Source organism: Mesorhizobium sp. M0571 (assembly GCF_040320985.1).
Taxonomy (GTDB): domain Bacteria; phylum Pseudomonadota; class Alphaproteobacteria; order Rhizobiales; family Rhizobiaceae; genus Mesorhizobium.
This window is the reverse complement of record NZ_JAMYQT010000009.1, coordinates 1-115,343: the sequence shown is the minus strand read 5'-3', so window position 1 is coordinate 115,343 and position 115,343 is coordinate 1. Positions and strand designations below refer to the sequence as shown.

Here is a 115,343-nt window from a genome sequence, read left to right as displayed (position 1 = left end):
TAGCGTCGCCACCCAGTCGCCACCGATGACATCGAGGTCGCCTGAGCGGAGGCCGTTGGCACGAGCGAGTTCATCGGGAACCACCTTCAATTCCATGCGGCTGAAAAGCGGCTTCTCGCCCCAGTATTTGTCGTTGCGAACGAGGCTGGTGCCGCTCGAATCGTATTTTTCGACGATCCATGGACCGGTTCCGATCGGCGCCGTCTGCTTGCCATCCTTGTCGACTGCCTTGGGCGACAGGAAACGAACTGGGCGGACGATGGTGAGTTCGAGCAGTGCGGCCGGCACCGGTCGCTTCAGCTTGACCGTCAGCTTGTTTGGTCCATCGGTGACAATGCTGTCGAACGCATCGGAAATGCCGATCCAGGAGAAGTCGCTCACCCCCATCCATCGCTTGAGGTTCCATTCGGCTGCGGTGGAATCGAACGGCGTGCCGTCGCTGAAGGTCACGCCTTCACGCAGATCGAAAGCGATCGAAAGCTGATCGTCGGCAATGGTCCATTTGGTGGCAAGTCCCGGCTCAAGCGCACCGTTCTGGCCGTAGTGGATCAGCGCATCGAAGACGATGGTGTAGGTGCTCAGCGTTGAAACATTCTGCAGCAGGTCGAGATCGCCGGTCTCCGCGGAGATGGCAATCTTCAGCGTGTCGTTGGTTTCGGAAAAGGCGGTGCGTGGCAGCGCGGCGGCGAAGGCAAGGCCGGCGGTGGAAACAAGGAAATTGCGGCGGTCGAGAGTGATCATTTCAGTTCCCCATTTTTGATTGATTGGTAGCGATTGTACACATGCATTCCCATTTGTATAGACATATTCGGCGCCAATCCAAGTTGGCGCGCAGCGCTGCGCTTGGCAAAGGAAAGCGCCATCCCGCGTAATGTCGCCGTGCCGGCGCGGGTCTCGACAAGCGCTAAGTCCAGCTCAGCGTCATCGCCGCCAGCGCGAGGTAGCGGCCGACCTTCGCGATCGTGACGATCGCAAGGAAGCTCCAGAATGGCTCCCGCAGCGCCCCCGCCACGACCGTCAGCGGATCGCCGACGAGAGGCAGCCAGCTCAACAGCAGCGACCATCGTCCATAGCGCTGATACCATCGCGTCGCGCGCGTCAACGCGGAGGGCTTTACCGGGAACCATTTGCGGTTGCGAAAGCGATCGATCCCCCGGCCGAGCCACCAGTTGACGATCGAGCCGAGCACATTGCCTGCGCCTGCGAAAGCGATGAGCAGAGCCGGAGCATGGCTTCCTGTCAGGAGCAGTCCCGCAAGGGCTGCTTCCGATTGCATCGGCAGAATGGTCGCCGCGGCAAACGCGGTCAGGAAAAGACCGCCATAGATGGCGAGCTCGCCAGACATTTCGAGCTCTCAGCTTGCCGTGGGCCATTTCGGGTGCCGATCATCGACGACGTAGCCATGCGAATGCTCATAGCCCGCTTCCGACCATACTGCGTCGCCGATGTGCCGGTCGTCCTTAGGCAGATCGACATGCGTATGCACAAGCACGTCGGGATCGTGTTTCGGCCAGAGCCAGATCGCGGCAAGCAGGGCTGCGGCGCCAATGATGCCGAGCAGAATGAAGGTGAAGGGCAATCCCATTGCTGCACCGACGCGCCCGGCAATGGGATAGGTGATCAACCAGCAGGCATGCGAAAGCGCGAATTGGGCAGCAAACAGAGCGGGCCGGTCGACGGCATCGGCGGAACGCCTGATCAATCGGCCCGAAGGCGTCTGCGCCAGCGAATAGCCGAGCCCCAGCACGAACCAGAGCGGCAGCAGCAGATAGTAGCTGCCGGCGAGCGGTCCTACCAGCACGCCCGCGACCAGGATCGCGGCGCCCGAGAGCATCGCAACCCGGTCCGGGACATTTTCCAAAAGCCGCGGGAGGGCAAGGGCTGCAATCATCGATCCGCCGCCGAAGGCTGCGAGCGCCAGCGCCGTGTCGCTTTGGGAAAGGCCGAACTGCGCCTGTACCAGGACGACCGTGTTGACGATCACCATCGCGCTTGCCGCCGCGATGGCGAGATTGAGCGCCAGCAGGCCGCGCAATCGCGGCGTCGCCAGATAGATGCGGATTCCGCGCGTCGTGCGCTCATAGATGCCGCGCGGCTCCGAGGCTTGCGGGCTGGGCAGCACCACGGAGACGACCAGCGCCGCGGACGCCAGGAAGCCGACAACCGTACCGGCGAACAGGCCGTGGAAGCTGATGACGGAAAGCAGCGCCGCCGCCAGCATGGGACTGACGACGCTTTCCAGGTCGTAGGCCAGTCGCGACAGCGACAGGGCCCGCGTGTAGTCCTTCTCCTCGGGCAGCACGTCAGGGATCGAGGCCTGGAAGGCCGGAGTGAAGCCTGCCGACGCCGACTGCAGGACGAAGATGAGAAGATATACCTGCCAGACTTCGGTAACGAAGGGCAGGAACACCGCGACCGCAGCCCGGATGAGGTCGAGCGAAACCAGCATGGTGCGGCGCGGCAGGCGCTCGGCGAACGCAGCGGCGACAGGCGCCACGCCGACATAGGCGATCATCTTGATGGCGAGCGCCGTGCCGAGCACCGCGCCGGAATCGGCGCCGGCAAGATCATAGGCCAGCAGCCCGAGCGCCACGGTGGCAAGGCCGGTGCCGATCAGGGCGATGACCTGGGCCAGGAAGAGATGACGGTAAGTGCGATTGGCCAGGACCTGAAGCATATTTGTCTTCTTGCAGCGGATGACGGTTCGTCGAGAACTGGCGCGAACGGCCTGCCTGTCTCAGTGATGGTGACCTTCCGGCTCGACCATCTTGAACGGCAGCACCTGCTCGCGACCCTTCGCGGCCAGGATCAACCTCGCCTGGAACTCATGCGGCTCGGCAGGGGCGACGGTGCTCTCAAGCCGATGATGGTTGTCAGCGGCGGGCTCGAGGCGAAGCGTCTCTGGCCCTTCGGGTCGATCGATGATCACCGTCGCCGTCAGATCGTCGGCGTGGCGATCGATGGTCAGCCGCATCCGCTCGCCAGCCGGTGTATCGACGATTTCCAATGTTCCTGCAGCCAGATCGCAGGCGACCTTGAAGGGCGCCGGCGCATGATGGTGAGCATGAAATGTTTCTGCGCCAGTGACGGCCGGCCCGGCCGGGCTCACCAGGCGGACATTGGCTTCGGCCAACGCCGGCAAGTGGGCGAACAACTCCTGCTTGAGGGCTTCGGTTACGCCCAGCACGTCCTTGGCCGTCGCCGTCTCCGGTACACTGACGGCGACGTCGGCATGCAGACGATGTCCGATCCAGCGCGCCTGCACGCTTTCAACGCGCCCGATGCCGGACACGTGTTCGGCGGCATGATGGATTTCATCGACGATGGCAGGCTCGACTCCGTCGAGCATGCGCGTGAGGACGGCTTTCGACGACTGCCAGACGATGGCGAAGATCGCCACGGTGATCAACAGTCCGATGATCGGATCGGCAAGCGGAAAGCCCAGCCAGACGCCGATAGCGCCAAGGACGACTGCCAGGCTGGTGAAGCCGTCGGTGCGGGCATGGTAGCCGTCCGCGATCAGCGCCGCGCTGTTGATCTCTCGGCCGACGCGGATGCGAAATACGGCCACCGCTTCATTGCCGATGAAGCCTATGAGGCCGGCGATGGCGACCCAGCCGAGAAACGCGATGGGACGCGGATTGATCAGCCTGTCGATCGCTTCATAGCCTGCGACGATGGCGCTGAAAAGAATGATGAGAACGATGACGATCCCGGCCAGATCCTCGACGCGGCCCAGGCCGTAGGTGAACGCCTTGCTCGGTTTGCGGCGGACCAGCATGAAGGCGATCCACAGCGGGACGGCGGTGACCGCGTCGCCGATATTGTGGATGGTGTCGGCCAGCAGCGCCACGCTGCCGGAGAGGAACACGACCACAAGCTGGAGCGCTGCCGTGACGGCCAGAACGACGAATGACCATTTGATTGCCCAGATGCCGCGCGTCGTCGTGGCGATCGTCGGATCGATGACGCCGTGGGTGTGGCCATGGCCGCCATCACCATCACCATGATCATGTCCATGGCCGCCGAAGCCCTGCGTCATCGGACCGAAGCCGAACCAGTCGCGTATCTTATCCATTATGGTGTTCTCTCACAGGTACTTGGTGATATCCTTGAACTCGTCGATCGAGCGGCGCTGCTCGCGCGCCAGCGGCCCGACGACGTCTTCAAGGCAATGGTTGAGATGATCCTGGATCAGGGTCTTCTTGGCTTGCGCGATGGCCCTCTCGACAGCATGGAGCTGCTGGGCAAGATCGAGGCAGGGCCGGCCCGCTTCGATCATTTCGATCACGCCCTTCAGATGTCCGCCAGCCCGCTTCAGGCGCTTGACGATATCGGGATGGGTTTCGTGGGTATGAGGCTGCTCGCTCATCTCTTGATACTATCCTCTTGGAGGGGATACAACAAGCCTCAAAGAGGCCTCGATTCCGGTGCAGTCAACAACCATTCGTTAGGATTTTGGAGAATAATCGCCGTTCATGCCGAATCGGATCCACAGCACAGTTTTTTGTCTGGTCATCGCTTTAGCGATGATGTTCGGCGTGCTGCGTCCTTTCGGCTATTCGACCTCACACGATCCGATCGCGATTGCCACCGCGGTTGAACGTCACGGCAGAGCCGCCGCGCAGATCGAAGATCATGACCACGCACACGATGACGGCGTTGCCGACGAGCAGAGCGCTGGCCATTTTCACGGGCACGATGCGGCAGACCATTCGCACGAGACGGCGAGCACGCCTGTCGGGTTCGCACCGACCTTTCCGCAGGTCGAACGGAGCTGGCTGAATTATCCGCCGACTTTCCTCGATCCGGGCACGACATTCCGGCTTGAGCGACCGCCGAGGCCATTCCTCGCCGCATGATCGCGGCCGCTCACGCGGCCACCCTCAACGACGAAGATTGGAAATTTTATGCAAGGACCCTTCGACCGGGGCCGACCACGCGCGCGTCGCACGTGTGGGCGATCCGTCCTTCCCCTGCTTATCGCTCTCCTGACCCTGCCGCTGCTGACCGGAGCGGCCTTTGCCCATGCTGTCGCTGCCGGCGACAAGGGCTACATCCAGGAAATCTCGGGCATCAACGTGCTGCCCTTCATCTATCTCGGCGCCAAGCACATGGTGACCGGATACGACCACATCCTGTTCCTGTTCGGGGTAATCTTCTTCCTCTACCGGATGAAGCATATCGGCATCTATGTCAGCCTGTTCGCGCTCGGCCACTCCACGACCATGCTGCTCGGCGTCTATTTCAACGTCGGCATCAACAGCTACATCATCGACGCGATCATCGGCCTGTCCGTAGTCTACAAGGCGCTCGACAATATGGGCTCTTTCCAGCGATGGCTCGGCTTCCAGCCGAACACCAAGATCGCGACGCTGGTCTTCGGCTTCTTCCATGGTTTCGGCCTGTCGACGAAGATCATCGAATACAACATCTCGCCGGACGGCCTGGTGCCCAACCTTTTGGCCTTCAATGTCGGCGTCGAGATCGGCCAGCTCTTGGCTCTTGGCGCCATCCTGATCGTGATGGGCTACTGGCGCCGGACACGAAGTTTCTGGCGCCACGCCTATACCGCAAACGTCATCATGATGACGGCTGGTTTCCTGCTGATCGGATATCAGCTCACCGGCCTGTTCGTCGCCGCATAAGGAACCGAATCATGTACAACACCGACCTTCCCAGCCGCGCCGATTTGCCGACGTCAGCGCAGCTCAAGCGCTCCACCTTCATTGCCGCGCTGACGGCTTTCGCATTGCTCATCACGGTCGTCATGCCGTCCGAGTATGCGATCGACCCGACCGGAGCAGGCAGATTGCTCGGCCTCACCAGAATGGGCGAAATCAAGACACAGCTGGCAGCCGAGGCGGCAGCCGACGAAATGGCCAGCGCGAAGGCACCAACCGAGCGGATGACGCAAATGGTCCCTCCAGCCGAGTTGATGGCGCGCATGGACCGAATTGAAAACCTCCTCGTCGCCCTGACCGCCGAACGGCCTGCTTTGCAGCCGTCGCCAACTGGGGAGGCCGTTGCCCAAGACAATGTGACAGTTGGAGAGATCGCTCCTGCCGAGGCTCCGGCCATTGCTACAACGCCTGCCACCGAAGCAACCTCGGAAGCCCCGATCCAGCCAGATGGAAGGCAAGACGAGCTATCCTTCACGTTGGCGCCAGGCCAGGGTGCCGAAGTCAAGCTCGTGATGCGGCAGGGCGCCAAGGCAAACTTTTCCTGGACAGCTGACGGTGGCGTGGTGAACTTCGAGACGCACGGCGATGGCGGCGGTCAGTCCGTCAGCTATGAAAAGGGTCGCAGCGTTCCAGCTGACGAAGGTGCCATTGAAGCCGCCTTCGATGGAAATCACGGTTGGTTCTGGCGCAACCGCGGTGGCAGCGACGTGACCTTGACGATCCAGACTGAAGGCGACTACATCGACATCAAGCGTATGATCTAGCGCATACAGGGTCGCCCGGCGCCACTTCGACCGTCGGGCGTCACCTATCCGTCTGTTCCACCGACGAGCGCAGATGCGCGTCGAAGCTTTGCGCCGCGACGAAGACACGGCTGACCTTCAGGTAAACGGGTCTTGATCCACCGCTCGATCTGGTTCACGGCATTTCAGCCCGACGTGATCTGCCAAACGGCTACGCCGGCAAGCGCCAAGCCGGCAGCGCCCTCAATGGCTCGGGAAATGGCATCGAACAGGCGTGGCCGGCTATCGAAAAAATGCACCAGACGTTCACGAAACAGGATCGACAGCATCGCAACGCAAGACAGCGTCAGCGCCACGCCGGCCATCATGGTGATTGCAAAAAGAATGCCGGCGACCGGAACGCCTCTGGATATCGCAAAGGTCATCACGAAAAGCGTCAGCGGGCATGGGATCAGGCCGGCCATGACGCCGACGGCCTCGCCCTCATGCTTGTGGTGATGGCCGTGGCTCAATGCGCGCCAGAGCATCCAAATGCCGATCAGGCCAAGCAGGCCCCGACTGACGTCTTCCAGCAGCGGGGCGCGGCCAACACTGCCCAGGGCAATCGATACCAACGGCAACGAGAGCGCCGCGATCAGCACGGCAATCGTTACATGCGTGAAGGAGAGTGTCAGCGACACCAGAAGCCCACGCCGGACGCTGGCGTCCGATCCTGCCAGATAGGTGGCCAGGACAGCCTTGCTATGGCCCGGCGTCAGCGCATGCGCCGCACCGAACAGAATGCCCATGGGCAGAAAGGCCGTGAACGCCAGCCAACCGCCGCCGGCCGCAAGCAGTTTGATCTGCTCGGCCAGCGCCAGGTAAATCGTGCGTTGGAACTCGACCAGCGTCTGGAACATTGCCATCGAACCGGCTCCGGGTCAGCCGCACGTCAATTCGAGGCGCGTCGCGAAAATCTTGCCGAGATCGGTCCCCGTCGGATCACTGAAGAACGCGTCTGTCAGGCTCTTCTGGTTCTGCGCGATGGCCGTGTCCGGATCTGGACGGACGACGGAACGTGAGCAGCCTTGCGGCAGACCGGCCACCGCAAGCTTGTCGTCGTCGGTAAAATCGATTGCCGTGTAGAAGGTCGGATCGTAGACACCGATACTGACTTTTCCAGCAAGGGCCAACGGGTCCTTCGGCTGCGTTTCGAACTGGACGACGAGTTGATCGTTTTCATAGCTGACGCTGAACTTCGGCGGTGGCGCCATCGTCACGTCCTTGCCGTTCAAGGTCACCATCTGAAAGTAGTTGTACTCGGCCAACGACGCATGGACGGTGAGAGCGACTTCATCGAGTTCCTTCGCATCAAGGACAAGGTCGGAATTCTTGTCGAATTCCATCAGCACGGTGCTGGAAAAGAGGTCGTCGAAACGCCAGAGATGCCGAAGCGACTTGAGCGTTCTGTCTGGACCGACGGTCAGGTCCAGCGTCGCTTCGGCAAACACATGTGGATGGGCGTTCGCTGCCGCGGCGGAAGCGAGCAACAGCGCCGCGCCTGATACCATGCCTGTCAGTTGCATTTTTCGCTCACATTTCGTTCGTCGATTCCGCATCAGGCAGGACACCTGCCATTGCAAGCAGGCCGAAATGGGACGGGCCAAAGCCCATACCAACCTTGATCGATCAGGGCTGTGTTGCCTCATTTAAGGAGGCAGCTACCCAAGGTCGCCCTTCAGCGAATGTTTGAGCATGATCACCGCGATACCAGCAAGGATTGCCAGCACTATCATCCAGATAATCTTTTGCCGATCGCTCAATTTCCTGCTCCTGATCGATTCAGAGCATTCTTATCGCGAGTTCCTTGCAAACGCAAAAAGCCCCGCGTCCCGTGCAGATAACACCAGCTGATCCGCCCTAGTCGTCGCGATCGAGCTTGCAATGACCGTGTTCGATGTGATCCGGACCTTGGAACGTCAAATGGACAAGTGCTTGCGATTGCCGACTGTCAATATGCAGAGTTTGGAAACTTGCATTCCGTTTCTGTCCTCGCCGATTGTTTCGGCATCCGTCCGGGCGAAGAAACGCTCCTCGAATGGCGCGCCGTCGACATCGAATAGCTTTATGGAGCAAGGTTGCACGGACTTGCCATTCAAGTGGCTTTTGTCACCGCGATCATGGTTTTGGCCGGGAGGTCGTCACCGGTCGCCTCCCAGTCCTGGAAGGCGCCTACGTCACCGACGGGGGCAAGTGCTGCGTCGCCGGACAACGGAGTCCATCCGCGTCTCCTGGCCGCAGGACGGTTCGTTCGAAGTCAGGTCCATGGGCAAGACAAATACCGTGAAAAGCTTCCAACGCCAGATCGACATTATCGGCACGCACCAGCGGCGATCTCAGGCATATAGCAGCGAGCGCCGGGATAAAGAGGGGCTTCGACATCAGCACACCGCACGGTCAAAAAATGGACCCTCTGGCACGTTAGTCAAGAGTGCCATTTAGCGGGCCCAGCGGCTGCGACGAGATCGACCTGCATCCGACTGTCGGCGGCTGCGCCGTCGCCCCGTAGTATCATTCGCCAGTTATTCTCCGACGCGGTCCGCATTGAAGACCCGCGATAGCCGTCGAACTTGTGTGTCCATCCCTCGGCCCTCGGGAGGCTTCTCCACCAGGGTGGGGATCAAAGGAGCGATGAACGCTGGCCGGCTGGTGCTGGCAGTTACTCGTTTACGCATGGAATCGTGTCTAGGTCGCAGGCATATATCCGCGCTCCACACGTCCCGACGTTGGTTAAGATCGGCAGCCAGACCGGCCAGCCACTCTGTGCGCCAGGCGGATAGAGGTGAGTGTCGATCGCGAATTGCAGAAACGTTGCCAGCGGATAATTGCAAAGTCAGCGCGTCACGCGTACGGATCCATAAGCCCCAGCGCGCTTACATCCATAAGCACCCCAAACCCGATGATCTGCTCCAGCGCAACGTTGCGAGACAATGTGCCCAAGCTTTTGGCCGGTTCGGATTTCATGCGGCTGACCAGGGCGTATCGGTTGTAGACCGCCAAACCGACCATCGCGACGAATAGGCTGATCTTGAACAGGAGAACTCGACCGTAGCTGTTGCGCGGATCGGGGAACGAGCCAAGCACGAGCCAAGTGTTCATGGCACCCGTCAAAAAAATGAGCGCAACCGCCACCATACCAAAGCGGGAGAAGCGCCACAGGACGGTTTCCACGCCTGCGACTTCGGATGGATGCCGCTGTGCTGCCGCGATAAGCAGGCCGAGGGGCAGGAGGCCACCTATCCACGCCCCGGCACTTGCAACATGGAGAGCTTGAGTCAGTGAGCCTAGAAGGCCCAACGCCGCCGCGTGGCCCTGCCAACCCTCGCAGGTCAGTAGCAAGAAAGCCGGCCCGACGATCAATTCGGGCCGCCCCGAGAAACTGATCACCAGGAGCAGGAGAACGAGCGAAAGGCGAACAAACCAAACAGTTCCGAAGTCGCTTTCCATGAGAACGCCGCGCAAGGTGTCAACCATACCCTCGCGTCCGGAGAGCCCGGCCGTAAAGCACAGCAGCCAAATTGCCGCGAAGATTGCGGCCGCAAGTGCGAGGGCAGGATTGATGTTACGGGGTAGAGGCGCAAGCGCGGGAGCCGCGGTTCTGTCTAGCGCATAGAAAGGGAAGAGTGCCGACCCGAATAGAATCATCACTGAGAGGAAGTAGACCCACCGGGCGAAGGCCAGAGTGCCATCAACGTCCATTTCTACGGTCTGACTTCAAATTTGAAATTGCCCTTCACCTTGTGCCCGTCTGCTGACAGCACGTGCCAATCAACTTGATAAACACCCGGCGCAAGGGACCTTGATACAGGTGCCACCATGTCCTTATCGCGCACCGCGATCTCCGTGGTGATCTTCGCACCATCCGGCCCCGACAGATCGATGCCCGAGAATCGAGCCTCAATGGATTCGCTAAACCGCAGTCCAATCTCGGTGGGCGGAGCGGCAATGGTGCTATTGATCTCTGGAGTAGCCTCGACCAATCGAGCATGCGCAAGCGCCTGGCCCGATAATGGCACGCTCCACAGCGCAAGTGTGGCGATCATTCCGATAGTCCGATTCAACGCGAACTCCTCCCGCGGCGACGGTCATCAAAGACTATGCACTTTCTGACGAGTATACGAATTTGTTGGTGTTGCAGGGCCGCCACCGTTCGAGCTGTCACGAAATTTTCCATTTGCCGGAAAAGTGATGGGAGATCAGGCCAACACGCTACCGACCGCCGAGACTCTCGATTGAAGGTCACGGACGCCGCAAGCGTTTGTAATTATCAGGACAAGCGCGGGCGAAACAAGCGTTTGCGCCCGCGTGACTCCATTTCAGCTACTTAACCGGGATCATGAGATGTGCGTATGGAGTGCCCGGCCACATCACATAGGGCTTGGATGTGTCAGGCTTGGGGTCCGTCGGATAGCCCTGCATGATGTCCATTGCGTTGACGATCATCACATGCGGGCCGGTCTCTATCCAATTGTTGCCTTCCTCGGGCTTCGTCGCATAGGGATCGGTGTTGCTGCCATCGGTACCGCCGGACAGCATGTACATGAAGCCGACCTTGCCCTTGGGCGGCTCCTTCTTTTCCATCCATGCCATCGCCCATTCCATCGCGTTGGCATCGCCGCACATTGGGTCCGGGCCGGGCGTGGACGGGCTGTCCGGCATGCACCAGAAGCCGTTCTTGCCCTCGCGCAAGGTGCGCATGGCGCCCTTTTCATCCGCGGCGTAGACCGCAGCGCCGCTTGCCACGGCAGGGGGTGCAGCAGATTCAGCGCTCTTGATCATCGCAGCGTCGTCGGCGGCTGCGCCTTGCATCGTAACCAAACTGCCTGCCGCCAAAAGGGCAGCGACCGTCAGAAGCCGTTTCATGGCCGTTCTCCGGTTTGAGTTGATCTTGTGCATGATGTCCGACGCACGGCTTTCCAGAGCCGTTTGTCGGTGATTAAGCAGTAGCAGATTACATGCCTCCGGACAATTTACGTTTTAGCGCTGTCTAATGTCTTTGCAGGGGGCGTGCTATTAAACGGGGGCCTTCAAATCGGTCACGAAACTCCTGAGGGTTCACTAACCAAGATGGTGCTGTTCAGCGAGTGGCCAAATTTGCGCGGTTTCCCAGCAACCTTGCTTGCGTCGTCAAATCGCCACCTGCCCTAACCCTAGATTAGTTTCCGTCCACAAACGCCAACATATTGATATTATTGCGTGAATCGGAACTTTGCGCAGGCAAGGCCCGGCGGTTTCAGGTACACTTTGGTCTCATGCCACTGATTCCAAAGCACAATCTGCCACCGCCGGAGCCGACAATGCGCCAAGAACGCACCGTCCAAGATGGGGTATTCGGCTTGCGCCCCATCTTGGCGGAGCGGCATGGAGGTGCTGCGCTTCGAGCTGATGGTAGAACGTGGTCTGTCCGAAACAGCCACAAGCATCAGGAAAGGAAGCGCAGCATGAAACATTATGCAGGATTGGACGTGTCGGTGAAAGAGACGGCAGTGTGCATCGTCGACGAAACAGGCACGGTTTGCCGCGAGATGAAAGTTCCCAGCCATCCGGAGGATCTTGCGCGGGTGCTCAAGGATCCTGCCTGGAACTTTGAGCGGATCGGTCTTGAAGCCGGGCCCTTATCGCAATGGCTGTTCGAGGGTCTTGCCAAAGCCGGCCTGCCGTTGATCTGCATCGAGACGCGTCACACCAAGGCATTCCTGAAGGCGCAGGTGAACAAGACCGACCGCAATGACGCGCGCGGCATCGCACAGATGATGCGGGTCAACCTGTTCCGCCCGGTGCATGTGAAGACCCTGACGAGCCAGAAGCGTCGGGCGTTGCTGACGGCGCGCAAGCTGCTGCAGGAAAAGGCGATTGCCATCGAGAACGACATCCGCGGGCTGCTGCGCAACTTCGGGCTCAAGGTCGGCGTCGTCGGTACGGTCAAATTCGAGCAACGCATCCACGAACTGGTTGAAGGCATGCCTGATCTGGCCGAAATCGTCGAACCGCTTCTCGACGCTCGCGGCAAGCTGCGCCAGCGCTTTGCCACCCTTCACCGCAAAATTCTGGCGATCGTCCGGGATGATGAAGTTTGCCGCCGACTGATGACGACACCAGGTGTAGGCCCGGTCGTGGCTCTGGCCTATACCACCACCATCGACATTCCGGCCCGCTTCCGCAATTCGAAAGCGGTCGGACCGGTTTTGGGTCTGACACCTGTGCTCCATGAGTCGGGCGAAAGCCGCCGGGTCGGCCGGATCTCGTTATGCGGTGACGATATGATGCGAACGCTGCTCTACGAAGCCGCGCAGGTCCTACTGACGCGCGTGACGAAGTGGTCCTGGGTGAAGGCCTGGGCGATGAACGTCGCCAAGCGGCGTGGTCGGCAGAGGGCCATCGTTGCGCTCGCCCGTAGACTAGCAGTGATCATGCATCGCATGTGGAGCGATGGCACACGGTTCCGCTGGACAAAGGAAAGCACACCGGTCGCCGTCTGAACTGGGCCGTTAAGAAGGAGACAACAAAGTTCCACTTGCCGGTGGAAAAACGTCCTTCGCGGGACGATGGATGAGGTGAGTTCGCTATGCTGGCGGTGCCGATCGTACATCAGGACGCGTCCAAGATTGTTCCACCTCGTTCTGCGGATTCCCCATACTGGGAGGGCCAAGGCGCCGATCCCGAAGAGAAGCAAGACCCGCGGAAGACGTCAGATGCCGGCGAAGCGGAAAGCTCGAAAGTGCTTGACCTCAAGCCGCCGAATAGAGAAGCCGCGCAGGTCCTACTGACGCGCGTGACGAAGTGGTCCTGGGTGAAGGCCTGGGCGATGAACGTCGCCAAGCGGCGTGGTCGGCAGAGGGCCATCGTTGCGCTCGCCCGTAGACTAGCAGTGATCATGCATCGCATGTGGAGCGATGGCACACGGTTCCGCTGGACAAAGGAAAGCACACCGGTCGCCGTCTGAACTGGGCCGTTAAGAAGGAGACAACAAAGTTCCACTTGCCGGTGGAAAAACGTCCTTCGCGGGACGATGGATGAGGTGAGTTCGCTATGCTGGCGGTGCCGATCGTACATCAGGACGCGTCCAAGATTGTTCCACCTCGTTCTGCGGATTCCCCATACTGGGAGGGCCAAGGCGCCGATCCCGAAGAGAAGCAAGACCCGCGGAAGACGTCAGATGCCGGCGAAGCGGAAAGCTCGAAAGTGCTTGACCTCAAGCCGCCGAATAGAGAAGCCAGTATATTCGATGTTTTCGCCACGCACGAGATCGGCCGCGAATTGGAGGCGATGTCGGGTTGGCTGGACGAGCATCACGATCTGCTCGGTTTGGTGGCCCGAGACTTGGTCCGGGTCGGCGTCAAAGCCACCGGGCGGCAAGGCTTGCCTGCCGAAGCGGTGCTGCGCTGCGCGCTTCTCAAACAATATCGGCAGCTGAGCTATCAGGAGTTGGCGTTCCACCTCGAGGACTCAGCCTCGTTTCGCGCCTTTGCCCGCCTGCCGTGGTCATGGAGCCCGCAGAAGTCGGTGCTGCAAAGGACGATCAGCGCAATCCGGCCTGAGACCTGGGAACAGATCAATCGGACACTGCTGTCGGGCGCTCGGCAGGCGAAGCTCGAAGACGGTGCGGTCGTGCGGCTGGACAGCACTGTGACTGCAGCCCTCATGCACGAGCCGAGCGACAGCAGCCTGCTTTGGGATGCAGTGCGGGTTATGGTGCGCCTTCTGAAGCGGGCCGATATCTTGCTCGGCGGCGCCGGCTCATCATGGCGCGATCATTGCCGCGCAGCCAAGAAGCGCGCCCGCAAGATCCAGTTCACGCGCGGCCGGCCCAATCGGGTCCAACTCTACCGCGAACTGATCGCAATCACCCGCGCGACCTTGGCCTATCTGAAGCAGGCGACCGAGCGATTGGCCGTGGCGAGCACTCCGCTCATCGCACTGTGGCAGCTCCAGGTTCGTCACCATCGGCCGCTGATCGAACGCATCATCAGACAGAGCGAACGGCGGGTGTTGGCCGGCGAGCCGGTGCCGGCCGGCGAGAAGTTGGTCAGCCTGTTCGAACCGCATGCCGATATCATCGTCAAAGGCAGCCGCAATACCGAGTACGGCCACAAACTCAACCTGACCACCGGCAGGAGCGGCATGATTCTTGATCTGGTGATCGAAGCAGGCAACCCGGCCGACAGCGACCGCTTGCTGCCGATGCTGGCGCGCCACGTCGCCTTCTGGGGCCAAGCGCCGCGGCAAGCGGCAGCCGATGGCGGCTTCGCCACGCGCGACAATTTGGCCACAGCCAAGGCGTGGGGCGTCTGCGACATGGCCTTCCACAAGAAAGCCGGCCTCAGGATCGAGGACATGGTCAGAAGCAAGTGGGTCTATCGCAAGCTACGCAACTTCCGCGCCGGCATCGAAGCCGGAATATCGTGCTTGAAACGCGCTTACGGCCTGGCACGCTGCACCTGGCGCGGCCTTGATCACTTCAAGACCTACATCTGGTCCTCGGTCGTGGCCTACAACCTCGTCCTCTTCACGCGCCTCAAAGCGACCTGACACCGACCCGGCATCGCAGTTGGGTCGCACCGGCCAATGCCGGTATCGCGGCGTGCGCCTGATCGGGGCTCATAGCACGATCTCGTCGACATCGACGCCTCCCGGCCCCGCACAGGACTCCAAAAGGCATTCTCACCCGACGATAAGCCCTTGCAAACGCTGCGAAATACGCACGTTTATGAACGGAAACTAGATTAGCCCGCGCATCGTCAGTTCAGCCTTCAGATAGGCATAATAGATCGGCGCGGCGACAAGACCCGGCATACCGAACCAGGCTTCCATGAAAACCATCGCCAGAAGAAGCTCCTAGGCACGCGCATTGATCCGCGAACCGATGATCTTGGCGTTTACGAAGTATTCGAGCTTGTGAATGATGATGAGAAAGGCAAGCGAGCCGAGTGCTGCAAGGAAGGAGATGCTGAGGCTGACAACCACGATCACCGTGTTGGAGATCAGATTGCCGATGACCGGCAGAAGGCCGGCGACGAAAGTCAGCGCTATCATTGTCCTGATGAATGGCAGATCGATGCCGAAGGACGGCAGAACAACGACGAGATAGACCGCCGTCAGAAACGTATTCAACGCCGAAATCCGGATTTGCGAGAACACGATGTTGCGAAAGGCCTTGCTCAGAATGTTGACACGATCCGCCAGCGCGACCGCCAGTGGGCCGGGCTCGCGCGATGGCGCCGCCGAGCTCACCGCGATCAAGCCGCCGATCACCATGCCGACGACAATGTGGACCACCAGGACGCCGACATCCCGCCCGACGAGTTGAAGCTGGCCGGCATGTTCGCGGAGCCACCGGGCCGCGAAGACTTCCAGTTCCTCGATGTTCGACGGAAAATAGGTCATCGCCCAGGTCGGGAGATGGACGCGCGCGGTATCGATGATCTCGGCCATCTTCTTGAGGAGCGTCACGACGTTCTCCGAACCGCCAGTCAATTGCGACATGCCGCTAAAGATAGCGGCGGCTATCAGGAGCGTGAAAATCAATGCCACCAAGGTCAGCGCAAGGCTTTTCGTCAGGCTGTTGGAAACGCCGATTCGATGGAGCATCGGTGCGGCGAAATGAACGAGATTGAACACGAGAAGGCCCGAAAGCAGTGCCGGAAGCAGCCCGAGTTCGAGAACGGCGACGAGCGCTATAAGCGCAAGCAGGCACGACGCGAGATAGAACCATGAGAAAATCAGCACTTTTCACCTGCAGAAGCAGCCAAGTCCTCTCCGGGTTTCATTAGCTTTGATACCCGGTGATGCGCAAGCGAACACGCGTTCAACACGTGTGTAAGGCTAACCGCCTCGGAGGTCCCATGCTTGCGCGCCAGGTCGCCCGCTTTTGCCCCGCCTCATGCTCACGCAGGACCGCGATGATCAGCTCTTCCGTAAACCGCTTTCTTTTCATCAGTCCGCCCTTCAATCGAGCCGGACTCTAATCTCAGATGGAGGAAATTGCCCGTGGCAGGTCAGCCGCTCGACGATGTTTATGCCGGTTGGCAAGAATGATCCTCTTCGTGGTGAACGCCGGAGTTCATTCCGCCGCGAAGACCATCAGATCCTCGAACGGGAACTCGACATGGTATTGGCCGGACGGAAGGGCGTCCCGGGAATAGGTCCGGATGGTCAGGTCATTGCTTTCGAAAATGACTTCATGCCGATCGCCAAGGAAAAGGCTCTCGACGCAGGTCATGGCGATACGTCCAGGGCCGTCCTCCCCGGACCACGTCACCCGCTCAAGCCGGACGAGTGCGGTGACTTTGGCGCCGACGGTCAGCTCCTGCTGGGCGCTGCCCACAAGATGGATGCCGTTGGCGACAATTTCCGCACGGTTGCCGTTGATGGCGGTGACCACGCCGTCAAGGCGATTGCTGGCACCCATGAACTCTGCTGCAAACAGGCTCTTCGGCTTGTTGTAGATTTGCTTGGGTGTTCCGTCCTGTTCGATCTGGCCGCCGTTGAGCAGCAGGATGCGGTCGGCGAGCGCCATCGCTTCCACCTGATCATGGGTGACGCACAGCGCCGATAGCCCGAGATTGGTGATGAGGCGGCGCAGCCAGATCCGCGCTTCTTCGCGTAACTTGGCGTCCAGATTTGACAGCGGCTCATCGAGCAGAATCACGTTCGGCTCATAGACCAGCGCGCGGGCCAGCGCCACGCGCTGCTGCTGTCCGCCGGAGAGCTGATGCGGATAGCGTTCGCCCAGTTTGCCGAGGCCGATGCTGTCCAAAGCCTTCTGGACGCGGCTCGCAACATCTGCCTGGGACACTTTGCGCAGCTTCAGGGGATAACCCACATTCTCGGACACCGTCCGATGAGGCCACAGCGCATAGGACTGGAATACCAGCCCGAGACCGCGCGTTTCCGGCGCCAGATTGATGTTCTGCCCGGCATCGAAAAGCGGCTTGTCACCGAGCAGTATCTTGCCGCTGTTGGGTGTCTCCAGACCGGCGACCGCTCGCAAGAGCGTCGTCTTGCCGGACCCGGACGCGCCGAGCAAGGCGACGATCTGACCCGGTTCGACCGAGAAGGACACACCTTTCAGGATTTCAAGGTTGCCGTAACTGAGGCGCAGGCCGTCTATGATGATGTCAGTCATTGAGGCGGACTCCAAAGCGCATCGCGAGGGCAAGACCGGTCACGATGATGACGGTGTTGATGACGGCGAGAGCCGAGACCAGATCGATCGCGCCGGTGCCCCAAAGGGAAACCATGAGCGAGCCGATCACTTCGGTTCCCGGTCCGAGCAGATAGACGCCCGTCGAATATTCACGGGCGAAGATCAGGAAGATCAACAGCCAGGCCGAGAACATGCCGCCGCGGATGAGCGGCAGCGTGATGTCCCGGGCGACCCGGCCCTCGCTGGCGCCAACTGACCGGCCGGCTTCCTCGAGCTCCTTGCCGATCTGCAGGAGCGTTCCGGAAATCAGCCGCATGCCATAGGCGAACCAGACAATGGTATAGGCGAGCCATACCGAGATCATCGTGGCACGCAGGGGTGCGATCGGCTTGAAGAAGAGAAATATCCACAGCATGGCCAGGCCAGCCACAATGCCCGGCATCGCCCGCGGTATCATGGCCACGTAATCGACGACTTTAGTCAGGGGTGCGTTCGAGCGGTGACCGGCGAGTGCCACGGCAGTATAGGCCGCGATCGAAGCCGCGCCGCCGACCACCGCGACGCCGACCGTGTTGAGAATGGCGCTGATGACATTCGGATAGTCGGCGAGATCGCGATAGTGATCCAACGTCAGCACCTGGAAGATATTCACCCCGACGCCCCAGCTTGTCACCAGTGAACGAATTGCGACGCCGCCCACCGGTATGATCACGGTGGCCGCGAACCAGGCCACCACAAGCGCGAAGGCCGGCCAGCGAAGAGCGCCCAGCCGGATGGGGTTGTGCCGACTGCCCTTGCCTTTGACAGACACATAGCGGCTGGCGTTGCGCAGCATGTAGCGCTGCAGCACGACCAGCGGCAGCGCGATCATGATGATCGCCACCACCACTACGGCCATCAACTGGTAGGAAGGAACACCGAGCTTGTTGGTGAGCTTGTAGAGATAGGTGGCGAGAACCAGCACGCCTTCCGGATCGCCAAGCACCAGCGGCAGGCCGAAAAGTTCGAAACCGAGGAAGAACACCAGAACCGCCGCATAGAGCACCACCGGCATCACCATGGGCAGCGACACACTGGCGGCGACGCGCCAAGGGCCAGCGCCGGCGGTGCGTGCCGCCTCTTCGAGGTCGGCGCCAACGTTGCGGAGCGCCGCCGATGCATAGAGATAGACATGTGGGACATGGGTGAGCCCGGCAATGATCGCGATCGATGTCACCGAATAGACATTCCAGGGCACGTAGCCGATCATCGACTTGACCGCCAGCGAGACGAAGCCGACTGGTCCCAGTGTCATCACATAGCCGAAGGCCAGCACCACCGCCGACATGAAAACCGGGATCAGGATGATCGGCTCCAGCCAGCGCTTGCCCGGCACGTCGGTGCGCACGATGATGAACGCCAGCAGGATTCCCACCGGAACTGCGATCACCGTCATGCCCACCGCGAGCTTGAGCGAAGTCGTCAGCGCTAGCCAGAAATCCGCGTCCGCGAGGATGAAGCTGTAGGCGTTCAGCGACAGATGCGCGGTTTTCTGGAAGAAAGGCGCGGACAGAAAACTCTGATAAATGATCAGGGTGACCGGCGCCAGCACCACCAGGATGGCGAGGAGGTTGGTGCTGACACGAAAGACACGGAAGGGCATGATCGCCTCGAACAAAGCCGGGGGCCGTCCGCTAGCAAGAGCGCAAGCGCGCCGTTCCGATGATTCTTAATAGCAAGAAGGGTGAGAGAGCCGACTGTGGAGGCACTCCCGATCAAGCGATTACTCGCCCTTCATGGCTTTCTGCCACTCGTTGAGGAACGCCAGCCGTGTCGTCTCGTCGAGACCTTCGAGCAGCTTGTCGTCGAGCGCGATCGGGTGAACGTTTTCACCGGCGGCGGCCTTTATGGACGCCAGCGTGGTTGCCCCTTCAACGTCATCACGAACGGCATAGAGCTTGATGTCGTCGGCGATCAGCTTCTGCGCGCGCGCCGACAGCAGATAGTCTACGAATAGCTTCGCAGCATTGGGATCCTGGGCTTCCGCCGGAATGACGGTGGCGCGGGTGGTCACCAGGACATAGTCCTTCGGGATTATCACACCGAGGTTCTCGTCCTTGGCCTGCTTGGCGAGGCCATATGAGCCGAAGATGCCATAGGCGATGGAATGTTCGCCAGACGTGACCTTCTCGATCATCGAGCCGGCGGAGCTGTAGAGCTTGATATGGGCCTTGCCAAAAGCCTTGTTAAGCGCCCAGGAATCGGTCCAGTTCTTGGCGTCCTGGTTGTAGAAATAGAAGCCGACACCGGATTTTTCCGGATCGTAGGACGCGATCTTGCCATCATATTCTGCGGTCTTCCCAGTCATCAGCTTGAGAAGATCGGCGTGGGTTGCGGGAACATCGCCTTCAGGCACGAGACGCTTGTTGTAGACGAAAGTCACCGGGTCGGCGGTGGTACCATAGACCATGTCCTTGTAGGACGCCCAGGCCGGAAGGTGGGCCGCCTCCACGGATTTGTATTCCCGCGCATAGCCGTCTGCGGCAAGTTTGATCTGCAGATCCGGAGCCGAAGACCATGCGACATCTGCCGTGCCTTGGCCCGAAGCGGTTTCGGCAATGACGCGATTGTAGAGTTCGGTGGAATTGAGGTCGGAATATTCGACGGCGATGCCGGGGAATGCTGCTTCGAAGTCCTTGAGCAAGGGCTGGACCAGCGCCGCATCGGTCGTCGAATAGATGCTGAGGTGTCCTTCCGCGGTGGCGGCGGCCACTAGATCCTTGTAGTTGTCCGGATACCCGGCGGGGATCTCGGCAGCGGCGGCAAGCGTCACAAAAGCGGCTGACAGCGAAAACGCGGCCATCATCGTCGCAAGACGATTTTTCATTAGGGTCTCCTCCAAGTTCGCCTAAATCGTACCTCCTCCAGGCACAAAAGGCGAGTATCATCCTGACCTGTCACCAACCTGTCACGGCGATGTCGAGGTTTGCTCAGCCGACTAGGCCCGATGGGTCGTGATCAGATTGTCGATGACAGCGGGATCGGCCACATCGACGTATTGCGGGATTGCTGAAATCTTGGGGCGGCATCCTACGCGTCACGGTCGCTGGCCCTGCGCATCGATCATGGACTTGCTCCAATCCTCGATGAAGCGGCGGCGCAACGCCTCGTCTTGTACGGCAAGTAACGCAGGGCCGATGCGTATGGCGCGCGCGATACCAGACTCCCCAAGTTTTTCCGGGCCGTCCGCTCCCTCAGGCAATTGCCCGTTCTCGGCAAAGAAGAAGGCGCTATCCCTGGCAACCTTCTGTCCCCGGGCCGACAGAAGGTAGTCGAGAAATCGTTTGGCAACGTCCATATTCGGCGCCGTCTTCGGAATGAGCGCGCCACGACTGAGTATCAGCGCATAGTCCCGCGGGACAACGACCCTCAAGTCGGAATTGCCCCTGGCCGCCGCGTAGGCGTATGACCCGATCATATTGTAGCCTATATATAGGCTCCCGTTTGCAACGTCCTGAAGGGTCTCCGCGGTGCAACAACGCACCACAGTTTCCGCTCGGCTCATGCTTTCCAGAAGCCGACCGTAGACCGCCGTCGTCTGCCGCGCATCACTGAACGCCAATAGGTAGCCGATGCCCGAAAGTCGGATGTCGAACGTTCCGACCCGTCCGCGATAAAAATCGATCCGCCGCCTGAGAAGATCGGCGAGTTCGATGTGGGTGCGCGGTACGTCGCCGGACGGCACGAGGCGGGCGTTATAGACGAAGACGGCCGGTTCGTAGGTAAAGCCGAATACCTCGTCGCGCCAGTTTGCCCAATTGGCGACATGCGCGGTTTCGGCCGACACGTGCGGCGCCGCGCAGCCGTCATTGGCGAGCTTCACAAGTTGGTCGACCGACGGAGACAACAAGATGTCGCCCAGCACCGCGTCCGTCCGACAGGCTTCACTGGCACTCCTTTGCAAGTCGTTGGTGACATATTCAACATAGTCGACTGCCACGTTGGGGAAAACGGACTGAAAATCCCGGATCAGTGGTTCCATTGCCGCCAGATCGGTCGCGGCGTGGATCGACAGTCGGTTCTTCTCCGGCTGAGACGAAGGAAAAAATGCGCTGCTTCCTTCAGCAGCTCTTGCCGCGTGACCGATGCATAAGACGACGGCAGCCATCAAACCGAATGTCGGCAATGTTCCCGTTATCATCCGGTCTTCTCCGTCGCGATGGGCAACGTCAAGGTGACGGTGAACCCTTGCGTGCCCTTCCCGCCATCCTTGCTTGTCTCGCGAAAGGTCAGCGCGCCACCGTGAGCCGCCGCAACCTCCGACGCGATGGCGAAACCAAGACCTGCGCTGCCGTCATGAGATTTGGACGTTTCGAAGCGCTGCGTAACCCGCTCCCACTCGCCCCGCGGAATGCCCGGTCCGTCATCTTCGACCTCGAGATGGGCACGTGTACCGTCGCTGCGTACTCTGACTTCAAGGCGCGACACCACTCCATGGCGCAAGGCATTGTCGATGATATTGACGATCGCTTCGCGAAGGCTGACGGCGTCCGCAAGCACGACCGGCTCGTCGTCAGGCGCCTCGAAGGAGACGATGATGTCCGGATCGATAGTTATCGGAACCGCCGCACGGAAAGCGCGCCGTGCGACATCTGCCAGATCGTGCGGCTGAAGCTGCACGGAATCGGCACGATGGATGACCATGGCGTGGCTGAGCAACTGGTTGGTCAGGCGCGCAAGTTCGCTGGCGCGCTGCTGTACGCGATCGAGATGCTGGCGGCTCGACTTGTCCAGCTTGGCTTGACTCAACAGATCGAGCTGCGCCGTTAGCGCCGTCAGCGGCGTTCTGATCTGGTGCGCCGCGTCGGCGATGAAGCGCTGCAGGAGTTCCACGCGCTCGTCGAGCCGACTCATGAAATAATTGATGGAAGTAACGAAGGGCCGCAATTCTCTCGGTACGACGACCGTTACCGGCGTCAGGTCTTGTGGATCGCGACGGCGGAGCGTCGCTCCGAGATGCTTGACCGGTTGCAGAGAATAGCGAATAGCAATCATCGCTCCAGCCAATGCCAATATGCTCATGATCGCCAGGAGGACGGTCGCCCTGAGAGTCAATTCACCCGCGAGCGCGCGGCGGGCTTCCGTGGTCTGCCCAACGATGACATGCGCCCAACCGGATACGGCTGGATCGGACAGTGCGCGCGCCACCACCGCAATCCGAACCGGTTCGCCGCGATAATGCGCCGATTCCAATACCGGGACATCGTGTATTGCGGCCAGATCAACTTCTGTTTGCAGATCGGCATAACCTGTCAGCGTCGCGCCGGAAGGGCCGATCACGCGATAGAAGATGCGATCGCGGCTGGCGAGGCCCAGGAGTTCAAAAGCTGATACCGGCAGGTTGATAATAAGCGAACCGGATTCAACCGTAAGGCTGTCTGCCATCTGGATGGCCGCACCAAGCAGAAGCCGGTCATAGGCGTCATCGGCGGCGGTACGTGCGTAGTACGACGCCGCACTCACCAGAAGAGCCGCACCCAGGCCCAGCACCAGCGAGATGCGGACCGCCAGGCGCGTGAAAAGGGAAGGCTCAGCCGGTATCATCGGAAGCCAGTTGATATCCCACGCCCCGCACGGTAACGATCTGCGCCTTGGCGCCTTCCAGCTTCTTGCGCAGCCGCCCGACATAAAGTTCGATCGCGTTCTGATTGGCCGGCTCGTCAAACCCGAAAAGCTGATCGATAAGTTCATCTTTGCTGAAGACGCGGCCTGGCCGCGACGCCAGTATCTCAAGCAACGTCATCTCGCGTCGTTTCAATTGCACCTCGCGCCTGCCTACTCGGACTGAGCGGCTGCCGCGGTCGAGCACGACATCGCCACACTGTACGATGTTGGTCGCCTCGCCGCTTTTCCGCCGGAGCAGAACACGGGCGCGCGCTTCCAATTCCCGGAAATCGAACGGTTTGACCAGATAGTCGTCGGCGCCGAGATCGAGCGCGCCAACGCGGTCCTCTATCTCGGAACGGGCCGTCAACATCAGAACCGGGGTGGTATTCCTTGCCTGCCGGAGCCGTCGAACGATTTCAAACCCGTCGAGGCTGGGCAGCATGACGTCGAGGATGACGAGATCGTAGCAGGTGAAATCGAGGATCTCTGCGGCAGCACGGCCGTCCGTCTCCCAATCGACTGCGTGGCCGATCGTTTCGAAGCGGCGGCTGATAGCCTCGCCAACGTCGCGCGTGTCTTCGACGAGGAGAATTCGCATGCCGGAGCATTTGCACGGAAGCAGCCGCCTATCAAGCGTCACCTCTTTGCGGAGAGGCGCTTGACATCATCTGCAGATCACGCGTTGGCTTCAGCCCTGTTACCGTCAGCAGTTCAAGCTGTCCAATCATTTGAGCTTTATCGACGGGCTGCGTGATGGCGTCTGCCTTCATGTGATCTGCGCATCCACGCCAAGAACGGGGCGCGTCGGTACATGACCCGCGCTGCAAGCCACGGCTGGACCATGCACCTTGCCGCATTCAACGTGTTCGACCGCACCGTGATCAGTCGCTAGTAGATGCACCACCATCGCCATCAGGGGATTATGCTTCTGGCGATCGTGATGCTGATAGCGATTGCGCAATGCCATCATTTGCGCTTCAGAGACGTATCCAATTGCGTCATTAAGAGGATATCATGCCGACAGGCGATGGCAGTTTGAGCGACATTCTTGGAATCTTATCGGTTCTCCTACTCGTGGCCGCAAACGGCTTCTTTGTCGCCGCCGAGTTTTCCCTGGTCGCCGTGCGCCGAAGCCGAGTTGCCGAACTCGCTGCGGCTGGGCGGCTGAACGCGGCAGCGCTCCAGCGGGCCGTCGACAATCTCGATGCCAATCTGGCGGCGACCCAGCTCGGCATCACCATTTCATCGCTGGCGCTCGGCTGGATCGGCGAACCTGCTCTCGCGCATCTCGTCGAGCCTCTCTTGATCGGGCTGCTGGGGTCGTTGGCGACTGCGGGCTCACACACTGTCGCCGTCGCGATCGCTTTCATCATCATCACCGCGCTTCACATCGTGCTTGGCGAGCTCGCACCAAAGAGTCTGGCGCTCCAGCGCAGCGAAGACACTGCGCTCTGGGTCGTGCGTCCGCTCGGTCTGTTCCTCTTTCTGCTCAGGCCGGCGATTCTAATGCTGAATGGTCTCGGCAACCTCGTTCTGCGACTCTGCGGCCTGCGCCCGGGAACCGGTGAGGATTCATTGCACTCGCCAGACGAGCTGAAGCTTCTGATCTCGGCCAGTCAGGAAGGCGGGCTGTTGCAGCAGGCGCAGCGGGAGATGGTCGAGCGGGTCTTCAATATCGGCGAGCGCCGCATCAGTGACATCATGACGCCTCGGCCGGATATCGACTGGATCGACGTGAATGATGACCGAACCGAGATTCTTCGTACGATCCGCGATTGCCGCCATGAGCAGCTCCTTGTCGGCAAGGGCGGTATCGATGAACTGCTCGGCATGGTTCTGAAGAAGGACATGCTCGACCAGGTTCTTGACGGGCAGGTTCTCGATCCGATGGCGATCATCCGTGAGCCGCTCGTCGTTCATGAATCAACGCCGATTTTCAAAGTGCTGGAGCAGTTCAGGAAGGCGCCCGTCCGCATAGCAATGGTCCTCGACGAGTACGGAAGTCTGGAAGGAATTGTTACCCAGACCGATTTGCTCGAAGCCATCGCCGGCGACCTGCCCAACATCGAAGGCGAAGAGCCGGATATCGTCGAGCGTGAAGACGGCTCCCTTCTCGTGGATGGTATGATGTCGGCCCAGGACGCCTTCGATCGCCTTGGTTTTCGGGCACGGCCAACTGAAGGCGACTTCCATACGATCGCAGGATTTGCCCTGTTTCGACTAGGGCATCTGCCTGAGGTCGGGGAACATTTTGATTATGGCGGCTGGCACTTCGAGATCGTGGACATGGATGGCCGGCGGATCGACAAACTGCTCGCACGAAGGAACTCTCCCACGGGGCGGCAAGAAACATCGGAGTAAGAATGCCCGGATTCCTGCAAGACAGGCGTCGTCATTTTCATCTTTGCGTGGTTGCTCGGCGGCGCCCTTCCTTTATCCCGCAAACCCGGCAGTCGTGGTGGTGATTCTGCCGTTAGTCATGATGACGCGGCAGTTGGTTGCCTGCGTGGCTCCCTTCCCTGATGGCCTTTGGAACGGCTTGGGCTAGCGGACGGATGGGTTTCGCCTGTATTAAAAAAACTCGCCAACTTGTCCAAAGTGTCAACGGAGCATTGCCCTTGCCTTATCGCCGCTTGGAGTGTGATCGGCAATCGTGGTATCGCAATGCCGGGAGGCGACGATGCGTGTCATTTTCCGATGTGATCCAATGTTGGTCGAGCATTTGCCACGCCCGATCCTCGCGCGCGGCGCGTTGCCGGATTGGCTGCGCACAATGCCCGCTACTTCCTTTTCGGCGATCCACGGCCGCGACATTCGCACGCTCAAGCAGTGCCCGCCCGTTATCGATGCGATGACCTATGGCTTCATGATCCTCCTGCCGTGCGACGTCATCGCCGACAAAGGGACCTTTTCCTAGGACTGGCAGATTCCGGACCCGGTCACCGGGAACCACCCCCGAGCGCCTTTGAGCTTCCACACGCCGGGGCAACTCGCAGGCAGCCCGTTTGCCACTCCCGGTCAAGCCGCCCTCAAATTCAACAGCTTCTGGACCATACAGGTCGAGGACGGCTGGTCGCTGTTCGCGACGCATCCGGTCAATCGCGACGATCTGCCCTTCAGGCTGGTGACGGGCCTGGTGGATTCCGACCGGTTCAACGATGGAGGCATTAATTTCCCGGCGGTCTGGACTGAGCCCGAGTTTTCCGGCTTGCTCAGGAAAGGAACCCCGGTCGCGCAGTGCTTTGCGGTTCCACGGGTTGAGCCGCAGCTGGAATACCGGGTGTTCGATGAAAAGCGGCAGGCATCGTATGCGCAGACGGTCGCCGATGTCCTGTCAACGCCCGGTGTGTACCGCAAGCGGTTTCGCGCCAGGCGGGGACGCTCCACCAGCGAGTGAGCGACGCAGCGCTTCCTCATCAAGCCATAGCCGGCCGCCGGACGCCGATGTGAGTGCCATGGCGATGACGCCGAACGTGGATGGGCGCAGACTCTAGGCAATCGAATACGCAGCCATGGCCCCGTCGAGGTCGCCGACTTCCTGCAGGACGACACCCAGATTGACGGCAGCTTCCGGGGCGTCCGGGCTCATCTTCAGCACCCGCCGATAGGCTTGAGCGGCGCTGCCGAACTTGCGCATGTCCTGACGCACCAGCCCGAGGTCAAACCACGCAGCCGGATGCCCACCGCCGGCGACAGCGCGTTCGAGGAAGCCCTCCGCTTCGGCAGGCGCACCGCGTTGCCAGGCAAGGCGCCCGAGGCGCGCCGCCGCCTCCTGGGATTTCGGATCCCGCTGCAAGACAAGTGTCCAGCATTCGCGCGCGGCCGGGGCGTCGCCTGCCTGATCAAGGGTACGTGCTCGCTCGATGAGGATTTCCGCCTGCAATGATAGCTTGGCTGCGCGATCCAGCTGTTGCAACGCCGCTTCAAACCTGCCTTCGGCCCGGGCAATCCTGCATGCCAGAATCAAGGCAGGCACATTGTCCGGGCGAACGGCAAGGCTCGCTTCGATGCGCGCACGAGCCCCCGGCATGTCTGCCCTTGCGAACAGGACCGCCGCCAGAAGATGGCAAAGCGCTGGATCGCCCGGGTGCTGCCCCAGGCCCAATGCGCACAGATGCATCGCTTGGTCGTGATTACCGGAATTGAAAGCAGCCACCGCCCAGCGGATCAGATCGCCACTATCGCTTTGATTGTGCGCGTTGTTGCTCGGACACTCACTGGCAGTCATGTCCTCAAGCGCCCGATGTCGATTCCAATCATGTTTGGCGGGGCCGCTTGCCATGAATCGAGCAGAGTAGCCGATTTGGAGCCTCGCTTGTCATCACGCTTAACCGCTTCCAAAGGCAAGAAGGCTACAATCCGCCCCAACTGCTGCTCCCGTGCCCTTGGGCACACACGCTCTAGTGACGACCATTCTATGAGCGCGCTTGTAAATATTGGCTACTCGCAAGGGATGTCGATAGGCGTTCGTCAAATTCCAGCAAAAGCGGTCTCATGTTGACCAGCTTTTCCGGTGTAAATCTGGTCAGCGGTCCAGAAACAGCCAGCGCTCCGGCCAAGCCCTCGCTGCCTGAAAAAAACCGGTACGGCCATCGTCGCTGTTTCAGAATCGCCCTCCCCGAGCGATACAAACGGAATCTTCGCCATAAGAGCTATTCGCATTCTAGGCTTAGCAAGCACTTGGCCAGCTGCATGATGGTCAAGCGAAAGCACATCGCCCTCTCGGATTTGATCCCGGATCAAATGGCGACAGTCTGCACGAAACAGGCAAATGCTGCGATTTCCCTCCTTTCGAAAAAAACGATGCGCTTTCATTCGCCTGTTCAACAAGGCTCAAAAGGAGAGGCCGAACGAAGGCCTCTAAAACGACGACGGTAGAATGAGCCCAATATCATCGGCGTAGGGCCGGCAGCAAAGCGCTTGTCCGCCATGCGAACAATGTAGCCACTCCGGACAAGGGATTCCGTTAACCGAAGGATCGTGCTTTTGTAGAGGCCTGTTCTAGAAGAAATCTCGGCCAAGCTTAAACCTTCGTCGCGCTCTGTGAAGCACCCGAGGATCGAAAGCGCGCGATCGACAGCTTCAACCCCTCCCGCTCTTGTGTCTGCTTGGAGCCTGCCGGACATAATGTAGGGACCACAACACTGGCGCGTCGGTTGCGCCAGGCTGCGTTACAGCTTCGCTAGGCATCCAGGTTTGGCCGGTATCCGGATTCAGGAAGGATGATCGCAGAACGCGGATCCCCAGATGTCAAACCCCGATGGTCCCCGGCGCGGATCGTGAACAGCGGAGTTTCCGCCACATCCTCGGCTGCCGTTACTGTCAAAACAATGCTTGCGGGCGCCACTGCGCTCATGGCAACAAACGGGCTAATCTTTGTTGACATTTCTCGTCATCGATGCCTGCCATTATAGCCACGACCGTTCAGGACGGAATCGATGCGGCGCAAGATCGCCTTGGAATATCGAGGTAGGCGATAGCGAACCTCGGTCGTCTGAGTTTTTTGGCGGGCTGAAGTAGGAGGCTTGAGGTGTGTAACACGCGTTGGGCCATTGGTCGCTCGACAGCGGCCGAAATCATGGAGCTGAGGTTTGATGAATAAGATTGCCTTACTTCCTCTGGTGACGTATCCGGAAGCGAATTCCACCAAAATCGCATTAAACGCAATCGCGGTGGTCAAGCACATTGGCGCGGCGCTTCACGCATTAACGATCAATGTCGATATCCCGGGTATTTCCAACCCGGTGTCGAGATACTTGATCAACCTTCCCGAAATGATCCGGGAGACAGAAGCGACCAGCCGCAAGCACGGGCTCGATTTGCTGGAGGCATTGAAAGCTGAAGCGGCACGTGTCGGATCGTCCCTGACAACCGAGGAGATTGCTGTTCAGCCGGCATCTGTCAGCGATGTTGCGGCAGTGAAGTCACGCTATTTCGATTTTGCTTTGATTGGGTTGGAGCCAAATAACCAGACTGCGCGCATGACCGTTGACGCGGTTGTGTTTGGTTCGGGCCGACCGACCATAATTCTGCCGGAAAGCGCAAATGTTGGTGCAATCGATCATGTTATCATCGCTTGGGATGGGAGTCGCGTTGCGGCCCGGGCCGTTGCCGACGCGTATGAGTTTCTGCAATGTGCGGCAAAGATAACCGTACTGACGGTGACAATCGAAAAGCCGCTGCGCGATATTGGCGAAAGCCTTGCTTTAAGCCTGAGAATGCGTGGCCTTCCCGCTGAGGGAGTCTCAATCGATGCGGAAGATCGCCCCATTGGCGTTACGCTTCAGGAGCGCGCTGTCGGCATGGGCGCCGATCTGCTTGTCATGGGTGCGTACGGCCATTCCCGGATGAGAGATTTTGTCGTGGGTGGCGCAACCAAGGGCGTTCTGGGCGATCTGCGCCTGCCTGTCCTTTTGTCGCACTAGAAATCTGCAAATCTGGCCTCGAGTAGCGGCGGCAAGTTGGCTCCTACGGTTGCGCCAGCGGCGTCAAAGGAACCAGCTACGAGTTCAAGACGAAACCGTGCCTAATTCTCTTGAGTTGCGGATTGTTTCGCCTTCGAAATTCGAACTCGAACTGAACTGGGGAGCATACCCGTTCGCGCCGCCTACGATTGATTCCTGCCCTTGCCAGAGGCAGACAATGACGGTCCGCCTTTGGTGCCCATCAAATCCACGCCTGCAGCCATTTGAGGCCGAAGGCGCCGGGAGCCAGAATACCTGTGGCCCAGACGAAGGCTGAGGTGATGTTGGCAATCTGAAACGTCAAGGCGGGCATCTTACAGATGCCCGCCGCCAATGGCACGGATGCGCGCAAAGGACCGAAGAAGCGCCCAAAGAACACCCCGGCCACCCCCCATCGCTCGAACAACAGGTGACCGCGCGGAATGAGGTTTGGATAACGTGACAGGGGCCAATAGTGCGAAACCCCGTTTCCCAACCGCGTGCCGATCCAGAAGGACAGCCAGTCCCCCAATGCCGCCCCAATGGCGGCGGCAAGCCACAGGGGCCAGAATGCGATACCGCTTTCGCCGATGAGAAAACCGACACCGATCAGGATCACGGTTGCAGGCAACAACAGAGAGATGAACGCCAGCGATTCCCCAAAGGCCAGCACGAGCACCAGCGGAACACCCCATGCTTCATGCGTCCGGATAAACGCGATCGTCGCTTGCGTGACCTCATCGAGGCTCATTCATCACTTTCCAATTCGCACCAAGCGTGACCGACGGTTGACATCTCACCATATCGGTCCCTCTGGCAAAGACCTGCCGCGCAGGAAACGGAAATCGTGCAGACGTGTAGCGGCCGAGCAACGCACACGGCGCAAGTAACCATTCAGAAGGATCTTCCTCCCGCTCTGATTGACAGAACCCACGGGATCGACCTTAACTCATTCTTAACAAAGGTGGTTGGGCGGGTCGGATGAGTTCCTCACGAGTGCGGTTGTGCGTACGGTTGGGCGGCGGTGCGGTCGTTGCAATCATTGCGATAATATCCACGTGGTCGGCGGCGACGGCTTCACAGTCGATGCCGATCGGTGGCTTTACCTCGCAGCCGATCGGTCACTACGATTTCTGCAAATCCCATCGGGCCGAATGTGAGATCCGCTCACGCGACAATGGTCCGGAGCACATGACCGGAAAACTCTGGCGGCAGATTACGAGCGTTAACCTGACGGTCAACAACAACGTCAAGCCGATGAGCGATCTCGACCAGTACGGACAGGACGAATTCTGGGCTTATCCGGACAGTGGTTTCGGCGATTGCGAAGACTATGCGCTGGAAAAGCGTCGCCGTCTGATAAACAGCGGCATTCCTGTGTCGGATCTGCTGATGACGGTTGTTCGCAAGCCCGACGGCGAGGGTCATGCAGTGCTGACTGTTCGTACCGACACGGGCGACTTCATCCTCGACAACCTCACCGACACGGTGCGCCGCTGGGACCAGACCGGCTACCGCTTCCTGAAGAGGCAAGCCGGCACCGACACGGGGCGCTGGGTCTCCCTCGATGGCGACAACCCGCTGGTCAGCGCAATCAAGTGACGGTAGTGTAACAGTTCACCCCAAAGTTGACGCCTTGCCGAAAGAGATCTCTGTGGCTGATGCGCAGCCTGCTCTTCGTCTTAGGTCGGAGTGTTCGTCGTTGTTAAGGCTTTGTGTCCGGCTTCGCCTGATTGCTGCTCGCCCCCTTCGACGAGCACACTCAATGGCGCTGTCGCCTCCGGGCAGCCGCTCTGAATTTTTTTCCATGACGAAATGTTGAGAACCATGTCGCATTGCGCGAGTTCCGGTCCAGACGGCAATTGCAGACAGGCGAATTCACCGTGATGGAACGTCCGGCCGTTGGCGAGGCACTGACATTCTGCCCGCGCGGGCGTTGCAACAAGCGCCGCGAAAACCAGGATGCAAGAGGCATGGAACGTCCTCATGCGAAATCATAGCACGATCCGGAGCGGGCGCCAGATCGCCCAGCATGAGCTACAGCGCCGTGATGATGACGAACGCAATCGCGACCGCGGTGGCATGGGAACCGGCGTTGGCGAGCGAGCCCGGGAGGCCACTCAGCAGAGGCTCGATCAGATGCACAGATCAGCACCCGTCGCCGGCCGCTCCGGCGCCCGTGAGCAGTAGCGCCATTAGCGCGGCGAGAACTCGGACGCTCCGCCTCGCCCAATTTCGACCCTCTCACGCCCTCGGCAACGCAACCCTGGATGAGGACCGCGTCATTCCACACGCAAATAACCGGTCAGGCCGCTCTTCTGATGTTCAATGACGTGGCAATGGAATGCCCAATTACCCGGATTGTCAGCGACCAACGCCACTTCCATCACTTCTTGCGATTTAAGAAGGGCCGTATCTGTTACAAGCGACGCAATTTTGCGCTTGTCGGAGCGTAGCAGACGGAAAGACATACCGTGCAAATGGATCGGATGATCGTTCGGCGTTTCGTTGCGAAGGCGCAGAACATAGCTTTTGCCTCGTTTTAGAGCCGCGAGCGGATCAACTGGCCCCGGCGCGTCCCCTCGCCAGGCGACGCGGTTGATCGACCAGAAGGTGTAGCCGAGCGTGCCGCAAACACCCGGCGCCGGCGCATCACCATTGGGCGACCAGCCAAAGACGAAGTCCATTGTCTCGGGATCGGTAAGATCCGGCTCCGGTACGCGATTCGGCCGCAGCGGCTTGAGTTCGCCAAGCGTCCGCCCCGCGCTGGCGCCGATAGGCCGGAATCGGACGAGAACGCGAGGTCTCTTGGCTGTTCTGAGATTCAGGCTGACGATCTCGTCTTCGCCATCAGGCACGCGGAGGGCGATATCGGCGCGCTGGCCGGGCGCGATGACAATGCCCCGAGGCGCAACAGGCTGCGGCAGCGGGTTGGCATCAAGAGCGATCACTTTGGCCGTTCCGCCATCGAGGTCATAAGTGCCGATACGGGTGACATCCGTGACTGCCAAACGCAGGCGCACAAGGCTGCCCGCCGGCAGATCGTAAATCGGGGTGACTTCCCAATTTACTGTCGAGACCGTACCCAGCGTGCCGCCGCGCGCAGCGTTGCGTGCCTTGAACAATTCGATGAACTGGCCGTCTTCGCCGAGACGGAAGTCGCGTATATTGAGCGGCAAATCCTGGTCGAAACCGGCATCTTCGTCATCTTCGACAACAAGCATGCCTGTCAGACCGCGGGCCATCTGATCGAGCGTGTTGCAATGCGGATGATACCAATAGGTGCCGGTATCCGGCGGTGTCAGAGTGTAACGGAAGCTTTCGCCCGCCGCGATGGGACGCTGGGTGAGATAAGGCACGCCGTCCATGGCATTGGCGATGCGCAATCCATGCCAGTGCACACTCGTCGCTTCATCGAGATCATTGACCACGTCTATGGAAAACGGCCTACCTCGCAATAAACGCAGAGTGGGCGGCGGCCCGCCCGCACCGAAACTCATCATCCCTTTGGTGACGGTGCCGGGCAAAATCGACCGACTGATCGCTGAAACCGGCAAGGTCAGATCGGCTGCTACGGCCCTGCCGGCAATCAGCCCGCCTGCAGCGCCGACAGCTACTGCTGCCGTGCCGCCCAGCAAGAATCCCCTGCGCGACATTCCCGACATGAAGCAGCCCTTTCAGTGGAGTATAGCGGACGTGGTGTTGTTGTCTCTTCGTTCACGAATTTCGAACCCTGGCAATGATTCAAGGTCAAGGTGGCGTAGTCTCCGAAGGACTTCAACTGAAGTTGGAGTTTCACTTGCTTTTTGATGATTGCCACACAACGTCGCACTGAGCCGCGAGGCGTCTACGTGGCAGCTCTCGCCGAACGGCGTGTTGTGGGTGTAGCGTGCCCGATTGGCAGGAGTTACGACGCAAGCTATCCCCTTGCCGGAAATGGGCTCGCCTGAAATAGCACATTTGAAGCGGCCACCGTCTCTTAAACGCCCATAAACGCAAACGCCCATAGACGCTCATCACTCGTCAGCGCTCTATCTCGGCCCATTTCTGCTCGCCGCAGGATCGGTGCAAATACGGTCATCCAATTTCAATAACGGAACCCTGTAATGCTGCCGTCACATACGGTGGCTAGGCGGATGCAGGGCGCCCTGCCCGTCCAACCTTTGGAGACAACCATGCGCGCGTTGCCGACTGTCATGGCGCTTGCGGCCCTGCTGGGCACGCAGCCCGCTTTCGCCGAATTCGTCACAGCTTTCGATTTTCCGCAGCCGAAAGACACCAGCGAATTTTACACGGTTATCGAGATTCCGGCGGGAAGCTTCACCAAATATGAGATCGATGCCGAGACAGGCCATGTCGTCGTCGATCGATATCAGTCCATGCCGGTCGTCTATCCGGCCAACTATGGTTCCGTTACCAGTTCGTTGGGCGGCGACGGCGACCCGTTGGATGCGCTTGTCTTCACCCGGGAACCCGTTGTGCCCGGTGCTCTGATCAAAGTCCGCGCCATCGGCGTGCTCAACATGGTCGACGGCGGCGAAGCGGATGACAAGATCATCGCTGTGCCGGCTACGGATATCGATCCGCAATATGACGGGGTCAAGACCATCGATGATCTTCCGGCCATCGAACGACAGCGCATCGAGGCATTCTTTCGAGTTTACAAGCAGCTACCTGAAGGCCGCAAGGCCGTTGAGCTGAACGGCTTTGGTGGCGCCAACGTCGCCATCGACATGGTTGGCAAAGCCATTGAAAACTACCGGAACAAGAAGGACTGACAGGAAAGCAGAATCTCAACAGGAAGCTCATCCATAGGGCTGGTTCCTAGCGGTGTTGGAACACCGCTAGGGTATGCGTTGGGCTTGCGTCGCACTGTTGGATGCGCGCAAACTGCGCTTCGCTTTAGCTCCGGGCGTTTGCTGTTGATAAAGCCAAATCGTTGGCTTTATCTCCGCCTTCGCCTGGTTTCTGCTCGTCCCCTTTGACAGGCAAGCCAAACGGCGCCGTCGCCTCGGGGCATCCATCCTGAATTTTTTTCCATGGCGAAATATTGAGAACCATGTCGCACTGCGCGAGTTCAGGACCTGACGGCAATTGCAGACAAGCGATTTCGCCGTGATGGAAAATGTGGCCGTTGGCGAGGCACTGGCATTCGGCCCGCGCGGGCGTTGCAGCGAGCGCCGCGAAAACCAGAATGTAAGAGGCCGTGATCGTCCTCATGCGCAAGATCATAGCACGATCCGGAACTGTCGCTAGTGTGAACGCTTCACAAGTAACTCGGCGGAGAACTCGTACCGCGGGCGCTCACGATCCTCAATCGTCGTTCGCGTCGGTTTTTGCCCTGTTGTCCCTATTTTGTGGCCCGAATCAAAGGCACGGCCAAGCGACCAAAATGACCAGCAAATCCATCGGCATGCCGCGCCCAACGACACCTGCCAAACTGCCGGCATACATGACGAGCAGCGTTGTTCGAACCAACGGCCGCGATGATGCGCGACACGTTCATGTTGAGGGAATGCGCGGGTCCTGAACGAGATAGAGCCGCGCAGTCGGCGTGAAATCAGTCACCAGGAATGAGAACGAAACCGTGCTCAGCGGATCGACCTCGCCTTTCCGGAACAGAAGATGGTCATAAGGTTCGAATTCACGACTGAATTCGGCGAAACTATCGGACCGAATTGCATCCGTTTCGCGGCGCGCCTGGTCGAACGAAAGCCCGTCGCTGGAATCGCTTGGCTGGTTGAGAATCTCCTGCAACTCGAACTCGAATTCGACCCAGGCGTGACCGCTGTTGTTGAGGGCAACGATCCTTAGGGAAATGAACCCGGTGGCATAGTTGCCGGAGGCACCGAATGGCTGAACCGGCCGGATGGCGCGTATGGTGAGGGTTACCGGGCTTGCCGACTCGAGTTCCTCGGTGATCACGACGGGATCGGCCCTTGTTCCGGCTCCCGAAGCGGCAATGATCCGGAATCCGCCGAGTTCGTCGGAAAAGGAGTAGGCGCCTGCTTCAAATATTCTGGGCCCTGTGCCATCGGCTCCAGCGAGGAGTCCGCTTGCTGCGAGCACGGTTGCGAATATCCCTACCAGACGTGCGCCTGATATTCGGGTTGACGAGTGGTGCCACATGGCTCGTAGTATGAACGACATTCCCGCGGCCGCATACTGGAATGGCTCAGGCGAGAGGCTATGATGGTTGGATTTGGCGCCGTAGGTCGAGGCATTCAACCGGATCGGTCGCCGCAAACCGCGGAGAGGTTGTCGCTGCCGGCGATATGCGCGAGAGGACGTACCGATGTTCGGACTTGGCATGACCCACCTGTTGGTTATCTTCGTGGTGGCGCTGGTTGTTTTCGGCCCGGAGGAGCTTCCAAAAGTCATGCGATCGGCGGGGGCAATGATGAAGACATTCAATCGGATTGCGGGCGATTTTCGAAAGCAGTTTGACGACGCCGTACGTCAAGCCGACAAGGAACTCGACCTGCAGGAAACCCGCTCGATGCTTCAGAATGCGATGGAGGACGTGCCGCGAAGCGCTGACAAGGCCATAGTAGGGAAGGACAGCAATCTCGATCCGGCCGCTGAGCGGGGCGCAGAATCTGAACTGACGTCGGTCACGGCCAAGGATGCGAGGTTTAATGCCGAAACGTCATCAAACCAGTGATCGGGCAGAAGAGCAGTCGCCCATCGGAACCATCGCGAGGCTCCCAGCCGCTCCACCTTCACCGTTTCGGTTTCGCCGACTGCGCGCCGGGACTCAAAACCTCATCTCGGGCATTCCCCTCGCTGTAAAATCCCTTCACAGGTTACCATTGTTCCACCACTGCCGTGCTGCAGCCGTGCTCTGTTTGACAATCGCGTTGCTGACTGCGGCGGTCACCGACGTCGGCTCCGCTTCAGCGCATCGCAACGCGCTCTGGCAGGTTGTGCAGACCTGCGCTCTTGCCGCAGCGCATCTTGGCAGCGCTTTCCCCTGCGAGGAAGTGATCCTGCCCAGGCAGGGCGTGCCTGGATCAGCTCTCATTAAATCACCCCGATACCGGACCGAGTTTCTGTTGACGCCACTTACGGCTGTTGCCGGCCTTGAAAGCCCGTCTGTCCGTTGGCAGGGCAGTTCCCAACTCTGGAATCGGGCGTGGAAAGCACGAAGCAAGGTCTCGGCGAGCCTCGGACGTCACCTTCCACGAACGGCCATCGCCATGGCTGTGAATTCCAGGACTGAGCGATCCCAGGATCAGTTCCACATCCATATCGATTGCGTTGCGGTGTCGGTGGAAAAGAAACTTGTCCTGAAGGGGCCGAAGGTGGAAGGTCCGTGGCAGCTTCTCCCTTTGGCTCTGATGGGGAAACGCTATTGGATCAAGGCAGTCGACAAGCCGGATTTGGAAACGACCAACGTAGTCGGCATCATCGCTTCCGGCCTGCCGCAGGCCCGGCGCGCCATGCATCACGTAAATGTCGTCGTCGTTGGCGCCGAACTCGCCGGCGCAAGACCGGGATTTTACATCCTGACCAATTGGGAAAGCTCAGCGGCCGAGCGCCTTTTGGATCACGACTGCACCTCGCGTTGAGCGCCCACGAGGCAACGGGCGAAGCAATGGCCGCACCCGGACACTCGACGGAAGTCTCAAAGCAGTCTTCGCGGAATGGTATCCGGGCATGGCAAACGACAATCCAAGACCCGATCAGCGCAGCAAAGCTGCGTGACCGCCCCACAGTTCCTCATGCTCTCCTATCTGCAGGCCCGCACCGGCTAACGTCGGCTCTTCGACGATCCGATGAACAGACAGCCCGAGACGAGCTGCGCACCATGCGCCTCGAAACGCGCGAGATGGGTCGCGATTGTCACCGCTCGGACGCAATAATGACCGCTTGTTCGTGGTCTGTGACGTCGACACGTGGCAAATTCGTCGTTTTTGGTCGGCGCGCGTTTCCTGCCATGTCACATCCCTGACACGGACATCGCCGAACATTGTCCGTGAACCCACCCGGAGCCTGCCATGCACCGTCTTATCGCTGCACTCGCAATAACAACAAGCTTGAACACCGTTGCGGGGGCAGCGACGGTCTACCCGCTTGATCGGGCCACGATCCTGGCGCAGTCGCCTTTCGACGTGAAGGTCGAGTTCGACAAGGTCGTTAGCGCCGACCAAGTCACGGTTACGATCAACGGCCAGCCGGCGGAAACCGTGTTGGGCAAGAAATTCGAATTCATCGAGAAGGAAGAAGGTTTCGACGCTTCGGCGCTGTTGATCCGCGCAGCCAGCATTTCGCAGCCTGGTACCTACAAGCTGGAGGCGAAGGCCGGCGACGAAATGAAGTCGGTGAGCTGGCAGGTTTTCGGCACCCCGGCAACGCCCAAGGCCAAGAACGTCATCTTCTTCCTCGGCGACGGGCTTTCGGTCGCGCATCGCACCGGCGCCCGCATCATGTCGAAGGGCATGACGGAAGGCAAAGCCAACGGGCGCCTCAACATGGACGACCTCGATCACATGGCCTTCATAGGCACGTCCGCGACCAATGCGATCTCAACCGATAGCGCCAACACGATGTCGGCTTACATGACGGGCCACAAGACGGCTGTCAACGCGCTCGGCGTCTATGCGGATCGCACCAAGGCCAGCCTTGACGACCCCAGGGTCGAGACGATCGCAGAGGCGCTGCGGCGCACCGGCAACAAGTCGATCGGCGTTGTCTCAACCGCCGAGGTGGAAGACGCCACCCCTGCGGCGGTCGTCGCCCATACCCGCCTGCGCGCCGACAAGGCTGACATTGTCGGCATGTTCTTCGTCGTCAAGCCCGAAATCGTCCTTGGCGGCGGCTCCGCCTACTTCCTGCCGCAGAGCACGCCGGGCTCGAAGCGCAAGGACGACAAGGACTACATCGCAATGTTCAGGGATGCCGGTTACACATTGGCGACCGACAAGACCGAACTCGTGGCCGCCAAGGGAACCAACACCGGCAAGATCCTCGGCCTTTTCCACACCGGCAACATGGACACGACACTCGACCGTGAATTCCTCAAGAAGGGCAGCGTCGAGAAGTTCCCGAACCAGCCCGGCCTTGTCGAGATGACGCAGACCGCACTCGATCAGCTTTCCAAGGACGAGGACGGCTTCTTCCTCATGGTCGAAGCGGCGTCCGTCGACAAGATGTCGCATCCGATGGACTGGGAGCGGTCGCTGTTCGAGACCATCGAGTTCGACAAAGCCGTCGGCATCGGGATGGAGTTCGCCAAGACGCATCCGGACACGCTGATCGTCGCCACGGGCGATCACACGCACGGCGTGTCGATCATCGGTACCATCGACGACCAGAAACCGGGCGAGGAGATGCGCGACAAGGTCGGCGTCTATGCCGATGCGGGCTTCCCGAACTACACCGACGAGAACGGCGACGGTTATCCCGACAAGGTGGACGTCACGCGGCGACTGGCTATATTCGCCAGCAACTTTCCCGACTACTACGAAACCTTCCGTCCGAAGCTGGATGGTCCGTTCGAGCCGGCCGTGCAGAACGGGGCGAAGCAGTACATCGCCAACGAGAAGTACAAGGACGTTCCGGGTGCGGTCCTGCGCGTCGGCAATCTGCCGAAGACGGCCGACACGGCCGTCCACGCCGTTGACGATGTCGTGCTCCAGGCGACCGGCCCTGGCGCCGAGGAATTCAAGGGCTATATGGAAGAGAGCGACGTCTATCGCGTGCTTGCCGATGCCCTGGCTCTTGCGCCGGCAACGAACTGATGCACTTTAGCCGATCTGGCTTGATGGACCAAGTCGCGACATGGCTCCTGACGCTACGGCGCCTGGAGCAGAACGCCGGAAGCAAGTTTCGCTCATGAAACAGCGCCCGATCACCCGCCGCAAATTGGTGCTGCTTGGCTCGGCCGTCGCACTGGTCAAGATGACTGGCGCGAGTTCCGCTTCCACGGCAACGGCAACCCTTGGCTTCGATGAGCTCTATGGAAAGATCAGCGTTCTCGGGCTCAGCTTTTCGGACAAGGTGAAAGGGCTCGCGGAAGCGGAAGTCTCCATGCAAGGCTTCATGGCGCCGCCGCTCAAGGCCGAGGCGAATTTCTTCGTGCTCACGGAAATCCCGATGGCGCTTTGCCCGTTCTGTTCCTCCGACGCCGACTGGCCGGACAACATCGTGGTCATCTACCTCGACGAGGCGCAGACCTTCGAGCAGGCCAATGCCCCGATCGAGGTGAGCGGGCGGCTGGAGGTCGGTTCATGGACCGACCCGGAAACCGGCTTCGTCAGCCTCCTTCGCATCGTCGATGCGCATTTCCGCACGGCCTGACCGCAAATGCTCCGTTTGACGATCCGTGACCTTGAGATGTCGTTTCAGGGTCTTGGCAGGCCTGCGCTGGCTCTGTCCGCGCTGGAAATCGCGCCAACCGAAAAAGTTGCCGTTACCGGTCCGTCCGGGTGCGGGAAGACGACCTTCCTGAACGTCGTCACCGGGCTCGATCGCGTTCGGAACGGTTCGGTTCGATGGGGCGAGACCGATCTTTCCGGTCTTTCGGAAGCTGGTCGCGACCGTTGGCGCGCTATGCATGTCGGCCTTGTCATGCAGGAGATCCACCTGTTCCCCGGCCTCTCGGCGCTCGATAACGTGCTGTTGCCGAGCCGACTGTCGCGGCTCCGTTCGAATACCGACTTCAGAGCGGACGGCATGCAGTTGCTCGAACTGGTCGATATAGATCGTCCCGATCAGCCGGTCGAAACCATGTCTCGTGGACAGATGCAGCGGGTCGCGGTGGCTCGGGCATTGGTCGGGCGGCCGGCAATCATCGTGGCCGACGAACCGACAGCCAGTCTCGATGCCGATTCCGGGGCCTCTGTCGCGGATCTGTTACTGCGACTCTCCAACCAGGCGGGTGCGACGCTGATCGTGGCGAGCCACCAAAAACGCCTCATCGAAAGCCTCGATCGCGTGATCCATCTGGAGTCTGGCGCCGTCGTCAGCGACACCGGCAAGCCCGCGGCCACGCATGATGAGGCGTTTCTTTGACGTCCGCGCACGATCGGTCGCGAATCCCATCAGCCGAGGTAACCATACTGCCGGTTCTGCGGCCGCCCTCACGCGAAGGAAATGACCCTTGTTGCGGTTTGTCGCTGCGGACTTGAAGCGACACTGGATCGGCGTGGCTGCGGTGGCGCTGCTCATCGCGCTCGCGACCGCGCTCGGCGTCGCTGTCACGCTCGGCGAGCGGGCGCTTCGGTTGGGTAGCGCACATGCGGCGGGCGCCTTCGATCTGGTAGTCGGCGCGCCCGGCAGCGAGACCCAATTGCTGCTGTCCGCCGTGTTCCTGCAGGCAGCGCCCTTGACGCTCATGCCGGGCAATGTACTGGCGGGGCTGATCAGGGACGAACGTGTGGCCTGGGCGGCCCCCGTCGGGTTCGGTGATTTCGTCGAGGATTTCCCGATCGTCGGCACGACGCAAGCGCTGGTCGACGGACTGGGCGGCGTCTCCGAAGGACGCACGTTCGAGAAGCTCGGCGAAGCGCTTGTCGGAGCGTCCGTGGCGAAGAACATGGGAAGCCGCTTTCACCCGGCGCACGGCCAGGTCCGTCAGGCGACCGCAATGCACAATGATGTCACCTACGCGGTCGTGGGACGGCTGAGGCCGACCGGTACCGCCTGGGACCGAGCCGTCATCGTTCCGATCGAAGCGGTCTGGCACATTCATGAACGCGATCGGGCGGGAACAGGATCGCCGCTCCTGCAGGCTGCCGCCCAAGGGGCCGCAGAGACAAGCGAGTTCGACCAGCCGATCCATCCGGAGGCCGTCCTCGATCCATCCACACCCGGCCTGCCAGCCATCGTGGTCAAACCGCGTACGGTCGCTGACGCCTATAAGCTGCGACAGGCGCACCGCAACGATCGGACCGTCGCGATCTTCCCGGGCGAGGTGCTGACGAGGCTCTACGGGACGCTCGGCGATGCGCGACGCGTGCTTTCCTTGGTGGCCGGCGGAGCGCAGGCGCTTGTCGCCGCCGCGATCCTGCTTGTCGTGGTCCTTCACGTCATGCAGCGGCGCCGGCAGATTGGTGCCTTGCGCGCGTTCGGGGCGCCGCGCGCGGTGGTGTTTGAAATCGTCTGGCTGGAGACGTTCGCAATCATCGCAGCAGGGGTGCTTCTCGGCTTCGGGCTGGGCTACACGGCCGCCAGGACGGGTGCGCACCTCTTGAGCGGAGCCAGCGGCTTTACATTGCCCGTCGAGTTCCGCAGCGAGGACTGGCAGTCCGCCCTTGTGTTATTGGCTATCACGGGTCTGATCGCTCTGGTGCCGTCGATGCTTGCATACCGGCAATCGCCGGCGCAGGCACTCAGAAACTGAACCGATTTGTGCTCATCAAAAATTCTCACCGCAGCCCGAATTAGGAAACTGCTCGTCCTTGCAAACGGTTTCGTCAAAAGCCAACAAAACCTATGCCCAATGCTCTATCGCCGTTGACACCCAAGACAGTCGTCGGTTCAGGTTGCCGGAAGATCGTGAGATCGTGACGGACGCAAAGGAAGTGCAATTGGCTGAAATCGGGTGGAGCGAGGCGGCGATCCTAGGAGTGGTTCAAGGACTGACGGAATTTCTTCCGATCTGCTCAAGCGCGCATTTGCGGATCGTTGGTGAATTCCTGCCACCGGCCGGCGATCCCGGCGCCGCATTTACCGCCATTACGCAGATCGGGACCGAGATCGCGGCCCTGATCTATTTCCGCCATGACATCATCTGCATCATCGCCACATGGCTGCGTTCCCTGGCCGGCCGCCGTGAACGGCTGGACCCGGATGCCCGCATGGGATGGCTGGTGATCATAGGGACCCTGCCGATCGGCATCCTAGGACTATTGCTGAAGAACCTGATCGAAGGTCCGGCCCGCAACCTCTATCTCACGGCAACCATGTTGATCGTCTTCGCGCTGGTTCTCGCGGCCGCCGACCGGCTGGGCGCCAAGCGCAAGGCTTTGCGCGATCTGGGCTGGTGGGACGGCTTTCTGTTCGGCGCCGCCCAGGCGATGGCCCTCATCCCGGGCGTTTCGCGATCGGGAGGCACTATAAGCGCCGGACTGCTGATGGGTTACACGCGAGAGGCCGCCGCCAGGTATTCGTTTCCTGGTGGCGATACCTGCCGTGCTCGCCTTAGGGCTTCTTCCAGCTCTATGCGAGTTGGGGGGCAGACAGTCCGGTCGGCGCCGGTCCGACCGCGCTGGCCACCCTGCTGTCCTTCGCGGTCGGCTATGTCGCGATCGTGGGTTTTCTGAAGCTAGTCTCGACGCGCAGCTACATACGCTTCGTCTATTATCGGATCGGGCTCGGCGCCTCGATATTTCTGCTTCTTGGCGCCGGTCTCCTGTCAGCGTCCTGAGATTATTTCGTGCCGCTGACGAGAATGTTCTGTTGGGATTCGATCGCTTCCCAATGGCCGGAGTTGGATCGCGACTGGCGCTTCAGGTAGGTATATCCGGTGTCCGACCACAGCAGGACCTTCGCTCCAGATTGTCGAGAATGAAGTCACCGGCGGTCGTGTTGACGCTCAGCATCGCGTGCCGCTCGCCGCTCGACTGCCTGACCACCGTTATCCAAAAGGTTTTGCGGGGGCACGCCCTGTCTCATCAGTTCGCGACGTTTTTCCAGCACGATGTCGTCGCAGTCGCCAAATCCCTTATAGGGATACTCCCATTTCTCCTCGACACCGGGTATCTATGTCCGTCATGGCCATGATCGTCGTGTTGGCCCTGTTGTTGATTTCGATCAGCGTCTCACACAAGGAGCGGGTCAGTTCGACGGGCTTTGGGTCGCGCGTGACGATCGAGCAATCATCGCGATAGTTCCGACAGTATTCGTAATGACCGATCGCTGCGTTGTCCGTCCGTTTGTTCGCATGAATGTGAGCTGCCCTGCATTCGCCGACCATGACCGATGACTTTTGCGATCGCTCGTAGGCGTCAACGTATCCGTAAACCACCGCGTCAAGCCGGTGAGCGACATGGAACACAATGGAGTTCCAGAATATTGGTCCTATCCTGACGATAATCTGGGTGATTGCGAGGATTATGCACTGGAAAATCGGCGAACGCTGATGCGAAAGGCCTTCGCGTCTCCAGTCTGCTCTTGACGGCAGTGCGCAAGTCCGATGGCGAAGGGCACGCTGTATTGGCGGTTCGAACCGACAAGGGCGATTTCATTCTCGATAATCTGACCAATAGGGTTCGTCCCTGGTACGAGACGAACCATCACTACCTGAAGCGCCAAGCGGAATACAACACGAGACGGTGGGTTTCCATCTTAAGCGCAGACAATCTTCTCGTCGGCGCGCTTAGGTAACGGGATGCCGAACATTTTTTCCAGCGTCCTTGCATCCGAACACCTTGCCGGCTCGCAAAACCTCCGCCTCTCTGTTATAGGCTCGAAAGCACACTGCCATGACCATATGACGGCACACCCTGCATCCCTTCACGGAGCCGGAGGCTGCCAACGGAGCCTCATGCCAACAGCCAAGCTGCAGCCCTTTTTGATGACGGTGACGATCGTTGCAACTTGTGTCGGAACGGCCCCAGCCGTGGCGCAGACTGTCACAGTCGTCCCGACGGGCAATCGTCTTGCCGAGCAACCGGTGATCCCAAGAGCGTCCGCGCTTCGTTCCAAGGCATTCAACACGACGTACGAGGAGAAGTATCGGGCCATAACCGCCTTGATACGGGACGACCGCAAACTCGTCGGCAAGATCAGGAAGGCGGCGCTCGCCTATGGCATCGATCCGATCCACATCGTCGCGGCTCTCGTCGGAGAGCACACCTACAATATCAGCGTGGTCGACTCGGTTCAGACCTATTACGTCAAGGCGCTCGCCTATGCCGATCTGAAGTTCTCCTTCAGCTACAGGGGCACTCCGGTCCAGTCATTCGTCCAGCGGCCCGAATTCGCATCCTGCTCTTCTCTCGAAAGCAGCGCGCTGATTTGGAGCTGCCGTGACCAGGTCTGGGAAGAGACATTCCGGGGTCGCAAGGTCGATGGCGTCGACTACGAACCCATCACGTTCCAGCGGGCCTTCTTCCAACCCTTCTATGCGGGGCAGACCTTCGGCCTGGGACAGATAAGCCCGCTTGCAGCCCTGCAGGTCACAGACATGGTCAGCCGGGTCAGCAAGCTTCCCCGATTGTTGCCCGATCGCCCGCAGGCGATCTATCGCGACGTCATGGATCCTGATCGCAGTCTTGTTTACATCGCCGCGATCATCCGGGATTCGATCGATGCCTATCGGGAACAGGGGTTCGATATATCCGGTAATCCCGGAATCACCGCCACGCTCTACAATGTTGGCCAGCCGCGCAGACGTGCACGTGAGTTGAGGCAAGCCGTGACCGACAAGACCGGCCGCACCCTGCCCGTCGAGAACTATTACGGCTGGCTCACCAACGACAGGCTCGAAGAACTCAAGGCGCTTCTCATCGATGGCACGAAATGATCGTGGTTGGTGGCCGGACACTCGCGAACCTGCGTCGGATGGCAGGACAGATTTATGCCGGAAAAGCTGGCTGTCATGAGACCAATTCCGCTTGCATTTGGCGAACATCTATCGACATCAGATGGAAGCAAACAGTGCACTCAAGCGAACTCATAAAGCGCGCCGGAATTGCCGGTCGCGTGCAAGATGGCCAAGCGAGGTATCGTGTGTCGATAACCATGCGGCTCCAAACTGAGAATGGCTTACCCAGCGCGACGCTCTGAAAACCACATATTTGAAAGACAAGGTGGCGTTTGGCATGCGCCTCTACGGCTTGACTGACTGAGGGGGTGACATCGCCATGCTTGATCCGATCGTGAATTTCTTCACCCGGATTTTCCAGTGGATCGGCCGCGGCATCGGCTTAGCCATCGGCGTCATCCTGTGGCCGTTCGTGTGGGCCGGGCGTTGGTATACGCAGCGCGGCTGGATCCTGAAGGCAGTGGTCGGCCTGGCGCTGCTGATGCTGATCGGCCTCTACGCCAATTTCTTCTACGCCACCCAGTGGTGGAACAATTTCAACCCGAACTATCCCGACACCTATATATTCGAGAAGCGCAACCTGTCGGCCGGCGAGCAGGTCGCCGCCGGTGCCGGCACCGACGCCGCCAGGACCTGTGGCAATTCGGCGATCGCCCAGTTGGCGGCCGACCTGACCGACTTCAACGTCAACCAGAATGCCTGGGTGTCGTCGATGATCCTCTACAAGCTCGGCCTGTTCGGCATCGACTGGGACCACACGCCGTGGATGGACAACAAGGCCTCGTTCCAGCGCGGCATCAACCAGGCGGTGCGGCGCACGGCGACCGAGCTTGCCGACAATCTCGGCCGCGTGCGCACCACTTCGCAGATCGACGCCGATCTTCAGGACGCGCGCGGCAATCTGCAGTTCGATGAAGAGACCTGGTATTTCGGCCTGAACCCGTTCGGCCCGAAGACGCCGACGCCGAGCTACTATCGCGATGCGGTGCGCAAGCTGCGCGCCTTCAACGCCCGGCTGGAAACCTGCCAGACGGTGTTCGATGCCCGCGCTGACAATCTCAAGCAGTATATCGACCGCATCTCGTCCGACATCGGTTCGACCTCGGCGATCCTCAAGGAGCGCGCTGAGCACTACAACAATGGCTGGTTCGATTTCCGCGCCGACGATCGCTTCTGGTTCGCCTATGGCCAGCTCTATGCCTATTACGGGCTGATGAAAGGCGCCGAGGCCGATTTCGAGGACGTGATCAACGAAAAGCACCTGCAGAGCCTGTGGGACACGATGGACTCGCAGTTCGTCTCGGCGCTGCGCATCCAGCCCTTCATCATCGCCAATGGCCGCGAGGATGGCTGGCTGTTGCCGAATCACCTAACGACAATTGGCTTCTACATGTTGCGCGTGCGCTCGAACCTGGTCGAGATCAGCAACGTTCTTGCGCAGTAACTCGGTGGATGAAGCGCTCGAGGGCATCGAGGCATTGGGACCGGTAACTTCTCTGGGGTGAGCGCGGTCACGATTTGTTAGCGCCGACTGGGCCATCACCGTTACTTTGTTTAAGGCGGCGGCGATGGCGGTGGAATGGACGATCACGATCGAGAGCAGGAACGAATTCGGCGATGTCGAAACGAGGTCCGGATCGACAAAAGCGATGAGCGTCCGCGTGGCGGAGACCTTGACCTGTCGATCGAGGATGGCAAGAAGATCATGGCCGCCCTGCAAACAGTGGTCGCGACCTAGTCTAGGAGGCGAAAACCTACACCCTGTTTCGACGGGTCTGTCCGGATTGCCACAATTTTCGGCCAGTCAAGGACTATACGACGCGTCGAATTCAAACGGTGTTCGGCAAAGTGGAGGTTCGCAATCCCCGCTGGGTGTTGTGCCGGGATTGCCATCCAGGGATGGACGCCGCATCCAATGGTCGAGGTTCCCGACCTGTTGAGGGAAGTGCATGAATGGACCGGCTTTGCGGATAGCTTCACGCATGTTCGCACCGGCGACGTCCCAAGAAATGTCTCGGCCATGCTGGCCGGCGTACTGGCGGATGCGACCAACCTTGGTCCGAAACGGATGGCCAGCGCGTCCAAAGGCATCAGCGCTCACCAGATCAGTTGGATGAGAACCTTCCATGCACGGTCGGAGACCTACCGCGCGGCGCAGGCCTGCGTGACGGACGCACACACCCGCCATCCGCATTCTCGCCTTTGGGGCAATGGCACGACGTCATCATCTGACGGCCAATTCTTCCGCGCGAGCGACCGAGCCGCAAAGCGCGGCGACATCAATCTGCATTACGGCAGCGAACCCGGCTCAAAGTTCTACAGCCACCTTTCCGATCAGTACGGCTACTTCAGCATTCTGCCCATCAGTCCGACCGAAAGTGAGGCTGCTTATGTGCTCGATGGGCTATTCGATCAGGACACGGTCCTCGACATCCAGGAACACTTTACCGATAGGGGCGGCGCGAGTGATCACATCTTCGGTCTGTTCGCCCTCATAGGCAAACGCTTCGCGCCGCGACTGTGCAACCTCAAGGACCGGAAATTCCACACGTTCGAGAAAGGCGATGCATACCCGGCGCTGTCGAACCACATCGGGGCGCCGATCAACACCACCCTGATCCTCGAGCACTGGGATGATCTCCTCCATCTGGCGGCGTCGATCACCACGCGATCCTTAGTGCCGTCCACGATCCTGAAGAAACTATCCGCATCTCCGAAGGAAAGCCAACTCGCACGAGCGCTACGGGACTCGGCCGGGTCGAGCGATCGCTGTTCATGATCGAATGGTACTCAAGTTCGGCGCTACGCCGGCGTTGCCAGGCCGGCCTCAACAAGGGTGAGGCTGCGCATAAGCTGAAGCGCGCCGTTTTCTTCCACGAGCGTGGTGAAATCCGTGACCGGTCGTTCGAAAGCCAGGCGTTCCGCGCCTCCGGCCTCAACCTCGTCGTCAGTGCGATCGTAGGAATACGGTCTATATCGAACGGGCCGTTACCTACTTACGCAAAACGCATCGCGAGATTCCGGATCATCTGCTCAAGCACGTATCGCGGCTGAGTTGGGAGCACATCAACCTGACCGGCATCTACACCTGGGATGCAGAACATCAGATGCCTGAAGGATTCCGTTCGCTCAGACTTCCGGCTCGGTTACGCCACGCCGCATGACGTTCATGCTCCGTTCGACGTTAGCGTGTCGCTGGGAACGGTTCTTGTTCCGACCCCCTACTCGCTGGGTTACACAAGCAGCCAACTGTTCCGACGGGTCCTATTTCCCCAGGTGGCCCTCACGGCAATTCCCGAGCTGACCACCTCGATGAGGTCATCATGAAGGCGCTTTCACTCGGATTCGCCATCGAGGTCGTCGATATCTTCGCGCAGTCCCAACTGACCGCCGCGCTGAACTTCTACTACCTCGAAGCCTTTGTGATTGCCGTCGTGATCTACATGGTGATCGCCTATGTCGTCATACAGATCGCCGACAGGCTGGAGCAATCCCTCCGGGTGTGGACGTGAGGCATGCATGTGGGACAGGATCGCCAAGCTTCGGGATTACTCTCGTCACGGTAGGGGCCGCCGACCGTCGCGCGCGCTGGGCGCGCTATTTCTCATCGCCGTTGGCCTCTATGTCGGATACCATGGCTGGACAGGACTATCCGCCGCGGGGGCCTGATGCGCTCATGCTTCAACCCAAGACCGCAATCCGAGATAGCGAGCCAATCATGAAATCCGAGACAGCAGCCACGGAAAGCGTTGAGCCGGCGCCTAAGACGGTTCCATCGGGTTGGCGAGTGTTGATGACGCGCGAACGCTGGACCGAAGTCGCGCGCATCCTTTTTACCGGCTTGATGGCGTTGCTGTATTGGCAGCAGCTCATTCCAATACAAGCCTTGTGGGTGGCGGTTGCCATCGGCTTGTATCCGCTCGTCAAGACCGGCGTCGTTGATCTCGTAAAAGAGCGCAAGATCGGTACCGAAATATTCGTCACCATTGCCACGGTGGTGGCGCTGATCGGAGGCGAGACCGTCGCCGGCGCGGTCCTCATGGTGATCATTTTGATCGCGGAGTTCATCGCCGATGTGAATATGGAACGAGCGCGAGCCTCGATCAAAGACCTGATCGGCTCAGTGCCGCAGGTGGCGCTTGTGCGGGACGCAGGTGGCGAACGCATGGTCCCGATCGAGAATTTGCGCGCGGGCGACGTTGTCTTGGTGCGGGCCGGCGAGAAGATCCCGGTCGATGGCACCGTCGTCGGTGGAGCGGCTTCGGTCAACGAAGCATCGATCACAGGAGAGAGCATTCCGAAGGACAAGAGCGATGGCGCCGATGTCTTTGCCGGAACCATCGTCGAATCCGGCGCCCTCGACATCGAGACCGAGAAGGTTGGTGCCGACACCACCTTTGCCCGCATCATCAGTCTGGTCGAGAATGCCGAAGCGGAACAGGCACCCGTCCAGAAACTGGCGGATAAGGTCGCGTCATGGCTGATCCCGGTCGTGCTGATCTTCCTCGTTGCGGTTTATCTTTATACCCGCGACGTTCGGATGATCGTCACTCTGCTGATTTTCACATCACCTGCCGAACTCGGATTGGCGACTCCTCTGGTGATTATCGCAGCCATTGCGCGAGCCGCACGCAGTGGAATTCTGGTCAAGGGGGGCGTCTATCTGGAGTCTTTGGCCAAGGTCGACGTCCTGGTGTTCGACAAGACAGGCACCCTGACGGCGAACAAGCCCGAGGTTGTCGGCGTGGAGATGCAGGACGGCACGCTTTCGGAAGCTGATCTGATCAGCCTTGCCGCCGCCGCCGATCGGCGCTCCGCTCACCCCTTGGCGAAAGCGGTCGTCAACTATGCCGCCCGGATGAAAATCGATGTCCCGGAACCGGAGCAGTACGAGCAGTTGCAGGCGCGCGGTGTGAAGGCGACGGTCTCCGGACGCACCGTGCTGGTCGGGAACGCATTGTTGTTGCGCGAGGCCGGCGTGCCGCTTTCCGATGCGATCGAAAAGGGCGGACAGACGCCGGTTCACGTCGCGGTCGATGGGAAATTCGCTGGCGTGATTTTTATTGCCGACACATTGCGACCAGGTGCGCGCGAAGCGCTGGCAAAGCTCCGTGCAACCGGGGTCAAGCGCATGGTGATGGTGACGGGTGACAATGAGGCCACAGCGCGGACCATCGCCAACGAGCTCGGCGTGGATGAAGTGCGTGCCAATCTGATGCCGCAGGACAAGGTCGCCGCCATCGCCGAATTGCAAAAGCAGGGCCATCGCGTGGCGATGGTCGGCGACGGGATCAACGACGCGCCGGCGCTGGCACGCGCCGATGTCGGCATTGCGATGGGGGGCGGCGGCACGCAGGCAGCGCTGGAAGCCGCCGACATCGCATTGATGAAGGATGACCTGGCAAGAATTGTCAGCGCCCGCGCGATTGCGCGACGCGCTTACCGGACAATTCAGGAGAATATCTTCGTCGGCGTTGGTGTTGTGCATGTTTTGGGCATTACCGCAGCGCTGATGGGCTGGATCGGTCCTATCCAGGCAGCGATTTTGCACTTGGGGCCAGATGTCCTGGTGTTCCTGAATTCGGCAAAACTGCTGCGCGTTCGAATCCAAGATGTTTAAGCGCATCTCTTTGAAGCCTAAGGCTTCGAACCGAACTAGCCAAAGCGGTCATTCGATTCGTCCGATCGGATGACTGCTACTGGCGCATGTGGTCGGTTGGCGCGTTCATAGATCAGATTGCCTGATGAGGCTCGGGAAGGTCCGGCCGGGGTGGAAAACCGCCGTTCAGCGCCCTATGCGAGCACGAAATTCGGCAGTCGAATTGGTGCGTGGAAACGGTTCGGAAGGCAACTGTACATCGAGAAAGGCACAAAGCGGCTCCCACCCTTCGGAGGCCTGATAAGTAAGAAGGCGTTCAGGTGGCAGCGTTGATTTCACGGAAGCGTTATGTGCTTCATAGACAGCGATTGCGTGATCACGGTTATCAAATCGACCGCCAAAGACAGTGTTTCCAACGACCGCCACACCAAAGGACTGTGGATCATTGGTAGCAGCATCCATCGTGAGCCCTATTGTTTGCGCCATGCTGTCATACCAGGCTTCCGGGTCACGAACTGTCAGGATAACCTTTGCATCAGGGTAGTGGTCACTCACTTCGCGCCAAAAATGCGCCGTTGGCCAATCGACCGCGGAAAGATAGCCGGCATATGCCGCATCCCAGGTCGGGAGTTGTCCCTGGCCGGCGGCGCGCCACAGCGCCTTCTGCTCGGGATTGGCGTGGACATCTGCCATGTGATGACACGGCCCGAACCCAAGATGCTCCAACGCGAGCTTCAGCGAATATGTGCCAGTGCGACCCATGCCTGCACCAATGACATCTAGAGCCATGAGCACCCCAAGGAGATTTCAATCGGTCAAAATATCTTTGAAGGTCAGCTCCGAATCGCGTCAAGCCGTAGCGCGCGAAGGTCAGTATTGGAGAAGCGCCGGAAATGGTGGCTCCTGGCGCCGCTGTGGCGAAGACGCGTGGATCGACACCACTATCCGCTGACGCAGCGCTTGCTCCGGTCGATGACGTGGATGCCCATCAAAGGATGGGAGACAACCGACAGCGAGTTTCCGCCGGGAACGTGATCGCGGTCCACCAAAGCCATCTTGAACGGCAAGGCCGTGCAGACCTGCTCCATCAGGCTGCTCGACGTATACCGCGCGACATTCGAGCAGCGTGGACACAAGCTGGCAAGGCAAGGGGTTAGGCGCCGCGCTGTTGCAAGACACCGTTCTGCGCACGCGTTACGCCGCGACGATCCTCGGGATTCGCGGCCTTCTTGTTCATGCCATATCGGACGAAGCGAAAGCCTTCTACGAGCACTACGGCTTTGCGGCTTCCCCGAAAAATCCGATGACCCTTGCGCTCTCGCTAAGGCGCGTTGAAAGAGCGGGCCGAAACGTCTTGTTGTGCACAAGTTGGTAATCGCCTCGTAATCAACCAGCCGGAAAAAGCTTCCAGCGCCGCGGCCTAAAAGCCACGCGACTTTTCTGCGCCGCCGGATGGTCGACGGGCAATTCGATCTCGACCCGGCGACGTTCGCCGCCGATTTCGAGTTCCACGCGCCTGGTGCCGGCAACGCGGCGGCTGGCGGCGACCGTGCCGGCGATGCAGCCGTTGCATTCGTCCACCAGTTCGACATCGTGCGGGCGAAAGAACAATGTCGCTTCGCCTTGCGGTGCGTGCGGCGCGGAGAGCCCGATCGGGCGGTCGGCGATCCAGACCTGGCCGTCCTCGACCTTGACCGGGATCGAGCTCGATTCGCCGATAAAGCCATAAACGAAGGGCGAGTTCGGGGTATCGTAGATCTCGTCGGCGGTGCCGACCTGCTCGATGCGGCCCTGGCTCATCACCACGACGCGATCGGCAAGCTCCAGCGCCTCTTCCTGGTCATGGGTGACAAAGACCGTGGTATGGCCGGTGGCGTCGTGGATGTCGCGCAGCCAGCGGCGCAGTTCGCGGCGCACCTGGGCATCGAGCGCGCCGAACGGCTCGTCGAGCAAAAGCACGGCCGGTTCGATCGCCATGGCGCGGGCCAGCGCCACGCGCTGGCGCTGGCCGCCCGAAAGCTGCGCCGGATAGCGTTTTTCCAGACCGGAAAGCTGGACGAGGTTGAGAAGTTCCAAGGCGCGGCGGCGGATTTCCTTCGCCGACGGGCGTGACGGCCCGTGCCTGACCTTGAGGCCGAAGCCGATGTTGTCGGCGACCGTCATGTGGCGAAACAGCGCGTAATGCTGAAAGACGAAGCCGACATTGCGCTCCTGGATCGACTTTTGAGAGGCATCCTCTTCGCCGAAGAAGATTTTTCCGCGGGTCGGCCGCTCCAAGCCGGCAATCAGCCTGAGCAGCGTCGTCTTGCCGGAGCCGGATGGCCCCAGCAACGCGATCAGTTCTCCCGACCTGATGTCGAGAGAAACGTCGTGGAGGGCCGGAAACCGGTCAAACTCCTTGCGCACGTTGGCAACGCGAACTTCCATGCAAATCCCTTTTGTAGTTGATGCATGCCGTTATCCCAAAACCGGTTCCCACTTTTGGGCGACATCAAATCTTTGTTTCATGCATGTCGTTGTCCAAAAACCGCTACACACTTTTGGGCGACATGCATTTGTCAGTGTCCGCGCGTCGCGGCGATCTCGGCGCCGTAGCGCATCTCGAGAAGTGTTTTCAAGACCAGCGTGACGAGCGCCAGGCCGGCAAGCAGCGAAGCGACGGCAAAGGCGGCGGCGGCATTGTACTCGTTATAAAGGATTTCAACATGCAGCGGCATGGTGTTGGTTAGCCCGCGTATGTGGCCCGACACGACCGAGATGGCGCGATGACGATCAGAAGCGGCGCGATCTCGGATTTGTAGGGGAGGTTGCCGGCGATGAAGATAACGGAACCGTACTCGCCGACGCCGCGCGCGAAAGCCAGCGCGAAACCGGTGACGATGGCCGGCGCCAGTCCGGGAAGCAGAACGCGGCTGATGATCTGGAAGCGATTGGCGCCGAGCGTTGCGGCCACTTCCTCCACCTCCTTGTCGATCTCCTCCATGATCGGCTGCACGGTACGAACGACGAAAGGCAGGCCGATAAAGATCAACGCGATGACGATGCCAAGCGGCGTGTAGGCGACCTTGATGCCGAGCGGCATCAGCAGGCTTCCGATCCAGCCGTTCGGTACGTAAAGCGTGGTCAGCGCGATGCCGGCCACCGCTGTCGGCAGCGCGAAGGGCAGGTCGACCATGGCATCGGCGATGCGGCGGCCGGGAAAGTTGTAGCGCACCAGCACCCAGGCGACGATCGTGCCGAAGACGACGTTGACAGCGGCGGCAATGAAGGCGGTGCCGAAGCTGATTTCAAGCGCGTTGATGGTGCGGCGATCGGTGACGATCGCCCAGAAGTCGGTCCAGCCGAGCGCCGCCGAGCGCCAGATCAGCCCGGACAGCGGAATGAGGAGGGTGAGGAAGGCAAGCGAGAAGCCGAGCGTCAATCCGAAACCCGGAATGACGCTCGGCTGTCTGAACCGCCACCCCGCCTTGGCGGGCGTGCTGTGGTCATGTCGTCCTGATCTAAATGCTATTGGGCCGGCTTATAGATCTGGTCAAATATACCACCGTCGCCGAAATGGTAAGGCTGCGCCTTCATCCATCCGCCGAAAATTGGATCGTCGATGCTGATCCGCTTGATTTCCGGCAGTTTGGCGAGATCCTCCGCAGGCACCAGGTCGGGCTTCGCCGGACGGTAGTAGTTCTTGGCGATGATCGTCTGGCCTTCCTTGGAATAGAGATAGCCCAGATAGGCTTCGGCAACTTTCCGTGTGCCCTTGGCATCGACATTGGCGTCGACAACGGCGACCGGCGGCTCGGCCAGGATCGAGGTCGGCGGGATGACGATTTCGAACTGATCGGCGCCGAACTCGTCCAGCGCCAGATAGGCCTCGTTTTCCCAGGCGATCAGCACGTCGCCCAGGCCCTTTTGCGCGAAGGTCACGGTCGAGCCACGCGCGCCGGTGTCAAGCACCGGAACATGGGAATAGAGGTTGCCGACGAATTCCTTGGTCTTGGCTTCATCGCCGCCATCATTGGTGTTGGCCCAGGCCCAGGCCGCGAGGTAGGCCCACCGGCCACCACCGGAGGTCTTGGGATTGGACGTGATCACCTGGACGCTGTCCTTTGTGAGATCGCCAAAATCGTGAATGCCCTTGGGGTTGCCCTTGCGGACGAGGAGGACAATGGTCGAGGTATAAGGCGCCGAATTGTTCTCGAACTTCGTCCGCCAGTCGGGATTGATCTTCTTCGTTTTCGAGACGATCGCGTCGATGTCGCCTTGCAGCCCCAGCGTCACCACGTCGGCGTCGAGGCCGTCGATTACCGCGCGAGCCTGAGCGCCCGATCCGCCATGCGACTGCTGGACGGTGACGGTCTCGCCGGTCTCGGACTTCCAGTGGGCGGTGAAAGCCTCGTCGAATTGCTTGTAGAGCTCACGCGTCGGGTCATAGGACACGTTGAGAATGGTGGTATCGGCAAACGCGAAACCGAGCGTGCCGAACTGGACAGATGTGGCGACCAGTGCGCCGAGCAGTTTCATGAAATGAGGTTTGGTCATTTCCGCCTCCGTTGAACTCGCGTCAAATCTACCGAATTGAATTTAGATGCATTCAATGTTGCCTTTTTTGGCCTAGTGAAGCAATTTTTCGCCTATCTCACCCTAAATGAGGAATGTTTTTCCTCACATAGCGTGACTCGGGATCCTGGGCTCCCGGACGCGATAACTAGAAACCGCCAGCCCTTCGGCAATACGCAAGTGGCGATCAGGCGCGTGTAGGGCGTCAGGAAGAGCAGGAGCGACGCCGCAAGCGCAAGCGGAATTGCCAGAAAGGCGATTGCTGGGACCATGCCGATCTGGCCGCTTGCCAGAGGGCGAAAGCGGGTCCGCTCAACGTGGCCGTCGAACCTGCGATCGGCAATGTCATTGATCGTGGACCCGGCGCTTCTCATCAGAAACGCGCCAAGGGTGAATAGCGCCAATTGCTGAACGGCGGGGATACCATGTGCCGCTTGGATCAATGCGGCCCAACAGGGAACAACGTCAGCCATATGCCCACTGGCCGATCCAGCCGCGCGAGCCGCGTGTAGGGCCGCCATGCACGCGGCAGCCGGCGATCCACCCAGTCACCTCTATGAATATCACTCAGGTCCGGTCGGCTCAAAGTCGCCATTAAGTAATCTTAATCCCGCGCAGAGAAAGGCATTTTCCTGTTCGGTTGAAGTGCCAAATTCGCAGCGTTGCGTATGCGCGCAATGGCAGCCTCGGGGTGGCAAGCGGAAGTCCAGCGTGAACGCGCGGAACAGTTGCTTTGCGGACCTGAGCCGGCATTAGGTTGCGCAAGCTGTAGCGGCTGATCTTGGCACGACCGAGACCAACGGCGGCGCTCACGCGCAGGACCGGCTCTTGAAGCCAGTGCCCAGCGGGCTCTACGCCAATAATGGGCGCTTTCCAGAATGACCGGAACCGCACGGCAATCGCTGAGCAAACCCTTCTAACCTTGGCCAGCGGAGCAATCACCTTTACGATTCGACCAGGATCACCAAGGACTCTGGCACCACTCCATCGAAGGCCATCGCATCCGCGGCTTCCTTGCTCTGCATAGCTTTCATCATGGCGTCCATGTCCGGAACGTCCATAAGAACGGCCACCCGGGTCGGATTTTGTGGATCTACAAATGTTCGTATGTTGGTCACGCCGAGCGGACCAAAAAGCTCTTTGCGCTTCGGCGAGTCGAGCCAGTGCTTCGCTCCTTTTGTGATGTTATGGTGGCCAATGACTGTCGGCATTGCATCCTCCCTATCGTGACGGCGAAGTCCGGCATCGCCAAGAGTGCCAAGACCCATCCCCGTCGAACCACGGAGCGCCGTTTTGGTTGGACTGTCAATTATTTCGTTAAGGACGCGGAAGAACGATTCGGAGAGGGCGTTTCTTCCGGACGGTTCGACCTCAATGAACCAGGATCGCGGTCACGCGGCTGTGGCTATTGACATGTGACATGCGCAAACAGCCGGACAACAACTGCAAGGGCCCGCGTGGCAGATATCGGGATCCAGCGCGGGGGTCGGAAAGGGCAGTTGCGGGAGTAGGGCTGCCATTCATGACCCGGCGGGCCAAGGTCGTCTTCGGGTCGACTCCGGCCGTAGAGCGAAGGTCCGCTGTTGAGAGCGGCGGTGAGGGTCCGGTAATGGCGCTACTTACTCGTTCAGGTGGCCGCTACAGTTGATTGCTAGAGTTAGTCTAGCGTGTCCAAGCGCCATGAAGCGAGCTTACAGCCAAAAGGAAAGTCGGCGGCCCATTTTTCAATGAGCGTTGCCCGAACCCGCCGACCTGCGGATTGCCATTGGCCCCGCGATTCGCAGCTTTGCCGGAACGGAGGCGTGCCGTCTAGCAATGTAAGCGTGTACCATTTCAGCTGCGGAAGTTTTCAAGATCTCTGCCTTAAATCTTTCGGCCATGGCTCGCGCAATCTGTGCTGCCTATAAAGTCGCGCAGCACGAGGTGATCTAGGTTGCAGGGTTGGCGCGGCAAGCGTTCCTCGGCCAGGAATCAGGCGCCAGCGCTGAACAACGCAGCCGGGACGAGTTTCCGGATTCGTTACCGCCATCGGCGATTTGCTCACGGGCTTCGCAAGTCCACGGTGCACTCGCGAGACTCCTAATTGCGCTCCGCCGCGCCGAATGATTACGGAGTACTAGCCTGCCCAATCCCAGCGCGCCCAGAGTTCTGGCTCGCGTGTGAACCATTAGGCCGGCGGGACGTTGCTCTGCGGATCCAACACCTGACGGCACGACCGTGGAGGAATCCAAGCATCATTCTACGCCTCAGAAACAAGACACGCCCGGTGCCTTGGCGAACTTTCCTTATGACCGAATGACCGTCGAGCGATTTCGGGGGCGTTTCCGCGAGCGAGGTGGAACGACGAGCGCAGGAGCTGGTTTGTGCCGGGAAAGACGGCGCCGCTACCTCTTTGGCGACCTCTATTCGACCCGCGGGAGCATCATCAACCCCAAGAGGTGATGTCACATAAACGGAGATGGGCTGTCGTTGTGACTTTTGGGAATGATTTCAGGCGATCACGCCGGCAGCAGCTTTCCATTGCGCCATGGCATTCAAGCGGTGAAGATGGATCTGAAAGGCGGAGCGTTTTGAACGGGGCGGGACGAAGAGATTGCGGACTGCAGAGAACGTCGAGACGAAACGCTGGAGGCTCCCCGGTGATCGAAAAGCTTGCATCATCCGCTCTCGTTTTCGCAGTGGCACATGCGAATTCTCCGCTCTGTTGTTCAAGCCCTTGTGCGACCGGTGCTCGATGTCCGTCATGACTAGACGCCGCGCTGCTCCATAGGAGCCGAGCTTGTCGGTGATCATGCGCTTCGGCACCTGGCCCTGCTTCTTCAACAGCCGTGTCAGCACGCGCTTGGCGGCCTTAGTGTTGCGCCGGGTCTAGCCGATCTCGTCGAGCACATAGCCGTCCTGGTTGACGGCCCGCCATAACCAATGCTTCTTGCCGGCGATCATGATGGCGACTTCGTCGAGGTGCCAGATATCATTTCGACTGGGCTGCTTGCGGCGCAGGCGCCGGGCGTAGTCCAGCCCGAACTTCTTTCCCCACCGACGGATCGTCTCGTAGGAAACGACAATGCCGCGCTCCAGCAGCATTTCTTCGACACGACGCAGGCTCAGCGGAAATCGATAATACAGCCACACCGCGTGGGCGATGATCTCGGGTGGGAACCGATGCCGTTTGTAGCTGATCTGCGAAGTGTTCGTCCCCAGCATCTATCGCAGCGATCCCTGACACGCGGTTACCGTGACAACGCCCCTGGGAGCGCCTGGACCAAATCGGGTCCCCAGTTCTAATATGTGGCGGGTGGTACGACGGGATCGCTCTACCGTCATCTCAGGAATGCATGGTGGGAAGACTCCCGAGGGCGACCTTGCGCATGTTCGAAGGTGGCCATCTATTTCTCTGGCAGGATAGCTCCGCGTTCGCCGAGATCGTCCGGTTTCTTGCAAACGAGGAAGCCGGCTAAAGGGCGAACACGAATTTGCGCCGTGCGAGGCTGCGTGAGGCCATGGACGTCCGCGCCTTACTGAGGCAAGACCGGTCGCGTCTATGTTTAGGCGGCGAGCCACATTGCCTATGCCTCGCTCGATAGCATATTGCGGGCGGCATAGAGTTCGGCAATGAAGTCGGTGATCAAGGTCGAATTGATGCCGTCCGGCGGGCGCAGGAGTAGCGCGCGGAAATTGACGGCCGGCTCGAATGGCCTGGCCAAAATGCCGCCGATCATGCGGTCCGCAATGACGGAGGGATTGACCAAGCCAATCCCCATGCCCTTCGCTGCAAGGATAGCGATGGTCAGGCCGTAGGGCGTTTCGATCAGGATGCGCGGCCGTACCCCATGCGCGGCCAGGATCTTGTCCATCGCGAGCCGAGCCGTATCTTCCGGCGACAATGCCAGGAAAGTCTCGTCGGCGAGATCGGCCGGCGTGATCATCTGCTTCCGCGCCAGCCGGTGGTTCTTCGGCATGACGCAAACGGCGCGCGGCGTGGTGAAGATGCTGTGCAGCACGCCGCTGGTGTCGACCTCGTCGGCCGCGAGCCCGATATCGAAACTGCCAGACGCCACCAGGTCGCGCACGATGTTGGAGGTGCGGACCTGATAGCTGATGCGCACCTGCGGATGCCGGCGCGAGAACGCTACTATGGCGCGCGGCACCAGCCCATGCCCGAGCGCCGACAGGCTAGCGACACGGATGGTACCGGTGCCGACCTCCTTGATCTGTGCCGCGCGCAGCTTGAGCCGGTCGAGCCCGACCAGGTTGGCTTTCACCTCGGCATGAAACAACTCCCCTTCGCGTGTCGGCACCAGCCTGCCACGAATGCGGTCGAAAAGCCTGAAGCCGAGTTCGGCTTCTAGCTTGGCTAGCGAACGGCTGATGGCCGGCTGCGAGGTATCCAGCAGCGCGGCCGCCGCGCCGGCGCCGCGTGTGATCATGATCGCGTTGAAGACATCGATGTCGCGCAGGTTCATAGTCCATCCATATCAAAAGCGAATTAACTTTATCGCTGCGGTCATGGATGGCAATGGGTGAGCCGGCTAAGCTGCCCCCATGAACCGACGCGACGACACTTCACATGTCCACCCTCCCAAGCGCTCCGAGGAACCGTTCCAGGCGGTGGCGATGCCGGTCGAGCGAGCCTCGACCGTTGTCTTTGACGATCTGGAGTCGTTCGAGCGTCGCGTCGAGCGTCTGTACGACGGGTTCAGCTACGGACTTTACGGCACACCGACCAGCCGGCAGCTCGAGGATCATATCGCCGTGCTGGAAAGCGGATTGCGGGCCCTCGTCGTCCCGTCGGGCATGGCGGCCATGACGCTGGCGACCATGGCTGTCTGCCGTGGCGGCGAAAGGGTTCTGATCCCGGAGACGCTCTATGGCCCGGCGCGCGACATGGCCGAGCGTTTTCTCGGCCCCCTCGGGATCGAGGCGGTTTCCTACGATCCACGGCTGGACGCGAGCATCGCGGCCGTGATCGACGGCAGAACGCGGCTGGTCTGGGTAGAATCGCCTGGCTCGGCCACCTTCGAAGTCCAGGATGTGCCCGCCATCACGGCCGCGGCCCACAAGGCCGGCGCGCTCGTCGCGGCCGACAACACCTGGGCCTCTCATCTGCTGTTTAAGCCGCTCGCTCATGGCGTCGACATGTCGATGCAGGCGCTTTCCAAACACGCCGGCGGCCATGGCGACCTCCTGATGGGCTCGGTCGCAGTGCATGACCACGCCCTGTTCCGGCGCCTGAAGGATACAGCGCGCTTTCTGGGCTATGGCGTCTCGCCGGAAGATTGCGCGCTGTGCGAGCGTGGCCTGATGACCATGCCGGTGCGCATGCGTCATGCCGACGCCACCGCGCGGAAGATCATTGCCTGGCTATCGGAACGCCCGGAAGTCGCACAGATCTTGCATCCCGCGGAGCCTGGTCATCCTGGCCACGCGATCTGGAAGCGTGACTTTGCCGGATCGGCGGGCGTGTTCTCCTTCGTGCTGCGGCCGGAACTGGCGCCACTGCAATCCGATGTCCTGCGCAGCCTGCGGCTGTTCAGGCTCGGCGCAAGCTGGGGCGGCGTGCATTCGCTGATTGCCGTCAGCGATCCGCGCAAAGGGCGCGCCAGCCTCGATTGGCTGAAGCCCGGCCCGGTCTGGCGCCTGTCGATCGGCCTTGAGGCGCTCGAAGATCTTCTGGCCGACCTTTCCCAGGCCTTCGAACTCTTTGCTAAAGCCCGGCGCAACGGAACCGCAGCAGCCGACGCCAAGGCCGCCGAATGATTAGAACCTCAACGAGAAGGGGAATGACTATGAAACATCAAGTTCTGAAATGGCTCACGGGTCTGGCGATAGGATTGGCCAGCCTGACTTCGGGCGCCGTGGACGCCAGCGCGCAGGCGGTTATCAACAAGATCAAGGAACGCGGCTATGTCAGCTGCGGCGCCAGCCAGGGCGTGCCCGGTCTCTCCCGGCCCGACGAGAAGGGGTATTATCGCGGCTTCGATTCCGATATTTGCCGCACTTTCGCGATCGCCATCCTCGGCGACAAGGAGAAGATCCGTTACGTGCCGCTTAACGCAGGCCAGCGTTTTCCTGCGCTGCAGACCGGAGAGATCGACGTTCTGTCGCGCACATCCACCATCACCTACAGTCGCGATACGGTTGTCCGCTTCGTCTGGATCAATCTCTACGACACGGACGGCATGCTCGTGCGCAAGGCCGACAATATTACCGAGCCCAAACTGCTCGATGGAAAGACCGTTTGCCTGCAAGGCGGTGGCAGCCTGACCGAGAAAGCGATCGAGGAAACCGAGGAAGAGTTCGGGATCGCGATGGAGAAAGTCTATTACGACTCGACCATTCAGGCGCGCGACGCCTTCTTCGGCGGCCGCTGCGATTCATACGTCACCGACGGCACTGCGGCAGCCGGACAGCGTGCTTCGGTGGCCAAGAACCCCGACGACTACGACATCATCAAGGTCGGCAAAGCCGCCGAACCCAATGGCGTCGCGGTCGCCCGCGGCGACGATCAACTCTTCGACGTCGTGCGCTGGACATTGAATGCCCTGTTCTGGGCCGAGGCCAACGGCATCACCTCGCAGAACATCGATGAAAAGCTTGTGTCGGGCAGTCCGGAAGTCAAACGGGTGCTCGGTGAGGAACCCGGCTTCGGCAAGCCGCTCGGATTGGACGACAAGTGGGCCTACAACGTCATCAAGCAAATGGGCAACTACGCCGAGATCTGGGACCGCAATCTCGGCAAGGACAGCCCGCTAAAGGTCGAACGCGGTCTGAACGCGTTGTGGAAGGACGGGGGCCTCAACTATCCTTTCCCCTGGGATTGAGCCGCATGATGGAGGGGAACGGGCCCGGCGCTCCCCTTCCCTGCCAACGCCGCGAACCCTCGAGGTCAACATGCTGAGCGATGCCAAGACCAGATCGATCATCATCCAGTGTGCCCTGGCCGCCGCGGTTGCCGCTTTCGCTGCCCTGCTCGTCAGCACGACTTTCGCCAATCTCAGGGCACGCGGCATCCCGATCGGCTTCGATTTCCTGACGATGCCGTCAAGGATCGTCATCTCGGAAGCAATCCTCACTTACAAGTCGCGGGACCCCTATTACTGGGCGATCGCGACCGGGCTCGCCAATACGGTCTTCATCTCCGCGGTCGTCATCGTCTTTTCATCCGCGCTCGGCCTCGTCGTCGGCATCACCCGGCTGAGCAGCAATCCCCTGGCGGCGGGCACCTGCCGCGTATGGGTGGAGGTTGCACGCAATTCACCGCCGATCGTGCTTCTGATCTTTCTCTACTCGCTGTGGTGGAAGGTGCTGCCGCCGGTCGGCGAAGCGCTCAATCCGCTGCCAGGCGTTTACGCCTCCATGCGCGGCTTTGTGGTGCCGGCCGTCAGCATGGACGTCGCCACCGCGGGATTGCTCGTCATTGCTCTCGCCCTGGCACTGGCGGCCGCTGGCTGGGCGGCGGCGAGAAGAGGATGGCTGCCACCGCTGACCGCGCCGGCGATCCTCGCGGTTGGCATTGCCGGGCTCTGGCTTGCCGATGCGAAGTTCTCCGTCGACTGGCCGACCTTCACTGGGTCGAACTTCAAAGGCGGCAAGGACCTGACGCCCGAACTCAGCACCATCCTCATCGGGCTGACCATCTACACCACCGGCTTCGTCGCCGAGATCGTGCGTGGCGGCGTGCTTTCGGTCGGCCGCGGTCAGTGGGATGCAGGTCATTCGCTCGGCCTGCCACGCGGCAAAATATTGCGTCTGATCATCATCCCGCAGATGCTGCGGGTGATCGTCCCGCCGCTCAACAGCCAATACATCAACGTCGTCAAGAATTCGACGCTGGCGATCGCGGTCGGCTATCCGGACTTCCTTGCGGTCATGAACACCATCATCAGCAAGTCCAGCCATTCGATCGAGGGCGTATTCATCATCCTCGGCGTCTATCTCGCCCTCAACCTGAGCCTGTCGAGCGCGGCCAATTGGTACAACCGTCGCATCGCCATCGTGGAGCGCTGAACCATGAAGGCCCTGTCTCTTCCCCTTCCGGCCGAGCCAATGCCAGGACAGATCCGCTTCGGCGCTTTGCGGCGGTCAGCCATGCTCCTGTTCGGCACGCCGCTCAATGCCGTCCTGACGCTGTTGTTCGGGGTTCTGCTCGTCGCCACGGTACCGCCGATGCTGCGCTGGCTGGTAATCGACGCCGTGCTGTTCGATCCCAATCCAAGCGCGTGCCGGGTGGCCACCGGAGCCTGCTGGAGCTTCATCTACGCCAAGTCCGGGCAGTTGCTGTTCGGCATATATCCGCTCGACGAACGCTGGCGCCCCGCCATCGTCTGTCTGCTCATCCTGGCGCTGCTCGGCTGGTCAGTGCGGCCCGCCAGCTGGGCCCCGCGGCTGCTGGCGCTCTGGGTCGCAGCGCTGGTGCTGATCTTCTGGCTGATGGGCGGCGGCATCGGCCTGACCGAGATTCCAACCTCATCCTGGGGCGGCCTGCCGGTGACGCTCATCCTCACCGTCGTTGCCATCGGCGTCGCCTTCCCGGTCGGCATTCTCTTGGCACTGGCAAGGCGCTCGACCATGCCAGCGATACGCATAGGCGCCGTGGTCCTGATAGAATCGGTGCGCGGACTACCGCTGCTGTCCATCCTGTTCGTGGCGTCGATCATGATGCCGCTGTTCCTGCCCGAGGCCCTGTTGCCCGACAAATTCGTGCGCGCGCTGGTCGCGCTCACCATCTTCGCCGCGGCTTATCTCGCCGAGGTGATCCGCGGCGGCCTGCAGGCCATCCCGAAGGGTCAGTACGAGGCTGCGGCAGCGCTCGGCCTGCCCTTCTGGCGCGCGCAATATCTCATCATCCTGCCGCAGGCGATCCGGATGGCGATCCCGGCGCTGGCCAACACCATCATCGTCATGATCAAGAACACCAGCCTTGTCCTGGTCGTCGGTCTCTTCGACCTGATCAGCTCCGGAAAAGCGGCGCTGGCTGACCCGGACTGGCCGTCGCCGGCGGCCGAGACATTCCTGTTCATCGGCGCGATCTTCTTCGCGCTCTCCTTCTCGTTCGCCCGCTTCGCCGACTTCCTGGAGCGGCGCGGCCCGACCGCCCACTAGGAAATGCCTTGATGTTATTGTCCGCCCCAACGCGCGTTCCGTCCATGCCCGATCCCAGCGCTCCGCCCGCTATCCAAATGACCGGCATGAATAAGTGGTACGGAAACTTCCATGTGCTGAAGAACATCAACCTGACCGTCCATCGCGGCGAGAAGCTGGTGATCTGCGGTCCGTCCGGCTCGGGCAAGTCGACGATGATCCGTTGCATCAACCGGCTGGAGGAGCATCAGCAGGGGCAGATCGTCGTCGAAGGCGTCGAACTCAGCAACGATTTGAAGCAGATCGACGTAATCCGCAGTGACATCGGCATGGTGTTCCAGCACTTCAACCTGTTCCCGCATTTGACCATTCTGGAAAACCTGACACTGGCGCCGATCTGGGTGCGCAGGATGCGGCGCGGGCAAGCCGAGCAGACCGCCATGCACTATCTGGAGCGGGTGAAGATCCCGGACCAGGCGCATAAATATCCCGGCCAGTTGTCCGGCGGCCAGCAGCAGCGCGTCGCCATCGCCCGTGCGCTCTGTATGAGCCCGAAGATCATGCTCTTCGACGAACCGACCTCCGCCCTCGATCCTGAAATGGTCAAGGAAGTGCTCGACACCATGGTCGCGCTGGCCGAGGATGGCATGACCATGCTGTGTGTCACGCACGAGATGGGATTTGCCCGCCAGGTCGCCGACCGTGTCGTCTTCATGGACCAGGGCGAGATCGTTGAGATGAACACGCCCTCCGAATTCTTCTCGCATCCGCGTCACCAGCGCAGCAAACTGTTCCTTGCCCAGATCCTGAACTAGCGAACCTCTCCCACCAGCCCATGCGCCGGCCGGATGGGCAGACGCAAATCAGAAATCCATCCGGGGCCTGGTCAGCGCGCAGCGACCTGCCAGACCGCGACGCCGGCCCAGGATCAGGCCGGCGACGCCTTCGATGCTGCGCGAGATAATGTCGAACAAGCGCGGCCGACTCTCGAAGGAATACACCAGGCGTTCGCGAAACAGGATCGACAGCGCCGCGAGTTCCGGCCATTGGTAGATGTTCGGCCCACAACTTCTGCACGTCGACGATCCTGGCGGTGGGCGCTCCGGTCCTGTTTCGAAGATAATGCGCCGCCGGCCGGCGCAGGCACAGCTGCCACGTATTGCAGCAGACGGCAGAGGACGAGAACGTCGTCCACAACGCAACTCTCGACTCGAAGTCGTAGCTGCATCATACGGCCTGTTCACCAAGCGGGCTTTGGGGGCTAGCACGAAGTCGGGCACCCACTTTGGCACCTCCACTCGCGCGAGCAGTAGTCCGCTTTCCTTCGCAAATGCCATGTGGCAAGACGGATGGATGGCGGCGGACAGCGAACATAAAAGCATCTCTGCGAGAGCGTTGGGCATCGCATTATCAGCTGCTGCCCTCGTGCCGCATTTCACAACCCCAGCCTTTGCCCATGCTTCCGAGCGCGGCTATGTCATGCTCCTGCCGACCGGATATTATGTCGTGGGCGGGGCGGTGGCCGTAGCCGCGAGTTTTCTGGTTCTGGCTGTCCTCCCGCCCAGGCTGCTCGAACGCATTTCGGCATCCCGCCTGCCAATTGGTCAATTCGGCGACGCCGCGCGCATTTGGATCAGCACGCTCGCCTTCGCGGTTCTCGCCATACTCGTGGCGGCGGGAATTCTCGGCAGCCGAGATCCGCTGTCGAATCCACTTCCGCTAACGGTGTGGACGCTGGTCTGGGTCGGACTGACATTGCTTCAGGGCGTATTCGGCAATGTTTGGTCGTGGACAAACCCGTGGTACGGGCCGTGGCGCATTTTCTCCAGCGTCTTCCCGGCATTCCGCGATCGCACAATGCCACAAGGACTGGCTTACTGGCCGGCGTTGATTTTGTTTGCAAGCTTCGCCTGGTTCGAGCTGATCTATCCGGCGCCCGAAGATCCGGCGCGGCTTGCGTTCGCTCTCATGGCCTACTGGCTCTCGACCTTCGTCTGCATGATCATCTTCGGCTACGAAGGCTGGAGCCGGCGCGGCGAGTTTCTGTCCGCGTTCTTCCGCATGGTGTCACGCTTCGCCATCGTCGAAACGACGCCGGACCACCCAAGCGAGGGGCGCGCCCTCTCACTCTGCTGGCCTGGAGCGAAATTGTGGAGCGCGCAAGCCTTGCCGGCGAGCGGTATGCTCTTTCTGTTGCTGACGTTGAGCTCGGTGTCCTTCGACGGTCTGTCGAAGACCTTCTCTTGGCTGGGCGCGAATGGTGTCAATCCGCTCGAATTTCCGGGGCGCTCGGCATTAGTCGGAATCAACAGCGCCGGTCTTGTGCTGATGTTTATCGCACTTGTCGCCGTGTTCTTCGCCGCAGTGTTTGTCGGTGAGCGGTTGGCCGGGAGCATCTCTTTCGGAAAAGCGGTCGGGCTCCTTGTCTGGTCGATCGTCCCGATCGCGCTCGCCTATCATTTTTCCCACTATCTGACGGCCCTCCTGGTGAACGGCCAGAATGCGCTCGTCGCTATTTCGGATCCGTTTGATCGGGGATGGAACCTATTCGGCACGGCGCACATGAATGTCGGGGCGGGAGTGATCATGGGCTCCGATGCAGCGTGGATCATCTGGAACTTTCAGGCGGCGGCGATCATCGGCGGCCATATACTTGCCGTTCTGGTCGCGCATGGGCTGGCGTTCCGTTTGCATCCGGCGCGCAGCCGCGCGGCGCTCAGCCAATTTCCGCTGACCGTTTTTATGGTCGCATATACGGTTTTCGGGCTGTGGCTGCTGTCCACGCCGACGGCCGTCTGACGGCCGCAAGCCACGTATCGGAGGCGTTGGTCGACAGACCTCACGGCGGTGTATCGCGACCTCAAGGACATGCGTCGAACAAAGCCGGTGGTTGGTGAATTGGCAACGCCGGCAAGTGCAACTGACTGCTACACAGTTCTTCGGCCTGATATCTAAGCCGACGGGACGCCCTCGGTGGCCAGACGCCGGAAGATCTGGTCGACTTGTTGCGGCGGCAATTTGGCGCCGCCGTCGAGCCACCAGATCAGCACCGACAGAAAGGCACCCACGACGAACTGGACGATCAGTTCGTTCGGCACGACATCGGGGAGCTTCCTGTCCTTGTTTGCGGCAAGCTCCGCGCGCACGAGATCGCATAGAATCTCGCGGATGCTGCCGAGCACAATAGTCCCACCGCGGCCCCCGGCCAGAGCTCGGTAGAGATCTATATGTTCACGCGCGTGCTCGAACATACCGAGCACGAACCCCAAGCTGCGATCTTTCAGCTCGCCTGGCGCTGCAAGCGCATGCCGCTGGCGTTCGACCAGCATGGCGCGCAGATGATCGTCCAGGCCGCTGCGCTTGAGGTCGTCCTTGCTGGTGAAGTGCGCGTAAAAGGTCGATCGGCCGATGTTTGCCTCATTGCAGATGTCCTCGACGGTGATTGCTTCATATCCCTTTCTCAGGATCAAAGTGATCAGCGCATGGTGAAGAGTCGACCGGGTCCGGGCGACACGGCGGTCTATCGTCTTTTCCGTTCCCATGAGCTTTTTCCGTTCAGATGGCAGAGGACCGTGCGGTACCGGACATTCTGCCGCGAATGGTCGTTGACGCGTTCCCGGATACCATGTCAGTTTCCGAACATGATGTCCATCAACCGGCGAGAGTGGCCAAGGAGTCTCTGATGAGAAAACATGGGCATAACAACAGCGGAGCCGGCGCGCCCGGCCGCGTCATACATTGGGCAGCACGCTACGATCTGATGACTTGGCTGTTCACCTTAGGCCGCGAACGCGCCTTTCGCGAAAAGATCCTCCGGTTGACGCAGCTCGAACCTGGAGAGTCCGTCCTCGATATAGGGTGCGGGACGGGAACGCTCGCTATACTTGCCAAGCAGCAGGTCGGGCCGACGGGCACCGTGCACGGGATCGATGCGTCACCGGAAATGATCACCAGGGCGGGTGCGAAGGCTCGAAGAGTCGGTCTGAAGGTCACCTTTGAAAAGGCCGCCGCCCAGGCATTACCGTTCCGGGATGCCGAATTCGATGTCGTAACGACGACGCTGATGCTCCATCATCTTTCTGCCGATGGACGTAATCAGATGGCTCATGAGATACACAGAATCCTGAAGCCATCCGGTCGCGTACTCGCCGTCGACTTCGTGCAAGCGCCACAGGATGGAGGCTTCATCGATCGCTTCCACCATCACGGCGTCAGCACAGTCGACGACATCATAACGGAATTCCGGGACTCGGGTCTCAACATCGTCGCTAGCGGCGCGGTTGGCACGAAGAACCTGCAGTTCGTGCTAGCCACGGCGGCCGCCGACGTCGCCCGTATTCGCGATAGGTTTGTCGCTCTCGGCACGGAAGAACCCTCAGGCCCGGCACGGCCTGCAGCCATGAGCCACCTGCACACCATAGGCCTAGTGCTAGCCATTGTCGCGCTGATCGCCATGCACGCAGGCGCGCCCTGGTGGCTATCGTGGCGCGGTCTAAGCGACGCCTCAAATCCGATCTCTTACACAGTGATTGCACTCGTGGCCCTTTTCGTAATCTTCAAGATCGGATTGCTCGGTGGCCTGCATCGGTGGAGCAGAGGCCGCCGCCAGCGTTGAGGCCGCTTGCTGTTACGACATCCGCGTCTCGCTACGGCTTGTTGGACACGCAGGAGTTCACCTTTTTCACACCCGGACGCGAATCGCGCGTCCGCTCCGGCCTCCCCGCCGTGCGAGGGTGGTGGTAGGCCAATCTAATCCCGTCGCAGCGAGATCAGACGCCGGCAGACGGCGCTTAACGTTATTCTCGGAAGACCAACTGCCATTCGTTGTCAGATCACCGGGCGGTGATCACTCTCAGCCAGATGGCAGGCGGCGACGGCACCGTAACGTTAACCGAAGGCTGACGGAAATCTGCGATCCGAGGCACATGTCGAAGATTGTCCCTGATCCGCTGTATCGTCGTCACCGCTTCCCCGTCGAGATCATCGCACATGCTGTGTGGCTGTACTTCCGCTTCCCGCTCAGCCTGCGGATGGTCGAGGATTTGTTAGCTGCCCGTGGCATCATTGTTTCGCATCAAACGATCAGAACATGGGCGGAGAAGTTCGGACGGCATTTTGCCAATGAGATCAGGCGACGGTCAGCCGGCCGCCTGGGTGACAAATGGCACCTCGACGAGATGGTCGTCACCACCGCCGGCAAGAACAAGAAGCAGTGGCTATGGCGGGCCGTCGACCAGGACGGCTTCGTCCTCGACGTTCTGGTGCAAAGCCGCAGGAATGCCAAGGCTGCAAAGCGGCTGATGCGCAAGCTCCTCAAGCAACAAGGTCATGCGCCGCGCGTGATGATAACCGACAAGCTCGGCTCCTACGCCGCCGCCGGCAGAGAGATAATGCCGGAGGTCGAGCACCGCCGGCACAAAGGCCTTAATAATCGGGCGGAGAACTCACACCAGCCGATGCGACGACGTGAACGGATCATGAAGCGATTCAAGTCACCGGGCCAGCTTCAGCGGTTTGCCTCCATCCACGACCCGATCGCCAATCTGTTTCACTTTCCGCGCCACGCTCTTTCATCTGCCGACCATCGTGATCTGCGCAGCGCTGCCCTGCAAACGTGGCGCGAGATCTCGCGTGTCGCGGCAGCTTGAAGTCCGACTTCGCTGGCCATCTCTGTGCCGGCTTGTCGATAACTTTACGATGCCCGCCCAATCTCGGCTAGTGAAGACCATGCGCGTCGCCGGATATAAGACGCTTGAGAGGCGAGGCCACAAGGTATCATTGCAAAGTACGCCGTGACTGTGTTCAATGTATTCGGGACAGGCAGGGTTCGCGGATAGGTGCGGCGTGCGCCAGTCGGAGTCTGTCGATGCAGCAGGGCCTCCTGACGCTGCCCACGGGGCAGCCGGCGACGCTATCGGGCATGTCTTTCGTGCTCCCGGGCTTTCCCTTCCCGCAGGCGGCGGTGCCATTCGCGGCATAGGCGAGAAGTTCACCTGCAATCCCGTACTTGGCACCGCGGCCGCGTCGATCCCCATCGCCACCAGCCCCGGCCGTGCCGGCTTCGGGCCTAACCTCACGCTGACCTACAATTCCGGTTCAGGAAACGGCGTGTTCGGCCTCGGTTGGTCGCTTGCGCTTCCGGCCATCGCCCGCAAGACCGACAAGGGACTGCCACTTTACCTGGACGAAATCCAGTCGGATGTCTTCCTTCTATCCTCGTCGGAGGATCTGGTGCCGGTGCTCCAGCCCGATGGCCGGCGTTTCGAGACGACCGCCGACGGCTATGTCATCCACCGCTACCGGCCGCGGATCGAGGGCACGTTCGCCCGCATCGAGCGCTGGACAGGCGCCGATGGCGATGTCCATTGGCGATCCCTATCGCAGGACAATGTGCTGACACTCTACGGCAAGGACCGCGGGTCCCGCCTTTACGATCCGGCCGACGAAAGCCGCGTCTTCTCCTGGCTGATCTCCGAGAGCCGCGACGACAAGGGCAACGCTATCGTCTACGCCTACAAGGCCGAAGATGGCGGCGATGTCGACCGCCGCTCGCCACAGGAGCGCAACCGCTGGAACGACGACGGCTCGCCGCGCGTCGGGAACCGCCACCTGAAATCAATCCGCTACGGCAATCGCAAGCCGCTCGTCGACGGCGAAGGCCGCCGCCCGCCTTTCATCGCCACCGCCATTCTGGCCGCGGCGGACTGGATGTTCGAAGTGGTGTTCGACTATGGCGAACACGACGCCGTCGCTCCCGGTCCAAGCGACGCGGGCGACTGGCTGCGCCGTAACGATCCTTTCTCGACCTTCCGCGCCGGTTTCGACGTCAGGACGTACCGCCTGTGCCAGCGCGTTCTGATGTTTCATCATTTTCCCGGCGAGCCCGACATCGGCATCGACGGCCTCGTCCGCTCCACGGATTTTGCCTACCGCGGCGAGCCGGCGGCGTCCTTCCTCGCCTCGGCCACGCAATCGGGCTATAAGCGCACGGGCGACGGCTATCTGAGGAAATCCCTGCCCGCCGTTGAGTTCGACTACAGCCTGCCGGTCGTCGGCCAGGAGGTGCGCGGGCTCGACACGGTGACCCTCGGCGACATGGCCGATGCGGCCGGCGAGCACAGCCGCTGGGTCGATCTCGACGGCGAGGGCCTCGCCGGCCTTCTAACCGACCATCCCGGCGGCTGGATTTACCGGCGCAACCAATCGCCGCTAGCGCGCGAAACCGGCGACGACAATGCCGCCCGTTTCGCGGCAGCCGAGCAGATAAAGGCGATGCCGAACGCGCCATCCCTGCGCGACTGGCAATTCCTCGACCTCGCCGGCGACGGCAGCGTCGACCTGGTCGACATGAGAAGCCCTGCAGCCGGCTTTTTCGAGCGCTCAGAAGACGGTGGCTGGGCGGCCTTCCAGGCCTTCCGTTCTACCCCGAAGGTCGACTGGAACGATCCCGGCCTGCGCTTCGTCGACCTCACCGGCGACGGCCTGCCTGACATAGTGCTGACCGAAAACGAAGCGCTGACCTGGCACCCCTCGCTCGCCGAGGATGGGTTCGGCCCCTCGACGCGCGCGTCGCTTCCCGTGGACGGCGGTCCCGGCGGACTGAGAACGCTTCAGAGCGACACCATGCAAACGGTCGCCCTGGCGGACATGTCGGGTGATGGGCTGTCCGACATCGTCCGCATCCGCAACGGCGACGTCTGCTACTGGCCCAATCTCGGCTACGGCCGTTTCGGCGCCAAGGTGACGATGGCGGACGCGCCGCGCTTCGACCTATCCGGCCAGTTCGATCCGCGGCGGATCGAACGGGCCGACATCGATGGCAGCGGCGTCGCCGATATCCTCTATCTCGGGGCTGATGGCGCGCGCTTCTGGTTCAACCTGTCAGGCAATGGCTGGGGCGCCGAAAACGCCATTCCAGGTTTTCCGGTCGATGACAGGGCGTCATCCGTATCGGTGACGGACCTTCTGGGCAACGGTACCGCCTGCCTAGTCTGGGTTTCTCCGCTGCCCGACGCGGCGGAGAGGCCGCTCCGCTATGTCAGCCTGATGGCCAACGGTAAGCCGCACCTGCTAGTTGCTATGCGCAATAATCTCGGTGCCGAGACCCGGATAGCATATGCGCCATCGACCTATTTCTATCTGCGCGACAAGCAGGACGGCCGGCCATGGCTGACCAGGCTGCCCTTTCCAGTGCAGGTCGTCGAACGGGTGGAGACCTGGGACCACATCAGCCGCAACCGTTTCGTCACCCGCTATGCCTATCACCATGGGTATTTTGACGGTGTCGAGCGGGAATTCCGCGGCTTCGGCATGGTCGAGCAGTGGGACACCGAGGCGTTTTCGCTGCTCAGCGCGGCGGGCACGCTCGATCCGGCAGAGAATATCGACGCCGCCTCGCACGTGCCGCCCGCTTACACACGGACATGGTTCCATACCGGTATTTTCCTCGGCCGCAACCGCATCTCCTCCTTCTTCGCCGGTCTTCTCGATCCGGTCCACAAGGGCGAATACTTTCGCCAGCCGGGACTGGACGATGCCGCGGCCCGCGCGTTTCTGCTCGACGATACCGTTCTTCCCGATGGCCTGGACGTCGACGAGGAGCGCGAAGCCTGCCGTGCGTTGCGCGGTTCGATGCTGCGCCAGGAGACCTACGCTCTGGATGGAACCGCGCGCGCCGACATCCCCTATCTGATCGTCGAACAGAATTTCACAGTCTCATTCGTCCAGCCACGCGTGGCCAACCGCCATGCGGTGTTCTTCGTCCACCCGCGCGAAGCCCTGTCCTACGCGTCGGAGCGCGATCCGGCCGATCCCCGCCTCACGCACCGACTGACGCTGCAGGTCGACGCCTACGGCACGGTGCTGAAAAACGCCACCATCACCTATCCGCGCCGTCAGCCGGACGCGGCGCTCGACCCTTCCGACGAGGCCGTTCAGGCGCAAATTGCAATAGTCGCAACCGACAATGCTGTCACTAACGCGGTCGACGAGGAGCGCAATCATCGCAAGCCGGCGGTGTTCGACACGCGCGCCTACGAAATCACCGGTTTGGGGCCGAAGCCGGGCAGCATGCGCATCCTCTTCGAAGACATGTGGCAGGCACTCACCGATGCCCAACCCCTCGCCTTTGAGGAAAAGCCCAATGCCGCGACGCTGCAAAAACGACTTCTTTCGAGAAAACGCAGCCTGTTCAGGCGCGACGACCTCGAGGCGGCGCTGGCGCCCGGCCTGTTGCAGCCGCTCGCGCTGCCCTTCTCGGAGCACCGCCTGGCGCTGACGCCCGGTCTGGCAAGCGGTGTCTACGGCGCCAAGATCAGCGATCCGATCCTGGCCCAATATGGCTACGTCCGCATCGACGGCGACGACGGCTGGTGGGCGCCTTCCGGGCGCATCTTCTATTCCAAGGACCGTTCGGACAGCGCGGCGGCGGAACGTGCCATCGCGCGCGCGCATTTCTTCCTGCCCCGTCGCTTTCACGGCCCGCTCGACACCGATGCGGTGCCCTCGCAGATCACCGTCACCTTTGACGAGCACGACCTTCTGGTGATCGAGACGAAGGACGCGGTTGGCAATCTGATCACCGCCGGCTCGCGCAACCCCGACGATAGCCTCGCCAGCCACGGCAATGACTACCGCGTCCTGCAGCCACGGCTGGTGATGGACGCCAATCGCAACCGCTCGGCAGTGGTCTTCAATGCGCTCGGCCTGATCGCCGGCACCGCCGTGATGGGCAAGCCGCCGCCCGCGCAGGCGGAAGGCGATACGCTCGACGGCTTCGACACCGACCCGCCGGAGGACCAGTGCCTTGAGCATATCGCCGCGCCGCTGGCCGCGCCGCAAGCCATGCTGCTGCGGGCGACGGTCCGCACCGTCTACGATTTCTTCGCCTATCAGAGAACCAGGACCTCGCAAGCCCCGCAGCCGGCCGTGTCCTGCACGCTGTCGCGGGAAACGCATGACAGCGACGCACCGGCCGGTGCAACCCGCTTCCAGCATGCCTTGACCTATTCGGACGGCTTCGGCCGCGAGATCCAGAAGAAAGTCCTGGCCGAGCCCGGACCGGTGCCTCTTCACGATGCGGCAGGCGCGATCGTCACCGGTCCGGACGGGCAGACGGTGATGACGGCGGAGCCCGTCGACCCGCGCTGGATCGGCAGCGGCTGGGCCTTTTACAACAACAAGGGCATGCCCATTCGCCAATACGAGCCGTTCTTCACCCCCTCCGGCACTTTCGAATTCGGCACGCGCATAGGCGTGTCCTCGACCCGGTTCTACGATCCTCTGGGCCGGGTTGTCGGCGCCCTTCATCCCGACCACACCTGGGAAAAGACGGTGTTCGGAGCATGGCGGCAGGAAAAATGGGATACCGCTGACACATGCCTCGTCGATGATCCCAGTGCCGACCCGGACTGCGGCGCCTATTTCGAACGGCTGCACCAGGTCGACTATCTGCCGACATGGCGTGGCCGCCGGGCCGACGGTAGCCTCGGCCCTGACGAGGCAAAAGCCGCCGCCAAATCAGCGATTCATGCCGGAACGCCAGAGGTGGTGCATCTCAATCCGCTGGGGCGCATCTTCCTGACGAACGTCCGCAACCGTTTTACGATGAGCGACGCCCCGGCTGGCAGCCCGCCGGTCGAGACAGTTGCCGCTACGCGTATTGCCCGCGACATCACCGGTAATCTGCTCGGCGTGACAGACGCCGCCGGTCGTGTGGTCGCCCGCTACGACCACGACATGCTGGGCACACGCATCCATCAGGCTAGCATGGAGGCGGGCCAGGACTGGATGCTAAGCGACGCGACCGGCGCTCAGGTCTTGAGCTGGAACAGCCGGGGGTTCCGCGTGCGGATCGCCACCGACCCAGCGGGCAGGCCCATTGGCACCTTTGTAAGCCAGAACGACGCAGCGGAAATGCTGGTCGCGGCCCAGCTTTACGGCGAAGCGCTTGCCGATGGACAGACTGGCAACCGGCGTGGAAAACTGGTGGAGCAGCGTGACCAGGTCGGGCTGCTGCGCAACGAAGGCTACGATTTCAAGGGCAATTTGCTCTCGGCCGCCCGACAACTCGCGACTGACTACAAAAACACAATGGACTGGTCTGGCGCCGTGGCACTCGACCCGGCGGCGCACCGTGTCGCGACGGTTTACGACGCGCTCAATCGGGTCGTGGCTAGCACTATGCCGGACGGCAGCATCTTGCGTCCGGGCTATAATGAAGGCGGGCTTCTCGAACGCGTCGACGCCAATTTGCGCGGGGCAGTCGCCGAGGGCAGCCCAGTCTGGACGCCGTTCGTGATCAACATCGACTATGATGCTAAGGCCCAGCGCCAGCGCATCGACTACGGCAACGGCGTCGCCACCCTTTACGTCTACGATCCGCTGACCTTCCGCCTGCTGCACCTGCAGACGATCCGCAGCGCCGCGGCATTTCCGCAGGATTGTCCTGTAGCGGCGCAACCGGGTTGGCCGGGTTGTGATGTCCAGAACCTGCACTATGTCTACGATGCCGTCGGCAACATCACGCACATCCGCGACGACGCCCAGCAGACTGTCTATTTCCGCAACAAGAGAGTCGAGCCGAGCTCCGACTACACATATGACGCGCTTTATCGACTGATCGAGGCGACTGGGCGCGAGCATCTTGGCCAGGTCGGCGGCTCGCCGATACCCAGTTCATACAATGACATGGCGCGCGTTGGTCTCCCTCACCCCGGCGACGGCGCCGCACTTGGACGGTACCTGGAGCGCTACGTCTACGACAAGGTCGGCAATTTCCTTGAGATGCAGCATCGCGGCACCGACCCGCTCGCTCCAGGATGGACGCGCACCTATGTCTACGAGGAGGCTAGTCTTCTGGAGCCGGGCAAAACAAGCAACCGGCTCACCAGAACCTCGCTTGGTGCGGGTTCTGACGAGACCTACAGCGTCGGGAGCGACGGCTATGACGCCCATGGCAACATGCTGCGCATGCCGCATCTTGCCGAAATGCGATGGGACTATGCCGAGCAGCTCAGAATGACCCGCCGGCAATCGCTCGGTCCGCAGGACATACCGGGATCGGCGGCCGCGGGACAAAGAACCTGGTATGTCTACGACGGCGCGGGCAAGCGCGCCCGCAAGGTCACAGAGAATGCCAACGGCAGCGTCAAGGAGGAACGTCTCTACCTCGGCGGTTTCGAGATCTACCGCAGCTTCGGCGCCAACGCCCTCACGCGCGAGACTCTGCATATCGAAGACGGTACGCGGCGCATTGCACTGGTCGAGACGCGCACCGACCGCCCGCACCCGAAGGGGCTGGTCCGTTATCAACTCGCCAATCATCTCGGCACAGCGAGCCTGGAGCTCGATGCCACCGCCATAGTCATTTCCTACGAGGAATACACGCCTTTCGGCAGCTCCTCCTACCAGGCCGTGGACGGCCAGCTCGCGTCGCCGAAAAGATATCGCTTTATTGGCAAGGAGCGCGACGAGGAGAGCGGGCTCTATTATCACGGTGCCCGCTATTACTCGCCGTGGCTCGGACGATGGACCAGTTGCGACCCGGCCGGGTTGAAAGGCGGCATCGACCTGTTTGTCTATGCGCTCTGCAATCCGGTCGTGCTGCTCGATCCGACCGGGAACGAACCGCAGCGCTGTTCGGTCTGCCTGCCGCCCGGCACGATCAAGGTCGAGACCGAGATGCGGATCGTCAAGACCGGCAAGCTTACCAAGACAACTGAATATATTTTCCCGACAGAGGAACCCAAGAAGGACGACTGGTCTGCGCCCTATCAATTTCACTATGGAGACCCGCCTCCGGAAGACCCTGCCAAGGTCGCGGCCGAGGAAAAGGCCTCGCGGGAAGCGCTGGTCGAATCTTATCGACTTGCCGCGCAAGCACTCGCGACCCGGACCGTGGAACGTTACGAGGCGATCAAGGGCGGTGGCGCCCTGATAGGCGCCGGAGCGGTTGGAATTTATCTGCTACCTGAATTGATGGCGCTGATTCCGGCAAAGGGCTGGTTTGCCCTCAGCCTGTTTCAGCTTGCGCAGGCTGAAGACGAAAACGACCCGAATTTCGTGTTCGGGGTTCTGGGGGTCGCCGCAGGGACCAGCAGCCTGGCTTCCGAATTGGAGGCGGCCGGGCCCAAGGCAACTCCCAAGCGCTCCACCTCCACTGCCAAGTCGCGCGTGACCAGCGCTGAGGTCGAAGAAGCTCTCAAGGAAGCCGCGGAGGAGGCCTCGAAAACCACGCTCTACCATTTCGGAGACATCGAAGGTGGACTCACGCCGGGCAGGAATTTCTCTACGACGCCCGATTCCGAATATGCGGAAGAATTCATCCGCATGCACGGAGGAAAAGTGAATAAGTTTCAGGTGCCAACGTCAAGACTGAAAGAGTTAAAGGACGCCGGCAGCATAGAATACTTGAATGATTCCATAAGGGGAACGGGAATAAGCGGGCCCGAAATCCGGTTCAAGGGCACGCGTATGGACGAAACACTTGCCAAGGAAATGAACAGCTATCGTGTCGAGTAGGCGCTTGGCTTCGAAAAAGGTCAAAATCCGCCGTTTCGACGCATGCAGAAGCTAGGAAACCAGTTGCAGAGGGAGGTCCAGATGCCCAAGACTCCATCCCGGTTGAAAATCGCCGCTGCGGGCGCGAAAGTCGAAGGTCTTGAAACCGCGCTTGGATTCCTGCTCGAACGCAAGGTCATCCTGCCGCATGATGACGCCCGCCGTCAGCAGCTCCTGACCACGCTGTCGGGTGACGAGGGCACTCCCGCCTATCAGGCCGCGGCGCAGGAAGTGGTCGATGCCTTCCAGCGCGAACGCTCGCTCGCCTCTGGCGGCGGCGCTGATCCGGCGACGGTCGCCGCGCTAAACGGGTTTCTTCCCCACGCCGCCGATGCCGGCCGGCCGGCGCTGGCCTTTACCGCCAACCCGACGCGGACCGATATCGGCAACCTGCAGCAGGCATTGCGCAAGCTCGACCTGACTGTCGCGCCCGACGAACTGAAGAGCCGCACCATCGGAGGATCGACGACCGAGGCGATCAAGAAATTCCAGCGGGATCAGGGCTTGGCGGCGACCGGCGCGTTTTCGTCGGAAACCATCGAACGCATGAAGGTCGAGGTCGACCACCGTTTCTTCGCCACGAGCAAGGGGCGCGTCGAGCGATTGCAGACCTTGCTTGGACGGCTCGGCCGGGGCATCGACCGGGGTGAGCAACAGGCGCGCACGCTCGGCCCCTCGACCGAAGCCGCCATCAAGGCCTTTCAGACCGCGGCGGGCCTGGTGCCTGATGGCCGTCTCAACGACGCTGTGGTGGCCGGAATGCAGACCGCGGCGCTGAAAGCCCAGCTCGCCGTCAAAACGCAAGTTGGCTACGTCCAGCGCAAGATCCTCAGGGCGGCGAAAGTCGCCAAGATCGACGGCGCGATTGAACCCGCCGAAATCAAGGCCAAGCAGCTCGGCCCCAGCGCTAAGGCTTTGGTCCAGAAGCTGCAGGCGAAGTACCGCCTAAACCCGAACGGCGAGATCGATGTCGCCACCCTTGAAAAGCTCGATTCCATCGCCGCCAGCCGCACCGCGCCGGTTAGCACGGTCAAGGTGCGCACCGCGCAGAACCTCGTCTCGGTCAAGCGCGCGCTGCGTCTCAACATGACAAACAAATACGTGCCCGACCTGCAAAAGGCGCTGGCCTTCGCGGGCCAAGCGATCGATGTCGAGGAACTGAAGGCAGGATCATTCGGGCGCACCACCAGGGATGCCGTCATCGCCTTCCAGAAGCTGAATCGGCTGCCCGTGACCGGGCACGCGGACGGCAAGACCTTGCGCAGCCTCAATAAGGCGATCGCTGCCGCGAACCCTTCGGCGGCCGCCGCGTACCCGAACCGTATCCGCGGCTCAGTCCGCGACGAGCTTTGGCGTGGCCGCGCCGGCGTGGCGGTGCAGATCTGGGAAATGCCGCTGCGCGGCGAAGGGCAGAAGCTCGCCGAGCGGCCGTCCCTCCCGAACGGCTTCTTCGATATCCCTTATACCACGCCGCGCGACCCGAATTCCGGCCAGGCTAAAACGGGGTTCCAGCTCGAGACCCGCTTTGTCGACGGAAACGGGACGCTGCTCGGCACCAAGCGCCTATTCAATCCGACGCAGATCGCCTGGGCTAATTTCACCCAAGGAGACTTGCCTTATCGCGGACCATCGGAATTCGAATTGCGCATGGCTACGGCATCAAAGTGCCTCGGCGCCGTCTCCATCACCGACCTCCGGGAAACGGAAAACACTCACGAGGTGACGCAGCTGGCGCTGAATGCCGCCCTGTCCCAGGATGACGTCATGCGGCTGCTTCTGTCGGCCCGCGCCGCAGGCCGGGTCGCCAACGCCACGATCACGGCGCCGGTCTTCTATGCTTTCATTCGTCAGAACCTGCCGCCCAGCCTGCCGGGCGAACTGCTTGCGGCCACCAACGAATGGGAGCTCATCGACCAGATCGTCGATCAAGCGATCAGCGGCATCGCCTTCATGCAGCCGGAACTGCAGGCCGACGCGCTTGCCAACGCGGCGAAGGAAAACTTCATACCGATCGAGGTCTCGCGCAATAAGGACGCAGTGCTGAAGGCGCTCGCCGCGCTCGCCCAGTCCTTCGCGCTGGAAAAGCCGCTGCTCGCCGGCAACGGCAGCCTGCAGACCCTTCTGCAAGTATCGAACGTTCCAGTCGCGAGCTATGCGGAGGTCGCTAAGACCTTCGTCAAGCATCAGCAACTGGAAGACGGTTTTTGGGAGGAAATGACGACGCGCTCCGCCGATTTCGGCGGGCCGGAGGCGGTGAAGGACTTTCACGCCACCACGCAGATCGGCGAGGTGACGAAGAATTTTACCCCGATCCTCACCGCCCTTAAGGCTAAGATCGACAATCCGGCCGACGCCCAGCTCAAGAGCCCCCGCGACCTCGCCAAACTCGGCCCGGCCGACTGGAAGGCGATCATCACCAGCAATGGCGGCGCCGTGCCGCCCAACACGGACGGCGCCACCGAACAGGACAAAATTGATATTTACGCCGCGACTTTGGTCAACCAGAGCGAGCGCCTTTTCCCGGATGTCGCCCTGGCCGCCGAGATCGCACGCAGCAATGAAAACAGCCTGCAGCACATCGTGGCCATCGAAACGCTTGTCGACAGCAATCCGGACCTCAACCTGCGCAACGACAATCTCGACAGTTATGTGGCGACCCGCAACCTCGCTCTGGATGAGAACGTCATGGTCGAAGCCCGGGCATTGCAGCGCGTCCATCGCCTTGCGCCCTCCAGCACCATCGCGCGTGCTCTTCTGGACGAGAAGATTCACCATTCGGCCGAGATCATGTCGCTCGGCAAGGAACGCTTCGTCGAAAAAATGAAAGTGCGCGGCATCGACCAGAAGGCCGCGCTGACCGTCTATTCCTATGCCGAATTCCAGTACGGCCATATCATGATGCGGCTCGGCGAGCTGCGTAACGAACTACGCAATACTGACCCGTCGGTTCTGAACACCAAGCCGATGACAGTCGAGGAACAGCAGGCCCTGCTCGGCAATATTCCGAACCTCGAAACTCTGTTCGGCTCGCTCGACTATTGCGACTGCGAGCACTGCCAGTCCGTCTACGGACCGGCCGCCTATCTCGCTGACGTGCTGCGGTTCCTGGACGCCCACCCCTCAGAAACGGCCAACCGCACGGTGCGCGACATCCTATTCGACCGCCGGCCCGACCTTGGCAATGTGAAGCTCAACTGCATCAATTCCGAAACGCCGCTGCCTTATATCGACCTCGTCTGCGAGGTGCTGGAAAACGCCGTCGAGGCGCCGGCGGCAAATGCCAATTTCTCCTTCCAGACCAATTTGACCGCCGAGGAGCTGCGCGCCTATCCGGAGAACCAGCGCGCGATGGCCTATGACGTGCTGAGGGCGGCGAAGTTCCCGGTGTCAGGCACGTTCGATCTCTGGCAGGAGGAAGCGCGAACCTTCCTCGGCCATCTCGGCGTGGATCGGCACGATCTAATGCGCACCTTCCAGACAGGTGCCGGCGCGGCGGCAGTGCCGTCCGAGACAAGCATTGCCGGGGAATTCTTCGGCTTGAATTCGCAGGACACCGGGCTGGTGGTCCAGCCGAAACCCGCCCAGGCCGACCAGGACGTCTTCTTCGGGTTCGACACGTCGCGCGCGAAGATTCCGGTGCTAGAGTTCCTACAGAACACAGGGCTCGACTATGTCGAGCTGCTCGACCTCCTGTCGGTCAAATGGGTCAATCCCGCTGGTGACGCCAATCCGATCCAGATCGAGCGCCCGTCCGACACATGCGGGCTGGACAAGCAGTCGCTGCTCAACCTTACGCCGGCTCGTTTCGACCGTATCCACCGGCTGATCCGGTTCTGGCGTCACACCCCCTGGGCGCTTTGGGAACTCGATCTGCTGCTGCGGCAAAGTGCTGGCAGCGACGAACTCGACGGCACCGCCCTTGCCCGCCTGATGGCCGTGCGCCAGGTGCAGGACCGGTTTGTGATCTCGGCCGAAGTGGCCGCTGCCTTGTATGCGCCGATCAACACCGAGGCGCGCGCGTCGGCAACGGACCCGACGCGCCGCCTGCGCCCGCTTTACGACCTGCTGTTCCAGAGCACGGCCATCACCAATCCGGTGAATTCGAAATTCGCGCTACCGCTTTCAGGCGCCGATCCATTGACGCCGGAGAGCGCGACATTGCTCGCAGCACTGTCGCTGGGCGAAGACGATCTGGTCCAGCTCGTCAAACTAACTGACGGAAAACTTACGCTGGACAATCTGTCTTTGCTATTCCGGCACGCCGAGTTGGTGCGCGGCATGCGCGTCTCCGTCCAGGAACTTCTGTCTCTGTTCGACCTCATTGGACCGGGCGCGGCAAGCCCATTTGCCTCGCCAAGTGACACGCTAGCCTTCGTCGAGCAGGCCCGGCGACTGCTTGGATCCGGCGTGTCTATCGGCGAACTCGAGTATCTTTTCACTTACCGTCCGGATTCGCCCTATGGATTGCGCGATGACGTCATTGCCCAGAACATCGATGCATTGCGCGAAACGTTGCGCGCGGTCCAGGCTGGACAAGCGAAGGGTGCCGCTATCACCCATGCGGCGACGGTGTTCGGACTGACCGACGATCAGGCCAAGGTGCTGCTGGAGAATTTGACATTCGGCGCAGACCTCCTGGCAAGCGGCGCCGACGCTGCCCTGATGGAAAAGGACGCAAACAGCAAATACGTCAAAGCCGCCAGCGAGGCGAATTTCCCAGCGCTATACAAGGCCTACCAGCAGCTGCACAAGGCCTCGATGATCGTCGCGCGTAACGGCATCGCAGCGTCTAATCTGGATTGGCTGATGAGCCGCTTTACGGGGCTCGGCGGGCTCGATTGGAACAAGCTTCCCGTCGACGCGGCACCGGCAGCCTCGCTCATCGGACCGTGGGTCGCACTTTCGCAATGGCTCGCCGTGTTATCGCAGTTCCCGCAGCCCGAGGGGGTGACGCTCACGAAAATTTTCGACGGCGCGGCCGATGCTGTCACCAGCGTCGAAACGTTGCGTGACGAGATCTCCAAACTAACCACGTGGAATGTCGACGACCTCAAAACGTTCGACGGCGGCAACAAAGCCGGCTACGCCATCATCGGCACCTTCGTCGACCTCGTCGAACGCTTCCGCGTGCTGAAGCGCTGCGGCGTTTCCGCGACCGTCGCGCTCGGCTGGGCCGCCCGCGACAACGATGCCGCGCAGTTCGCCACCGCGCAGCAGGTCCGCCAGGCCGGCAAGTCGAAATATGATCCGGTGACCTGGCTCGATAAGCTTGCGCCGCTGCAGGACGCCTTGCGGGAGAAGAAGCGGACGGCGCTGACCATGCACCTGATCCAGTTTTCCAGCCGCACCGCGCTGCCAGCGATCACAGTAAACGGCAAGCAGTATGCCAATCCGAAACGCTGGCGCGACACCAACGCCCTGCTCGGCTACTTCCTCATCGACGTCGAGATGGGCTCGCTCCAGCTCACCTCGCGCATCAAGCAGGCGATCGGCTCGGCGCAGATGTTCGTGCAGCGCTGCTTCCTCAATCTCGAACAGCCTTTCGTCCAGGTCTCGCGCGCCGAACAGGCCGACACTGTCTCGCTGAACAGCTGGCGGCAATGGAAATGGATGAAGAGCTACCGTATTTGGGAAGCCAACCGGAAGGTCTTCCTCTACCCCGAAAACTGGATCGAGCCCGAACTTCGCGACGACAAGTCGCCCTTCTTCAAGGAGTTCGAGAGCGCTCTGATGCAGAGCGACATGACGAACGACAACGCCGAGACGGCATTCTCAGATTATTTGGAAAAAGCGCATCAGGTCGCGCGGCTGGACGTCACCGGTATCTACCACGAAATCGACGACGATAACCCCTACGACAATTTGCCGCCCAACATTAACACGATGCACGTAATCGCCCGTACGCGTTCCGACCCGGCTGTCTATTTCTACCGAACCTTCGACGTGAACTACAACGTTTGGAGCCCGTGGGAGAAGATCGATCTAGACATCACCGGCGACCATGTCGTTCCTGTCGTCTACAATCGCAAGCTCCACCTTTTCTGGCTGCTATTCACGGCCAAGCCACAAAAGGTGCGCAAGGTGCCGAAGGTCTCGCAGGTCAACTCGCCGAACGACCAGGGGGATTCTCCCGAACCGCAGCAGCAGCTCGAGATCCAGCTTGCTTGGAGCGTGCGCAAGAATGGCGGGTGGCAATCGCGAAGCGTCTCGCCGCACAAACTCGTGCATCCATGGCCGCGCCCGACCGGTTCCTACAACGTAAAGCCACGCTACAAGAGTCGCGAGAACCAACTTTGGATGGACATTTACATCTCGACCTCCGAGGCGTTCAACAACGGCGTCTTCTACGACCCTTACCAGCACAAGATGTCGAGGCTTACCGGACGTTACTTCGATGAGACTGGACGCCCCTGGCATTCCTCGTCCTTCGTGTTCGACGGCCAGGTGATCGACCTTCGGCTGAAGCCTCTGAGCGGGCAGTTCCATATCTTCGACACGCCGGGCATCGATCCTGTCACGCTGGTCCCGACGACGTCCTACGCCTATGTTTGGAACGCCTTCGGCGGCAAGGAGACCAAGCTCGCAACGCTTACCGGGCCGTATCAGATCGCGCCGCGCTTGGTGCTACCCGCCGGCATGCATTTCGAGAACACGCGGCTCGTCAACAACGTCAATACGCCGAATGCGAGCTCCTTCAATGTCGTCGAGGCGGGCCAAACGCGTACGATCCTTGCCGCTGCCAAGGCGCCGTTCCAGTTGGTCATGTCGCAAGACCACATCCAGCTTGATGCCGGCCTGTCGGGCAAGAGCCCGTTCTTCTACCAGGACAGGATCCGCACCTTCTTCGTCAAGACGGAGTGGAAGGCGGTCCATGCCAACTACAGCATTGTCGGACAGAAGCTGAAATACACCTTCTTTCCATTCTATCACCCCTACACGGCGCTGTTCATCCGCGAGCTCAACCGGTCGGGGCTGGATGGCCTGCTCAATCGTCGCATCCAGACCGCGCCACAGACTTACTACCCGACTAGTACGTTCGATTTCAAAAAAGAGTACCAGTCGATCCCCGGGGTCAGCGTCTCGGATCCGACGGCCCGTTCGGAGGTGATCGATTTCAGCCGCAGCGGCGCCAGCTCCCTCTACAATTGGGAAATCTTCTTCCACATGCCGTTCATGGTCGCCTGCAAACTCAGCCAGAACCAGCGCTTCGAAGAAGCCATGCAATGGTTCCACTACATATTCGACCCAACCAGCACCGAGGCGCTTTCCGTGCCGCAGCGGTTCTGGATAACCAAGCCGTTCTTCGACCAGACCAGCGACGATTACCGCCGCCAGCGCATCCAGGAACTGCTGGAGAACATCTCCGCCAATCTCGACCAGGTCCGCGATTGGAAGAATAACCCGTTCAAGCCCGACGTGATCGCCCGCTATCGCCCCGCCGCTTACCAGAAGGCAGTGCTGATGAAATATGTCGACAACCTGATTGCCTGGGGTGACCAGTTGTTTCGGCAGGACACAATCGAGGCGATCAACGAGGCGACCACGCTCTATGTACTCGCCTATGAGATCATGGGCAGGCGGCCGGTGAAGGTGCCGGACCTCACGCATGAGGACCGATCCTACAACGAGCTCGTCGCTGACGGTGCATTAGATCCCTTCGGCAACAAGCGAGTCGAGGTGCTGATGGAAAACTTTGTCGACCAGCCGAAATTCGTCATCCGTAATGACGAGGGCACCGAGCCACTGCCGACGCTGGACGTGCTCTATTTCTGCATTCCGCCGAACGATCGGCTGATGGAGTATTGGACGACGATCGAGGACCGGCTGTTCAAGATCCGTCACAGCATGAACATCTCGGGCGCGGTGCGGCGACTGCCGCTGTTTGAGCCACCGATCGATCCGGCCCTGCTAGTCAAGGCTGTTGCCGCCGGCGTCGACATCGGCAGCGTGCTGGCGGACCTCGCCACGCCGCAGGGCCCTTACCGCTTCCCGACCCTAGTCGCCAAGGCCGTGGAAATTTGCAACGAGGTCAGAAGCCTCGGCGAGAAGGTGCTTTCGGCCATCGAGAAACGCGATGCCGAAATGCTGGCCGCGTTGCGTTCCGGCCATGAGACGGCCGTGCTGAAGCTGATGAAGGACGTGCGCAAGCAGCAGATCGAAGAAGCGTCTATGGCGCTGGCCAGCGCCGAGGCCGGCACCGACCTCATTCAGGAAAGCATCGATTATTATGGCGGCATTCCTCGTATGAACAGCTGGGAGGAACTGGGCGTCATCGCCCATGGCCTTGGCATCGTCAGCGAGATCGTCGCCACCGTCCTCAACTCGGTTGCGGGCGCCACCCATCTCATTCCCGACATCCAGGCGGGTGCGGCCGGCATGGGTGGCACGCCGACAATGACGTTGAAGATCGGCGGACAGATGCTCGGCAATTCCTCGACGAACTTCGCTGCCCTGTTCCAGGGTCTGGCATCCATCCTGCACCAGGGCGGGCAGATGCTCGATTCGCAAGGCGGCTACACAAGGCGCGACGAGGAGAACAAGCATCAGGTCCGCGCCGCGCAGAAACAGATGACGCAATTGGAAAAGCAGATCGAAACCGCCCGCCTGCGCACTGCCATCACGGAGACGGAGCTCACCAACCTCGATGCCCAGATCGAACAGTCGCAGGCGGTGGAGGAATATCTGCGCAGCAAATATTCCAACACCCAACTCTACGACTGGCTGCTGTCGCAACTGGCCGCGGTCTATTTCCAAGCCTACCAGATGGCCTACGACACAGCCAAGCGTGCGCAGAAATCCATGCAAGTCGAACTCGGCCAGTCGACGGAGACTTTCATCCAGTTCGGCTACTGGGATAGTTTGAGAAAAGGCCTGCTCGCCGGTGACCGCCTGCTCAACGACATCCGTCGCATGGAGATCGCCTATCTCGACAACAACAGGCGTGAACTGGAACTGACCAAGCACGTATCGCTGGCCCAGATCGCGCCGCTGGCGCTGGTTGCACTCAAGCAGTCCGGGCGCTGTTCCGTGCAGGTGCCCGAATGGCTCTACGATCTCGACTATCCCGGCCACTACTACCGGCGTATCCGCTCGGCATCGATCAGCATTCCAAGCGTGGTCGGCCCCTACACCAACGTCAACTGCATGCTGTCTCTGACCCGTAACGCGATCAGGGTGCGCGACGGCGTCGCCGGTGGCTACGGCGACCCGCTCGCTGCCGCCGACGACCGATTCGCGAGCAGCGTGGTGCCGATCAGCGCCATCGCCACCAGCCATGGCATGAACGACAGTGGCCTATTCGAACTGAATTTCAATGATGCCCGTTATCTGCCGTTCGAGACGGCCGGCGCGGTCAGCGAGTGGGATATCAGCCTGCCGAAAACCAACAACCAGTTCGACTTCGCCGCCATTTCGGACGTCATTCTGCACATCCGCTACACGGCAAGGCCGGGGAGCCTGCCGCTTCAGGAGGCAGCGAGAGCCAATACCGAAGCCGCCATTCCGCTGAACGGTGCACAGATCATGGTGCTCAACCGCGAGTTTGCCGGCGCCTGGCAGCGGCTCCTGTTCCCCAACGCTGGCCAAGACCAGCAGTTCGTCTTCACGCTCGCACCCGAAAACCTGCCCTTCCTGGCGCGAGCCAGGGCGGCGCTTTCCGGCAAGAGCCTTAAGGCGACGCGCATCGACATCGTCGCCGAGACCGCCCATACGGGAGGCTTCGACGTGAAGTTGGAACCACCTGGCGACGGCGCCGCGACGGACGAGGCGATGCCGAAGGACGCCGCCTTCGACGGCGCCCCGCATCTGCAAAAAGTGTTCGCCCCGGCAAAAACCCTGTTCGGCGACTGGAAAATGGCGATCAAGAAGGACAATGCGGCCGATTTCAAATCGCTGAAGGCCGAAGACATCCGTAACGCGTATCTCATCGTTCATTACACGATCGCATGAGGAAGATATTCGAACGCATGGCCGCGCTGGTGCGGGAGTGCTGCGATCCCGACGAGATATTTTTGTTCGGGTCCTTCGCAAAGGGCATCGCTACGGTGGACAGCGATGTCGACCTCATCGTGGTAGGCGACTTCGGCGCCAGGAAAGCGGTGGTCCGGCAGGAAATCGCCGAAACGCTGTCGCAGTTTCCGCTTGGTGTCGACGTGCTGCTGCTATCACCGCGCGAGATCGCCGAGGCCGCCGGAAATCCGCAGGCCTTCCTGGCCTCGGCGCTGTCGTCCTCAATCTTGCTCTACAGGCGAGGGCCCGAAACCGGTTGAAATCGGCGGTTTTTTTGCTATCATGCGGTTCCCGGAAGTACTTAAGGTCGCAGTATGAGTTGTTGAAAGGTCCGTCAGGAAAAGCAGCGTCACAAGAAGGCTTTTGGTTATCTGGAAGGGCTCTCGGCTTCAGTGCGCGGGCGCCTTTTCCTTTTAAGCGTTAGTTTAATCAACTCACGTCGTTTCGTGGTTGAACGAAACTGCCAATCGCTGACCGGGCGCACCGGTGGCGAGCGTCTTTTATGGCAGGGGGGCACGAAGCGCGCCGGTCGCGGGGGTCAAACCCAGGGCTTCGTATGCGAAACGAATAGCCTGACTATCTGATCGATCGTCGGAGCTCGGCGTATCAGATAGCCTTCCAATTTTGGGGTTGCTACGCACCAACCGATGGCACTGCGTTCGGCCATTGTCGCCATAAGCCCGGTGTGGATGGCAGGTAGAGGTCAGCCAAAGGCAGGTTGGAATCGCGCTCTCAAGGCATTTGGCCATTTTGCTCAAGGCCGCTTGCCGCAGCGTCCAAAGGCAGCAAGCCGCTTCAAAATATTGCGGGTGTGACCACGGTGGTGACCTGCGCGTAACCCTGGATTGCTACACCAGGACACCAGGCTGGGTAGAGCACAACACTATGCGACGTGAAATCGCCGCGTCGCCCCAGTTTGGCAAGGGAAAATTACGGCGTTCAAGGGGTTCACAGCAGTACGCTCTATACCCGCCCAATGCGCGCCAGAACGGGATTTCTGCTCGTTGCCGTTTTCAACTCGGACCAACTCTGATGGACTCCGGCGAAATTTCGTGCACGCTAGAAACGGTAACCGCTTGGTGACCCGACAGAACTGGCGGGGCGGTTTACGGCATAGTTGCTAGACCCGAGGATAGGGGTAGAGCTCAACACTACTCAATGTGCAATCGCGGTGTCGCCCCAGTTTGGCAAGGTTAGCATATTTTCTGCCGTGTGAACGCACTCAAGAGAGCGGAAACCAGGTTTTCCCGCACTGTCCGCCCAGTCGCTCATAAGCAGGCGCCCTTTGTACGGCAGCCACCGCCGCCTGCCCGAGTATGGACGCCACACCCCTCCCCGAAGTGGTAGCAATATGGTTGCAATTGCCGCCCCTTGGGAATGGCGCACACATTTGATTTTCACAAACGGCCGAAACCCTCGAGGCCATCATCAACGGCCATCCACAGAGCCAGATCGAGGAACTCATGCCCTGGCGATTCCGGAAAACATCAAGCCCAAACCCATAGGTGATCGGCGAGGCGCTTACCTCCTGCCCCCAAATTCATCAGTTAATATTCGCGCGCAGCCATGTAGACCGCGCTTAGAATGATGATCGTGGCACCCACGAAGATCCAAAAGGTCGGCGGCTGGCTGAAGACCAACCAACGGATAACGCTACCGTAGAGGACCTGTACAGATGAGAAGGGGGCAAGTACGGAAGCCTGCGCGAATCTCGCTGCATTAGTCGCGAGTTGATGGCCCACCATGCCCATGACGCCGATCAATCCGAAGGCAGGGTTTAGATTTATGACGCCAGCAACTTCTCATGATGCCTCGACATACGGAATACGCGCTCTCCAAGTAAGAGCGCTGCGAGCAGTCGCGCGACCCCAATGGAAATCAACACGTATATGCAACCCACAACGAAGAACAGCTGCAACGGGTTGTGCAGACTTTGCACCGCGATCTGCGCACGCCGCAGCAGCTCCTCGTAGCTGATTATAAAACCAAGCGAGGTCGCCTGTATCACGACGACGGACTGGGTGATAAGTACCGGTATGACGATCCGGACCGCTTGCGGGAGCATCACCCTCGTGAAGGTCGTCCAACGGGACAAGCCCAACGCGGCCGCGGCCTCTGACTGACCGGCAGGTACGGCCTTCAGGCCACCCCTGAGAGCCTCGGCCATGATCGCCCCATTGAAGATCGTAAGGGCAAGGACGAGATAGCCGAACTCGGTCGTGGCCATGCCGTACTCCGGCAGAATCCGGGCTGTGAAGAAGATGATCAGCAGCAGCGGGGTCGCGCGGACAACGTTAGTGAAACCCCGCGTCACTTTGCTCGTGACGTTTCCGCCGAGGTAAACGATCGCGGCGAAACCGACGGCCGCGATGCCAGACAAAATGATCGACGCGACCGCGGCGGAGAACGTCGCCTGAAGTCCGGTGCCGAGGAATTTCCAGATCAAGGTGAAGTTCTTGTCCGACGGGTTCAGCAGCGGGGACCACTTCTGCGCCGAGAACTGGCCCGCAAGCCACAGCCGGTAGATCATGATGCCTGCCGCTGCAGCGAACAGCGCGAGGCCAGCTGTGGTGACCAGTCTGAGGTAATGCTTCTCGTCGGGATTGAGCTCGTCGAACATATGGACGGTTCTTTCGCTCATCTTTTCAGCTCCCTTGTTTCCAAGCGCGCCGAGATGATGCTCGCAGGGAGGAGCAGCACGTAATAGGAGCACGCGATCCCGATGAAGACGGGAACCACCGGCCGTCCTTCCGATACCGTCAGCTGATTGGCGAGGCTGAATAATTCGCCTCCCACGCCGAAGCTCCCGACGATCGCGGTGTCCTTTGCCATCGAGGTGAATACACTCGTCAGCGGCGGCAACATGCCTTTCAGTGCTTGGGCAATGGCGATGTGGCGCATCGTAGTCGAAAAATTCAATCCAAGCGCTTTGGCCGCCTCGAACTGGCCCTTTGGTATGGCTTCGAAGCCCGCCCTGACGGCCTCACTCACGTATGCCGACGTGTATAAGATCAAGCCCGCAATTCCGAACGTTAGGTATGAGGCGTTGAATCCGGCCTCAGGAAATCCAAACGCGAGGAAGAACAGAACCACCGTGAGCGGACAGTTCTTGAAGAGCTCGGTCCAGTAGAGTGCCAACTTGTTGAACGCAGGCACCGGACTTATCCTCAATATCGCGACTATCGTACCGAGGATCATCGAGCCAACCCCGGCGATGACAGTCATCCAGAGCGTGTTGAGGAAACCGGACGCGAACCGCCCTAGGTCAGTTAGGTCAGCGTAGAGAAAGTCCATAGGGCAGTCCGCCGATCAAGTTAGAGTGCGTCGCAGTCTTCGAGTTCCGGGAGCTTCGGCACCGTCGGTTCAGCTTGGCCCGCAGTCTTCTTCCAGGCTTCGGCCATGCGGCCATCCGCTCCGGCTTCCTTCAGGGTATCCGAAATGAAGTGGCAAAATGCCTTGTCGCCGTGCTTGATGCCGACACCGAATGGCTGATTTGCGAAGGCTTCACCGACCATTTTGTAGGCACCGATGTCCTGAGACATGAAGCCCATGAGGGTGGCGTTGTCTGCGGCCATCGCTTCGACCTGCCCTGTACGCACGGCATCCAGACACTTGCTCAGGTCGTCGAACTGAACCATCTGATCCTTCGATCCGCTGGCTGAAGATGTGAACGCGTTGCTAGATGCGGTGGCGGCCGTCGCCGAGCCGGTTCGCCTTGTTTTCCTCTGGCGACCCGCCGTTCGCGACCGGGACGACGACATGGTGCTGGAAGCTGCGGTAAACGGACGGGCGGATGCTATAGTGACGTTCAACCTGCGCGACTTCGGCAAGGTGGCCGAGCGCTTCGGTATCATGGTCCTGTCGCCGGGTGAGGCGCTGAGACGATTGGAGAGAAAGACATGAGGAGAAGCAATTTCGCACTGCGGCTTCAGCTCTCGCTTCTCGATGAGGCGCGCAAGGTGGCGGAGAGCGAGGGCGTGCCGCTCAACCAGTTCATTAATGTGGCAGTCGCTGAGAAGCTTTCGGCGCTGCGCACGGAAAGCTACTTTCAGGAACGCGCTGCCCGTGCCGACATCCCCAAGGCGCTGCACATCCTGAAACGGGCCGGCAAAGGGAAGGCGCCGATCAAGGGCGACGAACTGCCGGAGTAACCCAGCCTGAGGGGTGGAGCGGTATCGTTCGTATCGCAGCCTTGCCTGCGTCCGAAGCGTCCGCTGGGCCGAAAACTGCCGGTCCAGGCTGGCGCGGCACGCGCCACCGCGAAGCGGCTCTGGCCTTGACGGGCTGGCTTCGGTCCGGCTTCGTCTCGACAAGCGGGCAGTTCTCTTGCCGGACATAATCTCCCCATCTATCGGGAAGAGTCTGGACGAGCCTTGCCGGACGCTGCTTCCGCCACGGCATTGGGCGAACCCGCTTGAAGATGGGCGAATACCCGAAACCAGAATCGATACTCCTGTGTCCGCCCATCGCAACGCGCCGACACGGCGCCCCAGGCGATTGCGGTTGCGGCTGTCTTTCCCCACAGGGCTGTCGCTGCCTCTGCAGCTTCAGGCCACGGTCCATTTGTGCACGGCGGCATCGCGGTTGAAGGCATCCAGCAGATCGGGATCGCTCACCGGCGGATGGTGAGATGCCGCAAGAGTGCTCTGTGCTGGCAATTCCTGGCGGTTGAAGGGTGACGTGAGGCAGACGCTTCGCGCAAGTTGAGGGGTTCTCGGCTGAAGCCGGAAGTTGGGTTGGATGGGCTTCATAGCTCGCCTCCTTCTTCGTCTTTCAGGCGCGGAAACAGCAGCCAGCCCGCCGCTTGCCGAGCTTGCGACGCTGCTCGCCGCGAATGAACTGTTCCGGCATCGTCTGCTCGGCGATGAGCACCAGATCGCTGAGCGCCGAGCGGATTTGCGGCCAAGGGAACACGGAGCATTCCTCCCAGGCTTCGCCCTCGCGCAACACGGCATCGAGCTTGCCCGCCACACCGGCGAGAGTCGTAGCGGGGGTCGTTGAGAACGCTTCCAGCAGATCCTTCGCCCTGTCGCCAGCCTCGCACTCGGCCTTGAGCGCGGCGGTGTATCCAGCCTCCTCGGCAGCTGCATCCCAGCGAGCCTGATGTGCCGCAAAATCAGCTTCGGCCTTCTCGCGGAGAGCTGCCATATCCGGCCCCTCGCCGAGCACTTCATTGAGCGCCTCGATCGAGTGGACCGCCACGTCCTCACCCTCGGGCACGCAGACGGTCGCACAAGGAAAGCCGACGCTCGAGACAAGCCTCGCCTCCAGGCGCTGCTGCTTGCGGCAAAGCCGCTCGGTCAGCTTGTGGGCGGTCTCCCATTCCCGCCAAAGCGCAAGCGCAGGGTCGGGGAGCATACTCGTTGCCGCTGTGTTGCCGACAAGCGCACTTTTCTCAAGCACCAAAGCGGTGGATGTGATCATCCCTCCCGCAAGCACTCGCCTGCGGGTGACGAAAGCCAGAGTCATGCTATTGTCGGAATCAGATGGGGTATTCGGCTCGAGCCCATCTTCAAAGGTGATGCAAAGAGGTGTTGCGCTTCGAGCTGATGATAACTTGGTCTGTCCAGACAGCCACAAGCATCAGGAAAGGAAGCGCAACATGAAGCATTTTGTTGGCCTCGATATCTCGGTGAAGGAAACCGCCGTTTGCGTTGTCGACGAAACCGGCAGGATTTGTCGTGAGGTGAAGGTGGTCAGCCACCCTGACGATATCATTGCGGTGCTGAAGGACTCGACTTGGAACGTCGAACGGGTCGGGCTCGAAGCAGGGCCCTTGTCGCAGTGGCTATTCGAGGGGCTGGCCAGGGCCGGGCTGCCGGTCGTCTGCATCGAAACACGTCATGTGAAAGCATTCCTGAAGGCGCAGCCGAACAAGACAGATCGCAATGATGCGCGCGGCATAGCCCAGATGATGCGGGTCAACCTATTCCGCCCGGTGCACATCAAGACGCTGACGAGCCAGAAGCGCCGGGTGCTGCTGACGGCCCGCAAGATCTTGCAGGAAAAGGCGATCGCGATCGAGAACGACATCCGCGGTCTTCTGCGCAACTTCGGGCTCAAGGTCGGCGCCGTGGGAACGGCGAAGTTCGAGGACCGCATCCGTGAGCTTGTCGAATGCATGCCCGATCTCGAACAGATCATGGAGCCACTGCTGGCCGCCAGGCGGAAGCTGCGCGAGGAATTTGCGCACCTGCACAGACAAGTGCTGGCGATCGCCAGGGGCGATGCTACCTGCCGGCGCTTGATGACGGTCCCTGGTGTCGGCTCCATAGTGGCGCTCGCGTACACCGCGACGATCGACATTCCACAACGGTTCAGAAACTCCAAGGCGGTAGGGCCGATCCTGGGGCTGACACCGAAGCTCGACGAGTCCGGCGAAAGCAAGCGCGTTGGAGGCATCTCACTCTGCGGGGACGGCATGATGCGAACATTGCTCTATGAAGCAGCCCAAGTCATGCTGACGCACGTGAAGAAATGGTCATGGCTGAAGGCCTGGGCGATGAACGTCGCCAAGCGGCGCGGCTTGCGCAGGGCGATAGTCGCGCTCGCACGTCGCCTGGCGGTCGTCATGCACCGCATGTGGCTGGACAACAGCGAGTTCCGCTGGACGCGGGAAACCATGGCGTCAGCCGTGTGACAAAAGGCCGGGAAGAAGAGGTAGAGAGTTCCGCCCAGCGCGGAAGCACGTCCTTCGCGGGACGAAGGATGAGGTGAGTTCGCGATCATGGGCGCACCGGTCATGTCATGCTGGCCAGGACGCGAATCAGATTGTTCCGCCTTATTCTCTGAATCCCATCAAGGGAGGGCCAATGGGCCGATCCCGGAGAGAAGCACGAACCCGCGAATGATGTCAGAAGCTGGTAAGGCAGAAAATGACAAAAGCGCTTGACCCCAAGCCGCCGAATAGAGAAGCCATGATCCGAGCTCCTATCAGCTTGGGTTGTAGTCAGGCTGCTGAGGGTGGTTGCACACCAACAGCAGCCGCTTTCAAGCGAAAAATCGTATCAGCGGTACGATATTGAAAAAGCGGCTATGGATCAAGAATCGTATCACGGTTACGAAATGAATGCAGTTCAGTGCAAAATGGCACGTGTCGCGTTGGGCTGGGGAACTCGAGAGTTAGCCCTAAACGCAAACGTATCTCCCGATACCATCGCGCGGTTGGAAAGAGGCGAACAGCTAAAGAATTCAACCCTCGCCGAAATTCGTGCAGTCTTCGAAGCGGCCGGGATCGAATTCATTCCAGAGAACGGTGGCGGCGCTGGTGTTCGCTTGTCACAGCGTTCCGCTGGCGCATGACAATCGGCTTTTTTGAGCCGCCGCACATGTGCGGCTAGCGGCCCAAATGGGCGCTTCAGCGCCAACAGGCGAACCAACACGTACGTCCGCAATGGGCCTGATCCCGGACCTTCGCACCGAGCTCTCACATGTCCGCTCGCGTGCTGGGTACCCTAGCAGCGGACGGTCTGCTCGGCCCCATTTCTGCCGCCTCGGACCGCGTGGGTAGTGGGAGAAATACGGCCCGATTCCATTCATCCGCTCCCGGCTGTCGCAAAAGTTATATAGCGCAAACGATGACATAGGGGTTCTCAGTTTCATCCTGTCGGGCGCAGCATTGCCGCAGTTCGCTTGCCGACAACTATTCCTGCTGGAATTGACAGGGCCAATCTTCAGGCCTCGTCAAGCCAGAAGGCAACTCGGTCCGGGCGTCTCCGCAAGCCATGTTGAGCTGCCACTGGGACAGACCCACCGAATTGGAAAGGTCGACGCCCTCGATACGGGTCAGAAAGAAAAAGGCGCGGTCAAAGTCTATCGGCGCGGTGAACGTCGCTCCCCGGAAGTCCGCCCGTGCGAGATTGGCAAACGAGAAGCGGCTGCCGCTGATATCGGCGTCATGGAACTGCGCACGCCCCAATTCTGCCTTTGTGAAATCAACATTGGTCAGATTGGCGTCCTGGAAATTCGAGCGCTGTATTTCCGCGCTCGCAAACACAGCACCCTGCGCGTCCATACGGCTGAAGTCGGTCCTGTAGGCCTCGATTCTGTCGAACCGGGCGCCTTTGGCGGTCGAGTCGGCCAGGGAAGCACGCACAAGCGTTGCCTTCTCAAGATTTGCGGCAACGAGATTGCTGTTCCTGAGGTCGGTCGAAGTGAAATCAACACCGAACAGGTTCGCCCCGCTCAGGTCCTGTCCTTCTAGGATGAGAAGCTTCTTGTCACACTCGTGCCAATTGACGCCAGGCGTCGCGGCTGCGTCGCAATTTTGAGCGGCAGTGGCGTTCTGCCAAGCAAACACAGTGCAAACCGCTAGAACCAAGCCGGATGCGCCGTAAGCTCTGGTTCGCCTCAAAGTCATTGTTGCTGGACCTCTGCTACTCGCCGACACTCAACCTTACCACATCTGCTGACACTCGAGCCACGGTGACCACCGCCGTCACAGTTGGCGCATTTCTCATATTCAAGCTTTGATGTTAATCAACCGATCAACCCGCGCGTAGGGCGCGATTTGCGAGCGCCTCCCCATATCATCGGCGGTCCAGCAGAGATTCATTTGTCACAGGCCAGGCGCTTCATTCCGCAGGTATGCTTGACTAAGCCGAGGAGAGCGGTCGTTCAGGATGGCGCGGTCGCGTGCCAAGATTGGCCTCCGCTCTGGACGTTTGTCTCGCTAATGAGGAGCCTGCTCGGGTGCTGATCGCCACCGCCGGCGTCCGCTGCCGACAAGCGTGAATCCGCTTGGTTCCGCACCGATCGGTACTTCCCGACGGAGAGGTTGACCCGGCACGGGGTGCTCGTCGCGTATCCTGATTCCGCTGTCGCATGAACCCCACGACTTCGCTTAGCGAGGCCGAAGTTGATCTCTGCCATCTACCAGGTCGAACCATCAACCCCGCATATTTGTGTCGTAAGTTGACGTGCCGCGAATACCCCGTTTTCGGTAGGCGGGCTCTATGGCGGGCGCCCAACCTATTCTTGTATTTTTATTGATGTAAACAACTTATGGCGGTGAGGGAGGATTCGAACTCCGCGCTTGGAAGAGCGTCCTTCTCGTCTTCACCGTGCAGGCCGGTTACTCTGGGCGGCAGAGTGCCTTTCCGCGCTTCGTTTCCGATATCAGCGCCGGCAACTGACCAAGGCATAGCGGGCTCGTAACGATAAGGACGGTTCTCGCTATTTGAGGACCGCAACGGGTTGGCGAGTCTAGTCTGAGCGATCAAGCCCGCGCTCTGGACGAGGTCCCATCCTCACAGAATGTTCGCCCACCGGGACAAACGTGACGCAACGGAACGGATGGTTCACCCGTAAGGTCTTGGGGAGATTGCGAAAGGAGACCAGCATATGACCTGCGAACGAGACGTCGGCACGTTCGAAGAGCCCGTGACGGTTTTGCTGTCCTCGGGCAAAGTCAGTGTTTCGAGCACCCGCGAAGCCGCCGAAATGCTGCTTTACCGCTGGCCCATTGGAGAAACCGGGCGCCGCATCCAGGCTCGCATGGCGTGCATGAAGGTGCTCGGCGGCGGCAGCGCACCGGAGGTAGCGCGCGTAGCATTTCTCAACGCCGCCAAGGAAGCGAAAATCCTGACTGCTTGACATCTCGTCAACGCGTGCCCCACCACTGTCCATCGTGCATCACTCTTGCAGCGGCCATTACATTTGTGCAAACATCGTGCGTCCATCATGCGGAGACGCCGAATGCTTGCGCGAGAAGGCTGGAGCCGCGGATCTGCACTCTACGTCGACCCGCGAGTTGACGCGCTCTGTGGCGAATTCCACGTAGAGATCGTTTGAGGTTCCGGTCCGCGGAACAGCAGTTATCCAGAAATGGAACTGACTTTGAACTGTTTCGCTTGCCCGGTTGACAATCGAGGGGTCCCGTTCGGCGATCACCAAGCCTTTAAACTGCACGAGCTGTAAGCCCGTCCGTAAAGCACCCTTACCTTTAGTCGTAATACACGACACGGTCCCGTCCTTCCGACTTGGCGCGGAAGAGCGCCAGATCGGCCGCCTTGATGAGGTCATTTGGCGTGTGGTTCTCATCAGGCACCATGGTTGCAACACCGACGCTGATTGTCACCCGCTCAGAACCGTGTGGAATGCTCAAGGCTCGCACGCTCTGCACGAGCCGCTCGGCCATAGCGCCCGACTGCGCCTGCAAAATATCGACCACCACCACGACGAACTCTTCGCCGCCGTAGCGCGCCGCGAGATCGGTCGAGCGGTTGCAACTGCTTTGGATTACACTGGCGACCTGCTTCAGCACCTCGTCGCCTGCCATGTGGCCATAGGTGTCGTTGTAGCGCTTGAAGTGATCGGCATCGATCATAAACAACGACAGCGGGCTCTTCGTGCGGACCGCGCGCTTCCATTCCGCCGCGAGATATTCATCGAAGTAGCGCCGGTTTCCCAGACCTGTGAGACCGTCAATCCGTGTGAGACGTTCCAGCTCGAGATTCGCGCGCATTAATTGCCGCTGGCTTTCTCGCAGGGCCCTGTATGCCTCCTCTCGCTGAACGTGGTCAAGATAGGCCCGGGAGTGATAACGGACACGAGCGACCAACTCGATACGGTCCGGCAGTTTGACCAAATAGTCGTTCGCTCCGGCCTCGAATGCCTCGCCCTTGATGGCCGGATCTTCTTTACTTGACAGCACGATGACGGGGACAGAATGCGTCGAGGAATTCTTTCGGTATTGCCGTACCAAGTCCAGCCCATCAACGCCCGGCATGACAAGATCCTGCAGGATGACCGTTGGCTTCACTTCGTCGGCAACTGTAGTCGCTTTGAGCGGATCGGTGCAGAAGTGGAAATCTATGTCCGGCTGGTTTGCGAGCGCGCGCCGGACCGCTTCACAGATCATTATCTGGTCGTCCACCAGCAGAACCATTGACGAGTAATTGTCTGCCAGGGGTGAGACGAGATTGGATTTGCCCGTCATAGAATAACCTTTCAGCAAGATGGGCCGCACGCCTCGATTAGGCGCGGGGCGATTGAGTCAAGCGGTAGGATCTCGACAGCGGCACCGATGGCAGCGGCGGCTTTGGGCATCCCATAGACCGCACTCGACGCGCTGTCTTGAGCGATTGTCAAATGCCCTTTGTCGCGTAGCAGCTTGAGCCCTTGGGCACCATCTCTACCCATGCCCGTGAGCAAGACACCGATCACGACACCCGGCCACCACTGCGCGGCGCTCTCAAGGAATACATCTACGGAGGGACGGTAGACGTTGTCGTGCGGCTTCGGGGTATAGCCGAGCTTGTGGGCTGACTTGAAGACGAGATGATCAGCCGTGGCCGCAATTAAAACGGTGCCGGCCTCGGGCTCATCTCCTTCGCGTGCCGGACGGATTGGAAGTGCCGCATGCTGGCCGAGCCAGTTTGCAAAACCGGGTACGAACTGCGCATCGAGATGCTGTACGAGAACTATTGCGGCCGTGAAATTGCTCGGAAATGCGCCGAGGATCGCGGCAACAGCTGCCGGCCCGCCCGCAGACGCGCCGATGGCAATAAGGTGCTGTGCCGATGACACAGACGGGGGCAATGTCCGTGTGCCCCAATTTGAAGACGGCGCGTCACGTACGAGTTTGCTGATCGTCGTTATCTTCTTGATGAGAAGCTGTGCGGACCGTCCGGACCCCGGGCCGTCAGAGCCGATCGAGGGGATGTCGACCGCGTCAAGCGCGCCATACCCCATTGCTTCATAGACACCAGGAATGTTGGCCTCAATGCTCGCCGTGACCAGCAGAATCAGGCATGGCGTCTTCGCCATGATCCTGCGCGTAGCCTCGACGCCATCCATTTCCGGCATCACCAGGTCCATGAGGATCAGGTCCGGGAGGTCTCGTTGGCAGGCCTCTACTGCCTCACGCCCGTTAACGGCGATCCAGGCCACCTGATGTTCCGGGGTTGATACAACCAATCGCCGCAGAAGCTCGACCGCAAGAGGCATATCGTTGACGATAGCGATCCTCATTGATGGATACACACGCTGCGCCTCATTCTGTCGCCTGGCCGATCAGGTCGACGACTGCATGGAGCAGTGTCTCGTCGTGGAAACTCCCTTTAGTCAGGTAGTAGTCCGCGCCGGCGTCCAGACCTCGCCTGCGATCGTCTTCGCGATCTTTGTACGACACGATCATGATCGGGGTGTTCCCGAGCCGGCTGTCCTTCTTCATCAAGGTCACCAGTTCGATGCCGTCCATGCGCGGCATATCAACATCGGTGATAACAAGATCGAATGGTTCAGACCGTATGGCGTTCCATCCATCCATACCATCAATCGCCACCTCGACCTCATAGCCGTTATTGTCCAGCAGCTTGCGTTCGAGCTCACGTACCGTCAAAGAATCGTCGACCACCAGAACGCGCTTGCGCCTCCTAAGATCGGGGCTGGTAGTGCCACGCCGCAAGGTGCGTAGGCCGCCGGATGACGCGAGCTTGTCTACTGATCGGATCAGATCGTCGACATCAACGATAAGCACGGGCGAACCATCTTCCATCAACGCCGCCGCGCTGATGTCCTTGACCTTGGCAAAGCGAGGATCTAGCGGCCGGACCACCAACTCGCGCTCGCCCAGGAAGCGATCGACAATCAACCCGTGGGTTTCACCGTGATCACCATTAATCAGAACGACTGAAAGTTCATCGGCGTCTGCTTGCGGCTCGGCGCGGTCAAGAACCTCGTGCGCGGTGACTAGTCCGATCTGTCGATCCTCGAAGCGGAAATGCGGCCGGCCTTCGAGCAGTTCGATGCGCGTGCGCGGCAACTTTATCGTGCTGGCGATGCCTGCGAGCGGGAAGGCGTATGGCTCTCCGTCAATGTCGACGAGCAGCGTGCGGAGCACCGACAAGGTCAACGGCAGCTGTAGTTGAAATCGGGTTCCGAAGCCGAACTCTGAGGAGACGGTTGCGAGGCCTCGGACCTGCTTGGTCATCGCCTGTACGGCATCGAGCCCCACGCCGCGTCCGGAGATGTTGCTAACCGTCGCTTTCATCGAAAAGCCTGGCAGAAACAGAAATTCGAGCAATTCCGCTTCGGCAAGTCTGCCGACGGTCTCCTCTGTCGTCAGGCCGCGCGCCACGATCGTCTCGCGCAGCTTGTTCAGATCGATTCCCCTTCCGTCATCCGCGACGATTATCTGCAGCAGGCCCGCATTGTGCCGTGCTTCGAGCCTGATGACACCTTCTTCAGATTTGCCGGCTGCTATACGTTCGTCGGTCGTTTCGAGCCCATGGTCGACAGCATTGCGGAGGAGATGGCCGAGTGGTGCCTCGAGTTGGTCCAGGATGTCGCGATCGATGCCAGTTGAGCCCCCGACGATGTCTAACCGCACGTTCTTCCCCAAGGTTCGGCCAAGGTCGCGCACCGTCCTTGAGTAGTGCCGGACGCCATCCTCGAAGGGGCGCATGCGACTCGCCAGCGTTTCGTCATAGAGTCGGTTCGCAAGGTCAGTGGCTCTGCGGTCAATCGAATCCAATTCGTCAAGGCGCTCTGCGAGGAACGTCTGGCTTAGCCGAAGTTTTTGCAGCGCCTCTGCCAGTGCTTGCACCGCCCGATCGTCCTTAGGAATCTCGGCCAGTGCGTCGCCTAGCACGTCGAAGGCAATGGCCAGATCCGACTGAATCCGTTTCAGTCGAAGTAGGCCGCCCGTAAACGGCCTGAGGCGACGAGCCTCCATCAGGGACTCACCGGCAAGCCCTAGTAAGCGGTTTAGACTATCGGCCGTTACCCGCACCATACGGTCGGAACCGACGCCGCCATAAGGTTGAAGAAGTGGTTCCGATCGAGCGAGGACGCCCGTTTCCTTCGCCGAAGAGGCCCACGGCGCCTCCTGCGGGGCAGCATTTGAGCCGGCGAGCTCCGTCTCTGATACTGTAAGCACCTTGGCTGTCGATGGGGAGGATGCCTGCTCAAGCGCCAGCAGAAAACCGGCTATTTCCAGTTTGGCGCTCTCATCGGCCGAGGCAGGCTCACTGGCTATGGATCCGAGGAGATCGACGCCTTTCAAAAGTGTATCGATGTGCTCGCGACTCAGGCTGAGACGCCCCCGCTGTGCGGCGACCAGGCACTCTTCCATCGCGTGCGCAACTTCCACCGCCGGCGTCAGATCGACGATCCGGGCCGCCCCCTTCAGCGAATGGGCAGCCCGCATGCAAGCGTCGAGACTCTGGGCGGACACGGGATCGCGTTCGAGCGCTAGCAGACCGGACGTCAGGGCCTGCGACTGCGTCTCCAATTCGGCCCGAAAGAGGTCGAGCATCGAAAATTGGCTGTAGTCCGCGCCGCTCATGCGATAGCTCGATCGAGCATGGCCAGCAGCAGCGCCTCGTCCAGACAACCGACCGCGCCCCTTCGCCACGAGACCATGGCTGCCGTCATGGTCGAGGACGCCTTGCCAACGGTAGCAGGCACGGCAAGCTTGTCGCTCTGTTTGAATCGATAAATGCCGTGCATTTCGTCCACAGCAAAAGCAACGCGCTTGTCGCTGTTGCCGACGACGATAAGACGCGGAAATGCCTTGGTCCGCGTGTCCTGTACCCGCGTTTTGCGGTCGTCTACTCCGAGCAGTTTGGCCAACGAAACGCAAACCAGCAATTCGCCTCGAACATTGACGATGCCGAGAACCGCACTGTTCCTGCGGTGTGGCAGCGAATGAATGCTACGCAGCTCGGCCACTTCTTGGAAGCAGCCAACCGGAAGCGCCAGCCATTCCTCGCCGAGACGAAAGACAACGACCGTCTGAAATGCACTGCCCTCGGCATTCCCGACTGGTTCATCGGTCCTTGCCTGGGCAAAATGTCGGGCCCACTCGTCCCGATAGCCGGGCGGCAGCGGACGGTTCAGGAGGTTCCGTGCGATTTCCTTATAGGTCGGGCAGTTCCGGCAGTGGAGATGCTGCTCCAGTTCAGGGCACGATCTGTCACCACGAACGCCTATTTGCCGCCAGCAGTCGCCGATGGCGATGTCCGGCACCGATGATGCGCTACCGGGCTCAGCTGACGTCAAGTGCCGCTCCTTTTCCCAATGCGACCGAGCCGCCCGGTGAGTGCCTCGGCACCGGCGATGTCACCCTGCTTGCGAAGCAGCAGCGCAAGATGCGCGAGGGCTTCTTGATGGCGGGGTTCGAGATAGAGGGCCTTGCGATAGTTCTGGATCGCCTCGGAACGCGCATCTTCTGCATCCTGAGCTAGCCCGAGCAGATAGAAGATTTCCGGCGAGGGACCGTATTCCCCGAGATGCGTCAGCGCGAGTTCCTTTGCTTCCGCAACTCGTCCGGCATTGGCGGTGCGTTCTACAGAAGCGAGGCTTTGGGCCGCCCGCTCAGACGGGTGGACGGAGCGCTCCACTTTCGCTGCATTGCTGGAGGCCGGCCGGATCGGGCTCAGCACTTTGCTGACGTCAGAGATAGGAGCAGGGGTGGCCGGACCGAAGCGCGACTTGGAGGGGGCAACCGTCCGGGGCGCCTTAGCCGGCTCCACGTTCGTGAACGCAAACGCCATGGGTAATCGCGCTGAAGCAAAGCCGTGCAGAATCGGAAGGCCTGATTCCGCTGGACCGACGAGCAGCAGGCCATCTGGCGCGAGGAGGGTCTTCAGACAAACCAGCGCGCGATCTTGCAGGTTTCGGTTGAAATAGATCAGCAGGTTGCGGCAAAAAATAATGTCGTACGGTGCCGGCCCATACGAGGCCGCAGGATCAAACAGGTTGCCAAGCCTGAACCGGACTTGCTTCAGGACCCGCACCTCAGGCCGTAGTCCGCCTTCGGCCGCTTCGAGATAGCGCCCTCTGAATTCGAGAAAATCGCCGCGAAATGAGTTGCGCCCGTAGACCGCGCGCTCCGCGGCCGCGAGATTGCCCGTGCTCACGTCGACAGCGTCAATCTTGAAATCCTGTGCTCCGAAACCAGCATCGAACATGGCCATCGCCATCGAATAGGGCTCTTCGCCTGTCGAACATGGTAGGCTCAAGAGCATTATGGGTTGACCCGGCCGCATGCGCGCCCGTGCATGACGCGTCATTGCAGTGAAAGCTTCACGATCTCGGAAGAACCATGTCTCCGGTACGACAACCGCGTTGATCAGTTCCTGGAGCTCGGATGGGGAGCCAGCCAGCAATTGCCAATAATCTTGAAGCTCACTGATCTGGCAGGCTGCCATCCGCTCCCGGAGCGCGTGACGGATCACCGACAGACCGACAGTGCCGCTGTCCAGTCCAATCTTTTCCCTCAGTAGCTGTTCGACCGCACCAAACATCATGAACTCATCGCGACCTGACGGAACAGCGTTTCGCGAATGTCGTCCGATAGCAGCGCTTCGGCCCTGACCCACTGGACAAGTCCTCTATCGTCGGACGCCACGGGGCCCAAGTAGGGCGGAGTTCCCGCCTCCATCCCGGACGGCGCGAAGTCAGAAGGATCCCGCTCGAGCATATCGGTCGCTCGTTCAGCAACAAGCGCAAGCAGGTGGTTCTCACCATCCTTGGTTGGATAGCGTATCAGAACGATTCGTGTGCTCAGCACCAGCGCCGAAGGGCGGCCAAGCGCAAGCAGGCTGAGATCGATCATGGGAACGGGTAAGCCCCGGCAGTTGATTAGGCCTACTACGCCGTTCGGCGCGTCCGGCAGCCTTCTCACGCCGATGTAAGGCAGGACCTCTTCAACCTGCTCCATGTCCAGCACATACCGGTCGCTACCTATACAGAACCCGAGGAATAGCATTGTCGTCCTAGCTCGCAGGCACCTCTCGCAGCGCCCGCAGTTTGAAACGGGAAATGCTGCTGCGTAACCCGCCCGAAACCTGATTGAGTTCGTCGATCGCGAGCGTGGATTGCTGGAGGGATTCAACCGTTTGCTGAGCGGCTTCGCTCAATTGTATCAGCGTCTCACTGATCTGCGCTGCGCCCGTTGCCTGGGCCTGCATTCCTTCATTGGCGACTTCGAAGCGTGGTACCAGGCCCTGGACCTGCTGAATAATCTCGTAGAGTTGGCCGCCGACCTGCTGCACATCTTGCATGCCACGTCGGACCTCCTCGGAGAATTTGTCCATGCCCATGACGCCGGCTGCGACGGCGGATTGAATTTCCTTGACCATTTGCTCGATGTCGTATGTCGAGACGGCGGTTTGGTCGGCAAGCCGCCGGATCTCCGTTGCCACGACCGCAAAGCCTCGCCCATATTGACCCGCCTTCTCAGCCTCGATTGCGGCGTTTAGCGAAAGAAGGTTGGTCTGGTCGGCAACCTTGGTGATCGTGGTCACCACCTGATTGATATTGCCGGCCTTCTCGCTCAGGATCGCAAGTTTGGAATTAATCGCGGTGGCGGCTTCCATGACGTGCTGCATGGTTGCCTCCATGCGTGCCAGCCCTGCTTGTCCGCCGGTGGCGAGCGTGGCGGTTTGCTCGGCGACCGCAGAAACTTCGCTCATCGTTCGTACGAGCTCATTGGAGGTTGCCGAGATTTCCTTCGCGGTCGCTCGGATTTCGGTCGTAGTGGCCGCGATCTCATTTGCGGTTGCCTGCTGTTCCTTTGAGGTGGCGGCCACCTCGGTTATCGATGTGTTGACTTGAATGCTGGATTTCTGAACCTGGCCTATCAGCGTGGTGAGATCGTCGGCCATGGTGTTGAAGCCCTCAGCCAGCGTGTCAAACTCGTCCTTGCGCTTCAAATCGAGGCGCCCGCTGAAGTCGCCCAGGCGCATTACACGGACGAGATCGAGCAATCGGCCAAGCGGGACACTAACGGCACGGAATAGAAGATAGCCGCACAAAAGGGCCAAACCGAGTGCTACGAGGAACCCGGCAATCAGGCCCAACTTCGCTGTGCGGACGATCGAACCTATCTTTTGGGTCGAGCTGTTTGCCTCTCCTCTATGGTCCTCGACCATGGCTTGCAGAGCCGATTGCAATTTCCGAAAGATCGGCTCCACATTGTTCTTGATGGCCGGGCGCTCGTTGGGGATCTCTCCCTTCGCCAACGCGGCACGACTGGCATCCAGTACGGCGGCTTCGGCTTGGCGGAATTGATCGGCGAGGTCCTTGACGACAGCGTAGTTCTGCTTGTCCAAATCGGACTCAATGGTCTCTTCATACTCGTCCATCGACCGTTGCAGGGCGTCGCGGTTCGCCTTGATGGTAGCCTCGAAAGCCCGTTTGTCGGCAGGATTGTCCTGAAGAGCATATTCCTGGAGAAGACTATGGGCATCCATCTGTCCCATCATGATCTGGGTGCTGTGATAGAGGTCCGGAAGAGTTTCCTTTTCCACGCTGGTCGCTTCTTGCTCCGTCTGGAGAAACCAAACGTATGTAATGATGGCCATAACCGTCATGACAACCAGAACGGCCGCGAAACTGGCGAGTATGCGGCGGCGTATCGTCAAGCTGTTCATCGGGCTCAGTTCCGCCAGGGGCGCTAATTGATTTGTTGGCACGACTAGCCCAGCACCGCGTTGCGACTATGCCGAACAGGCGAGATTCATTCGAATCGCGGAATCTAATGTTGGAAACGTTTCTTTTCCGTTCACGTCGCGCCCACAAGCCGCCTGCGAACGGCATGTACGCGTCCAAACCAATGGTCGATCGCATCGGCCGCAACTGGAAAGTATCTCCAACATCGAGCGTGGCAACCAACTCCCCTCCATTGAAACGCTCGTGAGTCGCGCGTGTTCTCAGCGACGGATTGCTTCGAAGGCCTGGCAAGGGGGCGCGCTGTTTCGCGCGAGAGCGCACATAGCTCGAGGTGGAACTCCTGGAAGCGCCGTGCAATTGGCGCCTAGGCTTGTCAAAGTGGAGCGCGTGCAGGTGAGGCCTGCTTGCCGTGCACGCTTTGCGCTGGCGCAAATCTGATTTCATTTGTCGCGGCTATGGCCGTTAGCCCATCCACGAGGGCGAAACACTCGCAAAGTCAATCATCGAGACTGGAAACGCTAACCCGATACGCGACTGGCGCCGCCGGTTGAAGAGAGGGCCAGCGACCAGTAGCGTGCTCGCCGAGTGCGGCCGCGGAAACTTGTGCCGGCCGCGCCAAGGAGCGGATATATCAAATGGAGCGCAATTCTTAGCCATTCCTTCATCCATCTTTCGTTAAATACCCCATGGAAATGGGGCGCATTATATCGAGGCGGTTGGTTCGGTGTTTGCGACGAGGCGTCGGGACGAGCGGCAACGTTGCTACTATTTTTGCCCTATCTTTGCCGATTGTCGTCGGCGCAGCGGGTCTCGGTATCGAGACCTCCTACTGGTATTTTAGCAGCCTGAAATTACAGGCGGTGGCGGATGCGGCAGCCTATGCTGGCGCTTTGGAAAAGGTTTCGGGATCTGACAAGCCAACGATAGTCGCCGCCGCGACACTGTCAGCGACGACGAACGGCTGGGACCCGTCAACAGGCACAATCGAAATCTTCACGCCCCCGTCCTCTGGCCCGAATGTCGCCCAAAAGGCCGTCGAGGTCATCGTCCATCAGACCCTCGATCGGTTTTTTACATCGATATTCACGCAAAACGCGATCGGCGCACGGGCAAGAGCGGTGGCTTTTATCACTGACGCCTCAAAGGCCTGCGCTTTGTCGCTCAATCGTTCCGCCCCGAGAGCGGCGCTGTTTTCCGGCAGTTCGACCATAAAAATGACCGGCTGCTCCGTCATGTCCAATTCCATTGCCGCCGATGCGATCAAGCTTCAGGGATCGGCAAACCTTCAGGCCGACTGCCTGATATCGGCCGGCGGTGTTTCGTTGAACAACCCCGTGACGACTGTTTGCGCCAGCCCGATAACCCAGGCCTTACCCGCTGGTGATCCCTTTGCCGACCTGCTGGCGCCACCAGCCACAACCCCCTGTCAAAACTCGAAATTGTCGACCCTGAACCCCGGGACATACTGCAGCGGGCTGAGCTTGAGCGGCAATGTTGCGCTCGCGCCCGGCGTGTACGTCATTCAAGGCGGTGATTTCAAGGCGAACGCGAACGCCAATATTTCCGGCGACGGAGTCATCATTTATCTGGCCGGCAGCTCGGGCGTCAGCATGAACGGCAACGCCACCGTCAAGCTTAGCGCACCGACGTCGGGCACGTATTCCGGTGTGCTGTTTTACGGCAACAGGGCTAACCTGGCGGGATCGAACACGTTCAATGGCACGGCGGACTCGCTTTTGACCGGCGCTTTGTATTTTCCAACCCAGGATGTCAATTTTCTGGGCAATTTCTCTGGCAAAGGTGGTTGCACGCAGGTCGTCGCCAGTACCTTGCAGTGGTCCGGCAACACGAGCATCAGCCAGGATTGCACGAGCCTCGGAATGCGCGACATTCCGGCGACGCAATCCGTTCGGCTTGTGGAGTAATCTTCGTGGAACGGCGATCCGTCCGGATGTTCCGGAGCGATTCGGGTGTTGCTGCGGTAGAGTTTGCGCTGATTGTGCCGATCCTTTGCCTGGTACTTCTTGGCGTTATTAACGGCTGGTCTTTCGTATCAAGCGCGTTGTCGATGCGTGCAGGCGTCAAAACGGCGGCGAACCTCGTGATGCAAGGCGCGGCCGACGACGCGGCTACCCAAGCCGTCGCCCTTTCGAGCTGGGAAAATCATCCCGATGACGCGCAGGTGACGCTGAGCCGGAAATATATGTGCGGGATCACCGTGGTCGATCCATCTGTCCTGTGCGACAGTTTGAAAGCTCCCGCGGTTTTCGTCGAAATCCAGGCGACAGCCACCTGGTTCCCGCCCTTCAGTTTTGGCGATTTTTCCCTCTCGCGCGGGATCAGCCACAAACAGGTGATTCGTGTCCGCTAAAGCGGGAGCCTTCATACGTGGGGTATCAGGCGGAGCCGCATTGGAGTTCGCGCTGATCGCGCCTATTCTGATAATGCTTTTGATCGGCATCTTCGCATTCGGCTGGGCTCTGAATGCCATGTCGAGTGTTCGCTATACTCTGGAAACGTCCTCACGAGCGCTGCAAATGAAGAACTCGCTGACCGAAGCCGAGATAAAAGCGATAGCCACGGCAAAATTGCTGAGTTTGGGATTAAGCGATGTCGACATAACAATAGCAATCGACGCCCCCAGCGGCGGCTTTCGAATGGCCCATCTGACCGCCAAATATGCGTTCGTGATTGAATTCCCGTATTTCGACCGGTATCCGATTAATTATGCGACAACCGTGACGGTTCCGTTGATTGGAACATAAGGCTCATTCTAGTCGGACGCCGCAGCTAGTTCTCCATCAAAAAACCTGCAGCGAAGCTCTTCCTTGCCGCAAGGTGCTTCACGCGGGCTTTGATCCCCGGCTTGACCCATTGTGGGGTCGCCGGCGGCCTTGGCAAGCCCTTTGGTAGGAGGCCGGCATGCTCCTGAAACGTACTTCCACAACCGATCCCGCATGTCACGCCGCCTCTGACGATAACGCTATGTTCATCAGCCAAGCTCAATTATCTGGCAGACCAAAAACTACACGAAGCGACAGACGCCGGGAATTAGGCGAAATGGCTGAAGACGAACAGAGGCGCCAACGCAGGCAGCGCGTCTTCAAGGGCGCAACAATCCTGACCGGCATGACCCATTCCGAGGTCACGTGCACGGTGCGCAACATGCATGCCGGCGGCGCCGAACTGAAGGCCTCGATCGACGCTCGCGTCCCCGACGAATTCCTGCTCTATGTGCCGACCGACGGCATCGCCTACAAGGCGGTGGTTCGTTGGCGTCGCGAAGACCGCATCGGCGTCATGTTCACCGGCACCGAGCCAAAGCCGCACTGGCACTACGGCTAAATCCCCTGAACCACACCTCGTAGCCGTATGCTGGGCGGTGATTGACCCCCGTCCTTTGGACGCCTTGTTCCTCCTCCAGAATTTCTTCGACTTAGGTGGCCGACAACCATTCTGGCGCCGACTGACTGCTCGCTTCCATTATCGGTTTGCCGACCATCGTTGGAGATTTCAGAATAGCTACTGCTCTCGCCCTCTCCACCGTCCTGATGGTTTAACGTCCTGATGGTTTAAACAGTGCTCGTGCATTTCGAGACGGTCCGAGTCGTCGCGAGGATGCGGCGCTGGTGGGGTCGCTCTGCTCGTGTGGAACTGCTCGCATTCATCACGCCTGCGTTTGTCGCGTACCTGCTCGGTATTGGGCAGGGGAATAAAGGGCGCTGTTCCCCCACAAGCAGAAAACCGGCCTTCCCATTGCTTCGGCCTGGGGCCTGCAGCACCGACACGGCACCCGCTAGCGGGTGCCGCCTTCATCTTTTCATGCCGTCGCGAATCGTCACGTGATCGGTCCGAAAGGTGATGGTTTTGGTCCGTCGAGACGACAGCGACATTCGCCTGACTGGGAACGACAGGGTCAGAGTGCCTGTCATATCAGGGAACGTCGTGCAATTTGTCGACCAGCCCACAAAGTTCCAAAAAAACGGACCGTTCGCTTTGAGGTTGAGTTGCGCCTTAGTGCTTCCCTTGTGATCTTCCTCAGCGTCCGCTGTTTTGACAGGGAGCGCATTGGTCATTCGGCCCATCGCGCTTTTCTGCGGCCCGCCGTTTCGCCCGACATCATGGAACGATATCGCCCCCCATGTATTAGAAACCCATGGACACTATGGAACCCCACGGCCACGGGATGGCGGCCGATCTTTTGACATCGGAAGTTGCCAATGCCAGGCAGCGCATCCACCGGACCGAGCTCGCACTTCAACGCACTGAAGAAATGCTGGCCGAAAATCTTGCGCTGTGCAGCAGGATACGAACTGCGGTCGAGGCCGCAGACCGCTTGGTGAAGATCGATCCCCCGAGCTTTGAAGGACGTCGCGCGGGTTGAACTGGGCCGGCGGTTGATTCGTCGCGACCTTCAGGCCACCGGCACCACTCGCGCTCAAGCACGGCGGCAACCAGGTCGACAGACGGCGAGCGCAGCTCATGGTGCGCGGCCTGGTGCTCGCGAGGAACCTGTCATCGGGCATGCGCTCCACTGCCTCGAAATGCCATCGCGCGCGCGGCGCCAACAGAAGGAAGACGTGGGGCCGGGGGCCCCACACCCCCATTCCGTTCCGCTTCGCGGACGGACATGCTCGCTCCCTCGCTCATGCGGCACTATCCGGTGTTGAGCCATATTGCTTTTGAGAGTGAAGGATGCGGCTGATCGCCGTCGCATAGCGGCTGATCTCGGCGTCGATCTGGCTTGGGGTAAAGCCTCGGCGTTCGAGCTTCTTCCGCTCCTGTGCAACATGCGGCGAACCAGTAGCGCTGTCCGGCTTGGTAGGTGCGAGCGTTCAGCGCGGTTGGTATGCTGCGAAGACGTAACCTTGCAGCTCGACTAAGGCGATCGGTCCCTTGGGAATAGTGCCGTCGGTATGGAAGATCGCATCGGCACTGTCCTTCCAGCCCTGATTGAAGAGGCCCGTATCCGCTGCCCTGCTGTAGGTAACGAACCCCTCCCCGTTGCGGGCTCCGACCTCTTCCATCCAAGCCGTGGCAGCACCCAGTGATTCCCAAATGCGATCGACAAAGTCCTCATCTCCGGTCCTGTCGGCGTAGGACGAAGCCAGATAGATGTGCAGCGGAGTGGTGTCGACGCCATCATAGTAACGGCCGAACGGCAACTCGCGAAGCACGGCCATCTCGCCCTTGCGCATTTCGTGCATGATCTTGCCTGGCTCCGCGTCTCCGAAGACGGAAGTCTCGGTCGATTGGTAGCGGGCGAGAAACGCCAGCACGCCACGGGCAAGCTCGGGATTGAGCCAGAGCATCTGCAAGGCGGAAATGACTCCGTCGCGACCAAAGGCGGTTGAGAACCATGGAATGCCGGCATACGGGTATGGTCCCGTCTCGAGGTCGGTTGTCAGGAGCGCGATGTCGGTACGTATGCGGGCCAGCCAGTCATTGAACACGCGTCCGGAACTGAAAACGGTGGCGCCTTGCCGGCGCTTTGAGCGAATCGCACATCGCGCTCGCGCAGCGGCGGCACGAAACCGGTCACTGGACGGAATCTCTTCGCCGTGACCGACCATCCAGATGGAGGATCCTGCGGTCACGGCTCGGCACGACAATGCGGAACTCGGCGTAACTGGAATGCACCTGATCCGGCTCCGCAATGACCGACTGGCGCGCTACATTATCAAGCCCTTCGTACCGAAATGTGACGCTTGCCTCACCAATCAGCGCGTCAGGGGCACGACCGCGACGGCTACGCGTGGTGCCGCGCACCTCGAACATGTCTCGGAAATCGGCATCGAAGTCGAGACGGACCGGCAACGCAATCTCGCGCGCGAAGTAGTTGGTGAAGGTAATGCGCTCGAGCAACGGGGGGTCGTCGCGCGAGCCAGTTATCCGATCCCCCGCTCAGAAATTTCTACCAAATATTCCGACCTCCTGATGGAACCCATTCGTTGCGGGCGAGTTGCGGCTCATTGGGAGGGACTTCCCGAACATGACGACCAGCAACAAAGCAGACCATCAGTCTGTCTCCGAAGCGTTTCGGAAATTGATCCGTTCCGAAGGCTATCGTCATAACGTACAAACGTTCTTAAATCTGGGGGTCGAACCAGAACTGCCGCCAACCCTACAGTCATTACTTGCGGCTATTGATCGGGCCAAACAGGGGCCGACGGAAGAAGTCCCTTAGCGGGCTGGCTGAGCGTCAAAGCGGAAGAGTACAGAGGCTCGCTCCGTACTTTTTCTGGTTCCCACCCAGAAATTTCCACCAAACATTCTTCTTGATTTTTCCCGACAGTGGGTCATGAATGCCCCTTGGGTTCTCGCTGAGGTGGGAGGCCTTGTATGAACGTTTGGACGAACTGCCGACCCGACAAGGTGACTGCCAAACACCTTGTTCACGAGCTGATCTTACAAGCCCGTCGCGGCCAAATCATCTCCGTCAAAGAGACTATTGCAGCGGTGCGCCGAGACGGGCCACATCTGGCGGAAACTGACTGCGAGCTGGTGGAGCTTATTGTCGATCTTGCCCCAGCCTTTGGCCTGTTCGTCGGGTTCGATCTTCGCAAATAGCCTCATGGCAACCCATTGGTCCTCCCCTGCGGTGTACGTTAGGACAGACCGACCTGGGATTGTGGGAGAAAGGCGGCTCGAGGCGCGTCAATAGGATCGAGGAGGAGCATGGGGGTCTTCGCGAGCCGGTGTCCGATCCCCACCACAGAAATTCTACAAACATTCCTGACTGTGGCGGCCCAGCGCCGTACCAATTTGTACAATTCGTACATGGCCTTGATGCCGCTCAGGTAGGGAGTAGAGTCACCCTTCGGCGTGTCCCTGGGGAGGGCTGGATGAGCGTCGCGCGAAGGGTCGGTCCGTTTCTAGAACAAGCAATTACTGTACTCCTCAACAGGGCGGACCGTCGCGACACGGTCTCGATCAAAGCGGCACTACGCGAAGCTCGGGAGACTGCGCCTTATTTGGTGGCCTCCGACGAAGAACTAACCGAGGCAATCGTCGAGGCAGCAACTGCCATGGGCCTCTGCGTGGCTTTCGACGCCCAGGAGTAGCTGTCAGCCAACTTCGCTTGTCGTGACCTGGCAATGGCGACCGTGTGCTGCCATTCATTCTCGACATTCCGGCCTTGGCGTGACAGCCCTCACATTAACGCTCTCGCCGAGGACGAATAAGCATCGGATGCCGCAGATTTCCGAATGGTCCTTTGAGGCGATCGCCGCAATGGCTAGACCGACTACAAGCGAAATGACTAGGGCGACACCCACCGGAAGATGATGCATACCGGCTTCGTACCGACCGCTCGGATAAACGTCGATGAACGTTTGGAAACACCCGTCACGGACTCAGACCATCCCTAACAAATGGTTAGCCGTCCTCGTCGCTGAGCCGGTTCATAGAGAGGAAACCCGCTAGCCGCCCTAAGGCCCCTTCATGGCTCGCCACTGGTTCAACCCTCCGGTCCCCGTCAAGACCGAGCGTCCCGGGATCATCCGCAACGTCAACAACGCCGAGGCAGCCGGCGAGGAGCTGATGAAGTGGACCAAGCGTGGCCCTTGGTGGGACCTCGCGGTGCGCGTTTGCATGGCCTGCATTGCCGACGAGATGGAACCTGAGGAGGCACGGAAGGCATTCCTGGCCGCTGCAAAAGAGGAGGGGACATTACTCCCCCCAATGACAACCAGCTAACTTGAACTGCGGTAAAGGTTCTCTGACCAACACCGCCTTCGCGAAAGGAGCCCGCCGCCCGTGAGAGAAAGGCGACGGACCCCCACAGCGGCTGCACATCCAAGAAGGACCGCTGCGAGTTCTAAACCCGCGAGGGCCTACATCGTTCCTTAGCTGCGGCTAAAGCGGGGTTGGTCAGCGGGCTCTTGGCGCTCTAAGTTCCCCCTTATGGGTCCCCTCTGGTTCGCTCCCCCGGTCTACGTGAAGACGAAACGTCCGGGCATTCGCAATGGGGTCAGCCACGTCGAGGGAGCCGCCGAGGAACTCATGGGGTGGGACACAAAGGGCCCGAAGTGGACCAAGGCGGTCCAATCCTGCGTCGATGCGTTCCAGGGCAGCGCCTCCCCCCAAGAGGTGCGTGAAGCCTTTGAGGCGGCTGCCAAGGAGGCCAACGTGTATCTCTCCCCTGAGTAGGAGGTATCATGGCGCCCATCTGGTTCGTCCCTCCGGTGTTCGTGAAGACTGAAACCGGTGTCAGGCATGGCTGCAACAATGCGAAGGAAGCCCTTGAGCAGCTCAAGATGTGGACCCGGCGAGGGCCTCGCTGGCATAAGGCGGTGACCCTCTGCCTCCAAGCTCGAGGCTTTTCCCTTCACCCGCTACGGACCGCGGCCGAGGCGGCGAGAAAAGAGCGGCTTCGGCAACTCAACGAGACAATGCGCTCAGACAACGGGCCGGACGGCTGGATGTCACGATGAAAGGAGAGCCCTCCACCGTGAGGCAGTGGGCGAAAACCTTGCATTTCATCACGTTTGCACCTCCCTCGACTTGAGCCATCACAAATGCTCTGATCCTCCTTCCTTGGGAGGGGGCAACCATGTTTTCGACTCGTCGCCGCTGCGGCGATTGCCGGCATTCTGATGCTGACGGCGCCGATCGTCATGCGCCCGGATCCGCAATACCCTGGTCGACAATCCCGGTCGAGGGCTGCTGCAAGACGTGCTCCGCCGGCAAGGCGTGCGGCGATAGCTGCATCTCGAGGGAGAAGAACTGCCACAAGGCGCATTGGTGCGTAAGCGCCTGGCCGATCACCTATGGGTTTGGGCTTGATGTTTTCCGGAATCGCCAGGGCATGAGTTCCTCGATCTGGCTCTGTGGATGGCCATTGATGATGGCCTCGAGGGTTTCGGCGAGGTAGGCAACGGGATTGACGTCGTTGAGCCTGCAGGTGGCCACGACGGATGAGAGCAGCGCCCAGTTTTCGGCCC

At 60.3% G+C, this 115,343-nt stretch carries 98 protein-coding genes and 12 pseudogenes (1 of these 110 running past the window's edge); 53 read left to right on the top strand and 57 right to left on the bottom strand.

Annotated features, from left to right (window positions below; genetic code table 11):
- The 5 genes from NKI85_RS13430 to NKI85_RS13410 all read right to left on the bottom strand — a co-directional run.
- On the bottom strand, positions 1-741 hold the beginning of the coding sequence (locus tag NKI85_RS13430) for an ABC transporter substrate-binding protein (RefSeq protein ID WP_352527315.1). It extends 822 nt beyond the left edge of the window; the window shows 741 of its 1,563 coding nt (coding positions 1-741); its start codon is at positions 739-741; its stop codon lies off the left edge, out of view.
- Between the two features lie 163 nt (positions 742-904).
- Positions 905-1,345 (bottom strand): YqaA family protein, encoded by a 441-nt coding sequence (locus NKI85_RS13425; protein ID WP_352527314.1) that lies wholly within the window; start codon positions 1,343-1,345, stop codon positions 905-907.
- A 9-nt stretch (positions 1,346-1,354) separates the two neighbouring features.
- Positions 1,355-2,677: an MFS transporter gene (locus tag NKI85_RS13420; RefSeq protein ID WP_352527313.1), complete on the bottom strand. Its 1,323-nt coding sequence runs from the start codon at positions 2,675-2,677 to the stop codon at positions 1,355-1,357.
- A 60-nt stretch (positions 2,678-2,737) separates the two neighbouring features.
- Positions 2,738-4,081: a cation diffusion facilitator family transporter gene (locus NKI85_RS13415; protein ID WP_352527390.1), complete on the bottom strand. Its 1,344-nt coding sequence runs from the start codon at positions 4,079-4,081 to the stop codon at positions 2,738-2,740.
- A 9-nt stretch (positions 4,082-4,090) separates the two neighbouring features.
- On the bottom strand, positions 4,091-4,372 hold the full coding sequence (locus tag NKI85_RS13410; RefSeq protein ID WP_352495699.1) for a metal-sensing transcriptional repressor: 282 nt from the start codon (positions 4,370-4,372) through the stop codon (positions 4,091-4,093).
- A 106-nt stretch (positions 4,373-4,478) separates the two neighbouring features.
- Here NKI85_RS13410 and NKI85_RS13405 point away from each other — a divergent pair, with 106 nt between their 5' ends.
- Genes NKI85_RS13405 through NKI85_RS13395 form a run of 3 tightly spaced genes read left to right on the top strand, consistent with a single transcriptional unit; the run spans position 4,479 to position 6,448 of the window.
- Complete coding sequence (locus NKI85_RS13405) at positions 4,479-4,862, top strand: hypothetical protein (RefSeq protein WP_352527312.1); 384 nt, start codon at positions 4,479-4,481, stop codon at positions 4,860-4,862.
- A 48-nt stretch (positions 4,863-4,910) separates the two neighbouring features.
- Positions 4,911-5,648: a HupE/UreJ family protein gene (locus tag NKI85_RS13400; RefSeq protein ID WP_352495696.1), complete on the top strand. Its 738-nt coding sequence runs from the start codon at positions 4,911-4,913 to the stop codon at positions 5,646-5,648.
- Between the two features lie 11 nt (positions 5,649-5,659).
- Positions 5,660-6,448, top strand: a complete 789-nt coding sequence (locus tag NKI85_RS13395; protein WP_352527311.1) for a hypothetical protein — start codon at positions 5,660-5,662, stop codon at positions 6,446-6,448.
- A gap of 164 nt (positions 6,449-6,612) precedes the next feature.
- Here NKI85_RS13395 and NKI85_RS13390 read toward each other — a convergent pair whose 3' ends face one another.
- The 5 genes from NKI85_RS13390 to NKI85_RS13370 form a co-directional block, all read right to left on the bottom strand.
- Positions 6,613-7,326 (bottom strand): HoxN/HupN/NixA family nickel/cobalt transporter, encoded by a 714-nt coding sequence (locus NKI85_RS13390; RefSeq protein WP_352527389.1) that lies wholly within the window; start codon positions 7,324-7,326, stop codon positions 6,613-6,615.
- A gap of 21 nt (positions 7,327-7,347) precedes the next feature.
- The gene (locus tag NKI85_RS13385; protein ID WP_502898595.1) at positions 7,348-7,992 is read right to left on the bottom strand and encodes a DUF1007 family protein; all 645 of its coding nucleotides are present in this window, start codon (positions 7,990-7,992) and stop codon (positions 7,348-7,350) included.
- A gap of 1,315 nt (positions 7,993-9,307) precedes the next feature.
- Positions 9,308-10,165 (bottom strand): copper homeostasis membrane protein CopD, encoded by an 858-nt coding sequence (copD, locus tag NKI85_RS13380; RefSeq protein ID WP_023722112.1) that lies wholly within the window; start codon positions 10,163-10,165, stop codon positions 9,308-9,310.
- Between the two features lie 2 nt (positions 10,166-10,167).
- Positions 10,168-10,509 carry a copper homeostasis periplasmic binding protein CopC gene (gene copC / locus NKI85_RS13375; protein ID WP_023722111.1) on the bottom strand — a complete coding sequence of 114 codons (342 nt, stop codon included), beginning with the start codon at positions 10,507-10,509 and terminating at the stop codon, positions 10,168-10,170.
- Between the two features lie 277 nt (positions 10,510-10,786).
- Complete coding sequence (locus tag NKI85_RS13370) at positions 10,787-11,329, bottom strand: hypothetical protein (RefSeq protein ID WP_352776816.1); 543 nt, start codon at positions 11,327-11,329, stop codon at positions 10,787-10,789.
- Between the two features lie 578 nt (positions 11,330-11,907).
- Here NKI85_RS13370 and NKI85_RS13365 point away from each other — a divergent pair.
- From NKI85_RS13365 to NKI85_RS13355, 3 genes and pseudogenes are all read left to right on the top strand, one after another.
- The gene (locus NKI85_RS13365; protein WP_352776827.1) at positions 11,908-12,945 is read left to right on the top strand and encodes an IS110 family RNA-guided transposase; all 1,038 of its coding nucleotides are present in this window, start codon (positions 11,908-11,910) and stop codon (positions 12,943-12,945) included.
- Positions 12,946-13,211: 266 nt separating this feature from the next.
- Positions 13,212-13,409, top strand: a pseudogene (locus NKI85_RS13360) (IS110 family RNA-guided transposase); the annotation flags it as partial.
- A gap of 239 nt (positions 13,410-13,648) precedes the next feature.
- Positions 13,649-14,995, top strand: coding sequence for an ISNCY family transposase (locus NKI85_RS13355; RefSeq protein ID WP_352528981.1), 1,347 nt, complete (start codon positions 13,649-13,651; stop codon positions 14,993-14,995).
- 306 nt (positions 14,996-15,301) lie between these two features.
- On the opposite strand, the gene NKI85_RS13350 is transcribed toward NKI85_RS13355, so the two are convergent.
- From NKI85_RS13350 to NKI85_RS13310, 9 genes and pseudogenes are all read right to left on the bottom strand, one after another.
- Entirely contained in the window at positions 15,302-16,192 is an 891-nt protein-coding gene (locus tag NKI85_RS13350) for an AI-2E family transporter (RefSeq protein ID WP_352776815.1), read from the bottom strand.
- Positions 16,193-16,293: 101 nt separating this feature from the next.
- Positions 16,294-16,400: pseudogene (locus tag NKI85_RS13345) on the bottom strand (transposase); the annotation flags it as partial.
- 126 nt (positions 16,401-16,526) lie between these two features.
- Positions 16,527-17,591, bottom strand: a complete 1,065-nt coding sequence (locus tag NKI85_RS13340) for an ABC transporter ATP-binding protein (protein ID WP_023722103.1) — start codon at positions 17,589-17,591, stop codon at positions 16,527-16,529.
- Positions 17,584-19,254: an ABC transporter permease gene (locus tag NKI85_RS13335; protein ID WP_352508356.1), complete on the bottom strand. Its 1,671-nt coding sequence runs from the start codon at positions 19,252-19,254 to the stop codon at positions 17,584-17,586. The genes NKI85_RS13340 and NKI85_RS13335 overlap by 8 nt, the downstream gene beginning before the upstream one ends.
- Before the next feature lie 120 nt (positions 19,255-19,374).
- Positions 19,375-20,478 carry an ABC transporter substrate-binding protein gene (locus NKI85_RS13330; protein ID WP_352528977.1) on the bottom strand — a complete coding sequence of 368 codons (1,104 nt, stop codon included), beginning with the start codon at positions 20,476-20,478 and terminating at the stop codon, positions 19,375-19,377.
- Between the two features lie 210 nt (positions 20,479-20,688).
- A complete protein-coding gene (locus tag NKI85_RS13325; RefSeq protein ID WP_023722100.1) occupies positions 20,689-21,792 on the bottom strand; it encodes an ABC transporter substrate-binding protein in 1,104 nt (367 codons plus the stop codon).
- Positions 21,789-23,195, bottom strand: coding sequence for a sensor histidine kinase (locus NKI85_RS13320; protein WP_023722099.1), 1,407 nt, complete (start codon positions 23,193-23,195; stop codon positions 21,789-21,791). Before NKI85_RS13320 ends, NKI85_RS13325 begins: the two co-directional genes overlap by 4 nt.
- A complete protein-coding gene (locus NKI85_RS13315; protein WP_023722098.1) occupies positions 23,182-23,856 on the bottom strand; it encodes a response regulator transcription factor in 675 nt (224 codons plus the stop codon). The genes NKI85_RS13320 and NKI85_RS13315 overlap by 14 nt, the downstream gene beginning before the upstream one ends.
- Positions 23,857-24,024: 168 nt before the next feature.
- Entirely contained in the window at positions 24,025-24,228 is a 204-nt protein-coding gene (locus NKI85_RS13310; RefSeq protein ID WP_352528974.1) for a hypothetical protein, read from the bottom strand.
- A gap of 44 nt (positions 24,229-24,272) precedes the next feature.
- On the opposite strand from NKI85_RS13310, the gene NKI85_RS13305 reads away from it, so the two are divergent.
- The 3 genes from NKI85_RS13305 to NKI85_RS13295 all read left to right on the top strand — a co-directional run bounded on the left by NKI85_RS13305 (position 24,273) and on the right by NKI85_RS13295 (position 26,655).
- Positions 24,273-25,619 carry a hemolysin family protein gene (locus tag NKI85_RS13305; RefSeq protein WP_023680195.1) on the top strand — a complete coding sequence of 449 codons (1,347 nt, stop codon included), beginning with the start codon at positions 24,273-24,275 and terminating at the stop codon, positions 25,617-25,619.
- Positions 25,620-25,968: 349 nt separating this feature from the next.
- Positions 25,969-26,175, top strand: coding sequence for a hypothetical protein (locus tag NKI85_RS13300; protein ID WP_352491411.1), 207 nt, complete (start codon positions 25,969-25,971; stop codon positions 26,173-26,175).
- Between the two features lie 48 nt (positions 26,176-26,223).
- Complete coding sequence (locus NKI85_RS13295; RefSeq protein WP_352528972.1) at positions 26,224-26,655, top strand: hypothetical protein; 432 nt, start codon at positions 26,224-26,226, stop codon at positions 26,653-26,655.
- Between the two features lie 93 nt (positions 26,656-26,748).
- Here the strand turns inward: NKI85_RS13295 and NKI85_RS13290 are convergent, their stop codons facing one another.
- Positions 26,749-27,486 (bottom strand): tetratricopeptide repeat protein, encoded by a 738-nt coding sequence (locus NKI85_RS13290; protein ID WP_352528970.1) that lies wholly within the window; start codon positions 27,484-27,486, stop codon positions 26,749-26,751.
- Positions 27,487-28,081: 595 nt separating this feature from the next.
- Entirely contained in the window at positions 28,082-28,384 is a 303-nt protein-coding gene (locus NKI85_RS13285) for a helix-turn-helix domain-containing protein (RefSeq protein ID WP_352495686.1), read from the bottom strand.
- Positions 28,385-28,852: 468 nt separating this feature from the next.
- On the opposite strand from NKI85_RS13285, the gene NKI85_RS13280 reads away from it, so the two are divergent.
- Positions 28,853-29,683, top strand: coding sequence for a universal stress protein (locus NKI85_RS13280; RefSeq protein ID WP_352495685.1), 831 nt, complete (start codon positions 28,853-28,855; stop codon positions 29,681-29,683).
- Between the two features lie 241 nt (positions 29,684-29,924).
- Here NKI85_RS13280 and NKI85_RS13275 read toward each other — a convergent pair whose 3' ends face one another.
- Positions 29,925-30,452 (bottom strand): DedA family protein, encoded by a 528-nt coding sequence (locus tag NKI85_RS13275; protein ID WP_352776814.1) that lies wholly within the window; start codon positions 30,450-30,452, stop codon positions 29,925-29,927.
- 230 nt (positions 30,453-30,682) lie between these two features.
- Here NKI85_RS13275 and NKI85_RS13270 point away from each other — a divergent pair, with 230 nt between their 5' ends.
- Positions 30,683-31,303 carry a transglutaminase-like cysteine peptidase gene (locus NKI85_RS13270; protein ID WP_352495684.1) on the top strand — a complete coding sequence of 207 codons (621 nt, stop codon included), beginning with the start codon at positions 30,683-30,685 and terminating at the stop codon, positions 31,301-31,303.
- 80 nt (positions 31,304-31,383) lie between these two features.
- Here the strand turns inward: NKI85_RS13270 and NKI85_RS13265 are convergent, their stop codons facing one another.
- Entirely contained in the window at positions 31,384-31,689 is a 306-nt protein-coding gene (locus NKI85_RS13265; protein WP_352495683.1) for a hypothetical protein, read from the bottom strand.
- A gap of 294 nt (positions 31,690-31,983) precedes the next feature.
- The gene (locus tag NKI85_RS13260; RefSeq protein WP_352776813.1) at positions 31,984-33,339 is read right to left on the bottom strand and encodes a multicopper oxidase family protein; all 1,356 of its coding nucleotides are present in this window, start codon (positions 33,337-33,339) and stop codon (positions 31,984-31,986) included.
- Positions 33,340-33,876: 537 nt separating this feature from the next.
- Between NKI85_RS13260 and NKI85_RS13255 the strand changes: the two genes are divergently transcribed.
- Positions 33,877-34,479, top strand: a complete 603-nt coding sequence (locus NKI85_RS13255) for an inorganic diphosphatase (protein WP_352776812.1) — start codon at positions 33,877-33,879, stop codon at positions 34,477-34,479.
- A gap of 124 nt (positions 34,480-34,603) precedes the next feature.
- On the opposite strand, the gene NKI85_RS13250 is transcribed toward NKI85_RS13255, so the two are convergent.
- Both NKI85_RS13250 and NKI85_RS13245 read right to left on the bottom strand, forming a co-directional pair.
- Complete coding sequence (locus NKI85_RS13250) at positions 34,604-34,933, bottom strand: hypothetical protein (RefSeq protein WP_352776811.1); 330 nt, start codon at positions 34,931-34,933, stop codon at positions 34,604-34,606.
- A 270-nt stretch (positions 34,934-35,203) separates the two neighbouring features.
- Positions 35,204-35,770 carry a hypothetical protein gene (locus NKI85_RS13245; RefSeq protein WP_352495679.1) on the bottom strand — a complete coding sequence of 189 codons (567 nt, stop codon included), beginning with the start codon at positions 35,768-35,770 and terminating at the stop codon, positions 35,204-35,206.
- Between the two features lie 226 nt (positions 35,771-35,996).
- On the opposite strand from NKI85_RS13245, the gene tatB reads away from it, so the two are divergent.
- From tatB to NKI85_RS13210, 7 genes and pseudogenes are all read left to right on the top strand, one after another.
- Positions 35,997-36,365, top strand: a complete 369-nt coding sequence (gene tatB, locus NKI85_RS13240; RefSeq protein WP_352528966.1) for a Sec-independent protein translocase protein TatB — start codon at positions 35,997-35,999, stop codon at positions 36,363-36,365.
- The gene (locus NKI85_RS13235; RefSeq protein WP_352776810.1) at positions 36,328-37,272 is read left to right on the top strand and encodes a CDP-diacylglycerol diphosphatase; all 945 of its coding nucleotides are present in this window, start codon (positions 36,328-36,330) and stop codon (positions 37,270-37,272) included. The genes tatB and NKI85_RS13235 overlap by 38 nt, the downstream gene beginning before the upstream one ends.
- Positions 37,273-37,701: 429 nt before the next feature.
- Complete coding sequence (locus tag NKI85_RS13230; RefSeq protein WP_352528962.1) at positions 37,702-39,444, top strand: alkaline phosphatase; 1,743 nt, start codon at positions 37,702-37,704, stop codon at positions 39,442-39,444.
- Between the two features lie 94 nt (positions 39,445-39,538).
- Entirely contained in the window at positions 39,539-40,003 is a 465-nt protein-coding gene (locus NKI85_RS13225) for a hypothetical protein (protein WP_352495676.1), read from the top strand.
- Between the two features lie 6 nt (positions 40,004-40,009).
- Complete coding sequence (locus NKI85_RS13220; RefSeq protein WP_352528960.1) at positions 40,010-40,717, top strand: ABC transporter ATP-binding protein; 708 nt, start codon at positions 40,010-40,012, stop codon at positions 40,715-40,717.
- Between the two features lie 88 nt (positions 40,718-40,805).
- Positions 40,806-42,047, top strand: a complete 1,242-nt coding sequence (locus NKI85_RS13215; RefSeq protein WP_352528958.1) for an ABC transporter permease — start codon at positions 40,806-40,808, stop codon at positions 42,045-42,047.
- Positions 42,048-42,243: 196 nt separating this feature from the next.
- Positions 42,244-43,073, top strand: a pseudogene (locus NKI85_RS13210) (undecaprenyl-diphosphate phosphatase).
- 2 nt (positions 43,074-43,075) lie between these two features.
- Here the strand turns inward: NKI85_RS13210 and NKI85_RS13205 are convergent.
- The 3 genes and pseudogenes from NKI85_RS13205 to NKI85_RS13195 form a co-directional block, all read right to left on the bottom strand.
- Positions 43,076-43,248: pseudogene (locus tag NKI85_RS13205) on the bottom strand (transglutaminase-like cysteine peptidase).
- The gene (locus tag NKI85_RS13200) at positions 43,220-43,408 is read right to left on the bottom strand and encodes a transglutaminase-like cysteine peptidase (RefSeq protein ID WP_352776826.1); all 189 of its coding nucleotides are present in this window, start codon (positions 43,406-43,408) and stop codon (positions 43,220-43,222) included. Before NKI85_RS13200 ends, NKI85_RS13205 begins: the two are co-directional and overlap by 29 nt.
- Complete coding sequence (locus NKI85_RS13195) at positions 43,371-43,622, bottom strand: transglutaminase-like cysteine peptidase (protein WP_352495719.1); 252 nt, start codon at positions 43,620-43,622, stop codon at positions 43,371-43,373. Before NKI85_RS13195 ends, NKI85_RS13200 begins: the two co-directional genes overlap by 38 nt.
- 72 nt (positions 43,623-43,694) lie before the next feature.
- Between NKI85_RS13195 and NKI85_RS13190 the strand changes: the two are divergent.
- The 7 genes and pseudogenes from NKI85_RS13190 (at position 43,695) to NKI85_RS13160 (ending at position 50,814) form a co-directional block, all read left to right on the top strand.
- Positions 43,695-44,032: pseudogene (locus NKI85_RS13190) on the top strand (transglutaminase-like cysteine peptidase).
- 190 nt (positions 44,033-44,222) lie between these two features.
- On the top strand, positions 44,223-45,173 hold the full coding sequence (locus NKI85_RS13185) for a DUF1402 family protein (RefSeq protein ID WP_502896157.1): 951 nt from the start codon (positions 44,223-44,225) through the stop codon (positions 45,171-45,173).
- A gap of 340 nt (positions 45,174-45,513) precedes the next feature.
- A complete protein-coding gene (locus tag NKI85_RS13180) occupies positions 45,514-46,638 on the top strand; it encodes a DUF2333 family protein (protein ID WP_352495674.1) in 1,125 nt (374 codons plus the stop codon).
- Positions 46,639-46,773: 135 nt separating this feature from the next.
- Entirely contained in the window at positions 46,774-46,932 is a 159-nt protein-coding gene (locus NKI85_RS13175) for a hypothetical protein (RefSeq protein ID WP_352495673.1), read from the top strand.
- A gap of 171 nt (positions 46,933-47,103) precedes the next feature.
- Positions 47,104-48,358 (top strand): annotated as a pseudogene (locus NKI85_RS13170) (Tn3 family transposase); the annotation flags it as partial.
- Between the two features lie 58 nt (positions 48,359-48,416).
- A pseudogene (locus NKI85_RS13165) lies at positions 48,417-48,706 on the top strand (ABC transporter permease subunit); the annotation flags it as partial.
- A gap of 281 nt (positions 48,707-48,987) precedes the next feature.
- Positions 48,988-50,814, top strand: coding sequence for a heavy metal translocating P-type ATPase (locus NKI85_RS13160; RefSeq protein ID WP_352508712.1), 1,827 nt, complete (start codon positions 48,988-48,990; stop codon positions 50,812-50,814).
- 165 nt (positions 50,815-50,979) lie between these two features.
- Here the strand turns inward: NKI85_RS13160 and NKI85_RS13155 are convergent, their stop codons facing one another.
- Together NKI85_RS13155 and NKI85_RS13150 are read right to left on the bottom strand one after the other, a co-directional pair.
- Positions 50,980-51,582, bottom strand: a complete 603-nt coding sequence (locus NKI85_RS13155; protein WP_352776809.1) for a sulfotransferase family protein — start codon at positions 51,580-51,582, stop codon at positions 50,980-50,982.
- Positions 51,583-51,734: 152 nt separating this feature from the next.
- A complete protein-coding gene (locus tag NKI85_RS13150) occupies positions 51,735-51,881 on the bottom strand; it encodes a hypothetical protein (RefSeq protein ID WP_352453916.1) in 147 nt (48 codons plus the stop codon).
- 35 nt (positions 51,882-51,916) lie between these two features.
- Here NKI85_RS13150 and NKI85_RS13145 point away from each other — a divergent pair.
- A pseudogene (locus tag NKI85_RS13145) lies at positions 51,917-52,168 on the top strand (GNAT family N-acetyltransferase); the annotation flags it as partial.
- Positions 52,169-52,179: 11 nt separating this feature from the next.
- On the opposite strand, the gene NKI85_RS13140 reads toward NKI85_RS13145, so the two are convergent.
- The 8 genes and pseudogenes from NKI85_RS13140 to NKI85_RS13105 all read right to left on the bottom strand — a co-directional run bounded on the left by NKI85_RS13140 (position 52,180) and on the right by NKI85_RS13105 (position 59,810).
- Positions 52,180-53,220, bottom strand: coding sequence for a sulfate/molybdate ABC transporter ATP-binding protein (locus NKI85_RS13140; RefSeq protein ID WP_352528950.1), 1,041 nt, complete (start codon positions 53,218-53,220; stop codon positions 52,180-52,182).
- A 131-nt stretch (positions 53,221-53,351) separates the two neighbouring features.
- Positions 53,352-53,510 (bottom strand): hypothetical protein, encoded by a 159-nt coding sequence (locus tag NKI85_RS13135; RefSeq protein WP_352466292.1) that lies wholly within the window; start codon positions 53,508-53,510, stop codon positions 53,352-53,354.
- 47 nt (positions 53,511-53,557) lie between these two features.
- Positions 53,558-54,304, bottom strand: a pseudogene (gene cysT, locus NKI85_RS13130) (sulfate ABC transporter permease subunit CysT); the annotation flags it as partial.
- Complete coding sequence (locus NKI85_RS13125; RefSeq protein ID WP_352776808.1) at positions 54,301-55,329, bottom strand: sulfate ABC transporter substrate-binding protein; 1,029 nt, start codon at positions 55,327-55,329, stop codon at positions 54,301-54,303. The gene NKI85_RS13125 and the pseudogene cysT, both read right to left, overlap by 4 nt.
- A gap of 185 nt (positions 55,330-55,514) precedes the next feature.
- A pseudogene (locus NKI85_RS13120) lies at positions 55,515-55,942 on the bottom strand (UbiA family prenyltransferase); the annotation flags it as partial.
- 349 nt (positions 55,943-56,291) lie between these two features.
- Positions 56,292-56,558 (bottom strand): hypothetical protein, encoded by a 267-nt coding sequence (locus tag NKI85_RS13115; protein ID WP_023680946.1) that lies wholly within the window; start codon positions 56,556-56,558, stop codon positions 56,292-56,294.
- Positions 56,559-57,837: 1,279 nt separating this feature from the next.
- Positions 57,838-58,551 (bottom strand): annotated as a pseudogene (locus NKI85_RS13110) (IS6 family transposase).
- A 362-nt stretch (positions 58,552-58,913) separates the two neighbouring features.
- Complete coding sequence (locus NKI85_RS13105; protein ID WP_352528946.1) at positions 58,914-59,810, bottom strand: LysR family transcriptional regulator; 897 nt, start codon at positions 59,808-59,810, stop codon at positions 58,914-58,916.
- A 79-nt stretch (positions 59,811-59,889) separates the two neighbouring features.
- On the opposite strand from NKI85_RS13105, the gene NKI85_RS13100 reads away from it, so the two are divergent.
- The 6 genes from NKI85_RS13100 (at position 59,890) to NKI85_RS13075 (ending at position 67,227) form a co-directional block, all read left to right on the top strand.
- Positions 59,890-61,104, top strand: coding sequence for a trans-sulfuration enzyme family protein (locus tag NKI85_RS13100; protein WP_352528944.1), 1,215 nt, complete (start codon positions 59,890-59,892; stop codon positions 61,102-61,104).
- Between the two features lie 29 nt (positions 61,105-61,133).
- A complete protein-coding gene (locus NKI85_RS13095; protein WP_352528942.1) occupies positions 61,134-62,168 on the top strand; it encodes a transporter substrate-binding domain-containing protein in 1,035 nt (344 codons plus the stop codon).
- A 70-nt stretch (positions 62,169-62,238) separates the two neighbouring features.
- The gene (locus tag NKI85_RS13090; RefSeq protein WP_352528940.1) at positions 62,239-63,354 is read left to right on the top strand and encodes an amino acid ABC transporter permease; all 1,116 of its coding nucleotides are present in this window, start codon (positions 62,239-62,241) and stop codon (positions 63,352-63,354) included.
- A 3-nt stretch (positions 63,355-63,357) separates the two neighbouring features.
- On the top strand, positions 63,358-64,449 hold the full coding sequence (locus NKI85_RS13085; protein WP_352528938.1) for an amino acid ABC transporter permease: 1,092 nt from the start codon (positions 63,358-63,360) through the stop codon (positions 64,447-64,449).
- 44 nt (positions 64,450-64,493) lie between these two features.
- The gene (locus NKI85_RS13080; protein ID WP_502900662.1) at positions 64,494-65,243 is read left to right on the top strand and encodes an amino acid ABC transporter ATP-binding protein; all 750 of its coding nucleotides are present in this window, start codon (positions 64,494-64,496) and stop codon (positions 65,241-65,243) included.
- 538 nt (positions 65,244-65,781) lie between these two features.
- Positions 65,782-67,227 carry a hypothetical protein gene (locus NKI85_RS13075; RefSeq protein ID WP_502900661.1) on the top strand — a complete coding sequence of 482 codons (1,446 nt, stop codon included), beginning with the start codon at positions 65,782-65,784 and terminating at the stop codon, positions 67,225-67,227.
- A 152-nt stretch (positions 67,228-67,379) separates the two neighbouring features.
- Here the strand turns inward: NKI85_RS13075 and NKI85_RS13070 are convergent, their stop codons facing one another.
- A complete protein-coding gene (locus NKI85_RS13070; RefSeq protein WP_023722494.1) occupies positions 67,380-67,970 on the bottom strand; it encodes a TetR/AcrR family transcriptional regulator in 591 nt (196 codons plus the stop codon).
- Between the two features lie 56 nt (positions 67,971-68,026).
- Between NKI85_RS13070 and NKI85_RS13065 the strand changes: the two genes are divergently transcribed.
- The 5 genes from NKI85_RS13065 (at position 68,027) to NKI85_RS13045 (ending at position 88,256) form a co-directional block, all read left to right on the top strand.
- Entirely contained in the window at positions 68,027-69,043 is a 1,017-nt protein-coding gene (locus tag NKI85_RS13065; protein ID WP_352776805.1) for a methyltransferase domain-containing protein, read from the top strand.
- Between the two features lie 310 nt (positions 69,044-69,353).
- Positions 69,354-70,076 (top strand): IS6 family transposase, encoded by a 723-nt coding sequence (locus NKI85_RS13060; protein ID WP_352528930.1) that lies wholly within the window; start codon positions 69,354-69,356, stop codon positions 70,074-70,076.
- Positions 70,077-70,272: 196 nt separating this feature from the next.
- Positions 70,273-77,949 carry a SpvB/TcaC N-terminal domain-containing protein gene (locus tag NKI85_RS13055; RefSeq protein ID WP_352776804.1) on the top strand — a complete coding sequence of 2,559 codons (7,677 nt, stop codon included), beginning with the start codon at positions 70,273-70,275 and terminating at the stop codon, positions 77,947-77,949.
- 81 nt (positions 77,950-78,030) lie between these two features.
- The gene (locus NKI85_RS13050; protein ID WP_352776803.1) at positions 78,031-87,936 is read left to right on the top strand and encodes a Tc toxin subunit A-related protein; all 9,906 of its coding nucleotides are present in this window, start codon (positions 78,031-78,033) and stop codon (positions 87,934-87,936) included.
- The gene (locus tag NKI85_RS13045) at positions 87,933-88,256 is read left to right on the top strand and encodes a nucleotidyltransferase domain-containing protein (protein WP_352529215.1); all 324 of its coding nucleotides are present in this window, start codon (positions 87,933-87,935) and stop codon (positions 88,254-88,256) included. The genes NKI85_RS13050 and NKI85_RS13045 overlap by 4 nt, the downstream gene beginning before the upstream one ends.
- Positions 88,257-89,779: 1,523 nt before the next feature.
- Here NKI85_RS13045 and NKI85_RS13040 read toward each other — a convergent pair.
- Genes NKI85_RS13040 through NKI85_RS13030 form a run of 3 tightly spaced genes read right to left on the bottom strand, consistent with a single transcriptional unit; the run spans position 89,780 to position 91,634 of the window.
- Positions 89,780-90,637, bottom strand: coding sequence for an amino acid ABC transporter permease (locus NKI85_RS13040; protein WP_352776802.1), 858 nt, complete (start codon positions 90,635-90,637; stop codon positions 89,780-89,782).
- Positions 90,634-91,290, bottom strand: coding sequence for an amino acid ABC transporter permease (locus tag NKI85_RS13035; protein WP_352776801.1), 657 nt, complete (start codon positions 91,288-91,290; stop codon positions 90,634-90,636). Before NKI85_RS13035 ends, NKI85_RS13040 begins: the two co-directional genes overlap by 4 nt.
- A gap of 20 nt (positions 91,291-91,310) precedes the next feature.
- A complete protein-coding gene (locus NKI85_RS13030) occupies positions 91,311-91,634 on the bottom strand; it encodes a type 2 periplasmic-binding domain-containing protein (protein WP_352776800.1) in 324 nt (107 codons plus the stop codon).
- A gap of 16 nt (positions 91,635-91,650) precedes the next feature.
- Here NKI85_RS13030 and NKI85_RS13025 point away from each other — a divergent pair, with 16 nt between their 5' ends.
- Positions 91,651-91,899 (top strand): PIN domain-containing protein, encoded by a 249-nt coding sequence (locus NKI85_RS13025; RefSeq protein WP_352776825.1) that lies wholly within the window; start codon positions 91,651-91,653, stop codon positions 91,897-91,899.
- The gene (locus NKI85_RS13020) at positions 91,896-92,147 is read left to right on the top strand and encodes a toxin-antitoxin system HicB family antitoxin (RefSeq protein ID WP_352474558.1); all 252 of its coding nucleotides are present in this window, start codon (positions 91,896-91,898) and stop codon (positions 92,145-92,147) included. Before NKI85_RS13025 ends, NKI85_RS13020 begins: the two co-directional genes overlap by 4 nt.
- A gap of 197 nt (positions 92,148-92,344) precedes the next feature.
- On the opposite strand, the gene NKI85_RS37920 is transcribed toward NKI85_RS13020, so the two are convergent.
- The 3 genes from NKI85_RS37920 to NKI85_RS13010 are packed head-to-tail and all read right to left on the bottom strand — an operon-like array spanning position 92,345 to position 93,420.
- Complete coding sequence (locus NKI85_RS37920; RefSeq protein ID WP_502896152.1) at positions 92,345-92,575, bottom strand: Y4oE-related protein; 231 nt, start codon at positions 92,573-92,575, stop codon at positions 92,345-92,347.
- Positions 92,544-92,747, bottom strand: coding sequence for a hypothetical protein (locus NKI85_RS13015; protein WP_352529209.1), 204 nt, complete (start codon positions 92,745-92,747; stop codon positions 92,544-92,546). Before NKI85_RS13015 ends, NKI85_RS37920 begins: the two co-directional genes overlap by 32 nt.
- A gap of 22 nt (positions 92,748-92,769) precedes the next feature.
- Positions 92,770-93,420, bottom strand: coding sequence for a hypothetical protein (locus NKI85_RS13010; protein WP_352529207.1), 651 nt, complete (start codon positions 93,418-93,420; stop codon positions 92,770-92,772).
- 178 nt (positions 93,421-93,598) lie between these two features.
- Here NKI85_RS13010 and NKI85_RS13005 point away from each other — a divergent pair, with 178 nt between their 5' ends.
- Positions 93,599-94,636 (top strand): IS110 family RNA-guided transposase, encoded by a 1,038-nt coding sequence (locus NKI85_RS13005; protein ID WP_352529205.1) that lies wholly within the window; start codon positions 93,599-93,601, stop codon positions 94,634-94,636.
- Between the two features lie 425 nt (positions 94,637-95,061).
- Positions 95,062-95,298: a helix-turn-helix domain-containing protein gene (locus NKI85_RS13000; protein ID WP_084641905.1), complete on the top strand. Its 237-nt coding sequence runs from the start codon at positions 95,062-95,064 to the stop codon at positions 95,296-95,298.
- Positions 95,299-95,638: 340 nt separating this feature from the next.
- Here the strand turns inward: NKI85_RS13000 and NKI85_RS12995 are convergent, their stop codons facing one another.
- On the bottom strand, positions 95,639-96,355 hold the full coding sequence (locus tag NKI85_RS12995; RefSeq protein ID WP_352466279.1) for a pentapeptide repeat-containing protein: 717 nt from the start codon (positions 96,353-96,355) through the stop codon (positions 95,639-95,641).
- Between the two features lie 983 nt (positions 96,356-97,338).
- On the opposite strand from NKI85_RS12995, the gene NKI85_RS12990 reads away from it, so the two are divergent.
- Positions 97,339-97,590, top strand: coding sequence for a DUF982 domain-containing protein (locus tag NKI85_RS12990; protein WP_023722956.1), 252 nt, complete (start codon positions 97,339-97,341; stop codon positions 97,588-97,590).
- Positions 97,591-97,939: 349 nt separating this feature from the next.
- Here the strand turns inward: NKI85_RS12990 and NKI85_RS12985 are convergent, their stop codons facing one another.
- Genes NKI85_RS12985 through NKI85_RS12955 form a run of 7 tightly spaced genes read right to left on the bottom strand, consistent with a single transcriptional unit; the run spans position 97,940 to position 106,379 of the window.
- Positions 97,940-98,935 (bottom strand): response regulator, encoded by a 996-nt coding sequence (locus tag NKI85_RS12985; RefSeq protein WP_031195385.1) that lies wholly within the window; start codon positions 98,933-98,935, stop codon positions 97,940-97,942.
- An 11-nt stretch (positions 98,936-98,946) separates the two neighbouring features.
- Entirely contained in the window at positions 98,947-99,969 is a 1,023-nt protein-coding gene (locus tag NKI85_RS12980; RefSeq protein WP_352469269.1) for a chemotaxis response regulator protein-glutamate methylesterase, read from the bottom strand.
- A gap of 22 nt (positions 99,970-99,991) precedes the next feature.
- Positions 99,992-102,286 (bottom strand): hybrid sensor histidine kinase/response regulator, encoded by a 2,295-nt coding sequence (locus tag NKI85_RS12975; protein WP_352747901.1) that lies wholly within the window; start codon positions 102,284-102,286, stop codon positions 99,992-99,994.
- On the bottom strand, positions 102,283-103,002 hold the full coding sequence (locus NKI85_RS12970; protein WP_352776799.1) for a chemotaxis protein CheW: 720 nt from the start codon (positions 103,000-103,002) through the stop codon (positions 102,283-102,285). The genes NKI85_RS12975 and NKI85_RS12970 overlap by 4 nt, the downstream gene beginning before the upstream one ends.
- Entirely contained in the window at positions 102,999-104,252 is a 1,254-nt protein-coding gene (locus NKI85_RS12965) for a CheR family methyltransferase (RefSeq protein ID WP_352776798.1), read from the bottom strand. Before NKI85_RS12965 ends, NKI85_RS12970 begins: the two co-directional genes overlap by 4 nt.
- The gene (locus NKI85_RS12960; RefSeq protein ID WP_352529197.1) at positions 104,249-104,713 is read right to left on the bottom strand and encodes a chemotaxis protein CheW; all 465 of its coding nucleotides are present in this window, start codon (positions 104,711-104,713) and stop codon (positions 104,249-104,251) included. Before NKI85_RS12960 ends, NKI85_RS12965 begins: the two co-directional genes overlap by 4 nt.
- A 7-nt stretch (positions 104,714-104,720) precedes the next feature.
- Complete coding sequence (locus NKI85_RS12955; RefSeq protein ID WP_352776797.1) at positions 104,721-106,379, bottom strand: methyl-accepting chemotaxis protein; 1,659 nt, start codon at positions 106,377-106,379, stop codon at positions 104,721-104,723.
- 705 nt (positions 106,380-107,084) lie between these two features.
- On the opposite strand from NKI85_RS12955, the gene NKI85_RS12950 reads away from it, so the two are divergent.
- The 4 genes from NKI85_RS12950 to NKI85_RS12935 all read left to right on the top strand — a co-directional run bounded on the left by NKI85_RS12950 (position 107,085) and on the right by NKI85_RS12935 (position 109,743).
- On the top strand, positions 107,085-108,323 hold the full coding sequence (locus NKI85_RS12950) for a pilus assembly protein TadG-related protein (RefSeq protein ID WP_352776796.1): 1,239 nt from the start codon (positions 107,085-107,087) through the stop codon (positions 108,321-108,323).
- A 5-nt stretch (positions 108,324-108,328) separates the two neighbouring features.
- On the top strand, positions 108,329-108,769 hold the full coding sequence (locus tag NKI85_RS12945; protein WP_031195389.1) for a TadE/TadG family type IV pilus assembly protein: 441 nt from the start codon (positions 108,329-108,331) through the stop codon (positions 108,767-108,769).
- Between the two features lie 40 nt (positions 108,770-108,809).
- On the top strand, positions 108,810-109,163 hold the full coding sequence (locus NKI85_RS12940) for a TadE/TadG family type IV pilus assembly protein (protein ID WP_352529192.1): 354 nt from the start codon (positions 108,810-108,812) through the stop codon (positions 109,161-109,163).
- A gap of 295 nt (positions 109,164-109,458) precedes the next feature.
- Positions 109,459-109,743, top strand: coding sequence for a PilZ domain-containing protein (locus NKI85_RS12935; protein ID WP_023680838.1), 285 nt, complete (start codon positions 109,459-109,461; stop codon positions 109,741-109,743).
- 467 nt (positions 109,744-110,210) lie between these two features.
- On the opposite strand, the gene NKI85_RS12930 is transcribed toward NKI85_RS12935, so the two are convergent.
- Positions 110,211-110,474, bottom strand: coding sequence for a hypothetical protein (locus NKI85_RS12930; RefSeq protein ID WP_352776795.1), 264 nt, complete (start codon positions 110,472-110,474; stop codon positions 110,211-110,213).
- 110 nt (positions 110,475-110,584) lie between these two features.
- Here NKI85_RS12930 and NKI85_RS12925 point away from each other — a divergent pair, with 110 nt between their 5' ends.
- Positions 110,585-110,782 (top strand): hypothetical protein, encoded by a 198-nt coding sequence (locus NKI85_RS12925; RefSeq protein ID WP_023722969.1) that lies wholly within the window; start codon positions 110,585-110,587, stop codon positions 110,780-110,782.
- Positions 110,783-111,242: 460 nt separating this feature from the next.
- Here the strand turns inward: NKI85_RS12925 and NKI85_RS37915 are convergent.
- Positions 111,243-112,263 (bottom strand): annotated as a pseudogene (locus NKI85_RS37915) (glycogen debranching N-terminal domain-containing protein); the annotation flags it as partial.
- A gap of 127 nt (positions 112,264-112,390) precedes the next feature.
- On the opposite strand from NKI85_RS37915, the gene NKI85_RS12910 reads away from it, so the two are divergent.
- The 5 genes from NKI85_RS12910 (at position 112,391) to NKI85_RS12890 (ending at position 114,549) form a co-directional block, all read left to right on the top strand.
- Positions 112,391-112,585: a hypothetical protein gene (locus tag NKI85_RS12910; protein ID WP_352776793.1), complete on the top strand. Its 195-nt coding sequence runs from the start codon at positions 112,391-112,393 to the stop codon at positions 112,583-112,585.
- A gap of 155 nt (positions 112,586-112,740) precedes the next feature.
- On the top strand, positions 112,741-112,968 hold the full coding sequence (locus NKI85_RS12905; protein ID WP_352495650.1) for a hypothetical protein: 228 nt from the start codon (positions 112,741-112,743) through the stop codon (positions 112,966-112,968).
- Positions 112,969-113,243: 275 nt separating this feature from the next.
- Positions 113,244-113,462: a hypothetical protein gene (locus NKI85_RS12900; RefSeq protein WP_352469336.1), complete on the top strand. Its 219-nt coding sequence runs from the start codon at positions 113,244-113,246 to the stop codon at positions 113,460-113,462.
- A gap of 379 nt (positions 113,463-113,841) precedes the next feature.
- On the top strand, positions 113,842-114,096 hold the full coding sequence (locus tag NKI85_RS12895; RefSeq protein ID WP_352469335.1) for a DUF982 domain-containing protein: 255 nt from the start codon (positions 113,842-113,844) through the stop codon (positions 114,094-114,096).
- Positions 114,097-114,303: 207 nt separating this feature from the next.
- Positions 114,304-114,549, top strand: a complete 246-nt coding sequence (locus NKI85_RS12890; protein ID WP_352469334.1) for a DUF982 domain-containing protein — start codon at positions 114,304-114,306, stop codon at positions 114,547-114,549.
- A 618-nt stretch (positions 114,550-115,167) separates the two neighbouring features.
- On the opposite strand, the gene NKI85_RS12885 is transcribed toward NKI85_RS12890, so the two are convergent.
- On the bottom strand, positions 115,168-115,343 hold a 176-nt coding region (locus NKI85_RS12885; RefSeq protein ID WP_502900660.1), incomplete at its 5' end, for a transposase domain-containing protein.

Excerpts from the sequence above, each read along its gene's own strand:
- NKI85_RS12990 (WP_023722956.1), top strand. The coding sequence starts at position 97,339 with ATGACCTGCGAACGAGACGTCGGCACGTTCGAAGAGCCCGTGACGGTT.
- NKI85_RS13325 (WP_023722100.1), bottom strand. The coding sequence starts at position 21,792 with ATGATAACGGGAACATTGCCGACATTCGGTTTGATGGCTGCCGTCGTC.
- tatB (WP_352528966.1), top strand. The coding sequence starts at position 35,997 with ATGTTCGGACTTGGCATGACCCACCTGTTGGTTATCTTCGTGGTGGCG.
- NKI85_RS12935 (WP_023680838.1), top strand. The coding sequence starts at position 109,459 with ATGGCTGAAGACGAACAGAGGCGCCAACGCAGGCAGCGCGTCTTCAAG.
- NKI85_RS12980 (WP_352469269.1), bottom strand. The coding sequence starts at position 99,969 with ATGAGGATCGCTATCGTCAACGATATGCCTCTTGCGGTCGAGCTTCTG.
- NKI85_RS12910 (WP_352776793.1), top strand. The coding sequence starts at position 112,391 with ATGACGACCAGCAACAAAGCAGACCATCAGTCTGTCTCCGAAGCGTTT.
- NKI85_RS13105 (WP_352528946.1), bottom strand. The coding sequence starts at position 59,810 with ATGAACCTGCGCGACATCGATGTCTTCAACGCGATCATGATCACACGC.
- NKI85_RS13270 (WP_352495684.1), top strand. The coding sequence starts at position 30,683 with ATGAGTTCCTCACGAGTGCGGTTGTGCGTACGGTTGGGCGGCGGTGCG.
- NKI85_RS13015 (WP_352529209.1), bottom strand. The coding sequence starts at position 92,747 with ATGAAGCCCATCCAACCCAACTTCCGGCTTCAGCCGAGAACCCCTCAA.
- NKI85_RS13275 (WP_352776814.1), bottom strand. The coding sequence starts at position 30,452 with ATGAGCCTCGATGAGGTCACGCAAGCGACGATCGCGTTTATCCGGACG.
- NKI85_RS12900 (WP_352469336.1), top strand. The coding sequence starts at position 113,244 with ATGAGCGTCGCGCGAAGGGTCGGTCCGTTTCTAGAACAAGCAATTACT.
- NKI85_RS12960 (WP_352529197.1), bottom strand. The coding sequence starts at position 104,713 with ATGCTATTCCTCGGGTTCTGTATAGGTAGCGACCGGTATGTGCTGGAC.
- NKI85_RS13180 (WP_352495674.1), top strand. The coding sequence starts at position 45,514 with ATGCTTGATCCGATCGTGAATTTCTTCACCCGGATTTTCCAGTGGATC.
- NKI85_RS13140 (WP_352528950.1), bottom strand. The coding sequence starts at position 53,220 with ATGGAAGTTCGCGTTGCCAACGTGCGCAAGGAGTTTGACCGGTTTCCG.
- NKI85_RS13045 (WP_352529215.1), top strand. The coding sequence starts at position 87,933 with ATGAGGAAGATATTCGAACGCATGGCCGCGCTGGTGCGGGAGTGCTGC.
- NKI85_RS13020 (WP_352474558.1), top strand. The coding sequence starts at position 91,896 with ATGAGGAGAAGCAATTTCGCACTGCGGCTTCAGCTCTCGCTTCTCGAT.
- NKI85_RS13085 (WP_352528938.1), top strand. The coding sequence starts at position 63,358 with ATGAAGGCCCTGTCTCTTCCCCTTCCGGCCGAGCCAATGCCAGGACAG.
- NKI85_RS13010 (WP_352529207.1), bottom strand. The coding sequence starts at position 93,420 with ATGATCACATCCACCGCTTTGGTGCTTGAGAAAAGTGCGCTTGTCGGC.
- NKI85_RS13005 (WP_352529205.1), top strand. The coding sequence starts at position 93,599 with ATGAAGCATTTTGTTGGCCTCGATATCTCGGTGAAGGAAACCGCCGTT.
- NKI85_RS12975 (WP_352747901.1), bottom strand. The coding sequence starts at position 102,286 with ATGAGCGGCGCGGACTACAGCCAATTTTCGATGCTCGACCTCTTTCGG.
- NKI85_RS13280 (WP_352495685.1), top strand. The coding sequence starts at position 28,853 with ATGAATAAGATTGCCTTACTTCCTCTGGTGACGTATCCGGAAGCGAAT.
- NKI85_RS13150 (WP_352453916.1), bottom strand. The coding sequence starts at position 51,881 with ATGGAGCAGGTCTGCACGGCCTTGCCGTTCAAGATGGCTTTGGTGGAC.
- NKI85_RS13035 (WP_352776801.1), bottom strand. The coding sequence starts at position 91,290 with ATGGACTTTCTCTACGCTGACCTAACTGACCTAGGGCGGTTCGCGTCC.
- NKI85_RS13090 (WP_352528940.1), top strand. The coding sequence starts at position 62,239 with ATGCTGAGCGATGCCAAGACCAGATCGATCATCATCCAGTGTGCCCTG.
- NKI85_RS13095 (WP_352528942.1), top strand. The coding sequence starts at position 61,134 with ATGAAACATCAAGTTCTGAAATGGCTCACGGGTCTGGCGATAGGATTG.
- NKI85_RS13310 (WP_352528974.1), bottom strand. The coding sequence starts at position 24,228 with ATGATGGCATTGCGCAATCGCTATCAGCATCACGATCGCCAGAAGCAT.
- NKI85_RS12985 (WP_031195385.1), bottom strand. The coding sequence starts at position 98,935 with ATGACGGGCAAATCCAATCTCGTCTCACCCCTGGCAGACAATTACTCG.
- NKI85_RS13320 (WP_023722099.1), bottom strand. The coding sequence starts at position 23,195 with ATGATACCGGCTGAGCCTTCCCTTTTCACGCGCCTGGCGGTCCGCATC.
- NKI85_RS13175 (WP_352495673.1), top strand. The coding sequence starts at position 46,774 with ATGGACGATCACGATCGAGAGCAGGAACGAATTCGGCGATGTCGAAAC.
- NKI85_RS13160 (WP_352508712.1), top strand. The coding sequence starts at position 48,988 with ATGACGCGCGAACGCTGGACCGAAGTCGCGCGCATCCTTTTTACCGGC.
- NKI85_RS13100 (WP_352528944.1), top strand. The coding sequence starts at position 59,890 with ATGAACCGACGCGACGACACTTCACATGTCCACCCTCCCAAGCGCTCC.
- NKI85_RS12895 (WP_352469335.1), top strand. The coding sequence starts at position 113,842 with ATGGCTCGCCACTGGTTCAACCCTCCGGTCCCCGTCAAGACCGAGCGT.
- NKI85_RS13125 (WP_352776808.1), bottom strand. The coding sequence starts at position 55,329 with ATGACCAAACCTCATTTCATGAAACTGCTCGGCGCACTGGTCGCCACA.
- NKI85_RS13305 (WP_023680195.1), top strand. The coding sequence starts at position 24,273 with ATGCCGACAGGCGATGGCAGTTTGAGCGACATTCTTGGAATCTTATCG.
- NKI85_RS13220 (WP_352528960.1), top strand. The coding sequence starts at position 40,010 with ATGCTCCGTTTGACGATCCGTGACCTTGAGATGTCGTTTCAGGGTCTT.
- NKI85_RS13315 (WP_023722098.1), bottom strand. The coding sequence starts at position 23,856 with ATGCGAATTCTCCTCGTCGAAGACACGCGCGACGTTGGCGAGGCTATC.
- NKI85_RS13330 (WP_352528977.1), bottom strand. The coding sequence starts at position 20,478 with ATGAAAAATCGTCTTGCGACGATGATGGCCGCGTTTTCGCTGTCAGCC.
- NKI85_RS13185 (WP_502896157.1), top strand. The coding sequence starts at position 44,223 with ATGACGGTGACGATCGTTGCAACTTGTGTCGGAACGGCCCCAGCCGTG.
- NKI85_RS13225 (WP_352495676.1), top strand. The coding sequence starts at position 39,539 with ATGAAACAGCGCCCGATCACCCGCCGCAAATTGGTGCTGCTTGGCTCG.
- NKI85_RS13000 (WP_084641905.1), top strand. The coding sequence starts at position 95,062 with ATGAATGCAGTTCAGTGCAAAATGGCACGTGTCGCGTTGGGCTGGGGA.
- NKI85_RS13135 (WP_352466292.1), bottom strand. The coding sequence starts at position 53,510 with ATGCCGCTGCATGTTGAAATCCTTTATAACGAGTACAATGCCGCCGCC.
- NKI85_RS13075 (WP_502900661.1), top strand. The coding sequence starts at position 65,782 with ATGGCGGCGGACAGCGAACATAAAAGCATCTCTGCGAGAGCGTTGGGC.
- NKI85_RS12905 (WP_352495650.1), top strand. The coding sequence starts at position 112,741 with ATGAACGTTTGGACGAACTGCCGACCCGACAAGGTGACTGCCAAACAC.
- NKI85_RS13040 (WP_352776802.1), bottom strand. The coding sequence starts at position 90,637 with ATGAGCGAAAGAACCGTCCATATGTTCGACGAGCTCAATCCCGACGAG.
- NKI85_RS13335 (WP_352508356.1), bottom strand. The coding sequence starts at position 19,254 with ATGCCCTTCCGTGTCTTTCGTGTCAGCACCAACCTCCTCGCCATCCTG.
- NKI85_RS13370 (WP_352776816.1), bottom strand. The coding sequence starts at position 11,329 with ATGAAACGGCTTCTGACGGTCGCTGCCCTTTTGGCGGCAGGCAGTTTG.
- NKI85_RS13385 (WP_502898595.1), bottom strand. The coding sequence starts at position 7,992 with ATGCAACTGACAGGCATGGTATCAGGCGCGGCGCTGTTGCTCGCTTCC.
- NKI85_RS12965 (WP_352776798.1), bottom strand. The coding sequence starts at position 104,252 with ATGATGTTTGGTGCGGTCGAACAGCTACTGAGGGAAAAGATTGGACTG.
- NKI85_RS13250 (WP_352776811.1), bottom strand. The coding sequence starts at position 34,933 with ATGATCTTGCGCATGAGGACGATCACGGCCTCTTACATTCTGGTTTTC.
- NKI85_RS13060 (WP_352528930.1), top strand. The coding sequence starts at position 69,354 with ATGTCGAAGATTGTCCCTGATCCGCTGTATCGTCGTCACCGCTTCCCC.
- NKI85_RS13395 (WP_352527311.1), top strand. The coding sequence starts at position 5,660 with ATGTACAACACCGACCTTCCCAGCCGCGCCGATTTGCCGACGTCAGCG.
- NKI85_RS13195 (WP_352495719.1), bottom strand. The coding sequence starts at position 43,622 with ATGGTCGGCGAATGCAGGGCAGCTCACATTCATGCGAACAAACGGACG.
- NKI85_RS13285 (WP_352495686.1), bottom strand. The coding sequence starts at position 28,384 with ATGTCCGGCAGGCTCCAAGCAGACACAAGAGCGGGAGGGGTTGAAGCT.
- NKI85_RS13030 (WP_352776800.1), bottom strand. The coding sequence starts at position 91,634 with ATGGTTCAGTTCGACGACCTGAGCAAGTGTCTGGATGCCGTGCGTACA.
- copC (WP_023722111.1), bottom strand. The coding sequence starts at position 10,509 with ATGATCGCCACACTTGCGCTGTGGAGCGTGCCATTATCGGGCCAGGCG.
- NKI85_RS13235 (WP_352776810.1), top strand. The coding sequence starts at position 36,328 with ATGCGAGGTTTAATGCCGAAACGTCATCAAACCAGTGATCGGGCAGAA.
- NKI85_RS13255 (WP_352776812.1), top strand. The coding sequence starts at position 33,877 with ATGCGCGCGTTGCCGACTGTCATGGCGCTTGCGGCCCTGCTGGGCACG.
- NKI85_RS13420 (WP_352527313.1), bottom strand. The coding sequence starts at position 2,677 with ATGCTTCAGGTCCTGGCCAATCGCACTTACCGTCATCTCTTCCTGGCC.
- copD (WP_023722112.1), bottom strand. The coding sequence starts at position 10,165 with ATGGACGTTGATGGCACTCTGGCCTTCGCCCGGTGGGTCTACTTCCTC.
- NKI85_RS13425 (WP_352527314.1), bottom strand. The coding sequence starts at position 1,345 with ATGTCTGGCGAGCTCGCCATCTATGGCGGTCTTTTCCTGACCGCGTTT.
- NKI85_RS13390 (WP_352527389.1), bottom strand. The coding sequence starts at position 7,326 with ATGTTCCAGACGCTGGTCGAGTTCCAACGCACGATTTACCTGGCGCTG.
- NKI85_RS13230 (WP_352528962.1), top strand. The coding sequence starts at position 37,702 with ATGCACCGTCTTATCGCTGCACTCGCAATAACAACAAGCTTGAACACC.
- NKI85_RS13405 (WP_352527312.1), top strand. The coding sequence starts at position 4,479 with ATGCCGAATCGGATCCACAGCACAGTTTTTTGTCTGGTCATCGCTTTA.
- NKI85_RS13070 (WP_023722494.1), bottom strand. The coding sequence starts at position 67,970 with ATGGGAACGGAAAAGACGATAGACCGCCGTGTCGCCCGGACCCGGTCG.
- NKI85_RS13155 (WP_352776809.1), bottom strand. The coding sequence starts at position 51,582 with ATGGCTCTAGATGTCATTGGTGCAGGCATGGGTCGCACTGGCACATAT.
- NKI85_RS37920 (WP_502896152.1), bottom strand. The coding sequence starts at position 92,575 with ATGCCGCCGTGCACAAATGGACCGTGGCCTGAAGCTGCAGAGGCAGCG.
- NKI85_RS12995 (WP_352466279.1), bottom strand. The coding sequence starts at position 96,355 with ATGACTTTGAGGCGAACCAGAGCTTACGGCGCATCCGGCTTGGTTCTA.
- NKI85_RS13050 (WP_352776803.1), top strand. The coding sequence starts at position 78,031 with ATGCCCAAGACTCCATCCCGGTTGAAAATCGCCGCTGCGGGCGCGAAA.
- NKI85_RS13080 (WP_502900662.1), top strand. The coding sequence starts at position 64,494 with ATGCCCGATCCCAGCGCTCCGCCCGCTATCCAAATGACCGGCATGAAT.
- NKI85_RS12890 (WP_352469334.1), top strand. The coding sequence starts at position 114,304 with ATGGGTCCCCTCTGGTTCGCTCCCCCGGTCTACGTGAAGACGAAACGT.
- NKI85_RS12925 (WP_023722969.1), top strand. The coding sequence starts at position 110,585 with ATGGCGGCCGATCTTTTGACATCGGAAGTTGCCAATGCCAGGCAGCGC.
- NKI85_RS13365 (WP_352776827.1), top strand. The coding sequence starts at position 11,908 with ATGAAACATTATGCAGGATTGGACGTGTCGGTGAAAGAGACGGCAGTG.
- NKI85_RS12950 (WP_352776796.1), top strand. The coding sequence starts at position 107,085 with ATGGAAATGGGGCGCATTATATCGAGGCGGTTGGTTCGGTGTTTGCGA.
- NKI85_RS12930 (WP_352776795.1), bottom strand. The coding sequence starts at position 110,474 with ATGACCAATGCGCTCCCTGTCAAAACAGCGGACGCTGAGGAAGATCAC.
- NKI85_RS13410 (WP_352495699.1), bottom strand. The coding sequence starts at position 4,372 with ATGAGCGAGCAGCCTCATACCCACGAAACCCATCCCGATATCGTCAAG.
- NKI85_RS13115 (WP_023680946.1), bottom strand. The coding sequence starts at position 56,558 with ATGCCGACAGTCATTGGCCACCATAACATCACAAAAGGAGCGAAGCAC.
- NKI85_RS13065 (WP_352776805.1), top strand. The coding sequence starts at position 68,027 with ATGGTCGTTGACGCGTTCCCGGATACCATGTCAGTTTCCGAACATGAT.
- NKI85_RS13340 (WP_023722103.1), bottom strand. The coding sequence starts at position 17,591 with ATGACTGACATCATCATAGACGGCCTGCGCCTCAGTTACGGCAACCTT.
- NKI85_RS13265 (WP_352495683.1), bottom strand. The coding sequence starts at position 31,689 with ATGAGGACGTTCCATGCCTCTTGCATCCTGGTTTTCGCGGCGCTTGTT.
- NKI85_RS13290 (WP_352528970.1), bottom strand. The coding sequence starts at position 27,486 with ATGACTGCCAGTGAGTGTCCGAGCAACAACGCGCACAATCAAAGCGAT.
- NKI85_RS13400 (WP_352495696.1), top strand. The coding sequence starts at position 4,911 with ATGCAAGGACCCTTCGACCGGGGCCGACCACGCGCGCGTCGCACGTGT.
- NKI85_RS12955 (WP_352776797.1), bottom strand. The coding sequence starts at position 106,379 with ATGAACAGCTTGACGATACGCCGCCGCATACTCGCCAGTTTCGCGGCC.